Below are 82,993 nucleotides of genomic sequence, written 5' to 3' on the forward strand. Positions count from 1 at the left end.
CAACTTTTTCAAGTTGCTCTGCACGGCTTAAATTTTGCGTCTGTGCTTCAGCTTGAACCTGCGCTTTCAGCTCATCTTTTGCGGCTTGTTCAATATGGGACGTGGTTGCATTTTCAGGTTGTACCACACTCATTTCTTGAGCGAAGCCATGTTGGGCAAAAAACATTAAAAAAGCGCTCAAACACAAACTTTTATTGGTATGATTCAACTCCAAGATAGAGTTCATACTTAGGGTTAAAGTCGACTTTTTAAAATTGGTTTTTACAAGCATAGAATACTCTAAACTCATGATGGGTCTAATCAACAGCCCTTCGTATTTGTAATGAAAAGTTTAAAATTTATACTGGCTAAAGAACTCAATTTTATTGATTTTTTCACCACAGCATAGGATTAAAATATCATACATGATTTTCTTTGCTATTTTACCAGATACACACATTTCTTAATAAAACTTTATGAAGTTCACATTGTCATGGAAAAAAAAGAGCATCTTTTAAGCACTCGTCGTTTTTTACCGATGTTTGTGACTCAGTTTTTAGGGGCATTGAACGACAATGTCTATAAACAATCCTTATTGTTGGTCATTACATACGGATGGATTAACCAACAAAGTGCCAGTGTGAGCACATTAAATAACCTTGCTGCACTATTGTTCATTCTACCTTACTTCATTTTTTCAGCTACAGCAGGTCAAATTGCTGACAAATATGAACGTGCACGCTTGGTACGTGGCATTAAAATTCTTGAAATTATCATTATGCTGATTGGTAGTGCCGGATTTTTACTTGGACATTTATGGTTATTGTTACTCGCTCTTTTTCTGATGGGCACACACTCTACCTTTTTTGGCCCTATCAAATATGCAATCTTGCCTGAAATATTAAAACCAAATGAATTGATGTCGGGGAATGCCTTATTTCAATCGGGCACTTCAATGGCGATCTTGATTGGTATGATCTTGGGTGGTGCAGTTATTTCTGCTTCAGATGGTAATTTACTCTGGATTAGCTTGACGATTGTTACGATTGCGATTTTGGGTTACTTCTCTAGTCGTTTTATTCTAAGGCAGAATGTCACCACACCTGATTTAAAGATTGATTGGAATTTCTTTAGAACCAGTTTTCAGACTTTAAAATATGCCAAAAGCATTCCGCTCATTTATTTGGTGCTATTGGGGAACTCTTGGTATTGGTTTTATGGAGCAACCTATTTAACCCAAATCCCGCAGCTAACGCAGCAAAATTTGCATGCATCTGAAAATGTGGTCAGTCTATTACTCACCTTTTTCTCTGTAGGAATAGGTATTGGCTCATTGTTATGTCGCAGAATTGGTGGCACAGAAGTCAATTTAAAAATGGTTCCAATTGGTGCAATTGGTTTAACTGTATTTGCTTTATATTTAGCCGCCAGTCTCGCTTTTGTTCCAGTACAAACGGGTGAACTTTTACGTCTCTCAGACGTATTTCAACGAGGCTGGAGTTATTACCATGTCATGTTAGCGGTTACTCTGCTTGGTATCAGCGGAGGTTTCTACATTGTTCCGCTCTACGCCATGATGCAAGCACATTCGCCTCGATCTCACCGTGCACGTATTGTTGCTGCAAATAACATCTTAAATGCTGTATTTATGGTCAGTTCGGCTATTTTTTCCATTATCATTTTAAGTATTTTAAAAATTGATATTAAAATACTGTTCTGTATTACCGCTGTACTAAGTGCGATATTTAGCATTTGGCTATTGGTTCGCTTAAAACCACTACTCAACACAGCTCAAGTCTCTTTAGAGGATTAACCCTATGCGTCACTATACGGGCATTGATAAGCTCATTAACTCTTTTGACCAAGCACTTCGTAGTCTCGTTCCAGGGACGACAGTAGCTCAGCGAGAAAATCCCGCTGTTCCTGAAGAAACGCAATTGGCTGTAAGTGAAGCACGTCATGTTGCAGGGCTGATGCGTGTCAACCATAGTGGTGAAGTCTGTGCTCAAGCCTTATATCATGGGCAAGCTCTCACTGCGAAACTGCCGAATGTCCGCCGTGAAATGGAAAAAGCCGCTCTTGAAGAGCAAGATCATTTAGCATGGTGTGAAGACCGCTTAAAAGAACTCGATAGCCACACCAGTTTGCTTAATCCAATCTGGTATAGCTTGTCTTTTGGGATGGGTGCGCTGGCTGGTATTGCGGGTGACAAATACAGTCTAGGTTTTGTGGCTGAAACTGAACGCCAAGTCAGTCTGCATTTACAGCACCACATTAGCCAACTTCCGGCACAAGACAATCGTTCACGTAAAATTCTAGAACAAATGAATGAAGATGAGCTGCATCATCGTGATACAGCGCTCAATGCAGGTGGTGTCGATTTACCAATACCTGTTCGCATGACCATGACCGCCATTTCCAAACTCATGACTAAAACCAGTTATTTTATTTAACTTACTCCATAGATTTTGCAGTAAAAAGCAGTGCCAAATGACACTGCTTTTTATACTTCAACTTTCATTATTGGATTAGAATCCTGTTTCCACTTTGTTGCAAATTACCCGTATATTTGGGTTCAAGTGAAGGGTTACCTGGATAACTTCGACCATTAAATTTTAGAATGACTTGTCCCGAACCACGTGAATAAACCGACAAATCTGACCAACCTTGTGTTTTGCTATTTAAAGCAACAATCGGTACATCAGTTACGGTCATTTTACTGTGCGGTTGAAATTTCTCACGACTCATGCCCTGAAAAACCAACACCGTACATCCACCTGTACCACACCAGTTCGACCCTCTTAACATTACAACTGCATCTTGAATACCATCTTGATTTAAATCATAAAATGCATATTGATATAAGGGTTGTTCCTGGATAGACAAATAAACGGCTTGTTTGAGCGCAAGTAACAAGGTTTCATCACCAGCCAGATCCATCGAACTAGGTGGTTGTGTCGTTTCTGTGGTTTCAATGGGAGCATTTGAACTACATCCCACAACCAGACCACTCAGCAGTGCATATAGAAAAAAACGAATTTTCATAACAGCGAATCTCTTATAGCTGTTTCAATGTTCATTTTAAAATAGTCAATCGAACAACCACGTTTTTATATGTTAACAACCTCAAGGCATTTCACTGTAGGGAACTGATGCTTTGAGTCTTCAAAACTTGGATCTGACCACACATCTGCCATCGGAATTTTCACATCGAGTGCTAAGGGCATTTTTTTAGGATTAAATTGCATCTGCCCTAACGAGATTCCCCATGCAATGAGATCAACATCCAAAGATATTTGATGAGATGGACGAACACGACCTGTATCTGCTTCCCATTGCTTTAATTGTGCAATGATTTGCTCTGGGTTTAATTTTGAATGCAATAAGCAAGCTGCATTCCAATAATCAGCCCCCACAGCATCACGACATGGAATCACATAAATCTTGGAAAACTCAACCTTACCAAGCTCACATATCTGATGATAGGCATAACGAAAATTTTGCTGGGGATTAAGATTACTCGCCAGTGCTAAGGCGTAAATCGTTTCGGTGGCGTTCAATACGAATTCCTACAGAATTGGCTTCTGCAATAATGGCAGGCTTACGAATCGTAATTTTAATCGATTCTATCGCAGGATAGGTAGAAAAAAGCGCATTAAGTACCAATTTTGCAGCATGTTCAATTAATTTAGGCTGAGCTTTTTGAATGACCTCGGCGGAAATGCTACAAATTTCAGCATAGTTTAATGTATCTTCGAGCTCATCTGAACTGGCTGCTGCTTCCAAATTGGTATGAATCATCAAATCCAACATTAAAGGTTGAACGATTTGTCGCTCCCAATTGAAGCAACCTACCACGGTATTCACCTTTAAGCCTTCAATGACTATCGCATCCATAACATGATCCTTAAATTTCAAACTATTCATGGCTAAGGCGCATTACATTTTAACCATGAATAGCAGAGTAGAAATTTGAATATTAATTTTTCAACATCAAACTTGGATCAATAGTTTGCACCATTTGCAAACGCTGGTCTGCATAAATATCGGTATAAGGTGCTAGGACGCGCATAAATCGATCGAAATACAGCATTTGTTTGAACAATAAGGCAAAATCACGCGGGAAGCGAATACCATGACGCTCACCAACAGCAACCATGTCCATCATAATGTCATTTAAGTCCGCAGGATTAGAACTCAAAATTTCTTGTGGGTCTGCCAATAACACACCACTAAACAAGCGCTCTAAATCTGCAGCTAAAACCTGAGTATCAATAGCGACATCTGTCATACCCATTCCGAGCATACTTTCAGCCATCAGCGTATAGTTTGTTCTTTGTAGTGCATCCATAAATGCCATACAGGCAGTCCAAACCTCTGGTTTCAATTGACCTACAATACCAAAATCAATAAAACCAATACGCCCATCTTCAAGCAGCATTAAATTACCAGCATGCAAATCTGCATGGAAGCTATTACACATCATGAGACTACCAAACCAAGTATTCATTGCTGTAATAAGCACTTGTGATGGATCTTTAGAGTATTTTTTTACCACTTCAAAATCAGTCAAAGGGACGCCAAATAACCGTTGCATCGTCAATACACGGCGCGTTGAAAACTGATGGTAAACCTTTGGTGCCGTTGCCGCTTTGTTGTTTGTCGCATTTAGATAATTAACGAAGTCATCAATATTTTGCGCTTCTTCAATAAAGTCGACTTCACGCACCATCCGCGTTTTAATTTCATCGACGATGTCTGCTAACGAAGCGAATTTAACTTTGGGTACTGCTTTTTCTAAAATTTTGGTCGCCCAATGCAATACATTCAAGTCGGTATATAGAATCGTTTCTACACCCGGTTTTTGAATCTTAAGTACAACATCTTCACCTGTGACCAACTTTGCAGCATGTACTTGTGCAATCGAAGCAGATGCCAGTGGCTTTTCCTCAATTGAAGCAAAAATTTCATCTAAATTACGACCAGCAAACTCAGAAGCCAAAACCTGTTGGACATAACTAAACGGTAAGGACGGCGTCTGATCCAGACAGCCTTGAAATTCCTCGACAAATTCACGCGGAAATAACGAAGGGGTACTTGCAATAAATTGACCTAATTTAATATAAGTCGAACCTAAATCTTCAAAGGTTTCACGCATTAGCTTGGCATTACTGGGCTTCTCAGTGGCGTATTTAAAGCCCGCCTTTGCCGCAACAACTGCGGTTTCACCCATACGGGCAACGGAACGCAGTCCATCTAGCCAGATATTATTTTTCATCATATTTAAATTTGGTTAAAAATGCATAGCACAGAGTTTAGCAAAAAATTACCGCATTAAGGATGATCTTGCCTGACAGTCTGGACAATTTTGATCTTTCTCAAATGCCAAAATTCGTTGTTTCATACTTAAACCATCCCAGAGCAACAGTTTTTGCAGTAATGGCACATGGTTTAAGCCTAAATACAATAAAGCATGATGCGCTTGTAAACTGGCCATCACATTCGGTGTAGTCGAAAGTACGCCCGAATCTGCACAGCGTAGACTTTCATTGTCATGCTGCTCTTTAGGGAACAGGCAGTTGTAACAAGCCGAATCCCCCTCCACCATGAATAACTGTCCTTGGAAACCAATTGCAGATGCACTAATCAAGGCCACATTCTGCTGTTTACAAATTTGGTTAACCAAATAACGTGTGGTGAAATTATCACAACCATCAAGCACTAAATCTTGTTCGCTAACCAATGATATGGCATTGGTTTCATCTAGTTTAGCAACATGATGTTCCACCCGAATATGTGGATTAATTTGAGCTAAACGTTTCGCCAAAATCTCAGCTTTATAAAAACCAATATCCAATTGAGTAAATGCAATTTGCCGCTGCAAATTACTCATTTCAATATGATCCGCATCAATCAAGGTAATTTTACCAACCCCTGCGCGTGCCAATAATTCTGCAACTGTACAGCCAATTCCACCACAACCCACAATCAGAACATTGGCTAATTTTAGTTTTTCTTGAGCCTCCAAATCCCAACCGTCCAACAAGATCTGTCGGCTATATAAATGCATTTCTTCGTCTGTTAATTCCAGATCATTTTCAGATACCAAGTTCACTGTTCTTCCGTTGAGAGTTTTCTATAACTACTGGGCGATTATAAGGGATAACTTGGCTTTGGCGACTAAGTATTATCACACTGAATATGTGACGTTTTCCTTCCACCAAGCACTGTTGAATTAGAATATGTACAGTTACATGGCTTCACTTCAGACGAATTTATATGTTTCAGATATGTTGAAATAGAACGTATAAATATATAAATCTCGCACTTTATAAAATTATATTCTTCTGATTTTCCCGCATGTACTTTGGCCGTAGCATCTGTCTATATTATTTATGCAGCACAACAATACCCAACTTCATTTAATGTCAGCTTTAGCATTAAAGAAATGTGTAACGTCAAAATAGTCAATGGAACAAACTCGATTTTGGTACAGTTAAGCGCGCATCGAAGCCCAATATGCAAAGTACAATGACCTCAACAGAGATAAATGATATCAGCATCCCTTACATCCTTTATCAAGATGCCAATCGTATAACCTTGAGAGGAGTTGAAACTCAAACTGCTTTCAAAACACTGGTACTGGTCCTACCTGTGCGGGGAACAGTAAATCAATCCAATGCAAATGTTCCTATAGGTGTTACAGTGACAAAGTTGCTGCTGTCATTACCTATTAGTAGGGTGATGTACTGTAATGGTGTCCTGATATTCACCTAGTGAAACACGCCATGTACTTTAGGGACCTTTCGATAAATCTGAATAGTTTATGCTCCATTCATTCCCACACCCTGTGAAGTATTCGTACTACTCCACGGCTGCTTCTAAGTCGCGTTTTGATAGAGTTTATAGTCAATGTAATCTGTACCATTTCGCATACGGCGACTTGTACCATCATAATTTAAACTTTGGTCCGAGCCTACGTTCCATGTTGTATTGAGTGAGCAAGACGGATTTACTGTTGTACTACGCGTAACACCTTTCGCTAAATTATCAATATGACCAAAATTTAAATCTGAGGCTGTCACAAGGTTACAACTATTTTCATAGTTAGCAGTTATACTTAGGCTATTTTAAGTTTTATTCGAGGATTCTTTTCAACATATCCTCTGTACTCGGCTGTATATCGCTCATTTATTCTTGATAAAGGCTTTTTACAAATTTAAATCACATGAAAATATATATATTAAAATTCTAAAAGCAACCCTATTCATTGGTATAAAAAAACGCCCCGAAGGGCGCAAGAGCAAAATTAATTTAGTTTAAAAAGTATTAACACGCTCGCTGTATTTGCTGTAACGCAATCTCTTGTTGTTTTAAAAGATTACGTTGGATTTTACCGCTGGATGTTTTAGGCAGGCTTTCTACAAATTCAATTTCTTTTGGATAAGCGTGTTTCGATAAGCGAGATCGGACATACTGCTGTAGTTTTTGATTCAGATGTTCATTTGCCTGATATTGTGGCTTCAAAACGACAAATGCTTTCACAATTTCAGTACGCTCTGGATCTGGCTTGCCAATCACAGCAGACTCTAGAACTTCCTCACACTCTAATAATGTGCTTTCAACATCAAAAGGACCCACACGATAGCCTGATGTTGTAATTACATCATCATCACGTCCAATAAAATCTATACCGCCAAACTCATTCAGTTGAACCATATCACCCGTCAAATAATAGTTGCCCACAAAGGATTTACGATTCTGCCCATCATAGCCTTTAAACCAAAATAAAGCGGATTTTGAACAATCTATTGCCAAAGTACCCACTTCACCCTGTTTTACTTCCTGATGCTGTGCATTCAGGACTGCGAAGCGATGCCCAGGGATGGCAAAGCCCGCAGAACCCACTTTTTTCGGATGTGCTAATGCATGATGATTTGCAATGACCATTCCAAGTTCTGTTTGCCCATATTGATCATAAATATTGACGTCTAAATCATGATTAAACCAATGAATTACTTCTGGCGTCAGTGGTTCACCTGCACTGCTCACCACACGTAAATGCTGTTTAATTGACGCATTAAATTTCTCTTTGAATCCGAAGAACATTCGAAAAGCGGTCGGTGAACCAGTCAAATTAGAAACTTTATGTTTTTGAATCACTTCAATGGCTTGATCTACATTAAATGCGCGCTCATCCATAATAATGCTATGACCTAAACTGAGCGGACCTGTAATGCCATAATACAAACCATAAGCCCACCCCGGATCTGCCAGATTCCAAAAAGAATCTTCTTCACGCAAATCTACAGCATGGGTCATATAGCCTTTAAAGGCCAAAATCGCACGTAATGGTACTGGAACCGATTTCGCCAAACCTGTCGTCCCTGATGTAAACATCATCAAAAAGTCATCATCAAAATGCCGCATTACCGCAGGACATTCTGTATCTTTCGCATTAAGTTCTTGCCAGAAATCTGCATCGGTTTTAAGGCTGTGTTTGTCATGATATACAGTCAGAATTTGAGTAATATGGATATGATTCAACTTAGCGCGCTGTTCGGAATTAGTCACAATTAGTTTTGTTTGAGCAACCTCAACACGATGCTCAATCGCCTTAGACTCAAATGCAGTAAATAAAGGCTGATAAATTGCACCAATACGCCAAGTCGCTAATACAGTAATCAGTAACTCGGGGGTTCGTGGCAAAAGCCCTGCAATACAATCCCCCGCCTGAATTCCAGATTGCAGGAAATAATTTGCCAGTTTACCTGAAGCTTCATCCAACTGCTCAAAGCTCCAACGCTGTGATTCACCTTGTTTACCTTCCCAAATCAACGCTGTTTTATGTTGACCTAGATAGCGTGCACAGCATTCAACATAAGCATTTATGGCTTGGGGTGTTCCGACCAAATTGTCGTGAATTGCTTTTTCAAGACTGAATTCCTGATGGGCTTCTAATAACGTCTTCATGACTACAACCTCTTCCTTGCACAAAGCTCCTCGCCTTGTATTTTTAGCTTTTATTGTTTTCCACAATCTATTTTAGAATTGGGTGATCTGTAGCTAGCTAATCATGCCTTGATGGATGCATCAATTTCCAAATCCATCAATCTAATTGCTGTTTTATGCACATTGAGAACACAATGTCTCAATGTGCGAATCTGTTTTAAACTTGGGTAATCTCTCGGGCAATCAACAGTCTTTGTATATCGGATGCACCTTCATAAATTTGGCTAACACGCACATCACGATAAATACGTTCCACTGGAAAATCATTTACATAGCCATAGCCCCCGTAAATTTGAATCGCGTCGGAACAGACTCTTTCTGCCATAGTAGATGCAAACAATTTGGCCATTGAGGCTTCTTTTAAACAAGGTTGTCCCGCATCTTTTAGACTTGCAGCATGTAAAATCAGTTGTCGTGCTGCTTCAATTTGGGTTGCCATATCAGCTAAACGGAAAGCCACAGCTTGATGCTGTACCAACTCCACCCCGAACGTCTTACGTTCATTGGCATATTCAATGGCCGAATCTAACGCCGCGCGAGCCATACCGACAGACTGCGCCGCAATGCCAATACGCCCCGACTCTAAATTGGATAATGCAATCTTGTAACCTTGCCCTTCTTCACCCAATATATTTTCCGCAGGAATTCGACAATTTTCAAATACAATGGTGGCTGTGTCTGAACAATGCTGCCCCATTTTCTCCTCAATTCGCGACACGATATAACCCGGGGTATCCGTTGGTACAAGGAAGCAAGAAATGCCTTTTTTCCCTGCGGATTTCTCCGTCACAGCAAAAACAATTGCTAACTGTGCATGCTTGCCTGTCGTAATAAACTGCTTTGTTCCATTCAGAACCCATGTATCGCCATCACGCTCTGCACGACATTGCAATGCTCCCGCATCAGATCCTGCCTGCGGCTCAGTTAAGCAAAAGCAGCCTAACCACTCTCCTGTTGCCAGTTTTGCTAGATATTTCTGTTTTTGTTGTTCCGTACCATATTTATAAGTAATGCCACATGGCAACGAATTTTGCACACTCACAATTGTGGAAATTGCACCATCACCCGCTGCAATTTCTTCAATCGCTAAGACCAGTGAGACATAATCCAGACCTGCACCGCCCCATTCTGGCGGTATGGTCATACCCAACGCACCGAGCTCACCCAACTGCTTTAACTCTTCGGCAGGAAATTGCCCAGTTCTATCACGCTCAGCCGCTGTCGGTTTCAGTTGTGTTTGCGAAAAATCACGCAACATCTCCTGAACCATTTTTTGTTCATCATTTAAAATCATGTAAATACTCTTACTTATTTTCTATTCTGTCTTTTGCACATCCAAATTGTGCAAACTTATTCATTACAGTATTTAGCTTTATTTTGGAGCCATACGAATCGCACCATCTAAACGAATCACTTCACCATTCAAATAGGTATTTTCAACAATGTGCCCAACCAGACTTGCAAATTCTTCAGGTTTCGCTAAACGTGGTGGAAACGGCACCATTTGTCCTAAAGCATCTTGCACATTTTGTGGCATACCTTTAAGCATCGGGGTTTCCATAATCCCTGGTGCAATTGTCATTACACGGATCGCATTTCGTGCCAGTTCACGGGCAAGCGGTAAAGTCATAGCCACAATTGCACCTTTTGATGCCGAATAAGCTGCTTGACCAATCTGTCCATCGTATGCGGCAACGGAGGCTGTATTAATAATCACACCTCTATCTTCTTCATCGTTTTTCAATTCATATTTCGCCATCAATTCCGCAGCAAAACGAATCATGTTAAAGCTACCACTAACGTTGACATCTAAAACTTTCTGAAACATTGCCAAGTCATGTAAGCCTTCACGTCCCAAAACTTTTGCAGAAGGTGCTATTCCAGCACAATTGACTAAACCATTCAGTTGACCAAAATCTTGCTCGACATTTAAAAAGAAAGATTTCACGGTTTTCTCATTGGTGACATCTAAAGGATAGAACTTTGCATTTTCCCCCAAATGTTGTTTTAAGGCATATCCTAGTTCTTGATTCATATCAACAAACGCAACACGAGCACCTGCATGTATCAGATATTTAACTGTCGCTGCACCTAAACCTGAAGCACCACCTGTGACCACAAAAACTTTATTTTGAATTTTCATTTCCCTGTCCTATCTTTTTGAAAGTTCATACTCGACTTTAGCTTCAGAGTAAACACTGTCAAGCTTGAGTACAATTTCCAAATATTGCATTATTAATGATGGATTTGGACAGTGGAATGCCGAACGATTTGGATTTTTACATGCACGAACAACAATTAATTTTTGACAAAGGCAGCATTTCAATGACCTTGGTACAGGAGGCTGTACTTTCTGCACATCACCAAGGACTCAATATTCAGGAAATTTTACACAGTGCAGGCATCCCCACAGAATTAATGCAATCCAATAAAGCTCGGGTTTCTATTTCCCAATATGCCCAACTTTGGATTGAACTGGCGAATCGTATGAACGATGAGTTTTTTGGTATGGATCATCATGCTTTGCGGCGTGGTAGCTATCAATTTATTTCTAAAGCCGTCATACAGAACGAAACGCTTGAAAAAGCACTGAAAGATATATTAAAGTTTTTTAATTTAGTATTGGATGATTTCCAAAGTGAATTAATTCTTGAGCAGCATGTTGCACGTATTATTATTCATGATAAAAAGCAGCCAAAGCGCATGTTCAGTTATGCGACCTACCTGATGTTAATTCATACTTTAATGTGTTGGTTAGCCAGTCAACGTATTCCCCTCAACTTAATTCAGTTAAAGTGCGAAAAACCGATAACAGATGAAGATTATCGTATTCGGTTCTGTTCCAACATTGCCTATTTTGCCGAACAAAACGTCGTCGAGTTTGATCGAGACTATTTAAATATTAGAATTAAACAGGATAAAAAATCGTGGTATGAGTTCATTTCACAAACGCCACACAATCTCTTGGTCCGCTTTAAAAACCCGCATGCACTCAGCACTCAAGTTCGTAAATACTTACTGCAAGCCCCGCCTTCGGAGTGGATTGAACTGAATGTACTGGCACAACAGCTCAATATGTCAGAAGCAACGGTGCGCCGCCGACTCAACAATGAAGGCTGTAATTACCAACAATTGAAAAATGATATTCGTCGTGATACAGCAATAGAACTTTTAACCAAAACCCATAAACCTCTACATGAAATTAGCGATGAACTAAACTTTCATGACCCGAGTGCTTTTCATCGTGCTTTTAAAAAATGGACTGGACTAAGCCCAGGTGCATATCGTCAATCCAAAGAATAAGCATCCTCACAAAGAAATGATAAAGCCATAGTTTTTTTATTACTGCTCAGTCATCTAGATTGAATTGCAAATTTCGCCATATTAGTATATTTTTCACTCAATTCTAAAGCATAATTTTATGCTTATTTTCGGCTGTACTCCTCCTGTTTTATCACCTTAACTTAAAGGTAAACGTTATGTTTAAGATGATTGATGTACTAGATCAAAATCTCGTGCAAAATTTTACCCATTCTCTAAACTCCCCAACAGAATTGGATGAATTATTTAATCAAAGCCTACTCAATGTTTCGGAAGTTGAGCTACAAAATGTGATAGCCCAATTTTTTTCGCAACATGATGCAATGGCAAAAGCGAAGGCACTCGAACTGAGCGATGAAGCTATTCTGCGCTTAAAAACAGGTGAAAATCTGACTCAAGGCACAACGCTTACTCATACCTCTAAAATTGTCGCGCTTTGCTTAGCCGAAGAAATTGATGCTTTTTCCCAAGTTGAGATTTCTGAAATTTCGGCCGATTATTTAGTTTAGAGTCGTATTTCAGACATTTCGGTCAATTAGAAAAGACGACTTTCATGTCGTCTTTTCTTTTAAATAACCAAGCTGTCTCTTGCACAACACAGTTTATCTATGGAACACTGTCGTTGTGATAGAGATGGTGTAGATCAATGATTGTTCGAGATAAAAATAATAGTTTTAGATTACTTTTTGCATGGTCTGGTACCATACTTCCTAAAGTACTACCTGCACTATTAATCGTCATATTGATTTCAGCAATTCTGGTTTATCTCTCTTCACATCAATACTTTACTGTTCCTGCGGTTCCAGCGATTGGCTTTACCATTTTCGGTATCATTCTCTCCATTTTTTTAAGCTTCCGTAACAATGCCTGTTATGACCGTTGGTGGGAAGGACGAAAACTTTGGGGAGCATTAATTGCAAATTCACGTCATATCTCTCGTGATTCGCATGTTCTCAATACTGAACGTCGCGACATCTTAATGTATCGCGTCATGCTGTTTACCCATTTATTACGGGATCGACTCAGAGCTCAACCCCAATCTTTTGAGTTTTATCACGATAAAGTTGATTTCAATTCAATGCAGTTGCAACAACTCAGCAAAAAAATTAATGCTGCACAATATGTACTTGAAACCATTCAAAAAGATTTAGTCCTTGCTTTACGCCATGCAGAAATATCCGACATTATTTACAATAGTTTAAATCAACATATTGTCGAATTAGGCAATATTCAAGCAGGTTGTGATCGTATTTTAAGTACCCCTTTGCCTTTTTCATATTCAGTACTTTTACATCGTACCGTTTATTGTTTCTGTTTTATTTTGCCTTTTAGTCTTGAAGCCAGTTTAGGTATTTGGACTCCAATTTTAGTGGGTTTGATTGCTTATTTATTTTTGGGTTTAGATGCACTAAGTTCACAAATTGAAGAACCCTTTGGCTTACAAGACAATGACTTACCACTTAATTCAATTGTGCGTTTAATTGAGCGGGAAATGTCGGAGTCACTTGATATTGAACTACCACCTGCAATTCAACCAACTCATCATAATTTAACTTAATCTTTGCATATTCTAGACTGTACAACATTCCTAGAAAGCGGTTCATTTCCAATAACATGAAAAAGCACAACATGAAGGTTGTGCTTTTTTAAATTTTGCAATTACAAAACGGGAGAATTACTACAGTTGCCCCAAAGTGACGCGGTCATTTCCACCATAATCTTTGACTGTTCTGACTTCTTTAAAACCTGCTGCTTTAAAGATATTACGCACAGCTTCACCTTGGTCATAACCATGTTCAAGTACAATCCAACCTTGTGCTGCTAGCCATTTTTTACCTTGCTGAATAATATGTTCAATATCTGCCAAGCCTTGTTTGTCCGCAACCAAAGCTCGTTCAGGTTCAGAAACTAGATTCAACATATGCTCATCTTTTGCATCAATATAAGGTGGATTAGACACAATCACATCAAAATATTGACGATTCAACGCAGTAAACCAGCTCCCTAAAAAGAACTTCACCTGTGTTAAATCATGCTTTTCAGCATTATGCAGCGCAACGTCTAAAGTTGGTTCATAAATATCTGTTGCAACCACAGACCAGTTTGGACGCTCACTTGCCAATGATAATGCAATAGCACCCGTACCTGTTCCTAAATCCACAATACGAGTATCTTCGGGCAAATCAAGACGTAAAACTGTTTCAACCAACACTTCAGTATCAGGACGAGGGACTAAAGTATCTTTAGTCACGGTCAGGTCTAATGTCCAAAATGGTTGTGAGCCCGTGACATAAGCCAAAGGTTCCCCTGCTTCAATCCGCGCCAAGGCAGCAACATATGCCTGCTCTTCTTCTTCAGTCAGGACTTGATCTTTTTTCATGACCAGATCAAAAGAATCAATTTTGGTAATGTGTTCTAACAACCATGCATTCTCTTGACGTTCATAACTCTCGGCTTCACCACGTAAAGCCAAAGCTTGGGCAATATTCATTATCCACCATTCTGCTGTGCAAGCATCGCAAGCTGGTCTGCTTGATATTCACGATGCAAACTATCAAGCAATTCGTTTAAATCACCTTCCATTACAGCATCCAACTTATATAAAGTTAAGTTGATACGATGGTCAGTCATACGCCCTTGCGGATAGTTATAAGTACGGATTCGTTCAGAACGATCACCCGAACCCACCAAATCGCGACGCATTTCAGAAGTTGCAGCATCAACCGCAGCACGTTTGGCATTTTCTAAACGTGAAGCCAATAAAGCCATCGCTTTGGCTTTGTTTTTATGCTGTGAACGCTCTTCCTGACATTCCACTACAGTTCCTGTAGGAATGTGGGTAATACGAACTGCTGAATCGGTTTTGTTGATGTGCTGACCACCAGCGCCTGAAGCACGATAGGTATCAATACGTAAGTCTGACGCATTAATTTCAACCGTTGTATCGACATCAATTTCAGGCAAAATCGCAACAGTACACGCTGAAGTATGTACCCGACCTTGCGACTCCGTCGCAGGGACACGTTGTACACGGTGGGCACCACTTTCAAACTTCAAGCGGCCATAAACCCCTTCACCATTCACTAAGCAGATGACTTCTTTATAACCACCGTGCTCACCTTCATTTTCCGAGAGTACTTCAATACGCCAACCTTTCGATTCAGCATACTTGCTATACATACGAAATAAGTCACCAGAGAAAATAGCCGCTTCATCACCGCCCGTTCCTGCACGGATTTCTAAATAGGCAGAATTCGCATCATTTGGATCCTTAGGAATCATCAAAATATTGAGATCAGCTTCAAGCTGTTCAATGATTGCTTTATTTTCCTTAATTTCTTCTTGAGCCATTTCCTTAAAGTCTGGATCAGACAACATGGCATTTGCAGTTTCAATGTCTTCTTCTGCTTGTCTATACTTCGCCCAAACTTCTGTAATTTCACTTAAATCACTATGTTCGCGTGATAATTGACGAAAACGCTTGTTATCCGAAATAACCTCAGCATCAGCCAATAATGCTGTTAACTCTTCATGACGGTCAGAAAGCTGATCTAATCGTAAACGTAACGATTCTTTCATTGTTTAATCTATCTCAATAACTCAGGCAGTCTAAATCAGGCTGCATAATTTCAAATTTGTGCATAGTTTACCGATTCTGCCCTTTAATTGACATATCTATTATGCTGATAAATAAGCTCTCGAAGCTTTCACTTTCCTCATCATTTATCCATCTATCCCCCTAAGAATATTGCTGCTTATTTACCTACACAATGATTAATCAGTCATAAAATGAACAATTTTAATCAAACTCATACAAAGCACTCACTTAACAGCACAACTTAGTGCCTTGCTCTCCACATTTACAACGATGCGTTTTGTTACATTTGCCGCATCAAAAAATTTCGTCCGCATTTTTGGACATGGAGAATCCGATGAAACTAAATGCTGTTTTATTAAGTACTGCATTGGCAGCATCTTCAATGTTAGCAATGAACACTCACGCTGATAGTACAACACGTGTTGCAGCAGCAAGTGCACTAGGTAGTGTTGCTGGTACAGCTGTAGGTAAAAGCATGGGCGGCAATACAGGCGCAACTATTGGTGCAGCACTTGGTGGTGCTGGTGGTGCAGCTGTAGCAAGCGACAGACGTAACCGTACAGAGTCTGCTATTGGTGGGGCTTTAGGTGGTGGCACAGGTTATACAGTCGGTAAAAGCATGGGTGGCACGAGTGGTGGATACATTGGTTCTGCATTAGGTGCTGCTGGTGGTGCTGCATTAGGCAACAAAATTTCTAAAGATAAAGCTGAAGAAAAAGCTAAATCATCACGCAAATGGAAAAAACGTCACCACCACTACCGTTAATTCCTACAGTCCCAGCATTCAAGCACCATTAGGTGCTTGTTTTATGTTGAATTAAAAAGTGAGATCTGAAATTGAAGTGATGGTTTCTATAAAACTGTAATTGTGAATTTGTTATGAAGAGACAACACAAAGTAATGACAAAACCCTCATGTACACATACAAAGCCCTTCATTTTAATCCGCTCAACTCTTTTAAATTGGACTCAAGTACATAGCACTATGAAAAAATGGAGTTTGTAATGAAACTAAATCATGTAATTTATGCCTCATTAATCGCGACCACAATGATGGGGACTGCTTATGCCGATAATGGTACTCGCGTTGCAGCAACATCTGCCTTAGGTAGTGTCGCAGGCACAGCAATCGGTAAACAACTAGGTGGTACAACAGGTGCCATGATTGGTGCTGCTGTTGGTGGTGCTGGTGGTGCCGCTGCTGCGAGTGATCGACGAAATCGAACTTCTGCCGCTATTGGTGGTGGTCTTGGTGGTGCTGGTGGTTACACTGTAGGCAAAAATGTTGCAGGAACCAATGGTGGCTATGTTGGTGCAGCTTTAGGTGCCGCTGGTGGTTCAGCTCTAGGACGTAAAGTGTCAGAAGACCGTCGTGATGATGAACGCTATGATAATCGTGGCTATCGCTCAGACCGTAATTATCGCTATAACGACGATGCACGTTACAATGATCGCTCTTACCGCCATGACAATGGACGCCATTTGGGTCACTACAAGAAAAAACGTTGGGATGATTAATCCGACAAAATAAAAGCATCTTTGGATGCTTTTATTTTGTCCTTAAACAGCATATCGAAATTAAACGATATACAAAAACACTCTCATATCGTATTATTTCGATATATAGTTTTCGAGTTTGGATATGCATACTCTACAAAATACCAAATTTTCAATTCTGGAACTCGCACCAGTCCGTGATGATAAAAGTATTGCCTTTTCTCTACACCATGCCCTTGAACTAGCTCAACATGCCGAAAAATTGGGCTTTGAACGTTTTTGGTTAGCTGAACATCACAATATGGATGGTATTGCTAGCTCTGCGACAGCCGTCTTACTCGGTTATATTCTTGCCAACACACAAACACTTAAAGTCGGTTCGGGCGGAATCATGCTCCCTAATCACGCACCACTTGTGGTTGCCGAACAATTTGGGACTTTAGCCACGCTTTATCCTAACCGTATCGAGCTTGGTTTAGGTCGTGCTCCAGGTACAGATCAAGTTACTATGCGTGCTTTACGCCGTGGACGCCAAGAAACTGAAGATCAATTTCCACAAGATGTCGCGGAAATATTACAATACTTTAAGGCTCCTGAAGAAAATCAAAAAATTGTCGCGACGCCAGGTCAATCGACACATGTCCCTGTTTGGCTTTTAGGTTCTAGCCTTTTTAGCGCTCAATTGGCGGCACGTTTGGGGCTTCCCTACTCGTTTGCTTCACATTTTGCGCCAAGAATGCTCGGGCAAGCCATTCAACTTTACCGCGATAATTTCCAACCATCAGAATATCTGGATCAACCTTATGTTTCGATGGGCGTGCCTACAGTCATTGCAGACACCGACGAAGAAGCTCAGTATCTTGCGACCAGCGCCTTTCAACGTGTACTCGCCTTAATGCGTGGACATAGCCTAAAACTTAAGCCCCCTGTAGAAAGCATGCAGAACCTCTGGTCACCCGTTGAAAAAATGTCAGTGAATAACTTCTTTGCCTTAGCACAAATTGGTTCGGTTCAAACCGTGAAAGAGGGTCTTGAAGATTTACTCAAGGCCTATCAAGTCGATGAGTTTATTTTTACCTGTGATATTTACGATACTGAAAAACGCTTAGCAAACTTTAGCCATCTAATGGACATTAAAAATAACTTTTGATTCAAATATTTAACTTACAATCAAGCCTAAGGACATGTTTCTTAGGCTTTTGGAATTTACTATAGTAACAATTTATCAAAAATGACTACCGAGTAGCTGAATCAACTTTACGCAGCGGATGAATTAATATTCAATTAAAAAACAAAAAATCTGACAATAAAAAATGATTAAGGAATAATCATGCAGCAATTTAGTAAGCTGAATACTTCCAGCCATATTTTTCAACATCAAGCACAAGACTATGAAATATTTAAAGGACAGATACAGACATCAGCTGAATTAAACCTAGATACCTGCATCGGGCTAAGAGTTGCAATTATCGGGATCGATCAAAAAATTGCTGCCTTACTTGAAAGAATCCGCAATAAATCAGGCTCAGTACATGTTTTTCAGATACAACCCGCTTTAATTCTTCCACAGTCAGAATATAAATATAGCCGTTATGTGCAACATCCATTGCTCATAAAAAATAAGCGCCTCATCAATACTCGTATCAAAAGTATCTTAGCTCTTCGTTTTTTGGATTCTCAAATTAAAGACAGTTGGCTAAAACGACAACTAACCCCTAACATCACCCGTGAAAAGAAAGAATTTCTAAAATCTGATGATTATTATCACGCGCTGCAACAAGAAAAATGCCAACTTATTACTTGGCCACTCAAGAAAATTACAGAGAGCTGCATTGAATGCGTAGATGGCTCTATTTATCCTGTCGACTTAATTATCACTACAAATTTGCCTAAATAATTGCAGACAATTTCAAATGAAGTTTCATATTTATAATTAAAAAATAATTGTGTATAAAAAACCCCAATCCAGTTATTCAGATTGGGGATTAAGCCATTCCTTTTTTATATAAATACTGGATTGATCCAATATTATCCAATGCGACGTTTTAAACCCGTCATTTGCAATACACGAGTAGAAATTTCTTCAATCGACATTTCAGACACATTCAAATACTTTATTCCTTCCGAAATATAAATACCTTCAATTGCACGTAATTCCATCTGACATTGACTAAAGCTTGCATAGCGGCTATTCGCTTTACGCTCAGAACGAATCGCAACCAAACGTTCAGCATCAATCATAAGCCCAAACAGCTTATGCTTATGCGCTTTCAATACTGAAGGTAAACGATTGTCATCCAAATCTTCTTCCGTCAGTGGATAGTTTGCTACACGAATTCCAAATTGTAATGACAAATAAATAGATGTTGGTGTCTTCCCTGAACGAGAAACCCCAATCAAAATTAAGTCGGCTTTGTCGTAATGACGAGTACGAGCACCATCATCGTTATCCAGCGCAAAATGTACAGCATCAATACGCGCTTTATAAGACTCAGAATCCGTCACTGCATGGGTTTGTCCGACTAAAGTTGTAGGTGGTGTACCCAACTCTTCAGACAACTTACTAATCAGTCCTTCAAACACATCTAAATTCACGGCATTGGCCGTATTAATAATATCTCGCGCATAAGGATCAACCAAAGTATCGAACACTAATGGCTGTTGTCCATCGCGTTCAGCTCGTTGATTAATCTCAGAAACTACATTCATTGCAGCTTCTTCAGACGTAATATAAGGGATAATATGAATGTCAAAATCTACATTTGGAAACTGGGCCAGTAAAGAGTGTCCAAGAGTTTCTGCTGTGATTGCAGTTCCATCTGAAATAAAAAACACACTTCGCTTTATTTGTTTACCTTCTGACATTAAAATTCTCCTCGAATATTTGTCTAAGTGCTATATAATCATTATAGTAAACTGATCTTACATGACTGTCGCTTAGTAAAATTAAAAAGCTAAGCAGATTTATTTTAAATTCATGCCAAGATAGTGATTAATACTGCAAAAGTGGAGTAACAACTTTGGAAGCGCGCGTAATTGGTCTAGAAAAATTAGGGAAACACGACGTAGAGCTCGTGGGTGGGAAAAACTCATCTCTAGGTGAGATGATTAGCCACCTTGCAAATGCAGGTGTATCAGTACCTGGGGGCTTTGCTACTACTGCTGCTGCGTATCGTGAATTTCTCGAGCAAAGTGGCCTTAACGCTAAAATTAACGCGGAACTTGCAGCATTAAATGTTGATGATGTAATTGCACTTGCAGAAACTGGTGCAAAAATCCGTCAGTGGATTGTCGATACCCCGCTTACAGCAGGACTAGAAAAGGAAGTTCGCGACGCTTTCGCTACCCTTTCAAACGGCAACCCTGATATCGCGGTTGCCGTTCGTTCATCTGCAACAGCAGAAGATTTACCTGATGCGTCTTTTGCAGGTCAGCAGGAAACTTTCTTAAACATTCGCGGCATTGATAATGTTCTTATCGCGATCAAAGAAGTTTTCGCTTCACTTTATAATGACCGTGCTATTGCTTACCGTGTTCACCAAAACTTCGCGCATGACATTGTTGCATTATCTGCAGGCATCCAACGTATGGTTCGCTCAGAAACTGGTGCAGCTGGTGTAATGTTTACTCTAGATACAGAATCAGGCTTCCGTGATGCTGTATTTATTACTGCTTCTTATGGTTTAGGCGAAATGGTTGTTCAGGGTGCTGTAAACCCTGATGAATTCTACATTTCTAAGCCACTTCTCAAAAATGGCAAACATGCTATTTTACGTCGTAATCTTGGATCTAAGCACCAAAAAATGGTCTATGGCGAAGAAGGGGCTGCCGGCAAATCAGTTGTTGTTGTTGATGTTGAAAAAGCAGAACGTCAACAGTTCGCGTTAAATGATCACGAACTTCAAGAACTTGCTAAACAAGCATTGATCATTGAAGAACACTATCAAGCCCCTATGGATATTGAATGGGCAAAAGATGGTGACGACGGTCTAATCTATATCGTTCAAGCACGCCCTGAAACAGTAAAAAGCCGTGAAAATGTCGGCACCATGGAACGCTACCTACTTAAGCAAAAAGGTACTGTAATCTGTGAAGGTCGCTCAATCGGTCAACGTATCGGTTCGGGTAAAGTACGCATTGTGACGTCTATTAAAGAAATGGACAAAGTTCAAGAAGGCGACGTACTTGTTTCTGACATGACTGACCCAGATTGGGAACCAGTAATGAAACGTGCTGCTGCAATTGTTACAAACCGTGGTGGTCGTACTTGTCACGCAGCAATTATTGCGCGTGAACTTGGTGTGCCTGCAATTGTTGGCTGTGGCAATGCAACCGAAGTTTTAACAGATGGACAAGAAGTTACTGTTTCATGTGCTGAAGGTGATACAGGCTTTATTTATGAAGGTTCGTTAGATTTCGAAATTCAACGTAACTCAATTAACTCTATGCCAAAACTTCCGTTCAAAATTATGATGAACGTTGGTAACCCTGACCGTGCATTTGACTTTGCTCAAATTCCTAACGAAGGTATTGGTCTTGCGCGTTTAGAGTTCATTATTAACCGTATGATTGGTGTACACCCTAAAGCCTTGTTAAATATTGACAGCTTACCACGTGAAACTCGTGCAGCGGTCTTGGCTCGTACTGCGGGTTATGCTTCTCCAATTGAATTCTACGTTGAGAAACTTGTAGAAGGTATTTCGACACTTGCTGCTGCATTTGCTGACAAGCCTGTGATTGTTCGCATGTCTGACTTTAAGTCAAACGAATATGCGAACTTGATTGGCGGTAAGCTTTATGAGCCAGAAGAAGAAAACCCAATGCTTGGTTTCCGCGGTGCAAGCCGTTATGTTTCTGAAAATTTCCGTGATTGTTTCGAATTAGAATGCCGTGCATTGAAGAAAGCGCGCGATGAAATGGGCTTAACCAATATCCAAATCATGATTCCATTCGTTCGCACTGTAAATGAAGCAAAACGTGTAATTGAATTGCTTGCTCAGAATGGCCTTAAGCGTGGTGAAAATGGTCTGAAAGTAATCATGATGTGTGAATTACCAACTAACGCACTGTTAGCTGAACAATTCCTTGAACATTTTGACGGCTTCTCTATTGGTTCTAATGACTTAACTCAGCTTACATTGGGTCTAGACCGTGACTCAGGTATTGTTTCTCACCTGTTTGACGAACGTGATGCAGCTGTTAAAGCATTACTTTCAATGGCGATTCATGCATGTCGCAAAGCTGGCAAATATGTAGGTATTTGTGGTCAAGGTCCGTCTGACCATCCTGACCTTGCAAAATGGTTGATGGAACAAGGAATTGAGTCTGTTTCACTTAACCCAGATTCAGTTTTAGACACTTGGTTCTTCCTTGCTGAAGAAAAAGCTCAACAAGCTTAAGAAAACATGTTAAAAAAAGACCCATTAGTTGGGTCTTTTTTTCTCTTTTCATTTTTTGAGATTTTATTTTTATGCAAATTTACTTGGCACGTAATAATCAACAAGCTGGTCCATACACTTTAGAACAGTTGAATCAAATGCTTGCCAGCCAACAAGTACTCTTAACAGATTTGGCTTGGCATGAAGGTATGACCGAATGGAAAGCTTTAGGTGAATTAACCCAAGGGAAACTTGTATATACACCAACAGGTTATGTTTCAGCAACACATACACCTTTACAGAATTCCACAATTATCCAATCCAAAGTTGAAGGTAAAGTATCTAAACCAGAACTTGCTTCAGTCAATATTCGCGCATTGGCAAAAATCATTGATTTATTACTTTGGTTACCCGCAGCTGCAATTCCTTCTTTCTTTCTGAATGCTAATCAGGTAAATGAGCTAGCTGGTATTCAGCAAAAAATGCAAGCTGCTGACACATCCGCACAAGCTATGCAATTGCAACAGCAACTTTTTGCGCTTATTCCAATCGAAGCATGGCAAACCATGTTTGCCTATATCATTATTATGCTAGCGATTCAGGCATTCTTTCTAGCAAAGTCGGGACAAAGCATTGGTAAAAAGTTAACGCGAATTAAAATTGTAGATGCCAATAATGGCGAGAAAGTGAATTTAACGCGAATCTTTCTGTTACGCAGTATTGTATTTATCATTTTAAACATGTTGTTTATGCCGTTTATTACGATTGCCGACTATTTATTCGCATTCGGGAAAAATCGACAGACATTGCACGATAAACTAGCAAAAACCATCGTGATAAAACAATAAACGTGATTAAAATTAAGGGATGATCAGTTCATCCCTTTTTTACACATAAGTTTGATATTTCAATAAAAAAAAACCTAAAACAACTAATTCCGACCACTAAAATCAGGTTTTATAACAGACATTTAAAGCGACTTTATATATAGCTTAGTTTAACGATATCAGGCATAATGCCCTACAACGTAGCGGTGTCACATGCTTGAGAATTTTTTTCATTCAAAAACAAAATTCTCAATCATGCGACACTTTAATCGCTATCCCATATTATTTAGGGAATGGGACTCTTCACCGAGGTTGTAAAATGAGACAAACAATTTTAGCTGTATTGTCTTTATTAACGATTGCTGCACTCTTAACTGGGTGTGGTGGTGATATGGTACTTCTAAACTCTAAAGGTCCAGTTGCACAAGGTCAAAGTGACCTGATGATGACTGCGATCTATTTAATGCTATTGGTCGTTATTCCATCGATCTTAATGGCATTATGGTTTGGTTGGAAATATCGTTCGTCGAATAAAGATGCAGACTATAAACCTACTTGGGCACACTCAACTGCTATTGAAATTGTAGTTTGGGGTGTTCCAGTTATTATTATCGGTATTCTAGCTTGGTTAACTTGGTGGGGTTCACACAAGTATGACCCGTACCGTCCAATCGATTCTGATAAAGCACCATTAACCGTTCAAGTTATTGCTGAACAGTTTAAGTGGATCTTTATCTATCCAGAACAAGAAATTGCGACTGTTAACGAAATTCGCTTCCCAGAGAAAACTCCTGTGAACTTGCGTTTAACGTCTAACTTCACAATGAACTCGTTCTTCATTCCTGCACTTTCTGGCCAAATTTATACTATGGCTGGTATGCAAACTCACCTGCATTTGTTGGCAGATGAAACTAGCCCAGCTGAAGGCTACCGCGGTTTCTCTTCTAACTACTCAGGTTATGGCTTCTCTCAAATGCGTTTCCGTGCGCATTCAGTGACTGAAGCTCAGTTTGCTGATTGGGTCGCAGCTGTGAAAGCAGGCAACGGTACTTCAATTAACCCTGAAGCAATTCAAAAAGGTATTTTAGACCAAGCTGAATTTGCAACCTTGCGTGATGGCAACCGTTCGCATCATCAGATCGAAGTTCTTATCGCTAAAGCGACTACTCCAGAAGAAAAGGCTGCTGCTGAAGCAATGAAGCCTTATCCAACTAAGCCACATCCAGTGACTTACTACTCTTCTGTTGAAAAAGGCTTGTTTGAATCAGTAATCAACAAATACATGAGTAACTATCACGGTGCTGATCATTCAGCTACTGCGGGTGCTCACGGGGCTGCTGCTGAAGCACATGCCGCAGTTGAACCTGCTTCATCGGCTGTAGGGGAATAAGACATGAGCTTCTTAGGTAAGTTAGGTCCAGATTCGATTCCACACGATCCAATCGTGTTGGTAACGGTTGCTTTGATGGTTTTAGGTGGTATTGCTGCTTTTGCAGGCATTACCTACTTTAAAAAATGGAGCTACTTGTGGAACGAATGGTTCACATCTGTAGACCATAAGAAAATTGGTATCATGTATATCTTGGTATCTGTAGTCATGTTACTTCGTGGCTTCGCAGATGCGATCATGATGCGCTTACAACTTTTCCTCGCTCGTGGTGGCGGTGAAGGTTATTTACACCCAGAACACTATGACCAGATCTTCACCGCTCACGGTGTAATTATGATCTTCTTCGTAGCAATGGGTCTTGTTGTTGGCTTAATGAACATCTCTGTACCTTTACAGATTGGTGCTCGTGACGTTGCCTTCCCATTATTGAACTCTGTAAGCTTCTGGTTATTCGCTGGTGCTGCAGGCTTAATGATGGTTTCACTTGCTTTAGGTGAATTCGCTGCTACAGGTTGGATGGCTTACCCTCCTCTTTCTGGCATTGAATACTCTCCTGGTGTTGGTGTTGACTACTACATCTGGGCACTTCAGATTTCTGGTTTAGGTACGCTTTTAACTGGTGTTAACTTCTTTGTTACCATCATCAAAATGCGTGCACCTGGCATGAAATTGATGGATATGCCAATTTTCACTTGGACTGCTCTTTGTACTGCAGTTCTGATTATTGCTGCATTCCCAGTGTTAACTGCAACAATTGCAATGTTATCTCTAGATCGTTACTTCGGTTTCCACTTCTTTACCAATGAGCTTGGCGGTAGCCCAATGCTTTACGTAAACTTGATTTGGACTTGGGGTCACCCAGAAGTATATATCTTGGTATTACCAGCCTTTGGTATTTACTCTGAAGTTGTATCGACTTTTTCTCGTAAATCGTTGTTCGGCTACAAATCTATGGTGTATGCAACAGTTGCAATTACTGTATTGTCATTTGTTGTATGGCTTCACCATTTCTTTACCATGGGTGCAGGTGCCAACGTTAACGCGTTCTTCGGCATCATGACGATGGTTATTGCGATTCCGACTGGTGTGAAAATCTTCTCTTGGTTATTCACCATGTACAAAGGTCGCATTACATATACAACACCAATGCTTTGGACACTTGGCTTCCTTGTGACTTTTGGTATCGGTGGTTTGACTGGTGTATTAATGGCTGTTCCACCTGCGGACTTCCTTGTACACAACTCTTTATTCCTTATCGCTCACTTCCATAACGTAATTATTGGTGGTGTTGTATTCGCAATGTTCGCGGGTATCATTTTCTACTGGCCAAAAATGTTTGGTTGGAAGCTTAATGAAGCTTGGGGTAAAGCAGCATTCTGGTTCTGGTTCTTAGGTTTCTACTTTGCATTCATGCCACTTTATATCCTTGGTTTCATGGGTATGACGCGTCGTTTGAATACATATGACAACCCTGAATGGGATCCGTACATCGCAATTGCATTGTTTGGTGCAGTATTAATTGCACTTGGTATTGCATGTTTCTTAATGCAAATCATTGTTGGTTTCTTACAACGCCATGACAACATGGACGTTACAGGCGATCCATGGGATGGTCGTGTACTTGAATGGTCTACGTCTTCACCTGCTCCGTTCTATAACTTTGCTCATCTTCCTAAAATTAGCGGTATCGATACTTTCTGGAATGACAAAGAGAATGGTGTTGCTTATGCGCGTCCAACGTCTTATGAAGATGTTCATATGCCAACAAACCGTGCTGCTGGCTTCGTAATCGCAATGTTCATCACTATTATGGGCTTCGGTTTAATCTGGCACATTTGGTGGTTAGTATTCGTTTGCTTCGTATCTGCAATCATCAGCTTCATCGTAAGCTCTTTCACTAAGAAAGTTGATTACTATGTTCCTGCTGCTGAAGTTGAGCGTATTGAAAACGAACGCTATGCGATTCTTGAAAAACACTTGAAGAAGGACTAAGACAATGGCTGAAGTACTTCATCACGACAATCACGGACACGATGAACATCATCATCACGATGATACTGACATCACTGTCTTTGGTTTCTGGTCATACTTGATGAGTGACTTGATCCTATTCGGTACACTCTTCATTGCTTTCGTTGTATTAAGTGGTCACGTTCCACCTGGTACACCAAGTGCAAAAGAACTTTTTGGTGAGTCTTTAAGTTTCGTATTAACTGAAACTTTTGCTCTCTTAATTTCTTCTGTAACGTTTGGTTTTGCTGTACTTGCATCATACAAAAAGAATGTTAGCCAAGTTTTAATCTGGTTAATTATTACTTGGGTATTTGGTGCATCGTTCATTGGCATGGAACTGTACGAGTTTAATCACCTTGTACATGAAGGTCATGGTCCAAGCACAAGTGCGTTCTTATCTGCGTTCTTTACTTTAGTTGGTACGCACGGTATTCACGTAACTTCTGGTTTGGTATGGATGATCGTGTTAATGATTCAAATCAAGAAAAATGGTTTGACATTACCAAATACACGTCGCCTTGCTTGCTTGAGCTTGTTCTGGCACTTCCTTGACATCGTATGGATCTGTGTATTCAGCGTAGTTTATTTGAGGGGAGTTCTCTAATGAGTCACGATCATCATACGTCTGATGCAGCTCACGGTACCGTAAAACAATATACCATTGGTTTTATTGTTTCTGTGTTATTAACCATTGTTCCATTCTACATGGCAATGAACCCAGAAAACTTCGGTCGTGGCGCAACTCTTGCAGTAATTGGTATTACTGCAATTGCTCAGGTTCTTGTACAGTTGATTTTCTTCTTGCACATGAACTCATCTGCAGAGCAGCGTTGGAACGTAATTGCATTTATTTATACAATTCTTACAATTGCCGTTCTTTTGATTGGTTCTGTATGGGTTATGAATTACCTTCACTTCAACATGATGCTCTAAACTGGTTGTCATGTTAAAAAAGTATTTATTCCTGACTAAGCCAGGAATTCTCTTTGGTAACTTCGTTACCACCTTGGGCGGCTTCTTCTTAGCCGCCCAAGGTTCTGTAGATTTCCTTTTACTTCTGATTACCTTACTGGCTACAACTTTGGTTGTTGCATCAGGATGTGTAGTTAACAATGTCATTGATCAAGACATTGACCAAAAGATGCAACGTACTCAAAACCGTGCTCTTGTTCAAAAAACGATTAGTCCTAGTGTTGCACTTATTTTTGCAGCAGCTTTAGGCCTTTTAGGATTTGGCATGTTATGGTTTTTTGTCAATGCTTATGCTTTTGGTTTCGCTGTTCTTGGTTTTGTTGTTTATGTCGGTTTTTATAGTCTTTGGAGCAAACGTACCACGATTCACCAAACTTTGATTGGGAGTATCTCAGGTGCAAGTCCACCTGTAATTGGTTATACGGCTGTTTCTAACGAATTCGATGTTGCTGCATTGCTGATTTTTTTAGCATATGCACTCTGGCAGATGCCTCATTCATGGGGAATTGCGATCTATCGTTTCGATGACTACAAAAATGCAGGTATTCCAATTTTACCTGTTGCACGTTCAATTTTACGTACCAAAGTCGAAAGCCTGATTTACGTAGTTTTGTTTGCAGCAGTATTAAATGGTCTATATTGCTTTGGTTATACAAACTTATTTTTCTTAATCAGCTTTAATGCTTTATGTGCCTATTGGGTTTATTTATCCATTATTGGTTTTAAAGCAGAAAATGATCAAGTTTGGGCTAAGCGCTATTTCTTATATTCTGTGATTTTAATCACTGCTTTAAGTTTTAGTTTTAGTTTTAGCTATGTAAGCCCTGCCCCACATTTACCACTTTTTTAAAAGATAGAGACCCCTCTCTATCTTTTAAAAATTTGCCCTATTCAAATACATTGTACAAACTTACTTTTCTTTAGCTATTTTCATTTAAATATATTTATATTTAAATTCCCTCCTTAATTCACGACATAACTTATTTTATGACTTGAATTTGGTCGCTAAAACATCTAAAATTCATCCTTCGCAAATTATGCGACACAACTTAGGTTGTGACTCCTTGCTTCCAACTTCTCATTTTAGTTGGGGGCTGTTTAAACCGTAAGGAGCTGACAATGCGTCATTACGAAATCGTACTTTTAGTACACCCTGATCAAAGCGATCAAGTCGTTGGTATGGTAGAACGCTACCTAACTCACATCAAAGAAGCTGAAGGTCAAATTCACCGTCTTGAAGACTGGGGCCGTCGCCAATTGGCTTACCCTATCAACAAGATCCACAAAGCTCACTACATTCTTATGAATGTTGAGTGTGGTCAAACTACTCTTGATGAGTTAGAAGAATTGTTCCGTTATAACGACGCGATCCTTCGTAACTTAATCATCCGTCGTGAAAACGCAATCACTGAAGAGTCTTTATTGGCTAAGAGTGCTGAAGAAAAGCGTGCGCGTAAAGCTCAACGTGAAGAAGCACAACTAGCTGCTCAAGACTCTGCTGAAGCATAAGGAGAACATCAATGGCACGTTTTTACCGTCGTCGCAAGTTCTGCCGCTTTACAGCTGAGAACGTTACGTACATCGACTACAAAGATATCGACACTTTAAAACAGTACATCACTGAAAACGGCAAGATTGTTCCTAGCCGTATTACAGGTACTAAAGCTCGTTACCAACGTCAATTAGCGCTTGCTATTAAACAAGCTCGCTACTTGTCTTTGATCCCTTACACTGACAATCATAAGTGAGGTTGAGCTGTGGATATTATTTTATTACAACGCATTAAAAACCTTGGTAAATTAGGCGATAAAGTTTCAGTTAAAGCTGGTTACGGCCGCAACTACCTTATCCCTCAAGGTCAAGCAGTAGCAGCTACTGAAGCTAACACTGCTGCTTTTGAAGCTCGTCGCGCTGAACTTGAGAAAGCTGAAGCTGATGTTTTAGCTGCTGCTCAAGCACGTGCTAGCCAATTAGACGAAGTTAACATCGTGATCACTGCTAAAGCTGGTGACGAAGGTAAACTATTCGGTTCTATCGGTACGCGTGATATCGCTGACGCTTTAACTAATGCTGGTCTTGTTGTTGACCGTGCAGAAGTTCGTTTACCAAATGGTGCGCTTCGCCACACTGGTGAATTCAACATCGCAATCCAATTGCATCATGATGTTGTTGCTGAAGTTCTCGTTACTATCGTATCTGAGTAATTTCTTGCAAAAAAAAGAGCATGCTCACGCATGCTCTTTTTTTATCTTCAAATTTTCTCATCAATAAATTCCAAGCCCACATTAGGTTGAAATTTTGATACTATCTTTACCCCAGAGTGCGTATTATTGGTGACATCATCATGATGCTCTGCACTTCTATCTGCATTATTATTTCCTGCATTTATCTTTAGGTTTTTGATATGTCTCAGGCGAATGCCACTGCTACCCCAAACTCATCCAAAGCAGACAATAAAATAAATGAGTCGAGTCAACTCAAAGAATTTCGCACACCCCCACATAATTTAGCCATCGAGCAAGCTGTGCTTGCTGCACTTATGACTGTTGCCGAGTCATTCGAGCAAGTCAGTGATGTACTGAATGAACAAGATTTTTATGCAACGCGCCATAAGTATATTTACCGTGCAATTGAAAAACTCGCGCAAGAAAATTCGCCTTACGATGCAGTTTTGGTGAATGACTGGTTAATTAAGCAGAATTTACTGGAAGCGATTGGTGGTGAAGAGTATTTAATGCAGCTGATGGCTGACTCTCCATCAAGTTTCTATAACCTCGAAACCTATGCCAATAAAATTAAAGAATTTTCGACTTTACGCAACATGATTAAAGTCAGTTCTGAAATCTTGCAAAATGCTTATGACACCAAAGGTCGTAGTGTCGGTGAAATTTTAGATTTAGCAGAAACCAATATTTTCTCGATTGCTGAACAACACAATAACAATAAGAAAAATGCAGGTCCAAAAGCCATTAATACCGTAGTTGCCGATGTTTTTGACAAATTAAATGAATTGTCTCAAATGGAAGGTAATATTACGGGTCTAACCACGGGTTTTGTTGAATTAGACAATAAAACTTCGGGCATGCAAGCAGGCGATATGATTATTGTTGCTGCACGTCCATCGATGGGTAAAACCACTTTTGCCATGAATTTAGTAGAAAGTGTGCTATTTAACTGTGATTTACCTGCGCTAGTGTTCTCGATGGAAATGCCCGCAGACTCGATTGCAATGCGTTTGATTTCCGCTTACGGCAAAGTACATCAAGGTCATTTACGTGCCGGTAAACTCGATGGTGATGAATGGTCTAAAGTCACAGGTACGATTTTACAGCTACAAGAAAAGCATCTGTATATTGATGACTCTTCTGCCCTGCCTCCAACAGAATTACGTGCGCGTGCACGTCGTATTGCCAAACAACATGGGGGAAAACTGGGCTGTATTATGGTCGACTATTTACAGTTGATGAAAGTCCCAGGTATGGGAGATAACCGTGTGGGTGAAATTGGTGAAATTTCTCGAAGCTTAAAAGCATTAGCAAAAGAAATGATGTGTCCTGTCATCGCACTGTCTCAGTTAAACCGTTCTCTGGAAAACCGTCCTAATAAGCGCCCAGTCATGTCCGACTTACGTGAATCAGGTGCAATTGAGCAGGATGCCGACTTAATTATGTTTATTTACCGTGATGAAGTCTATAACAAAGAGTCGAAAGAAGCAGGTACCGCCGAAATTATTATTGGTAAGCAGCGTAATGGTCCAATTGGTACAGTCAGATTAGCTTTTGAAGGTCAGTATACGCGTTTTAGTAACTTATCACCTGAATATTATAGTCAGTACAATGACGAAGAATAAAAAGTGGGCGTTCAGCCCATTCTTTATTTAACCCTAAATACTTAAAACAATGCCACTATAAGATTGTCTTTATCGAACAAAACCGATAACCCATACATTTAAATAGAATAAAGCCATGAAATAAGATGGGTATTTGATTTTTATAGGTCTACAATAACTGTCATATTTTGTGGATATTTACCTGAACGGTAATACCATTCCATATTTCTGATTCGATGACTTGAAATAAAACCATTGTTTTAATCTTGCCATTCTCTGTTTTCCCAAAGGAGTCATTCGGGTGCGCCAAGCAACAGTTTGTATTGATCAATCAGCACTTCAATATAATTTAAACCGTGTCAAACAACTTGCCCCTAACGCAAAAATCGTAAGTATGGTGAAAGCAAATGCTTATGGACATGGAATCAAAGACTGTCTTGCAGCCTTAAATAGTAGCGATGCTTTTGGTGTCGCCTGCTTGCAAGAAGCATTGGAAATTCGTGCTTTAGGCTATAAACAGCCCATTACATTAATTGAAGGGATCTTTTCCGCTGATGAAATGCAGGCCGTCATTGCAGAAAAGCTGGAATGTGTTGTACATCAGCCACAACAAGTGAATTGGTTACTGGCCCATCAAGAACAATACACTGCCCTTGGACTCAAAGTCTGGATTAAGCTTAATAGTGGCATGAATCGATTAGGTTTTAAAGCCAGTGAAATTATTGCTGTCATTAATACCTTAAAAGCGGCAGGCTTTATCTGCGTATTAACCATGCATTTTGCCAATGCAGATGCCGACCACCCGTTAAATGAACAACAAATTGCCCAGTTTATTGATATAAAACAAAGTTGTGCTCCAATTCTTGCTTCATGTTGTAATTCAGCTGCAATTTATCGTTGGCCTGAACTCCATTTTGATTATGTACGCCCGGGTATTATGTTATATGGCGCAACACCTTTTGCTGATCGGACTGTAAAAGATTTAGATTTACAGCCTGTGATGACTTTAAGTGCAGAAATTATTGCATTGAGTCATATTCAAAAAGGCGAAAAGGTGGGCTATGGTTCAACGTATACTGCATTACAAAACACGGATTTAGCCATCGTTTCAATTGGCTATGGTGATGGTTACCCTCGAGCCTATGTCAAACAAAATTATGTTGTGATTCAAGGGAAAATGCTACCTGTTGTTGGACGTGTCGCAATGGATATGGTTGCCATCGATGTTACTGGTTTAAATGTTGCACTGGGTACACCTGTTGAACTTTGGGGCAAACAACGTCTAGTAGATGATGTTGCTGAAGCAAATGGTACGATTGGTTATGAACTTTTATGCCGTTTAAGCCAACGCCCTCATCGAACTATTGAATAAGAAAAAAATCACTTTAGGTACTGCTCCGTTTTGTGAGTAGTATCTATGGTTTCATTGCTTGGTCAACTGACCTACATCTATAACTGCTGATCTGGTATGTGATATAACAACTGTAAAAAATTCTGTAATGATGCTTGCTGCAATAATACGGGATTAAATTTGCTAGATCCCAATTGTGCAAAAAAATGATGTATGTCTGAATGTTTACCAATATATTTCATACTCCAATCTGGAAAATGAAAATCAGTCTGTATTTGTTGTTGCGACAATATGCTTAAATCATAGTGCCGCTGATCTTTTTTTATTTTATTTAATAAGCTTAAAACCGAATCTTGTTCTCCTTCTAAACATTGGAAGAAGCAACCATCTGCATAACACAATACTCCTTTGATCTTTAGTTTTACATTAAAATCTCTGGCTTCAGATAGAATGTCTCTTAAATCTTGTAGTCGTGTTTCAGAAGGAAGTTTTGCCTGACTGGCATAGCAGAGTTGGTACATTGTGATTTCCTATCTTTTTGTTTTATTGATTGTACAGATAAAAGAATAGCGCGATTTCTCGCGCTATTCCTAGGAAAATAAGTATAAAAAACTAATTAAAATAGTCGTCTGAAGGATTGGGTAGATTCTGCAATCCACTGCGTAAAGTATCCGACCATTGTTTGCTAATATGTTGAAAATAAGGGTCTTCTTCAGTGATTCTTTTGCCTTCAGGAATATGTAAACTATTCTTTTTATAGATCAGTGCATCAAGCGGCATTCCCACCGATACATTTGAACGCAATGTCGAATCGAATGAAATTAAACTACAACGTAAAGCTTCACTCAGTGGCATATCATAACTTAAGGCACGATCAAGAATTGGTTTACCATATTTACTTTCACCAATTTGAAAATACGGCGTATCACTGGTCGCGCAAATAAAATTACCTTGCGGGTAAATGTTATAAAGCTGCATTTCGGTTTGACCAATTTGACCACCTACCAACAAACTACAGTAATAATTACTCTGTTCCTGCGTATTTTCAGTCACATCTGCAATGACTTTTTGCAGAGTGTGTCCAACCAATTCAGCCACTTCAAACATAGTATTTACACTATATAAATTAGGTATTTGTTGTAATTCCAAATGGTTCTTTAGATGTCCAATGACTGCCTGCGTTGTGGCCAGATTACCTGAGGTTTGAATCGTAATAAAACGTTCATTTTCAATTCCAAAAGTATAAAGCTTTCGAAATACTGAAATATGATCTACGCCAGCATTCGTACGCGTATCACTGATAAAGACGAGACCATCTTTTAATCTAAGCGCACAACAATAAGTCATCTCTTCCCCTTAACTTACATTAACATGCAAGTACTTGAACAATTGAGTGCATCGTTTCAACTCCCCCTTTTTCGCGCACTCCACGAATTGGGGCAACATCCCAATAATCTCGACCAATTGCCACATAAATATGCTTGTCTGGGCTAAAAATCTGGTTACTGATATCGAAACAATACCATGTGTTTCCTAGAAATACTTCCGCCCATGCGTGACTGGCAAGGTGTGATGTATTTGGCACAAATAAATAACCTGAAACATAGCGTGCTGGCAAGCCCAAAGCTTTGCATAAAGCAATAAAAACATGACTATGATCTTGGCATACCCCATGACGATTATGAAATGCTTCAATTGCAGAGGTATTGACTGACGTGTAATTCGGAATATAGGGAATATGCTGCAAGATGGCTTCAGACAGTTTCACTAAATTTTCATGGGTTAATTCTGGCACGAAGCGATGAGCAAATTCTTTCATTTCTGCATTGCACATGGTTGTTGGCGTTGGTTGCAAGAATTGATAAGGATTCAAATGATCCGTCAGACTCATCACAGAAGGCTGCTTATTCAGCTCAACAATCCCTTGTGCCATAATCGTCATTTGCTCATAAGCATGGCGTTGTGAACTGGTAATCCAGATGTTGTTAAAAGTATCTTTTTTAATACAACGCTCGCCTGGCACACTGACATCCCAGTAATGCACTTTCTGATGCGTATTATTAAATGGCGTCATTTTAATATATTGAATGCTATTACACGCCTGTTCAGTATATTGATAATGCGTTTGGTGATTGATCATAAGTTTCATGCATTCACCTCAAATAAATATTGAATTTGGTCACTAAAGTTATAAAAGTTTATTTGGTCAGGTTGAGCTTTAAGTTGTTGCCAAGCCGTATCTAAACTGTCCCATCCCATTTGCGCTAAAACTTCGATTAATGCTGCAATTTGCTGTAAAGTTTGTGTCTGATCTTGCTTTAAGCGAAGTTGTCGATCTAATTGCTCTAAAGTTTGCCCCAAAGAGTAGAATAAGAAAGTTTCTTCAGGCTCAGCCTCTAACACTTCACGACAATCCGCAATCACGTCGCAAATACAGGTTGAGCTGGCACAAGCATTCCGAATGTATTGATTTAATTCTGCATAAGTTTTTGCAGAAAAAATGCCCCTCAATTCCTGAACATTGTCTCTGGCAAACTGAAACAGTTGAATAAATGAATAAGGTTGTTCTGGGTCTAATACCAGTTCATTGAGTGAGCTTGCATCAAATGCAGGTAAACAAAAAGCATGGGCATAGGACACGGCTTTCTGATCATCTATAAATGGAAATTGTTGGCATAAATATTCAATACGGGTTAAATAACGACCTAACCAAAAAATTTGTTGTGCATTCGTGCTGAGTAAGATCATGAAATTGCTCCTTCATCGTTTTGGTTAATTATGAATGTAGATGATCGACAACCCATGTATCTTTAATGCCACCACCCTGCGAAGAATTGACAACAAGAGAGCCTTCTTGCATAGCCATACGTGTTAAGCCACCCGGTACAATTTCGGTACGATAGGGTGAACTCAGTACAAATGGTCGCAAATCAATGTGACGTTCCGACAGACCTGTATCGCTTAACATTGGGCAAACCGACAAATCTAATGTGGGTTGAGCAATATACAAATGCGGCGTTGCCAAAATTTTATCTTTAAAAGTCGCAATTTGCTGTACAGAAGCATGTGGCCCGATGAGCATGCCATACCCCCCCGAACCCTGTGCTTCTTTCACAACAAGCTGAGCTAAATTGTCTAATACATATTCAAGGTCTTTGCTTTCACGACACTGATAAGTAGGCACATTTTTAAGGATGGGTTGTTCAGCTAAGTAAAACTGAATCATTTTATCAACATAAGGATAAATGGATTTGTCATCTGCAACCCCAGTGCCAGGTGCATTTGCAATCACCACATTCTTTTGCAAATAGGCAGACATCAAACCTGCAACGCCAAGTGTACTGTCAGGCATGAAACACAATGGATCGAGATAATCATCATCAATACGTCGATAAATTACATCAACCTGTTGTTTGCCTCGTACCGTTTTGACATAAACCTTATCGTTTTCGACGTAAAGATCACGCGATGTTACTAAAGGCACACCCATTTCCCTTGCCAAAAAGGAGTGTTCATAATATGCGCTGTTAAAACGACCTGGAGTTAAAATGACAATGAAAGGACTATCGTTAAAGGCATTCTCTGCCAATATTTCTTTCAGTAATAACGGATAATGTTCAATGCCTTGCAAGTTATTTTGCAAACATAATTCAGGCATTAATTTCTGACTGATTTTTCGGCTTTCCAACATATAAGACACACCCGATGGCGTTCTTAAATTATCTTCCAGCACATAAAACTCGCCATGACGGTCCCGAACAATATCAATGCCGCTAATTTGGCTATAGATTTTACCTTTCAAACTATGATTGCACATATGTGGCTGAAAAGCCTCATGCTTGAGAACTTGCAGTTCAGGCACAATACCTGCTTTAAGAATATCTTGCTGATGATAGATATCATGTAAAAAAAGATTCAAGGCTTTGACGCGTTGTGCACAACCGAGTGAGATTTTATTCCATTGCTTTTTCGCAATCACTCGCGGGATCACATCGTAAGGAATGGTTCGCTCCGTTCCTTCTGCTTCTCCATAGACAGTAAAGGTAATGCCTTCATATAAAAAATGTTCTTTGGCATGCTGATTTAAAGCGTGTAAGTCATCTATATTATATTGCGACAACCAATGTTCAATTTTTGCACATGCCGTTTCAGAAACAGCATGATCATCCAACATTTCATTAAAAAAAACCGAATTTGTTCTCTCAAAAAGTAACTGTGTTTTCTCCTGCTGTTTTGCTACACCCTCCACTTTTACTGTCACTTGCTTACTATTCACTTCTGGTGATAAACCGTTTAACTCTACAATCTCTTTTTCTTTAAGCATATGACCCTCTTTATAGTTATAGCCAAACTCATTTTTATTAAGCAATAAGAATGCCACTCCTTACATCACTTATGCCGAGTCCTTATTAATTCATGCTTTTAGTCCGTACTCAATATCATTTCTGCTTGATCTTACGCCTAAAATTATTGAACTTTCTTTGCCTGATTGGTTGAGAAATGCTTGCCAATTCGGTTAGGTTTTTTTATTGTGTTTAACACTGTTTTATTAATTACCAACTTATTTGTTGTTATTTGAATTATGTCTGCACAAGAAAAAGAAACATCGAATAGCCTTTATCGACAATGGCAAATCCTTTCCCGCCTTTCCGCAGGAAAATGGATGGGTACACGGGAAATACAGGAAATTTTGCAAAGAGAAGGCATTGATATCAGCTTGCGTACCATCCAGCGTGATTTGAATCAGATTTCGCAGCGATTTCCAATTGAAAGCAACAAAACCGTCCCACAAGGATGGCGTTGGCGTTCAGATGCACCGCTTCAAAGCCTGCCGCATATGACCAGTTCTCAAGCTGTGACTTTTATGATGGTAGAGGAGCACTTAAAGCACCTTCTGCCTCCAAGCTTACTCGAAGAGATGAATCCGTGGTTTGATTTGGCACGTCGCAGTTTATCCACCCAAAATAATGTTCGCCAATGGATTAATCGGGTACGTATTGTGCCTGCCAACCAACCTTTGATTCCCCCCATGGTTGATCGAGCTGCACAGCAAGCCATTTATGAGGGTTTACTACAAGACAAGCAATTGGAATGTGTTTATCAAAAACGTCCACAAGCCGAAGAAAGTATCTATACGCTGAACCCTTTGGCATTGGTACAAAAAGGTGCAACTATTTATTTAATTTGCACTCGTTATGATAAAACCGATATTCAGACTTTTGCCTTGCACCGTTTTAAGTCAGCCAAAGTGCTGGATTCTCGTGCACTACATCCAGTCAATTTCGATATTGATGCCTATATTGATTCAGGTGCACTTGGATTTAGAGTTGATTACAATAAACCGACGGATCACGTTGCTTTAAAACTGACCATTCCAGAATGTGAGTCCCATTATTTTGAAGAAAGCCAGCTAAGTCGAGATCAAGTGATTACACCTCTTGAGCATAATCTGGTCCAAATTTCCGCAACTGTGCCCTTTACCTCTCAACTGACTTGGTGGTTACGCAGCTTCGGTAATAAAATTCAAAAAATTGAACCTGAAGAAGTTGAACGTGCAGTCCTTCAACTAGACTAAAATGCTCATTTAATAAAGTGATACGCAAAAAAAAAAGTCCCAACGATTGGGACTTTATAATTTTATTGTATTTATCTGTTCTAATTTATAATCTTGCAGGGTTAAAGTCTTAGACATTATGTTTTTAAACCCCTTTTCATAGTGTCTACATGAGTTGTATTTTTTGCTGCACATGGAATGCTTCAGCAAGCAAGTTCTCCTCGGTTGTATCGAATAGATTTAATGGTCATCACTGGTTTCTCCGCGTGGTTTAAGTGTTCATTGAATATACTGAATCTTTAACCTCACCTGAAATAAGCAATTATTCCGATCAAATCATATTTTCTGCTTAAATGAATTTATGCAAATGACTAACGATCTTGATGATAAATACACCGTCATCCGCGCATTTATTTCATTCTATTTTAGAAATCAGTATTTTGTTGTTTTTCAATCCAATGTTCTAAACCTTGAAAAGTCTTAAAATCATCCACGGCTCGTACATTTAAGTGTGGATAACGTTCCAATAACATTTTACTCAAAGCATTACCTGTTCCTAGTTCTAGAACAATATCGGGTTGATTTTCTTGTATAGCCGTTAAACACGAATCCCAGTCTATGGCATGGTTCATTTGATGAATCAGCGCCTCAACGGCATCACAGGTTTTATAATATTTATGACCACCCGAACCACCAATAATTGGCGTTACCAAACGGTTAAATTGATGCTGTAGCATGACCTGCCGATAAGGAGCTACAGCGCAATCCATTAAGGATGTATGGGAAGGAATAGTGACATTTAGCCGCTTTGTCGAACGTGTTCCCACCTGTTCAAGTTGTTGTGTCAATTGCTGTAAATTTGCTTCTAGACCACCGACAATAAAATGACTATCGCTAATTTTTATTGATAATTCAGTCGCAGTCTTTGCCAGAAGTAGCTCTAATCCGTTCCAATTTAGTCCTTGAACAGCCAGTAAACCACTCGGTTCTTGCACAGCTTGCGACATTAACATGCCTCGCTGTTGTGCCAAATACAGTCCCTGCTCAAAACTAATTTCGGTTGAACAAATCAGTGCGCTCAGCTCACCCAATGAATAACCTGAAAAACTGATGATTTCATCTAGCTTATACTTTAACTTTTGCCATCGACACCACTGTAAGGCAAAAATGAAAGGTTGAGCAAAATCATTGGAATATAAGTCTGCTTCGGATAAATTTGGATTAAATAATGTAGGTAAATAGTGTGTGAGCTGCGAAGTGACATTCAACTCAGTCGCAAGATCTTTTAATTGCTGAACATGAGATAAATTCTGTAAACCTTGTCCACTAAATAATATTGCGAAATTCATGTTCCACCTTCAGCATGAATAAAGTGACCCCCAATAAGTCTGCACTTCCACCGGGGCTAAGATGATGTAGAAGAAAGTAATCTTCTATTTTTTTCACTTCTTGCATCCAGTCGGCTTGTAGTACTCCACCGCGTGCCAAAAACTGCTTCGCCATATCTTGTACAATATATAACGCAGATAAACCACCACGCCAAACAATATTGGTATCTTGCAAATGAGACATTAATGCAAATAAAGCTTGAAGGGAGGCGCGCTTTTTATCTTCTGTTTTTACATAAATTTCTAAATAATGTGGAACAGCAACATCTAAAACAGTTTTAAAACCTGAAGCCACTTCTTCAATAGCACCCGTAATGCCATATTGATTCCGCATGCGTTGCCCATGACTGTTGGGATTACGCTCTAGATGATGTAGTAATTCCTCTTGCCATGTTTGCTGAATTATACGACTGATAGAGATCGCATTCAGTGCAATATCTTGAGCAAAGCATTTTCCTACCGCTGCGCTGGCAAAGCCTAAATTAAAAATTGCCCCTTTGTGGGTATTAATCTGTACGGTTGCTGTCATCATCTTCTGCTCGGCTTGAATCCCACACTGCCGAATATTTTCAAAAGCAACATCTTGGTAACCGTTCAAACATTGTGATTGAAAATAACCATGTAAAGCATGAATACTGCGCTGAAATAAAGGAAAATCCATATCTGCATGACTGCCCTGCGTACTTGGACAAACCAAACCGGGCTTTTGTTCTAAACTGACTTCTTCATAAAGTGCTGTTCGAGCTAAAAGGTCTAATTGCATTGCATACTGTGAAATGTCTAATGCACTTTCATGCTTCTGTATAATCTGCATCTTCAAGCGTCCCTTCTAATAATTGTTCTAATCTCAGCATATCTACCCACTGCAAACCTTTTACAATAATGCTTTGCGTATGATCTGGATAAATCATCAGGAGTTCATTAAACGATACATGCCAAGCTGGATGTATTTTAATTTCTCCATCCAAACGGACCTGACTCAATGCTTGAGCGTGTTGAATCAAATTTAGAATCTCAGAAATTTGTGTTATTTTTTTTGGATATAACACCAAATCCAAGTCTGATGTCGGGCGTACATAAGCTTCTTTGCTAAGGTATTCATACGCATAAGACCCATAGACATACACTTCGCAACCAAGCTGTTGCAAAGCCTCCGCAAAATCATGGATTACCGTATCTGAAAAGGTGTTTTCATGCTCTTTTAAGAGCGTATGTAAAGATAGCGGCCGGGTAATCAGTTCAATTTCAGCAATATCGACTAAACATGCAACCCGATATTTGCAACCCTCAACCAAGCAGTTGATCGCCAGCTTAACTTGTCCATCTGCCGAACTTTCCTGTCGGCATACCGTCATTGGAATATTCTGACTCAGTAACTGAGACACTTTTTGTTTAGCAGGTTCAGGTAAAGTACTATCCAAAAAATGTAATGTTGCTGAATCATATAGATAAGCTAAGTCATGACGATCCATTTTCTGCTCCTTAGCTCAGTGCCACTTTCTCGACAATTTGATTACAAAGCATTCGACCTTCACGTTGCTGTCCAACGACACGGCGCTGATCTGTAATATAACTTTCCAGATGTTGCTGTTGGTTTAATAATGCTTGACTCACCCAATCGGTGTCCAAGTTTTCCCATACGGCGTTGATTGCGCCCATCTTGTAGAAATTTTCTACCCCTGGCGCAAAGATGGCTGAGCTTTGCGACAGTTCTTTCAGTTTTTCTACAGGAATTTTGGTCACCCGTGCCATCGCGTTCAGGTCCATGACTTTGACTTGAGAATCACTGAGTGCATAGACTTCATTGGCCATTAAGCCATAAGAAAGGAATCCACCACTGACCGCTTGACCGAAGATAATGGCAAGATTGGCATGTCCGCTACGGCGTAATAGATCTACACAAGATGCCAAATGTGCAAAAGTACGGTTGAGGCACAACAACTCATCAGCACGTGATAAATCTTGGCCTTGCGTATCTACAATAAACACTACAGGCGTCTGTTGCTTCTGCTGTACCAGCTTTAAAATTTCACCTGCCAGTTCCATGGCAATCTGTTGATTAATCGGTGCGGCATTGACTGTGCCTAGAATGCGTACTGGACCTGCTTCGGTTTGTGCATTGCCCTTAATCACATAACCCTCAATCTGATAATCCAACTGATGAGGAAACAACTGTTGTAAAAGTAATTCTGTATTCATGTGCTCATCCTTGCTTTAACAACACAACTTCATGGGCAGACAGCATCGGAATTTTTTCTGGCTGTGCAATTCCCATGTCATGCCAAATCTGTAAACCATCATTTTTACCAAACCAGCGGTGGTACTGCTGCTCAAGCTGTTGCTGTTGCTGCAATAATTGTTCTAAGTCTAAAGGGGCTGCTTTAGCATCTAGCTGCGCTAAAATCGCATCGCGAATATCCGCAATATCATCCTCAACCAAAGCTTGTACATGATCGAGTAAATAACGATGCTTCCCGCCTGTAACGCGCCAAACCAAAGCACGATCTTTCGAATCAAATTCTTCCACGCCTTTGACTGTTTCAATCACTTCTGGGCCAGACAGTGCCAAACGTCCTTCTTCCGTCATGATAATGGCACTGCTTAAACACGCACTGATGCCCATGCCACCAAAAGCACCACAGGTGCCGCCAATTACCGTAATAATCGGAATGCCTGCATTTCGTACCTGTAACATGGCACGCATAATTTCGGAAATGGCGATGAGACCTGCATTCGCTTCGTGTAGACGCACACCACCTGAGTCGACAAAAAATACGACTGCTTGTGCTTGATCTTGAATGGCTTTTTGTAAAAGACCGACAATTTTTGCCCCGTGGATTTCACCCACAGAACCACCCATGAATTGACCTTCTTGCGCCATAATATGTACAGGTGTTCCATTCAAACGGGCTGTACCAATAATCACACCATCATCAAAACTTCCTGGAATATCCAGAGCCGATAAATGCGGACTAACTTCAATTTCAGTCGGTTTGAGTATTTCATTAAAACTCTGAGCATCGACGACCGCTTGAATACGCGCACGTGCGGTTTTTTCATAAAAACTATTTTTGAGCATCACTTGATCCATGTTCTATACTCCCTTAAACATAGATATTGCTTGGCTTAAGCGCAGGTTCACCACCGCAGGGGTCGCACCCATATCATTTAACTGAAATTTAAGCCCTGCCACTGCATGACGTTGTGCAAATTCATTCAGTACAGACTGCCAAACATGTTGAAAACCGACGGCTGATGTAGTGACTTCAATCTGACAAATATCTGCTTGATCATGCTGTGAAACCAAGACTTCTAAATTTCCAGAACCGACCACACCGCAAATGACCGCCGCTTGTTCAGCGCTCAGTGGCGCTGATTGCAATTCAAATTTTAACTTTTCCATGTCAATCACCAGTTTCTAAAGCGACTTGGGGGACTATATAAACCACCCGACCATTTAACTAAATCTTTCACCGATTTTGCTGCAAGTAAATCACGGCTCACTTGTGTTGGATCGATGCCCAAATCTTCTGGACGCTGAATAATGCCGCGCTGACGTAATTCTTCAACTTTCGCTGTGTCACGCTGCATACCGACTGGGGTATAACCTGCAACACCACGAATGGCTTGTTCCCGTTCTTCTGGAGTCCGACATAACAGTAAGTTGGCAATCCCTTCTTCCGTCACAATATGGGTCACGTCTTCACCATAAATCATGATTGGCGGGAGTTCGCTCTCCATTTTATCTTGCAACTGCCACGCATCTAACTCTTCCACAAAGACAGGATGCATATGTTCACGATACGTTTCGACCAACTGCACTACCAGTTTGCGACCTTTAATCAGTTTTCCATCGACTGCTTCACGCCCTGCTTTGGTATAGGCATAACTGGCATGACGGCGTCCATGCGGGTCAGAACCCATATTCGGTGCACCACCAAAACCAGAAATACGGTCTACCGTGGCGGTTGAGCTGTTGCCTTGCAAGTCAATTTGTAAGGTTGAACCAATGAAGAGATCACAGGCATATAAACCAGCAGTTTGACTAAAGGCACGATTGGAACGCATGCTGCCATCACTGCCTGTAAAAAAGACATCCGGACGTTCTTTAATATAGTCTTCCATCCCGACTTCAGAACCGAAGCTATGGATTGATTCGACAAATCCACTTTCAATTGCTGGAATTAAAGTCGGGTGCGGATTCAAAGCCCAATTGGTACAGATCTGCCCCTTTAGTCCTAAGGATGCTCCATAGGTAGGCAGTAACAATTCAATCGCCGCGGTATCAAAGCCAATACCATGATTTAAACGTTGAATTTGATACGGTGCATAGATGCCTTTAATGACCATCATCGCCATTAAAATTTGCACTTCGGTAATTTGTGCAGGATCACGGGTAAACAATGGTTCTATATAGTTGTGCTTGGGACTTTCAATATAAAAATCGACCCAATCCGCAGGCACATCCACACGAGGTAACTTATCGACAATTTCATTGACCTGTGCAATCACAATGCCACTTTTAAATGCGGTGGCTTCAATAATTGCAGGCGTATCTTCGGTATTCGCACCCGTATATAAATTTCCTTGACGGTCTGCCGCATGTGCCGTGATTAAACAAACATTTGGAGTGAGATCGATAAAGTAACGTCCGTACAGCTCTAGGTAAGTATGAATTGATCCGATACTAATCTTTTGCTGCTGAACCAATTGAGCCAGACGTAAACTTTGTGGGCCAGCAAAGGAGAAATCTACCTTAGAAGCAATGCCCTTTTCAAAGACGTCAATATGACTGGGTAAAGCCAATACTGACTGCACTATATGTAAGTCATGAATCACATCTGGATTACATTGACTTAAACTCTTCGAGAGGAAATCTGCTTGTTTCTGGTTATTGCCTTCTAAGCACACCCGATCTCCACAAGCAATGACCGTTTCCAATAGTTCAATGACACGTGCATGGTCAACTTTTTTTTCAAAGCCTTTTTCTTTGGCTTGATTCAGTTTCTCTTGTCTACGGGTTCTCTGCTTATCCCATAAATGCTTCTTAACCATCTGGTTCATAACAACACCTTTATGTCTGAGTTAGCCGAAGATGGCATTAATCGTGAGGAAAAATATTGAGGGGCCGAGTAAGCAACCTAAGCCTGTATAGAATGTTGCAACCAAAGCACCATACGGTACTAAACGTACATCTGTACCTGCTAAGCCCGCAGCTGTACCACTGGTTGTACCAGCCAGACCACCAAAAACCATCGCTGAGCGTGGACTTTTTAAATACATGAATTTTGCGAGTAATGGCGTGCCGACCATAAAGAACACTGCTTTAATCAAACCAATCGCAATAGATAGTGCAATTACTTCTGAGCTTGCACCAATGGCTGAACCTGTCACTGGGCCAACGATATAAGTCATTGCACCCGCACCAATGGTTGTCATGGACACAGGATCTTTATAGCCCATAACCCAAGCCACCATTGCACCAATAATGAAAGGAATCACACAACCTAGTGTTAAGGCAATTAAACCGACTTTACCTGCTTTTTTGACTTCTTTTACATCCACTTCAAATGCTGTCGATGCAATTGCCAAATCGCGTAGCATGGCTCCACCGAGTAAGGCAAAACCACCAAAAATCTCGATATCTGAAATACCCTTTTCACCTTGAGTATAGACACCTGCAAAATAGGCCAGAACCAAGCCCATAGTGATGGCAAATGCTGAACTTTGTAATTTACCCTTGGTGAGATATTTTGAGAGAAGATGTGAGACATACATCATTAAACCTGTAACCGCCAATGCTGTAACCAATGCATTTTTAGTTAACACCGTAATTATTTCTTCCATTACATTTCTTCCTTGTCGCTGTACAAACCATTTTTATTCTGTGTGAATGACACGCTTTCCTTAAGCTGTTTTTTCCGATTCAACAGACCATTCATAAGACTCATAATCACCACTGGATTTGTTCAACCAACGAATGACTAATACTGTTCCGATGAGTGATGCAACTGAAACAATCAGACCTAACATTCCACCTGAAAGCGCTGCGACTACGTTTTGTCCTGCTGACATAGCAACAACGATTGGAATGTACATACCTGACCAGTACAACACGCCAAATTGTGTGGTTTGGGGTAAGTGACCGCGTTTAGCTAAAACCTCCTTCGATATAATTAAAAGAATCATGGCAATCGCCACACCACCTACATTGGCTTTCACGCCAAGTGCCATACCAAGAATATTTCCTAAATAAACACCAAGTAAATGGCAGATTGCCAATATGGCTGTTCCGTAAATAATCATCGCTGAATCCTCCCTGGATCATGCAGTGCTTCTAATAATCTGACTTATAATTTGCTATAGTTATAGCTTAACTGTATCCAGTGTACAATGTTTTGTACTCAAATAAACATAAATTGTATACAATTTTTGGTGATGTATGACTTCTATTGCGGAACTCCCTCTTTCTATTCAAATTAGTAAAAAGTTAGAGGACGATATTATTTATGGTTTCTTCTTACCGGGAACCAAACTTGATGAACAAGAACTGTGTGATCGCTATGGTGCTTCGCGCACCCCGATTCGTGAGGCATTAAAGCTTCTTGCAGCCGAAGGTCTGGTCGAAATTCGCCCGCGTCGTGGCGCCATTATTCCGACCATTAACCCACTGACATTGTGTGAAATGTTTGAAGTGATGGCTGAGTTAGAAGCTATGTGCGGACGTTTGGCAGCACGTCGTATTCAACCCGAAGAGAAGCAAGAATTACAACGCTTACATCAGTTGTGTCAGGATTATTTGAAGCAAAATGATTCAGAAAATTATTATGAAGCCAACCGTTTATTTCACTTTGCCATTTATCAGGCCAGTCATAATGCTTTTTTAATTGAACAGGCATCTACTTTACACAAGCGTTTACACCCCTATCGACGCTTACAGCTCCGTGTAAATAATCGTATGAATAACTCATTCTCGGAACATAATGAAATTTTAGATGCTATTTTTGCAGGGAATGAACAACAAGCAGAAGGTCTCTTGAAAGCACATGTTGTCATTCAAGGTCAGAAATTTACGGATTTTATTTCGACAATCGAGAGCATTCAGCCCAAAAGTTAATCTTTTCTAGAGATTCGAGCACCCATCTGGGTGCTCGTCAGTTCAGCACTTAGAACGGCTCCCGTTTATGAAACCGTCGTGATTTTTGAATGATTTAACTCGGCAAAACTCTGGATTTTATCAATGTCCTTTTGAATCGAATTAGACACGACATTCGGCAATACCTGATTCACTTTGACAAAGATTTTCTCAGGATATCCCACTTGATAATACAATTTGTCATTTTGTAAAAATTGATACAGCTCTTCAGCCACGAAAGTAGGACTGTCCATTTTCACGCCCAATTTGGCATTCATTTCCACTACCACTGGACTGTTCATGGCAGTATCTGTTGCACGTGGTGAGAAATATTTAAACTGTATTGGCGAATTAGAATATTCACGTGCCAAGGCTTCGCTTGCACCGCGCAAGGCAAATTTGCTGGCACAGTAGCTCACATAACCTGGGTAGCCAATACTGCCAAAAGTCGATCCCATGTTAATAATTTGGCTCGGCGCGGTTTGTGACATTAAAGGAATGATTTTCTGAATTAATTGTAGTGGGTATACCACGTTAATCAGCATCATCTGTTCAATCGCGTCGCTAGATTGATGACTAAACAAAGAAAAATCATTCACCCCTGCATTGTTAATATAGTAATTAATGTGAATCTTTTGCTGCGTCAATGCTTGAATAAATTGTTCACGACTCTCGGCATCGCTCAAATCGCAGCATAAACTTTGTAGTTTTAATTGCGGATATTGCGCTTTAAGTTCTGACTGCATGGTTTGCAATGCTTCAGCATTACGTGCCACAAGTATCACATCCACATTGTTTTTACATAAGTTTTCAACGATGGCTTTACCTATTCCACCTGTTGCCCCAACAATCACTGCTGTTAAATTTGACATAACTATACTCACTCTAATTTTATAAAAGCTTGCTGCTTAAAATGTTTCATTCAAGCCTAAACCCATACTGATATAGAGTTTACGCTGCTCAAGTGGAACCAAAATTTCACGTCGTCCATGCATAAAGCGTTTGTTATCGATAATCGCCACATCGCCATTTTTCCAATCAATTTCCTGCGTATGCTGTTCGCAAAGTACTGCCAGTTCTGCAATCAATTCTTCACTAATCATGCTGCCATCAGCAAAACTAAATTTTGGTTTTTGATAATTATAAGATGGTCCTAAAATGGTATTGGCAAATGCAGGGACACCTTTCAAATTATCATAGCGAATCATGTGCATTTGCAGATGGTATTCCACCCCTTCATCGTGAGATGGAGTGATCGCTTGTCCTGGAATCATCTGAATAAATTGGTTTAAATCTGCCCATGTCACCGTATCCGCTTGGGCAATATTCAAGGCAGTCGCCACATATTTCTGCCAAATCTGTTTTGGTAAATAACGGCTAATGGTCATCGGTGCTGCAAACTTTTGTTTTAACTGCTCAGACAAGTTCTTCCATACTGCATGTCCATCACACACAGTGGTTTGCGAACCTTCGGTTGCGCTAACTTCACTAAAAAAAGCAATAATATCGGGAGGTAATGGCGTTGTACCATTTTCAATATGCAGCCCAACTGCCTGAGTGCCTGCATCTACTTTTTGTGATTGTTGCGTAATGTTTTCACGTGCAGGGTCATAGGTCAGCTTTTGACATAAAGCGGTCATCAGATCACTAAAACGATGTACGTCATAATGTTCATGTCTGAGTAAAATCCAACCTTGCTCACGTAAGGTATTCTTGATTTCTGCATGACTTGAAGCTGAGTAACTACGACTCTGCTCAAGGTCAAATATGGATTGTTCAATATTCATATCTTTACTCACTATTTAGTGAAATTTCTATGCGTGGAAATTAAGTTTTCAGGTCTTAAAACTACTGTCACTTCTGTACCTTGACTACAGCTCATTGAAGCGACAAATACTGCCCAAATTGCTTTTTAATTTCGTTGCGTCTCAATTTCCCGTTGTCGGTTAACATCTGATTATTCAGAGAAAAGGGTTCAGCCGATCGATACCATTGTTTAATTTGGGCATAGTCAGGCATGCGATGATTGGCTTTCTGTACCGCCTGCTCCAGCATGCCATCCGATACATTTTCTTTGGCATAAATCACAGCAGAAAGATAAGGCTGTGCTTCCCCAAAGATAGCAATCTGGTTAATTTCGGGTTCACTCGAACCATTCGACTCCACCCATTCAGGTGAAATATTGCGCCCAAAACTACTGACAATAATTTGCTTAATACGACCCGTAATAAACAGATATCCCTCTTCATCAAAGAAGCCAGCATCACCCGTGTGAATCAAAGGATCAACTGCCAGCTCATTCAGATAACCCTGCATCGCATTACCACGAACCACCACTTCACCATTGTCCGCAATTTGTACATCGACATGGGGTAATGGTTGGCCGACACTGCCAATTTTTCTGGCATTGGGTAGGTTTAGACTAACCACAGAAGCGCATTCTGATAGTCCATAACCTTCATAAACAGGCAAGTTCAACTGTTGCGACTGTAACAACAAATCGGTTGAAACCTTGCCACCGCCCACTGCAATAAATTTCAAACTCGCAAAAGCCTGAGCACCAAATTGTTGAATATATTCCACCATTGCCTTGAGCATCTGTGGCAGTAAAATTACGCTCTGAATCTGGTATTGCTGTACCGTAGCTGCGAAGTTTTCCACCTTAAACTCATGATTGGACACCAGTCCAAAATGACTGACATTACCGACTACAATTGAACGCCCCATATTCAAGGCAACATAAATGCCTGCAATATTTTCCAGCAAGGTCGCAAATGGAATTAGACATAAATGGCGTCCCAATTGGCTCGACTGCAATGCTGTACTAAGCGATTCGGTAATCGATTGAATCATTGCTTCAGCCAGACACACCCCTTTAGGTGTACCTGTACTGCCTGAGGTATAAGTAATCTTTGCAGGCACAACTGAATCCATCGTTGTTGGTGCAGTCACATTTAAACCAATAAAAGTCCCTAAAACATGTTCGGAAGCAATAAACTGTTTAATACCATCTTGCTCTCTCAACTCCTGCAACCATGTATGATTTTGTGCAACACAATCAAAGTGATAAGTGGACGTTGTTAGATTTATATCTGCCAAAAAAATTGTATCGACAGCACTGTCTTGTAATAAATGTAAAATCTGCTGAGCGCTAAAAAATAAAGGAATCGGAATCACCGTAATTCCCGCCTTTTTAGCGGCTAAATCAATCAATACCCACTCAATACTGTTCATGCCCCAAATCGCGAGTTTCTGTATCTGTAACCGACTAATTTCCTTAGTCAGAACCTCAACAGTATGATCCAGTTCTGCATAGCTCACGGTACGCATTTCAGTCACAATCGCTTCACGTTTAGGGCTTTGCTTAGCGTATGCTGCAATGGCATTGAAAAATTGATTCATAAACTTCACCCACTGATTGCAGAATGATTTACTTTGAAATCATAATGTTGCTGGGTCACAGTCAAAGCATCAGCGACATTAATCGCCAACACCAAAGGTTTTTGCTGGTAGTAATTGCCCCACTGTTTTTGAGCTTCACCCAGTACTTCAGGATTTGCCTTCTCTAAAACATGAAAATGTAGCCCCATTTGTTGCAATACATAACGTACGGCTATGGTACCTGTACACACGGCCCATTCCACTTCTGCCAAGGTGAGATAAAACACCAAAAATGCCACCATCATTTTGGCATATTCCATGTTCTGAGAAGCAAGATTGCCGATTTCAATAATCTTTTCTCGCGCTACATCACGTTGAATCATTTTCGTTAAGGTCTGTTCAATCGGCTGTACAAGGTACTGCTCTAAAAATGCCTGATGGGATTTGAGCGGTTCAATGCCAATCGCCACTTGAGTTTGATGCTGAAATTCCCCTACAAATAAGGTGGAGGAAAAATGTGATAATGTTGCTTTATGCATTTCCTGATACTTGGTGCTGATATAAGTTTCAACTTGTTTACGCTCAGACTGATCGACTTGTGCAGCATGTATACGAAGCAGCATATTTTTTTTATGTGACACAATTTGATAGGTTTTCTGGTTATCTAATAGATTTAAATGTTCTAGCTTTGCTGTAGAATTTTTATAAACTAGATGATTCTTATAATAATTCAAACCATTAAATTTGGTTGAAAAATCTGTCCCAAAGATGAATGTAGTCATAGTCATCTCGCCATAAATTAATTAATTAAAAAATAAGTTTTGAAACTTAAAATTTACTTAAATATTTATGACAATTTTATGACAACCACAATCCCCAACATATAATTAATTTTTATATTCAAATACTTACATTATTTTAGTTTTATTACATGAAACTTAAGATACAAAACAATATATTGTAAACCATGACCCATAATCTAACTGAAAATTATTACCTTTTACACTATTCATTATACAAACAGATTGCTGATGAAATATTTTATAAAGCCTAATCCGAGAACCAAAATAAATACACGCCAAACAATTAAAATAATTATATTTTATTAAAATATATAAAGTATAAAATTACCCTCTCCAATTTTTTTAATTAACTCAAATGAAATTGATTATAACTTTTACTTAGTTTTAGTCTTGAACAAAACACTGAAAAATTCTTTGATAAAACAATATATTGGATAATTTGACCTATCACTCCCCATTAAGTCATAGGTCAAATATTGAATCTATTAGGCTTGAGTTAATGCAATTGCCAAGTCACCTGTACCGTCTAACTCGGATACTTGTCCTGCTAAAGGCTGACTAAACTGAATACGCTTGATTTGAGATGCTTTTTCTTCAGAAAAAACTGGAATTTGGCTCATAGCAAATTCAGACAATGCTGTGATGGTTAAAGATGGATTTACCCCTAAATTCCCTGGCACAATTGAGCCATCAAGCACGCGTAGGTTTTGATAACCGAATACTTGCCCTGTAAAATCTACCACACCATTCGACTTGTCACTGCCCATTGCCACACCACTCATAATATGTGCTGTGGTTGGCGTCCCCAATATAATTTCAGTTAAAGCTGAACCCGGTTCTCCACCCAATTTTTCGGCAATCAGTTTGGTCGCTTTTTCAGCCGCAGGGAATGAAACAGTTAAAGGTGTATCTTCAGGCTTTTGCACCGCAGTAATACTATTTTTAAACAATCGATACCACTTTCGGCGCCATTCCAAATGAATAAAGGCTTCTGACTTTTGCATGACCAATAAAATGATTGAATTTTTAGCTTTCCCCTTATAGCGCAGCACTTTATAGGTTTTCCATGGGTGCAATAGTGTATTGAACACGAATTTCATAAACCGAATAAAACCTTGCCCAGTTACCATGGGTACATAAGGAATATAAATCCAAGAAGCATCTGCCCCTTCAGGGAATCGGGTCACCTCAATATTGGTATCTGCATCGACTGAAATAAAGGAACTGATCGCTACGCCATCATCCAATCTTTCACGGGTATTGTTCGCTGTAGTCAATGTTTCCGAATTGGTTCGAATTTCTTGCCCTAAAAATGATGAAATATTCGGTAAGGTCTTATATTGATCCCGCATTTTTAACAGCATTGGTACAGTGCCCATCACCCCTGCGGATAACACCACGCCTCGACTGCGTAGACTATACTGACGAACATTCTTTCCAAGTGTTTCTTTGACAAGAATTTCATAACCTGCACTGCCATCTTCATTCAGTGGCGTGATTTTAATGACTTCAGAACTTGGACGAATCTCCACCCCATTACGCTCAGCAAAATACAGATAATTTTTCATTAGGGTATTTTTTGAATTGTTGCGGCAGCCCAACATACATGCACCGCAATAATTACACGTTTTACGCTCTGGCCCATCACCATTGAAATACGGGTCTTGAACCGTCTGACTTTGCAGACCATCGGCTTGCGGGAAAAATACGCCTGTAGTCACCGTTTTAAATGAATTTGCATAACCCATCTCTGCGGCAACTGCTTTTAAGGTATGGTCTGCTACATTGGTATAGGTATTATTTGTGGTTCCTAACATGCGCTGCGCCAAACCATAAAACGGCTTTAATTTTTCTTTCCAGTCTTTCCGAATTTTAGTCCATGCCTCTGACTCAAAAACCGCATCGGGTGGAATCAAATGCACATTGGCATAAATTTGTGAACCACCGCCCACGCCTACGCCATGCAAAATGGTCGTTTTACTGGTAAAGGTGAATTGCATGGTGCCCTTAAGTCCTAACTCAGGTAGCCACAAATAGTTTTTAGTGTCTAAATTAGTGGTTGGAAAATCCTGATCTTCACGGCGTAAGCCTTTTTCTAAAATTAGGACTTTATTGCCTTTTTCACTCAAGCGCAGTGCACTGACTGAACCACCAAAACCCGATCCAATGACAATCTGATCAAAGTCAAAATGTTGATCGCTCATTCTATTAACTCCTTTAATAGCTTTTTTTATTTTTTAAACATGCGTCACCCCTGAACTTCAAAAATTTCCTGAAGCTCAACGGCCCTATTTAAGTGTTTAAACGTTAAAACTAAGATTTCATGCGAATTAAAAAATTCAGCACCCATGTAGCAAATTTTCCATACGGCGGAGCCAGAAATTTCAAACTCGAAAAACCTGCCTGATAAAATACTGGACGCATTTTAGAGAACGTGAGAAAGCCTTCATAACCATGATAATGCCCCATACCACTAGCCCCCACACCGCCAAAAGGCAAGTCGTGTTGTCCAACATGGAACAATGCATCATTCACAGACACCCCACCCGACATAACACGACTGATATAGAACTCGACTAAGCGTTTATTGTGACTAAATGGATAAAATGCCAGAGGTCGATCGCGCTGCACAATATAGTCCACCACTTGTTCGGGACTTTGATAAGTTTTCACCATCAAAATGGGACCAAACGTTTCGCGCATATCAATTTCCATCTCATCAGTGCTGTTGAGCACCAAAGTCAGCGGGATTTTTCGTGTTGCAGCATCGGCTTCTTGTTGGTTTAAATTAATTAAAGTTGCCCCTTTGGCTTCTGCATCAGCAAGACTGTGAGTTAAGCGTTGATAGGCACGATGATCAATCACCGAAGTATAATCTTTACTATGAATATCAGGCACATGCTCTTGTACCCAAGCCTTTGCAGTTTGAATAAAGTCTTGAAGCTTCGATTCATGCACAAATAAATAATCGACATTGGTACAGATTTGTCCCGCATTAAACTGCTTCACGAACATAATCCGCTCAACCGCTTTGTCGATTGGGTATTCTGGATCAATGACCGCAGGTGATTTACCACCGAGTTCCAAAGTCACAGGAGTTAAGTTTTCAGCCGCAGCCGCCATCACTTTACGTCCTGTGGCACCTGAACCCGTAAACATCAGATGGTCAAATGGTAGTTTGGAAAACGCAACGCCAACCTCACCCGTTTCATCAAAAATTTGTAACTTTTCTTTGGCAAAATATTTAGGACTAATCTCGATTAACAACTCCGCCAAATGACGCGAATTTTCCGACATTTTCACCATAGCGGTATTCCCTGCAGCAAACACGGCGGACAATTGAGAGAACATTAAATTAATAGGGAAATTCCACGGCACAATAACGCCAATCACACCCAGTGGTTGAGGAATTAAGCGGTTCTTGGCACCAAAATACATGCTGTGGTCGACTCTGCGCTTTTGCACCTTCGTCCATTGATTCAAATGTTTAATACTGCTATTGATATCGTCAGTTGCTGTAATAATTTCTGCCAGTAAAGTCTCATGACGTGAACGATTGCCATAATCACGATTTAAAGCTTCTACAATCGCTTCCCGATGATTATTGATCATTGCCTTTAAATTCAATAAATGCTGCTTGCGTTGTGCGTTGCTTTCAATCCCTTGCTGATGAAAACTCGTACGCTGCAATTGGAAACAGTCTTGTAATGTCTGTTCGATGACTGTTTGCTCTAAATGAGACTGAACTGTAAGTTGCATAATCTTTCCTTTTAACGGCTAACGATTATTGACTCGTTCTTGATGCCTAGATGGAGAAAATCTCTCACTCTACTTTAACAAAACACTTGAATTGAGCTTGACTTTTTAGGACACTAACTTGATCTTTTAGGACATGCAGGAACATTGTTATGGCAAGTTATATCCGTGCAGCCAGCCTTGGTGGGTTCGAAGAACTTGTTCGTAGTTACGGTGTGAATCCTATAGAAATATTAAAACAAGTCGGTATTTTGCCATCGTTACTACGCGATCCCGATTCTTTCATTCATTATGATCATTATTTAAGTTTATTAGAAAATGCGGCTTTACGCTGCCAAGAAGAATGTTTTGGTTTAAAACTTGGCGCACTACAAAATATTAGCACGATTGGTTTAATTGGCGTATATATGTCCCGACAGGCGACTATTTTAGATGCGTTGAATGTTGCCCAAAAATATGTTTATTTACATGCCGAAGGCATCGTGTTTCAAGTTTCACAAGTGAATACACAACTGTCTAAACTGACCTTTGTTCGTTTAAGCGAATACAATACTGATGTGCCACAAAAGTCCCAACTGGCAATCTGCCTCGTGACTAATATTTTAAAAGATTTAATTGGACCAACTTGGCATGCAGAAAAAATCCATTTGAAACAACCGACGCCTAAACAAGCTAAAGTATTTACAGACCATTTCGCTTGCCGAGTTGAGTTCGAAACAGAAGAAGATGCGCTTTATTTTCCTGCCAGTTTTTTAACCCATAAACCCTATGCATTTATTAATGACGATTTGGTTGATCGACTAATTTTGCAACAACTGGAAACACAAAGCAGCACCAAAGCTACTCTTGATACGGCATTGATTGAAAGCTCAGTCCGCATGTTAATGGCAACAGGTGATTGTAGTATTGAAAATATTGCGTTATGTATGGGCATGCATCCTAAAAAGTTACAGCGACTCTTAAAAACACAAGGCACGACTTATCGCGATTTACTCGAAAACGTCCGCAAGAAAGAAGCGCTTCGTATGATTAATGCAGGTAATGTCAGCCTCACAGATCTAGCCTTACAACTCGGTTATGCAGAACTTTCAATTTTCAGTCGTAATTTTAAACATTGGTTTGGCATCAGCCCTTCCGAATGGCGTGATGCCAATAAACAAGCGTTTGCACATTAAAACTGTATTGAATCTTTGAGCATCATTCGATTGGCTTCAACGCATTCACAAATAGAATATGCTCTTCATCATGATGAGCAATTGGTAGATGTCGTAATATTGCTATAAAAGTAAAGCTAAGGATAACGACTCATCCTTAACTTTACTTTTTATCTTCAGTTGTAGATTTATCGTCTTATATCAATCTTGGAATGCCTTAAATCAGCGCTTTAACCAACATTGAAATAGCGACCACAATCACGGTTATGGCAAAAATCTTTTGAATAATGCTTGATGGCACAAGGTTTGTTGCTTTACGTCCCAATAACATACCGACGATACAGGCAATCACAAAGGTTACTGAAATACTGATGGGATACTGAAAACCATCTAATACATGGATTGAAATACTCACACCGCCAATTAAAAAGATAATCATCAATGACGTTGCCACAATACTATTCATGTCTAAATCTGTGGCTTTACGCAACGCAGGTACAATCACAAAGCCTCCGCCTACACCGAGCAACCCTGTTAATAAGCCTGCAACCACACCAATAAAACCCAGTACCGAAGCAGTTCTGACATTCCAGATTAATCGTCCCGTCGATTTATTCACTTTACAAGGTGGATTTTCCATATCATTGACTTTATTAAAAAAGACTCGATAAGCCACCACCAACATCACTAGGCTAAAAGCAATGCTCAACCAGACTGGTGAAATGATATTGGAAAGTTGTACCCCATAACGTGCTGAAGGAATACTGATCACCGCAATCCAAATCGCAGCACGATAACGCACGATTTTTTTGAAAAAACCCTGAATTGTTCCCACAAAAGCGGACAAGGTAACAGCCAATAAGCCGACTGGGGCTGCCTGAGCTACACTCCATCCCTGACTCGCCATTAATGCGGGAACTGCGAGTATTCCTCCGCCAGCACCTGTCATGCCAAGCAAACATCCTATTGCCAAGCCTTCTAAAACTAACAACCACATGTTGTTTAACCTCTTTGAAGCATTGCTAGACCCATTTTTAAGAAAAAAGAGTCCCTGACCTATCTGTAGCGCGACAGATAGGTGCCCGTGTTTGAAGAAATCGGTTAGAAATTAGCGTTTAGGTTTAACCATCCATTCATGCCCTTTGAGCATGCCATCCCAATACATCGGTGGAAGAATCTGCTCTTTTAACAGCCATGCCAGTCGTGTCGGTTGTTCACCATTAAGCAGCCATTTTGGAAAGCTTGGCAGCAATTTGCCACCATAACCAAACTCGGCCAGTACAATTTTTCCACGCTCTACAGTAAGTGGACATGAACCATAACCATCGTATTGGGCAAAGTTGGCACCGCCTTGTAAATACTCCAGTACATTCACAGCCACAATTGGTGCTTGCTTACGTGCTGCCGCTGCCGTTTTGGCATTCGGTGCATTCATGACATCACCCAAAGCAAAAATATGCGGATATTGGGTATGCTGTAAGGTATGTTGATCGACACTGATCCAACCTGCCTGATCGACTAAATTACTTGCCCGAATAAAGTCGGGAGCTTGCTGTGGTGGCACCACATGCATCATGTCAAAATCGGTTTCTATAATAGGACTGTTTTCAACATTCAGTTGCTTAAACCAAACGCGTTTTTGTCGACCATCTACCTTGATGAGTTGATGGTTAAAATGCAAATTTGCGTCATAACGTTTGACGTATTCCATCAAGGCAGGCACATAAGCAGGTACGCCGAATAACGCTGCACCTGTATTGTAAAAATCAATCTGGATATCTTTAAGTACGCCCTGCTTTTGCCAATAATCCGCTGATAAATACATGGCTTTCTGCGGTGCACCAGCACACTTAATTGGCATAGGTGGTTGCGTGAAAATCGCCTTACCGCGTTGCATTTCTCGGACTAACTGCCAAGTGTAAGGGGCTAAATCATAACGATAGTTAGAAGTCACACCATTCTTACCCAAAGTTTCGACCAATCCCTCAATGCCATGCCAATTTAGTTTTAAACCGGGGCAAATCACCAAAACGTCATAATTTAGCGGTTTACACCCTTCCAACAACACTTGCTTATTGTCTGGATCAAAAGCCGCCACTGCCGCTTTAATCCATTGCACTTGTTTTGGAATTAAGCTGGCCATGGTTCGCACAGTTTTTTCAGGCTTAAAAATGCCGCCGCCCACCATTGTCCAACCCGGTTGGTAGTAATGAACTTCTGCGGGGTCAATAATCGCAATATCCAAATTCGGCTGACGTGAAAGTAAGCTTGACGCCACAGAAATGCCCGCAGCACCGCCCCCGACAATGACCACACTCAACTTTGGAATATGCTCTTGTGCATGTGTCGATTGCTTTAAAATACGGGGAATGACACCTTGCAAGTCGTATCCTAAAGTTCTTGCTGTCAATAACATTTGCTCTAAGGTCTGATCTGTTACTTGAGACAATGCCCAAAGCGTAATAGAACGTGTGCCAGATCGGCAATATGCCAATAATGGCTTTTGAGCCTGTATATACAGGTGTTTAAATTCCTCGGCTTGCTCATCAGTCACTTTACCGCTCACCACAGGCAAATACTGAATTTGAATCCCATAAGGTTGTAAAGCCTGTTCAATTTCAGCCACATTCGGTTGATCGGGACCTTCGCCATCTGGACGATTACAAAATATGGTTTTAATGCCACGTGCTGCGATCAATTCAATATCTTGCGTAGTAATTTGATCGGCAACCCAAAATTCAGTATTGACTTGTTTTAATTGCATCTTCTTTCTCCTTTACTGACCACAAGCTTTATTGGCAGGTAATGCGATATCAATTTTTTTCGGATAAGGAAGATTCAAATTGTTCATAATTTCCACAAATTCAGCTTTATTTCGCGCTGCACCTAAACGCGAATTATGTAAACGCTCATGCCCGACTGTCGAAGCTAAACGGCCTTTATAGTCATGTCCCGGGTAAACAATAGTCTCGTCTGGCAAAGTAAAAATTTGAGTATGAATGCTGTCATACAAGATTTCGGCATTGCCTTCTTGAAAGTCGGTACGCCCACAACCATCAATCAGCAAAGCATCTCCTGTAAACACCATACCCTCTGCAACATAACTGGTACATGCATTGGTGTGCCCGGGGGTATAACGTGCTTCAATATTTATTTCACCTATCCGAATCACACTTTGATCAGTAATAAATATATCGCCACAGTTCACACCTGAATTGCGATGCAATACAGTTTTGCAGCCAAATTTTTCACGTAATAAATTGGCAGCGGTAACATGATCCGCATGGACATGCGTATCCAAACTATAGACCAGTGTTAAGTTATGTGCTTCCAAATACTGAGTATAGACATCTATTTCAGAAGCGACTGGGTCAATCAATACAGCTTCACGTGTCTGCTCTGAAGCCAAGAGATAAGTATAAGTTGAACTTTCTACTTCAAAAAATTGATGAAAGATCATGTTGTAACACCTGAATAAATACGTTTCTTTATTCTTAAATTGCAAACATAGTGCCAACTTTTAGCTTTTTTAATTATATTCATTAAAAACAATATATTAAAATTTAAATTATAAATTTACTCTTTTATACTATTTCATCTTTGTTTCACTTTATGTTTCAATAAGAAACAAATGAAACAGATAGTGAAACACCATGCTCACTCTTAATTTTGCTTTACAAACACAGTTAGAATTATTTTTAGAACAATTACAAAGCTTTATTGATGAAAATTTGATCTTGATTCAAAAACAGCAGAGCCAAAATTTTATTTATGAGTATGGGACATCCGAGTTCAACAAAAAAACCATCACTGCCTTCAAACAGTTAATTCAAAACACAGAACTGCAAACTGGGTTGATTCATCTGCCTGAAACCTCTACACAATATTTATTGACCCGAAAAAAACTGAATGTGCTTGATCAACAGTTTGTCGGTGAGATTTTTTTATTTCAGCCTGTTTCTTTAAATACGGTAAAACCAAAGCCTATATCATCCTTATCTCTGCAAGAGACCTTTCATAGCCAGTCAAGTTCGATGCAGCATATGTTCTCTATTATTGAGCGGGTTGCGATTACCGAATTTCCTGTACTGGTTCGGGGCGAATCAGGCAGTGGAAAAGAACTGGTGGCACAGGCTATTCATCAATACAGTGAAAGAAAAAAGCATCCGTTTATTGCCATCAACTGTGCTGCGCTCAATGCCAGTCTCTTAGAAAGTGAATTATTTGGGCATGTTAAAGGAGCTTTTACTGGCGCAATCCGTGAACACAAAGGTGTCTTTGAACGTGCGGCTGGTGGTACTTTATTTCTGGATGAAATTGCCGAAATTCCACTGGAACTACAAGCCAAATTATTACGGGTACTCGAAACAGGAGAGTTCACGCCTTTAGGTGGTGAAAAATCGTTAAAGTCGAATGTCAGAATCATTGCAGCGACTCATCGTGCGCTGCGTGAAGAAGTCAAGTCAGGGCGTTTCCGACAAGACTTGCTCTACCGTTTAAGGGTCATCCCAATTTTCGTGCCGCCATTGCGTGAACGCAAAGAAGATATCCCCCTAATTGCCGAGTTTCTACTGAATGAACATCGGACTTCAGCGCAAGCCCCTATTCTTTCAGAGGATGCCCTGCAAACTTTAATGGCATATGACTGGCCCGGGAATGTCCGCGAACTCAAGAATACGTTGTTATATGCACTGGCAATGGCGAATGGTCGTTCCGAAATAGGTATTTCCGATTTACCTGATGAGATCATTCACGGATTGCAGGATTCTGTATCTGAACCTGAAACATATGAGCAACCTATACGAATCAACTCCGCAAAACTGGATGCCTATACCTTGCAGCAAACCCTAAAGAAATATCAATATGACTTGGGATTAACAGCACAAGCCTTAGGAATTAGCCGAACCAGTTTGTGGCGCTACCGCAAGAAATTTGGAATATAAACCTCATTTCATGCGGGCTTTAGTCGTTTGTCGAAAATAGCATCGGATCTGCATTTTGCATGGATAAGATGCTTTTCTCCCCCTCTTTTAATGCCATCAATTGCTAAAATAAAGCCGAAGCCGTTGCACCATTCCTTGATCTGATTTTTTTATCAAGTTGGCATAATCACGTTGAGCCAGTTCCTTCATTAATCCCAGCCAGATTTGACGTTGCGCTAAACTAGAACCCCGTATAGAACCTACATAATGTGTCTTTACTGATCCTACACCACAAAATTTTAATGTCGTATCTTTAAGCTGCCGCGTGCTCGGTTCACCAAAATACCATTTATAAGTCCAACCCGCCTGATCTAAGGTGGTAATAATTCTGGCCGTTTTACGTTTTAAATGCCCACGAATACGGTCGCTGTTTTCAAAATAACTAAAGGCTTTGCCCGGAAGAAATAAACGATCAATAAACCCTTTAGCTACAGCAGGTAAACCGCCCCACCACACTGGGAAAATCCAGACCAAATGATCCGCACTCATTATTTTATTCCAAGCTGCTTGTAAATCGGGTTCAAGCTCCATTCTTTGCTCATAGCCATATTTTAGATTGGAATCAAAATTTAATTTGCCAATTTCAATCACTTCAACCTGTAAGTCAGATGGTACAGCTTCAATATAGGCTTGCATCAAAGCTTGATTAAAACTGGTCGACGATGGATGGGCATTGATGACCACTATTTTTCTTTTGCGTTGCGTACTCATATATTTCTCTAGGTTTAAACAAATTCACACTCAGATATCACTTGATATTTGAAATATGCCTAGCCAAAATAGCGCTTACCGTTTAAGATATCAAGTGATATCTAAAATTTAAACTGACCCATGACAGCAACCAAAATTTCCCGTGATGAAAAACAAATTCAAACTAGAAATCAGTTAATTGAGGCAGGCTTTCACCTTATTTCTGAACAAGGCTATACCGCTGTATCTATTCGAAATATTTCAAAAAAGGCAGGCTATACTCAAGGTGCTTTTTACTCAAATTTTGAGCACAAAGAAGATTTTTTACTGACCTTAATGAAAATTCAATTTGAACAAGAAAATCTGCAATTACAGAAAATTATTACTCAGACACATTTGACGCAGTCTGATTTAATGGCAGCACTCGAACAGTGGTTAATCGATTTTTTCCAGAATGATGAATGGTTGAAAATTTCAATTGAATTGCAATTATATGCGGCACGTGACGAATTATTTTCCAATGAATATCAGCAAGTTTGGCAGAATCATCAGGCGCAAGTTTCAGAAGTTTTACAACAACTCATTCCAAATTTTTCTGCGGCAGAGTCAACTCAGCATGAACACAAGCTTCTAGAAATTATCTCTTTGAGTTATGGTTTAGCGCTTCAATATATGATTTTTAAAGATGATGTGCATAAATATGTAAATATTATGATGCAGCAACTTACACAAATAATGCCAGCACGTTAAAGCTGGCTCTTTCAATACCTATCTCCTCATCAAATCTCGCATCTAAGCGCCTTAAAATAAAAGCAGCACAGACTGGATAAACATCTGGAAAAAGTGGATAGAGACAAGTGCTTAATCGCGTTTCAATCAAGCTAAAGCTGATTGACTAAAGGATTGAGCACATGACCTCATCAAATTTACAACAATGGAATGACTTGGTGGATGGATGCATCGATTTCCGCCCTCAAGATGGTGTGTTTCGCGTCGCAAGGGATATGTTTACCCAACCAGAACTGTTCGATCTGGAAATGGAATTCATTTTTGAAAAAGTCTGGATTTATGCCTGCCATGAAAGTGAAATTCCCAACAAACACGACTTTTTGACCGTTCAAATTGGACGTCAGCCCATTATTGTCAGCCGTGATGGCAACGGCGAGTTACATGCCATGGTCAATGCCTGCGAACACCGTGGTGCAACACTGACTCGTGTTGCAAAAGGCAATCAATCGACGTTTACCTGCCCGTTCCATGCATGGTGCTATAAATCGGATGGTCGTTTGGTCAAAGTCAAAGCACCAAGTGAATACTGTGAAGATTTTGATAAATCAAGCCGTGGGCTTAAACAAGGACGTATTGCGAGCTATCGAGGTTTTGTGTTTGTTAGCCTAGACACGCAAGCCACAGATACCTTAGAAGACTTTTTGGGCGATGCCAAAATTTTCCTTGATTTAATGGTGAATCAATCCCCAACTGGAGAACTTGAAGTCCTGCAAGGCAAATCAGCCTATACTTTTGCGGGGAACTGGAAATTACAAAATGAAAATGGCTTAGATGGCTATCATGTCAGTACTGTGCATTATAACTACGTTTCTACGGTACAACATCGCCAGCAAGTAAATGCTGCCAAAGGGGCTGAACTAGATACGCTCGATTACAGCAAATTAGGCGCAGGTGACGCTGAAACCGATGATGGTTGGTTTAGCTTTAAAAATGGACATAGTGTTTTATTCAGTGATATGCCAAATCCAACGGTACGTCCTGGGTATGAAACCGTTATGCCTTATATGGTCGAGAAATATGGTCAAAAATATGCTGAATGGGCAATGCATCGTTTAAGAAATTTGAACCTGTACCCTAGCTTATTCTTTATGGATCAAATTAGCTCGCAATTACGGATTGTCCGCCCTGTGGCTTGGAACAAAACTGAGGTCATCAGCCAATGTATTGGTGTGAAAGGTGAATCAGTTGAAGCGCGTCGTAATCGTATCCGTCAATTTGAAGATTTCTTTAATGTTTCAGGCTTAGGCACCCCTGATGACTTGGTCGAATTCCGTGAACAACAAAAAGGTTTTCAAGCCCGACTAGAACGTTGGAGTGACATTTCACGTGGTTATCAAGCTTGGGAATATGGCCCAAGCAAAAACTCAATTGATTTGGGCATTGAACCTGTTATCACAGGGCGTGAATTTACCCATGAAGGTCTCTATGTCAATCAACACGGTCACTGGCAACGCCTAATGCTAGATGGCTTCAAGAAAAAGTCATTAAAAATGTTCGACATCACTTTTCAAAATCAAAACGTAGCGGATGAGGTGTAACCATGTCACAACAACTACAATTTGCAGTTTCTCAATTTTTGTATAAAAAATCAGAACTTTGCGATAAATATGACTGGGACGCCTATCTTGATCTTTATGATGAGGACAGTGAATACCATATTCCGCAGTGGATTGATGACCACAATTATGTGCAAGATCCGAATCAAGGCTTGTCCTATATTTACTATGCCGATCGTTCAGGTTTAGAAGACCGTGTATTTCGCATTCGTACAGGTAAAGCTGCATCGGCAAGCCCTTTACCTCGCACCTTTCACAGCATTAACAATGTGCAGGTACAAACCCGTGAAGATGGTTTGGTTGAAGCCAAAGTGGCTTGGCATACCCTATATAACCGCCAAGGTTTGGAAGGTTCCTTCTATGGTCATGCGACTTATCTACTCCGCCAAACAGAGCAAAGCTTCAAGATTCGTCGTCAGCACAGCATTTTGCTGAATGACAAAATTGATTCTGTTTTAGACTTCTACCACGTTTAAGGAGCATAGAAATGGGACATTCAGTTGCTTTAAATTTTGCCGATGGTAAAACCTTTTTCATCTCTGTGAATCAAAATGAATTGCTGCTTGATGCAGCAGTTCGACAAGGGATTAATTTACCACTCGATTGCCGTGAAGGCGTGTGTGGAACCTGCCAAGGCAAATGTGAAACGGGTATCTATGCACAAGATTATGTCGATGAAGATGCCTTAAGTGAACGTGACTTGGCAGAACGAAAAATGTTGGCTTGCCAAACTCGGGTAAAGTCTGATGCCGCGTTTTATTTTGATCATGCTTCAAGCATCTGTAATGCGGGTGAAACTTTAAAAATCGCAACAACAGTCACTGCCGTTGAATTGGTTTCAGAGACTACCGCCATTTTGCATTTGGACGCCAGTAGCTTTAGCTCTCAACTACAATTCTTAGCTGGGCAATATGCACGTTTGCAAATTCCAGACACGGATGACTGGCGCTCTTATTCCTTTGCCAATCGCCCAAATGCCACAAACCAATTACAATTTTTAATTCGACTATTACCCGATGGCGTAATGAGCAATTACTTACGTGAGCGTTGTCAAATAGGTCAGACCCTGTTGATTGAAGCACCTTTAGGCAGCTTCTATTTGCGTGAAGTAGAACGCCCATTAGTCTTTATTGCAGGAGGTACAGGATTATCCGCATTTTTAGGGATGCTCGACAATTTGGTTGAACAACCCAATCCCCCACCAATTCAACTTTATTATGGGGTGAATTCAGAGTCAGATTTATGTGAGCAACAGCGTTTACACAGATATACTGAACGATTTTCGAACTTTAGTTATCACCCGATTGTGACCAAGGCATCAGATGAGTGGCAAGGCAAAGCGGGTTATATTCATGAACATTTGAATAAAGCACAACTGGCTGAACAAGCATTCGATATGTATTTATGTGGTCCGCCACCAATGATTGAAGCCGTTAAAAGTTGGCTTGATGAACAATCCTTACAAGATTATCGTTTGTATAGTGAAAAGTTCTTACAAAGTAATACTGCACGAACCTAATTTTAAAACCGAAATTGCGTATTCTTCATGGTAATTTCTAGTGAATAACGCACAGAAAGAGCCAAGATTATCCTTGGCTCTTTTTTGTCACATCAACAAATACATCTCTGATAAACATATATTCGGGCTTAAGCATCAATACTCAGATCAAATAAAACTGATAAACCCGAAGATTTATCAGTACATTTTTGCTTAAGCTACTCCAGCAAAGTCACGTAACATGCTAATGAACGCTTCTTTTTCCTGTTGAGGATATTTTTCAAACACTCCATTTTGATGGCTATCGGCGATTTCAAACAAATATTGTGCTGTTTGTTTGCCCTTTTCTGTCAATTGATACAAGTTCTCGTGGTCTGAAAGTAGCCCTTCACGTTTTAAAATTTCCGCTGCGCGTTCTACTTCTTGCATTGGCATAGCAATATCCCGTGGTAAATCTTCTTTGCTCGAAGCAGTTCCGCTAGCAAGCACTAACAGCAATCGAGATTCACTGGTACGAAAACCCGAAGCCAATTGCTTTGGAATATAATCCGTTTGATAGGCTTTAAAGGCGCGGCTCATTAAATAACAGACGTTGTTATATAAATGCCCTTGTTGTGGAATTTCAGAAAGCGTTGGTTCACTGTGTTTTAGCTTTAAACTTGGATGTGGCATCACACATGAATATGCACCTTGGTGATAGACCAAAGGACTGCGCCCTTGATCATGAAATTTCACCACTTTACCAATCATAATCCAATGATCACCCCCTTCAATCACTTGATGGCGTTCACATTCAAATATGGCAGAACAGTTTTCTAATAATAAACTCGCACCTTCACCTTCCTGATAATTGGTTCCTTCAAACTTATCAATATTGCGGCGTGAAAACTTGTTGGACAGTTCAATTTGCGAACCTGACAAAATATTGACAGCAAAATGTGTTGCTTGCTCAAACACAGAAAAACTAGATGATTTTTTATCAATGCTCCATAAAATCAACGGTGGATCGAGTGATACTGAATTAAAGCTATTGGCAGTGACTCCGACCTTTTCACCCTGCTCATTTTGCGCTGTGACAATGGTTACACCCGTTGCGAAATTGCCTAATGCGCGTCGGAATTGCAAAGGATCTATGCTTAACGGTTGTACTTTTTGTATTACATTCATCTTTTTCTCCTTAATTTCCATATCACAAGGAAAAGGCTTAAATATCTAAAACTAAACGGGATGATTTGGAACGAGAGCAGCAGACCAAAATTTGTTCATTACTGGCTTTTTCTTCATCGGTAAAATACACATCACGATGATCGGGTTCGCCTTCAATCACATCGCACATACAGGTGCCACAGACCCCTTGCTCACAAGACATTTCAATGTTGATGCCTTGTTTGGCTAGTGCCTGTAAAATGGTTTCGCCTGCATCGACCATGATGATTTTTCCGCTTCGTTCAGCGACCACTTCAAAAGAGCCACCCGAAGTATCCGTTTCAACTTGGAAATATTCTTTATGAATCTGTGCTTGTGGGAAATTGTGAGTCGTGGCGAGATTAATCACCCAGTCCATAAAACCCACAGGACCACAGGTATAAATATGGCTTGTTAAATCAATATGCTGAATCGCAGCTTCAAAAAACTGGCGATGGCTCGCTCCTTCAGATTTAAAGTGAAAGGTGGTGAATGGTGCTAGTTCGCCATTTTTAATTTCATTGACAAAGGCACAACGGTCTTCGCTCGCACCACAATAATGCAGCTCAAAAGATGCACCCTCATGTGCTAATTGATATGCCATGGTGATGAGCGGTGTAATGCCAATGCCTCCACCGATCAACACCGTATGTTTGGCTGGGTACAATGGAAATAAATTTTTGGGTGCACTCACCTGAATATGCATTCCATCTTTTAAATCATCAAAAGCTGAAATCGAACCACCACGTGATTCTACATCTCTTAAAATGCCTAATCTGAACTTGCCAGCCTGATTTGGATTTTGGCAAAGCGAGTATTGACGAACCATACCATTCGGTAAGTGCACATCAATATGGGCACCTGCTTCAATTTTAGGTAATACTTCGGCATTGGCAGACTCAAATTCCATGACTGCAATATTGCCACCTTCTACATGGCGGTTTTTTACGACAACATCATAAAGTGTAGTCATTTTTGTGTTCTCCTTTTCACTTGCTTGGCATAAGGCTTAGCGCATGAATAAACCACCATTAATATCCCAAGTTGCACCTGTGACGAACCCAGCATTTGGACTTGCCAACAAAGCGCAAGTTTCAGCAATAAACGACATACTGCCTAATGCTTTAACAGGAATATTCTGGATAAACTGTTCCATTTTTTCGTCCGACACCACGCTATGCACAATTGGGGATTCCATTGGACCCGGAGCAACTGCATTGACAGTGACACCTTTTGCAGCAAATTCTTTGGCAAAGATTTTGGTTAAGGTCACAATGGCACCTTTGCTCGCTGCATAATGTGCACCTGTTGCCGTACCACCATTTTGCCCTGCCAAAGACGCCATATTAATAATGCGCCCATAGCCTTTTTTCGCCATATACTGACCAATAATTTGGCAAGACTGGAATGTACCGCGCTGATTAACTTGGGTAATCCAGTCAAAATCAGCAGCCGTAATCTCCAAAACTGGGGTTGCCTTAGTGACCGTCGCGTTATTAATCAACACATCAAGTTTTGCAAATTTTTGTTCGATCCACTGCACCACGGCATGAAAGTCTGCTTCAACTGAAATATCCAGTTTCACTGGAAACATTTGCTCGGGAAACTGACTTTCTGCTTTGGCTTTTTCCGCCTTTTCCAAAGTACTGGCAGATAAAATCACCTGATGACCTTGGCTAGCAAAATATTCCGCAATGACATTGCCCAAACCTGAAGCAGCACCTGTCACTAATACAACCTGTTGCATGCCGATGCTCCTATAGAATGTAGCTAATACCTGACAAGGTATCGGTAGAATTAATTAAATTAATGATTTTACGATTAATTTTTAAACCCGCTTCGGCATCACGGTTTAAATGGTAAGTCACATCTGCTGTGTAGTGTTTAAGGTTTTCTTTACGGAATTCACGTAAGTTTTGCGCGCAACGTAAAACAATTTCACCTTCTTCATCTTTTAAAATCCGGACACGTGAAATGCTTCGAACCGTATTTGCCTTGGGTGAAGTTGAAATCGCTTCACCATTTTCCAAACGCGCTACACGCATTTTACGCATGTGATGATCGTCATAGGCATAGTTCAGGTTGTTTTCATAATCGGTAAGCGTCGGATCAATTGGAATGATATACACCCCTTTTTCATTCCAAAGATTTAACCAAGCTGCATGTTCAGCATGGTCCAACATATCGGCTTCTGCCCAAATAAACGCTGTGACTTCATTGAGTAAATTTAAATCAATTTTCATGTTATTCCCCTTAAGCCGTCATCAACTTTTTCCACTGTTGATAGGCCGAGCGCATCCCTGTTTCAGCACTCACATCACTTTTCAAACCATCTTCAGTTTTTACTTCACCCGCTAAACCACGGTTCAACATAATCCAGAGGTTTTCGCCCGCGGCTGCCCCTTTTTGCACACGTTCCCATGCTTCAGCATCATCGGGCGTACCAAACCCAAATGGGCCTTGGAAATGCTCATGCAAACGTAGACGGTATTGATTCGCAATTTGTGGGCCGCCATTCATGGTAATCACAGAGTGATGAATTTCTGTTTTATCAACTGAAATCGGCTGCATGACGCGGAAAAACGCCATTGAACAAGCGATATTCGGGAACAGGTTTAAGTTAAAACCAGAACCGCCTACCGCACGTACAATACGACGCACTTCCAGTTCCGCATGACCTTCATCACGCAAGGCTTGCGCTAAATCTTCAAAGCGTTCCTGAATTGGACGTTCCATTAATTCTTCGTCTAAATCGACCAGTTCTGGAATCATTACCATCACGCTGTGACCATTGCCTAAGTCTTCAACAAAACCGGGTTGATTTTCAAAGTTAAATAATTCTTCTGTTTTTTCATCGACTGAACTTAAGAAAGACTTGTGTACCAATGGAAAATGATAAGCATCAGTGGTGTTTTCAAGCTGGATTTTCCAGTTCCCTGGGAAGGTAAAACGATGTTCGCCTAAAACTTTAATTGGATAACCCGCACCTTGTTTCATGAACAAATCAATCCACTTTTTCGCAGGTCCAAGAAATTGTTCTAAAGGTTCAACCTCATGATTAAATGACGCGAAAATCATGCCGTTATATTCTTCAACACGCAGGCTGACCAATGGCAATTCAGATTTATCTAAACATTCACCATAACTTTCTGGGGAAGGAACGCCGCGCAGTGTGCCATCTAAGGCATAACTCCAGCCGTGGTATGGACAAACAAAACTATTGGTTTTGCCTTTTTTATGTTCACAGACTGTCGCAGCGCGATGGCGACAGCGGTTAAGCAATACATGCACTTTTTTCTTGCGGTCACGAACGACTACGACAGGTTGTTTGCCAATATTGATGGTTTTATAGCTGCCAGATTCTGGAATTTCACTGGCATGTGCTACCCAAACCCATGTGCTATAGAAAATCTTCTGCATTTCCTCATCAAAGATACGCTCATCTTTGTATAAAGACGTATGTGCACGATCACTTTGCACCAATGCTTCATAATCCACACCAATATTCAGTGTTGAGATAATTCCATTCATTTCAATAATCCTTTGATAAATTGGTAATTTAATTCTGGGTCGGGACAGGTAATTCAGCGTCACTGTGCCAATTTGTCACTGGTCGACTAAAAATATTCTGGGTTTGAAAATGCTTGATCTTCCAACTACCATCCGTCTGTTGTGCAAATTTCACGTTCAGCTTGGCGCTATTTAAATGACTGCGTCCATCGCGGAAAGTGGAGGTTTGCAACATCAGCCAAGTTGCCGTGGCATACTGTTGCTGTACTTCAATTTGCTCCGAACTGACAAAGTGAGCATTCATGACAAAGTGAGATTCTGTTTCGGTATAGCTTTTGAACATGTTGTAGATGGCTTGCCAAGAATCATATCGCCCAAAAGCTTTGGCATACTTTTCCCCTATCCCTTCCCAAATACACTCCGCATCAAAAAGCCCCATCAGCTCATCTAAATTGGTCTTTGGATTTAACTCATCACAAATTTCCATATAGCGATTGAGACAGTTGCGGATGGCGTTATGCGCTTCCAACTGTTCTAAACGTGAGAGGATTTTTGCCAAATTCACTTTGTCATCCATGTCCTTGCACCTTAACGTTGAATAATCAATTCACGTCCAACACGTGCTTCGACTTTGCAGTATTTCCAAAGTTTGTAAGGCCCTTCACCTACAACCGTGGTTCTGAACAAATTACACGCCGCATGTACAGTTTCAATATCAGGTACATCTGCCAATAGATAGGTCGTCCATGGCCAACCTGTACTAGGGCCAACCATACTTTGGTCATCATCGAGATTGCCAAAAACATGTACGCCCGGCAGGTCATGAATTGCGTTCCACATCTCACCAAATGCAGCCCAAACCGCTTTTGCTTCGGCAGGTTCTGCATCAAAAAAATTCTGATTGATACCCATGCAGAACAACACACGTAAAGTTTTTTTAGCGTCCATTTTGATTTCCTTCTCTCAAGTTTAAATTTATAAATATCCTGGGCTTGGCTTTAAGCCAAAACGAATTGAACCCGCATTTTGTAATGTGGCATCCCCCATAAAAGCGTGCTGTGTGACAACATTGGTGTCATTTACAAAACGGCTAAATGGGTTGTTGGTATAAATGGCGGTCATGCCTGCTAACATTTGCATTTTGCGCGTGACTTTGGCGCAAACCCGAGCAGCATGGGTACAAGCTAAACGCATATCACTAATCTGTTGTGTGGTTGCTACACGCCCTGCAACAACTTCGTGCCAAACGCTATCCATGGTCTGATAAAACCATGCTTTGGCTGCCTGAAATTCTGCATCTGCTTGGGCAAATTCATATTGCGTCACAGGACGATTCGCAATTTCTGCACCACCTGTAATTGATGCTTTGCCCGGCGCTAAAATTTGAAATTCTTCTAAAGCTGCTGCTGCCACACCAATCCCAACAACAGTTAAAACTTGGGTCGCTAGGGAAAGTGACGGATATTTAAAGAAGGGTTCTGGCAGTTTGGATGGTTCACCCCGTACAAATGTCCAGTGCTTTTCGACCAGTACATCTTCCACAACCAAGTCATGACTGCCTGTGCCTTTTAAACCCACTGTGTCCCATGTCATTTCAATTTTGGCTTTATGGGCAGGCATCACAGCCATGCGCGGTAAACCCTGCATTTCATTATTTTTTAAAGGTGCAATACCAACACCTATAATGTCTGCACCCATGCAGCCACTAGAAAACTTCCAACGTCCACTGACTCGAACGCCTTCATCGGTAATTTCCGCAGGTTGTGGTGGGAAAATACCCCCTGCGAAAACCACATCAGGGCCATTTTTGTACAGCTCTTCAAGCGTTGTTTCTGGCAGACTGCCTAAATAGGCTGGGCTCATCCCAAAACTTGCCACCCAACCTACCGAACCATCCGCCTTAGACAAGGTTTCAATCAGTTCGCAAAACTCACGTGGTGAAACAGCATCACCACCAAAGCGTTTTGGTACAAGCGCGCGGTAAACCCCCAATTGCTTGAGTTTTTCAATTATGTCCTGACTTACAAAGGCTTGATTATCGAACTCACCTGTACAGGCTCTTGCTCGAATTTCTTGACATAAAGCGTCAAGATCAACGGCTTTTTCTGGTGCTACAAACTCCATTTTAGATAATTCATTCATTACCTAACTCCTTGTAATATATTTTTTTAGTGCGAAAGATATTTTGCAATCGCGCATAATTTTTCGTCTTGCTGATGCCCAGCAATCAACTGTAGCCCTACAGGGAAGCCATCTTCTGTCTGTAATGGAATTGAAATGGCAGGGTGTCCAGACAAATTAAAAGGACGAACCAAACGGGTTAAATTTAGGAAGGCGACTGTATTTTCGGCATCTTTTACTTTGGGTGGAATTTGCGGCAATGTCGGCAAAACTAAAGCATCATATTGATTCAATAAAATATTTAAGGTTTGGGTGAATTGTAATTTGACCTGTTCTGCCTGTTTCACCTGCTCTAGGCTAGTATCCGCTGCTTTTAATAGGCGTTGCTTTACATCAGCACCAATTAAATCGGTCTGAGTTAATTCACCATAAGCCTGCCAATTTTCATAATTGATCATCTGCATGCCTGCATCATAAGCGGCATCAAACGAATCGATGGTTTCACGCGGTAAATCGAGCTGATGCTGTGTGAAGAATTGCTTAATACAACACCATACCTCATCACTCGCAGCTACATTTAAATAAGCCAACTTGGGTGGCTGTTGCAGCTTTGCAGCAGGCTGAAAACTTGGCTCAATAATCTGCATAGCAACTTCAAGCATTTCGACTGAGTTTGCAAAAGGACCGACACAATCCAAACTGCTTGCTGCTGGATGTACCCCTTGACGACTGACACGCCCAAAAGTCGGTTTTAAGCCATAAACTCCACAGCATGCAGCGGGCATACGAATAGAACCTCCCGTATCGGTTCCTAAAGAAAAATCTGCCAGTTTTGCCGCCACTGCCGCAGCCGAACCACTCGAAGATCCGCCCGGAATCAATTCAGGATATTTAGGATTAATAGGTGTTCCAAAAGCATGATTAATTCCCGTAATGCCAAATGCCAATTCATGTAAATTGGTTTTGGCTGTGATTTGACAATTCCCTTTCAAAATATTGTCCACCACTTCCGCATTGTGTTCCGCAGGTTGGGTATTTAAGTAAGCTTTACTGCCTGCAACTGTTTTAAAGCCTTGAATATCAATCGTATCCTTGATCATGACTTTAAGTTCGCCATGTCCTCGCGAAAGTGATTGTGCAATAATATTCATTCACTTTTCCATGTATTTTTATAACTTAATATAAATATGAGAAATTTAAATATAATTGTCAAGTAATTTTTACAAGAGTCATTTAAGGCAAGCTGCAAAATTTTGTTTATAATAGATTTATCAATTTTTACTAAGTCCCTGCTTAGCCATGCTGAACCATTTAGAACAATTTTTACCTAACAATGAACCAGAAAGTCTTAAAAATTTCCCTTTTTTCTGGATTTCCCAAGTCAATGGAAAATATTCTCAACTTATTGAAAAATCTATTAAAAAATTAGGAATAGACAATACGCGTCGTAAAATTATTCTGAGTACCAATGCTTTAGGTGAAGCCAGTATTACTGATATTGCCAATCTTTCTACACTCAAACTCACTACTGCAACCAAAGCGGTGTATCGTTTAGTAGAAGATGGCATTGTTGAAGTTTTTTCTTCCGCGACAGATGAACGTATTTCCATGGTAAAGCTGACGGACAAAGGCTTAACCCTTGTCGAACAGATTAACCAAATCAGTGCCGTTACTTTGGCAGGCATTCTGAATGCTTTTTCTGAAGATGAACTTCATCATCTGAACCAACAACTAAAAAAACTATTTGAATTGATGCCCTCTAGCTAAGTCTTCCTTTTCCATTGTACTCAACAGCGGATGAGTAATGATTCATCTGCTGTTTACTGTTCTCTCCTCTGTAAACCCCTGCCTAAAAATCTAAAATAAGCCTTTGATCTAAAATTTGTTTTTAGCATGAAAATGTAAATAAAATACCCATAGAGTATTTTTAAATACCCAAAAAGTAATGGAATTTTACATATAAAAAGAAAATAATCTTGCAATGATCAACATCTCAATCGCCGAACGGCTGACTGAATTTTAATTATTTTTCTATAAATATTATTGATCAAATACAAAAGTTAAGCCTCTGAATCTAATCCGCACTAAATCCATTCGTTTAGCGCAAGCAAACATTATTCAGAACTTTCAAACCGAGCAAGCTAAATACAAAAGGACAAATCAATGGACAATGTAGATGTCTACGTAGAAAAAGCGGAGCATAAAAAAACTCATCTGTATTCATGGTATGTGGTCATACTCTGTATGTTGGCCTATATCTTCTCTTTTATTGACAGACAAATCTTGGCGCTCATGATTGAGCCAATTAAAGCCGATTTGCATTTAACTGATACTCAATTTAGTTTATTACATGGTCTCGCTTTTTCCTTGTTTTACGCCTTTATGGGCTTACCCTTAGCCTATATTGCTGACCGTTTTTCACGCCCCAAACTCATCTCTATTGGCATTATTATCTGGAGTCTTGCAACAGCAGCCTGTGGCATGAGTAAAAACTTTCTTCAATTATTTTTATGCCGTATGGGCGTGGGGATTGGTGAAGCAGCCTTGTCTCCAGCAGCTTACTCCATGTTTAGTGACATGTTTAGCAAAGACAAATTAGGGCGGGCTGTGGGAATTTACTCAGTCGGCGCATTCTTAGGTGGTGGTATTGCCTTTTTGGTCGGTGGCTATGTCATTAAACTGCTTAAAGGTGCAACTTTAATTCAAGTTCCCTTATTAGGCGCCATGAAGGCTTGGCAAGTTGCCTTTCTGGTGGTGGGTTTACCCGGTATTTTCATTGGTTTGCTGTTTATTTTGACCGTACGAGACCCTGAACGTAAAGGTCAGCGCTTGAATGCTTATGGGCATGTCGAAAAAGGTGAATTTAAGCAATGTTTACAATTTATGCGTAAACATGGCAAAACCATTACTTGTCATTATTTAGGTTTCACCTTTTATGCCATGGCTTTATATAGCCTGACCAGTTGGACGCCTGCTTTTTACATTCGTAGCTTTTCGCTTTCTCCGACTGAAACTGGTTATATGCTCGGTTCCATTATGTTAGTTGCCAATACCTTAGGTGTTTTTTGTGCAGGATGGCTGAATGACTGGTTCATTAAAAAAGGCAGACAAAATGCACCGATGCTCACAGGTGTGATTGGTATTATTGGTTTAATTCTCCCGATCTCTCTTTTCACCCAAGTGCAGAATTTACAGATTTCGGTAGCGTTACTTATTCCAGCCATGTTCTTTGCCTCCTTCCCTCTGGTGATTTCTGCAACCGCTTTACAAATGTTGGCTCCTAATCAATTTCGTGCTCGTCTGTCTGCCATTTTCTTATTGGTCAGTAACCTGATTGGTTTAGGTATTGGCACCACTTTAGTTGCAATTTTGACTGACAAATACTTTGGCAACCCAATCATGGTGGGGTCTTCATTGTCAATTATTGGTGGCGCATCGTGTGTGTTTGCTTTCATTCTCTTGCTTAAAGGCTGCAAATTTTTCAACGACAGCATGCAACGCGAAAAATTACATTAATTGCCATTTTAATCTCTGCATTCTGATGTCTTTCCCCAAATAGTGGTTTGGGTAGACATCGTCAAAATATCAATAAGTTAATGCCCGATATAAGCCTTCAACCTTTGGAAATAATATGCAACGCTCACCGCATTTCAAACAACAAAAACTCGCCCTAGCCACATTACTCATATTCAATGGATTTGCAATAACAGCTATTCACGCAGCTGAATCTACAACAGCACCAGCAGATGAGTGGAAATTTACCCTGAGAAATGCATATATTGACCGTGATTTTGATAACGCTGGTGTCAAAGATACGGGCAGTTGGTCGCAAGCAGCCTCTTTATTCTATAAATCTAAAATGCTGGATACGCCCTTAAATATTGCCGATCAACCCATCACAATTGGTGCTGATGCTTCTGTGCAATATGCCGTGCGTTTAAGTTCAGACAAGCATGTTTCCGATTCCATTCTTCCTTTTGATAAAGTTGAGCAATCACAAGCATCAGATTTTTTAAAATATGGCACAACTTTAAAACTCGGTTATGGTAATTCCTTATTAAGAACGGGTGAACTCTGGTTGGATCTGCCTGTGACTTCGGTGGATACCAGTCGCCAGTTATTAACCTCTTATTGGGGAACCAATCTTCGCTCGCAAATTACCGATCAATTCCAAACTGAAATTGGTCGCATCGAAAAAGTCTCGCCACGTAATGAAGAAGAGTTTCGTAAATTTTCCTATACCTCTAAAGGTGTCACACACTATTCAGATGGATTGAACTATATTGACCTGCGTTATCAAATTACCCCAACGTTAAAGGGTGAATATTATTTTGGCAATCTGGAAGATTTATATAACACGCACTATGCAAGTTTAGATCACACATGGAAACAAGCGAATTTCTCGCTTAATTCAAAACTGAAATATTTTAATTCCAAAGACCATGAGGATACGTTCACTATTGATGCGAAAAACATTGGTCTGCTAGAAACCTTAAAAGTGAGTAATCATTCTTTTGGCTTAGGCTATCAGCAAATTATTGGCGATTCTGCCTATCCATTATTAGATGGTTATTTACCTGAAACCTATTTTATTAACTGGAACGTCACAGGCTTTGCCAAACAAGATGAAAAATCATATCACTTAATTTATAGCTATGATTTTAAGGACTTTGTACCGGGGCTAAGCACTGCGGTGAAATGGGTTTATGGTCATGATTTCAAATCATCCACAGGAGAAGATAATCAAGAAACCGAAGCCAATTATGTCCTCAATTACGCTTTTCAACAGCCTTATCTCAAAGGGCTCGGCTTTCAATATATTCACATTGATTATAATGTGAAATATGGTAATGACTTTGCTGAAGACCGTATTTTCATGAATTATATGAAGAAGTTTTAAAACTATACTTTTTAATCTAGATGCCTCCGCCAGAATGAGGCATCTTTTTGCTTGTAGAAAATGTCAACGGCATCTGATCAATTTAAGTTTTTAGAAATGTTCTCAGTCCGATAAATTTCTTCAATACATTCTAAAATTTTGGGAATATACGCACTTTGGTCCATGTTACGCATCGACAATGAGATTGGACTATAAGCCTCTAAATCTAAAATATCCAAATATTCCACATTCTTCATGCCAATATCGCATGCACTTTCTGGAATTAAGCAAATACCCTCGCCTGAGGCAACCAAACCCAAAGCCATGTGAATTTCACGCACTTCCGTCCACTTGGTCGGAATTAAACCCAATTGGGTAAACATCGCTTGTATGGTGGTTGAAAAATTCGGTTTCGGCGTGTTGGGATAGGAAAAAATGGTTTCATTCACAATTTGTGATAAATAAACTCCTTTTTCCTGATAAGCATTTAAAGGATGCTTTTTAAAAATCGCCAGTTTTAATCTTTCTTTGCGTAGCAACAGTCTTTTAATGGCAGGATCACTAATTGGCAAGCGACCAAAACCAATGTCGATTTTACCTAGTTTTAATGCTTCGACCTGATCTTTGGTACTACATTCAATCAACTCGACTTGAATCTCTGGATTTTTTTGGCGAAATAAATAAATAATCTGTGGCAATAACCCATATAACAACGAACTCACATAACCAATTTTTACACTAGTATTCACTGCGTTAATTTTCTTGATCATTGTGGTGGCTTGCGCCGCATGCGTTAAAATCTGCACCGCATGCTGATAAAAATATAAACCTGCTTCCGTCGCCTTTAAGGGCCGAGAACCTTTTTCAAAAAGATCGATCCCTAACTCTTCTTCTAATTTTTTAATTTGGCGAGTCAATGGTGGTTGAGCAATAAACAGCTTTTCCGCAGCTTTGGTAATACTTTGTTCCTCAACTACGGTCACAAAATATCGTAAATGTCTTAATTCCATCAACATACCTTTTTAGTATTTTAAAATACCACTTCATATCTATTTTAGGCGATTACATTCTTCTATGGTATACAAACAAGTTCGAAACAGTTGAAACTTCATGTATAAAAGCATAGAAACCATACTCGTGGATATTCCGACAATCCGCCCGCATCAACTGTCTGTGACAACGATGCGTATTCAAACATTGGTACTGGTAAAAATAACAACTACGGATGGTTTTGTCGGTTGGGGCGAAGCTACCACCATTGGTGGGCTAAACTATGGTGAAGAAAGCCCTGAAAGTGTTAAAGCCAATATTGATACTTACTTTGCACCATTACTGGCTTCAGTGAAAGCGTTAAATGTTGCACAAACCTTAAAACTGATCCGTAAAAATATTAATGGCAATAGATTTGCCAAGTGTGCCATTCAAACTGCGCTGCTGGATATTCAAGCTAAACGTTTAGGCTTACCTATTAGCGAACTACTCGGTGGACGTTTACGCGAAAGTTTACCTGTACTGTGGACACTGGCTTCGGGTGATACTGAAAAAGATATTGCTGAAGCGAAAACAATGATTGAGCTGAAACGTCATAACACGTTCAAACTCAAAATCGGTGCACGTCCTTTACAGCAAGATGTTGATCATGTAATTGCAATTAAAAAAGCCTTGGGTGCGGATATCAGTGTGCGTGTAGACGTCAATCGTGCTTGGTCAGAACTGGAATGTATTCGTGGGATTCAGCAACTTCAAGATGGTGGTATCGACCTCATTGAACAACCGTGTGCTATTCAAAATACGGATGCTTTAGCGCGTTTAACTCAGCGTTTTGACGTTGCGATTATGGCAGACGAAGCCCTTACAGGCCCTGACAGTGCTTATCGTATTGCCAAAAGTCATGGTGCAGATGTATTTGCTGTCAAGATTGAACAATCAGGTGGTCTACTCGAAGCCTGTGAAGTTGCCAAAATTGCTAATCTGGCAGGCATTGATTTGTACGGTGGCACCATGTTGGAAGGCCCTATTGGCAGTATTGCTTCTGCACATGCCTTCTCGACCTTCGAATCTTTAGCTTTTGGTACAGAATTATTTGGCCCACTACTTTTAACCGAAGAAATTTTAAAAACACCACTTCGTTATGAAAATTTTGAACTTCATCTTCCTACAGGTGCAGGTTTAGGCATCGAAATTGACGAAGACAAAATTGAACAATTACGCCGTAAGAATAAGGAAGCTGTAAATGTTATTTCACGTACGCATGGATGTGCATATTCCGCTTGATATGCCCATTGAAAAAGTCAATGAAATAAAAGCCATTGAAAAAGCATATTCTCAGGAATTACAACGTTCTGGAAAATGGCGACACATCTGGCGTGTTACGGGACAGTACTCCAACATTAGTATTTTTGATGTTGCGAGTAATGAAGAGTTGCATAACATTTTACAAGGTTTGCCTCTTTATCCATTTATGAAAATTGAAGTGATGCCTTTAAATCGACACCCTTCTTCTATCCGAGAGGATGATTCATAGAATCTGAATCACCATTAATCTGTATTTTAAACATAACAAGGACTGTGGCATTAAAACCAACTAGCTAAATCAATAGCCAATAATAATGCCATCCATAATCTACATACTTCAGGAGTTATAGTATGAACCGTCAACAAATTGATGCACTTGTAAAAAAAATGAATGTCGATACCGCACAAGGACCTGTCGATGAACGCATTCAACAAATTATTGTTCGCTTACTTGGCGATCTGTTCCAAGCTATTGAAGATTTAGATATTCAACCTTCTGAAGTATGGAAAGGCTTGGAATATTTTACCGATGCAGGTCAAGCCAATGAATTGGGCTTATTGGCTGCTGGCTTAGGTTTGGAACATTATCTAGATTTACGTGCCGATGAAGCAGATGCCAAAGCAGGTGTTACAGGTGGTACACCACGTACCATTGAAGGTCCTTTATATGTAGCTGGTGCACCAGAAACCGTAGGCTTTGCACGCATGGATGATGGCAGCGAATCGGACAAAATTGATACATTAATTATTGAAGGGATTGTCCGTGATGCAGACGGTCAAATCATTGAAAATGCAAAAGTTGAAGTTTGGCATGCGAACAGCTTAGGCAACTACTCATTCTTTGATAAATCACAATCAGACTTTAATTTACGTCGCACCATTTTAACTGATGCACAAGGTCAATATGTGGCTTTAACCACTATGCCTGTAGGTTATGGCTGCCCTCCTGAAGGCACGACTCAAGCCGTACTGAATAAATTAGGGCGTCATGGAAACCGTCCGTCACATGTACATTATTTTGTCTCTGCACCAGGTTTCCGTAAGCTCACTACACAATTCAACATTGAAGGTGACAAATACCTTTGGGATGACTTTGCTTTTGCAACTCGTGATGGCTTAGTGGCTACAGCAGTTGATGTGACTGACCCTGCTGAAATTCAGCGTCGTGGTCTAGACAAACCTTTTAAGCACATTACCTTCAATATTGAGTTAGTTAAAGAAGCTGCTTCTGCTCCTTCGACTGAAGTTGATCGTCGTCGTGCAGTAGCATAACGCTTTAATCGTTAAACCATGAATGAGCTAAGGAAATACTTGGCTCATTCCATTCAATTTCCAAATAACGCTACGATTTTTTAATTCTTACTCCCCTTTTCGACATTTGATATTTGCACGAAAGAAACAGATCCAAAATCAATGTATGGGTGCTTTACATGATCAATAAATCCTCGACTTCAATTCATGAAGTTTTATCCCAGATACAAGACGGCTCAACCATCATGATTGGTGGTTTTGGTACAGCAGGCCAACCCGCTGAACTCATTGACGGGCTGATCAAGCTTGGACGTAAAGACCTGACCATTGTCAGCAACAACGCAGGCAATGGCGACTATGGTCTGGCGAAACTGTTGAAAGCCGGTGCCGTGAAAAAAGTCATCTGCTCATTCCCACGTCAGTCCGACTCTTGGGTCTTCGATGAACTCTATCGTGCAGGCAAAATCGAACTGGAACTGGTGCCTCAAGGCAATTTGGCCTGTCGTATTCAAGCCGCAGGTATGGGACTCGGCGCAGTCTTTACCCCAACAGGCTTTGGGACCTTATTGGCCGAAGGCAAAGAAACCCGTCACATCGACGGTAAAGATTATGTACTGGAATACCCAATCAAAGCTGACTTCGCTTTGATTAAAGCCCAACAAGGTGATCGTTGGGGCAATCTGGTCTACCGTAAATCTGCCCGCAACTTTGGCCCGATTATGGCCATGGCAGCCAATGTAACCATTGCTCAAGTTTCTGAAGTGGTGGAACTGGGTGCTTTAGACCCAGAACACATCATCACCCGCCGGTATTTTTGTTCAACACGTGGTACAGGTTCAACCTGAACCTGTGGCTGTGTAATCGGGAGAACATCATGAGCTATCAAAAACTCAACCGCAACCAGATTGCCGAACGTGTGGCACAAGATATTCCCGATGGAGCTTATGTCAATTTAGGCATTGGCTTACCGACCAAGATTGCCAGCTACTTACCGAATGACAAAGAGATCTTCCTGCATTCTGAAAATGGTTTATTGGCTTTTGGTCCACCGCCAGCCGCAGGCGAAGAAGATCCTGAGCTGATCAATGCAGGTAAAGAATATGTGACCATGTTGCCAGGTGGCGCCTTTTTTCATCATGGTGACTCTTTTGCCATGATGCGTGGTGGGCATTTAGATATTGCAGTCCTTGGTGCGTTTCAAGTCGCAGCCAATGGTGACTTGGCCAACTGGCATACTGGTGCACCCGATGCAATTCCATCGGTAGGTGGAGCGATGGATTTGGCGGTAGGCGCTAAAAAAGTGTTTATCACCACCGATCATGTCACCAAAACCGGTGAACCGAAGATTGTGGCAGAGCTGACTTACCCCGCCACAGGACAAAAGTGTGTTGACCGCATTTATACCGACCTGTGTGTGATTGATGTCACTGCGGAAGGCTTAAAAGTGATTGAGAAAGTCGACGGTCTAAGCTTTGCAGAATTGCAGGCCATGACGGGTGCTCCGTTGGTGGATGCGACACAACAGAATTAATGATTTGAATCCCCCTAAATCCCCCTTTGCTAAAGGGGGACTTCTCTAGCTTCAAGTGCAGTGAGTCTCCCTCCTTTTTAAAGGAGGGATTAAGGGAGGATTAAGAGAAGAACAGATATGAAAAACGCTTATATCATCGATGCCATCCGTACCCCATTTGGTCGTTATGCAGGTGGACTCGCCCCAGTCCGTGCCGATGACTTGGGTGCTGTACCTATTCAAGCCTTAATGCAACGTAATCCAAGCGTGGACTGGAAACAGGTAGATGACGTGATTTACGGCTGTGCCAACCAAGCCGGTGAAGACAACCGTAATGTCGGGCGTATGTCGGCACTTCTTGCGGGTTTGCCTGTTGAAGTGCCAGCCACG

83 protein-coding genes and 2 pseudogenes (1 of these 85 running past the window's edge) are annotated in these 82,993 nt (G+C 40.4%); 38 read left to right on the top strand and 47 right to left on the bottom strand.

What is annotated here, in order from left to right; translation table 11 throughout:
- Positions 1-271: the 5' end (the start) of an autotransporter assembly complex protein TamA gene (locus E0H82_RS09575; protein ID WP_131264423.1), read on the bottom strand. It extends 2,501 nt beyond the left edge of the window; only the first 271 of its 2,772 coding nucleotides appear in the window; the start codon lies at positions 269-271; the stop codon falls past the left edge of the window.
- 201 nt (positions 272-472) lie between these two features.
- On the opposite strand from E0H82_RS09575, the gene E0H82_RS09580 reads away from it, so the two are divergent.
- Both E0H82_RS09580 and coq7 read left to right on the top strand, forming a co-directional pair.
- Positions 473-1,792 (top strand): MFS transporter, encoded by a 1,320-nt coding sequence (locus E0H82_RS09580; protein WP_131264424.1) that lies wholly within the window; start codon positions 473-475, stop codon positions 1,790-1,792.
- A gap of 4 nt (positions 1,793-1,796) precedes the next feature.
- A complete protein-coding gene (gene coq7, locus E0H82_RS09585) occupies positions 1,797-2,432 on the top strand; it encodes a 2-polyprenyl-3-methyl-6-methoxy-1,4-benzoquinone monooxygenase (RefSeq protein ID WP_131264425.1) in 636 nt (211 codons plus the stop codon).
- A 67-nt stretch (positions 2,433-2,499) separates the two neighbouring features.
- On the opposite strand, the gene E0H82_RS09590 is transcribed toward coq7, so the two are convergent.
- From E0H82_RS09590 to E0H82_RS09630, 9 genes are all read right to left on the bottom strand, one after another.
- Complete coding sequence (locus E0H82_RS09590) at positions 2,500-3,024, bottom strand: hypothetical protein (RefSeq protein ID WP_131264426.1); 525 nt, start codon at positions 3,022-3,024, stop codon at positions 2,500-2,502.
- Positions 3,025-3,089: 65 nt separating this feature from the next.
- Positions 3,090-3,539: a 2-amino-4-hydroxy-6-hydroxymethyldihydropteridine diphosphokinase gene (locus tag E0H82_RS09595; RefSeq protein ID WP_131264427.1), complete on the bottom strand. Its 450-nt coding sequence runs from the start codon at positions 3,537-3,539 to the stop codon at positions 3,090-3,092.
- Positions 3,496-3,876, bottom strand: a complete 381-nt coding sequence (gene folB, locus E0H82_RS09600; RefSeq protein ID WP_131264428.1) for a dihydroneopterin aldolase — start codon at positions 3,874-3,876, stop codon at positions 3,496-3,498. Before folB ends, E0H82_RS09595 begins: the two co-directional genes overlap by 44 nt.
- Positions 3,877-3,958: 82 nt before the next feature.
- Positions 3,959-5,257 (bottom strand): ABC1 kinase family protein, encoded by a 1,299-nt coding sequence (locus tag E0H82_RS09605; RefSeq protein WP_116759703.1) that lies wholly within the window; start codon positions 5,255-5,257, stop codon positions 3,959-3,961.
- A gap of 48 nt (positions 5,258-5,305) precedes the next feature.
- Positions 5,306-6,049: a HesA/MoeB/ThiF family protein gene (locus E0H82_RS09610; protein WP_131264498.1), complete on the bottom strand. Its 744-nt coding sequence runs from the start codon at positions 6,047-6,049 to the stop codon at positions 5,306-5,308.
- An 811-nt stretch (positions 6,050-6,860) separates the two neighbouring features.
- On the bottom strand, positions 6,861-7,097 hold the full coding sequence (locus tag E0H82_RS09615; RefSeq protein WP_131264429.1) for a spore coat protein U domain-containing protein: 237 nt from the start codon (positions 7,095-7,097) through the stop codon (positions 6,861-6,863).
- A 211-nt stretch (positions 7,098-7,308) separates the two neighbouring features.
- A complete protein-coding gene (locus E0H82_RS09620) occupies positions 7,309-8,952 on the bottom strand; it encodes an AMP-binding protein (protein WP_131264430.1) in 1,644 nt (547 codons plus the stop codon).
- Between the two features lie 196 nt (positions 8,953-9,148).
- A complete protein-coding gene (locus E0H82_RS09625) occupies positions 9,149-10,285 on the bottom strand; it encodes an acyl-CoA dehydrogenase (RefSeq protein WP_131264431.1) in 1,137 nt (378 codons plus the stop codon).
- A 78-nt stretch (positions 10,286-10,363) separates the two neighbouring features.
- A complete protein-coding gene (locus E0H82_RS09630) occupies positions 10,364-11,134 on the bottom strand; it encodes a 3-hydroxyacyl-CoA dehydrogenase (RefSeq protein ID WP_131264432.1) in 771 nt (256 codons plus the stop codon).
- 140 nt (positions 11,135-11,274) lie between these two features.
- On the opposite strand from E0H82_RS09630, the gene E0H82_RS09635 reads away from it, so the two are divergent.
- The 3 genes from E0H82_RS09635 to E0H82_RS09645 all read left to right on the top strand — a co-directional run bounded on the left by E0H82_RS09635 (position 11,275) and on the right by E0H82_RS09645 (position 13,870).
- Positions 11,275-12,294, top strand: coding sequence for an AraC family transcriptional regulator (locus tag E0H82_RS09635; protein ID WP_131264433.1), 1,020 nt, complete (start codon positions 11,275-11,277; stop codon positions 12,292-12,294).
- Between the two features lie 176 nt (positions 12,295-12,470).
- Positions 12,471-12,821 (top strand): hypothetical protein, encoded by a 351-nt coding sequence (locus E0H82_RS09640; protein ID WP_131264434.1) that lies wholly within the window; start codon positions 12,471-12,473, stop codon positions 12,819-12,821.
- A gap of 137 nt (positions 12,822-12,958) precedes the next feature.
- Complete coding sequence (locus E0H82_RS09645; RefSeq protein ID WP_131264435.1) at positions 12,959-13,870, top strand: bestrophin family protein; 912 nt, start codon at positions 12,959-12,961, stop codon at positions 13,868-13,870.
- A gap of 120 nt (positions 13,871-13,990) precedes the next feature.
- Here the strand turns inward: E0H82_RS09645 and prmC are convergent, their stop codons facing one another.
- Positions 13,991-14,803 carry a peptide chain release factor N(5)-glutamine methyltransferase gene (gene prmC / locus E0H82_RS09650; RefSeq protein ID WP_131264436.1) on the bottom strand — a complete coding sequence of 271 codons (813 nt, stop codon included), beginning with the start codon at positions 14,801-14,803 and terminating at the stop codon, positions 13,991-13,993.
- Positions 14,803-15,891: a peptide chain release factor 1 gene (gene prfA / locus E0H82_RS09655; RefSeq protein ID WP_131264437.1), complete on the bottom strand. Its 1,089-nt coding sequence runs from the start codon at positions 15,889-15,891 to the stop codon at positions 14,803-14,805. Before prfA ends, prmC begins: the two co-directional genes overlap by 1 nt.
- Positions 15,892-16,244: 353 nt before the next feature.
- Here prfA and E0H82_RS09660 point away from each other — a divergent pair, with 353 nt between their 5' ends.
- The 4 genes from E0H82_RS09660 to E0H82_RS09675 all read left to right on the top strand — a co-directional run bounded on the left by E0H82_RS09660 (position 16,245) and on the right by E0H82_RS09675 (position 19,303).
- Positions 16,245-16,676 carry a glycine zipper domain-containing protein gene (locus E0H82_RS09660; RefSeq protein WP_131264438.1) on the top strand — a complete coding sequence of 144 codons (432 nt, stop codon included), beginning with the start codon at positions 16,245-16,247 and terminating at the stop codon, positions 16,674-16,676.
- 238 nt (positions 16,677-16,914) lie between these two features.
- The gene (locus E0H82_RS09665) at positions 16,915-17,427 is read left to right on the top strand and encodes a hypothetical protein (protein ID WP_131264439.1); all 513 of its coding nucleotides are present in this window, start codon (positions 16,915-16,917) and stop codon (positions 17,425-17,427) included.
- Positions 17,428-17,551: 124 nt separating this feature from the next.
- Positions 17,552-18,556 carry an LLM class flavin-dependent oxidoreductase gene (locus E0H82_RS09670; RefSeq protein ID WP_131264440.1) on the top strand — a complete coding sequence of 335 codons (1,005 nt, stop codon included), beginning with the start codon at positions 17,552-17,554 and terminating at the stop codon, positions 18,554-18,556.
- A gap of 180 nt (positions 18,557-18,736) precedes the next feature.
- Positions 18,737-19,303: a flavoprotein gene (locus E0H82_RS09675; RefSeq protein WP_131264441.1), complete on the top strand. Its 567-nt coding sequence runs from the start codon at positions 18,737-18,739 to the stop codon at positions 19,301-19,303.
- Between the two features lie 131 nt (positions 19,304-19,434).
- Here the strand turns inward: E0H82_RS09675 and E0H82_RS09680 are convergent, their stop codons facing one another.
- Entirely contained in the window at positions 19,435-20,271 is an 837-nt protein-coding gene (locus E0H82_RS09680) for a pyruvate, water dikinase regulatory protein (RefSeq protein WP_131264442.1), read from the bottom strand.
- A 155-nt stretch (positions 20,272-20,426) separates the two neighbouring features.
- On the opposite strand from E0H82_RS09680, the gene ppsA reads away from it, so the two are divergent.
- From ppsA to alr, 12 genes are all read left to right on the top strand, one after another.
- Positions 20,427-22,805: a phosphoenolpyruvate synthase gene (ppsA, locus tag E0H82_RS09685; protein ID WP_116759528.1), complete on the top strand. Its 2,379-nt coding sequence runs from the start codon at positions 20,427-20,429 to the stop codon at positions 22,803-22,805.
- A gap of 71 nt (positions 22,806-22,876) precedes the next feature.
- Positions 22,877-23,632, top strand: coding sequence for an RDD family protein (locus tag E0H82_RS09690; protein WP_131264443.1), 756 nt, complete (start codon positions 22,877-22,879; stop codon positions 23,630-23,632).
- Between the two features lie 298 nt (positions 23,633-23,930).
- Positions 23,931-25,001 carry a ubiquinol oxidase subunit II gene (gene cyoA, locus E0H82_RS09695; protein WP_131264444.1) on the top strand — a complete coding sequence of 357 codons (1,071 nt, stop codon included), beginning with the start codon at positions 23,931-23,933 and terminating at the stop codon, positions 24,999-25,001.
- A 3-nt stretch (positions 25,002-25,004) separates the two neighbouring features.
- Positions 25,005-26,993 (top strand): cytochrome o ubiquinol oxidase subunit I, encoded by a 1,989-nt coding sequence (cyoB, locus tag E0H82_RS09700; RefSeq protein ID WP_131264445.1) that lies wholly within the window; start codon positions 25,005-25,007, stop codon positions 26,991-26,993.
- A gap of 4 nt (positions 26,994-26,997) precedes the next feature.
- Positions 26,998-27,618 (top strand): cytochrome o ubiquinol oxidase subunit III, encoded by a 621-nt coding sequence (cyoC, locus tag E0H82_RS09705; protein ID WP_131264446.1) that lies wholly within the window; start codon positions 26,998-27,000, stop codon positions 27,616-27,618.
- The gene (gene cyoD / locus E0H82_RS09710; RefSeq protein WP_131264447.1) at positions 27,618-27,947 is read left to right on the top strand and encodes a cytochrome o ubiquinol oxidase subunit IV; all 330 of its coding nucleotides are present in this window, start codon (positions 27,618-27,620) and stop codon (positions 27,945-27,947) included. Before cyoC ends, cyoD begins: the two co-directional genes overlap by 1 nt.
- A 10-nt stretch (positions 27,948-27,957) precedes the next feature.
- Positions 27,958-28,836 carry a heme o synthase gene (gene cyoE / locus E0H82_RS09715; RefSeq protein ID WP_131264448.1) on the top strand — a complete coding sequence of 293 codons (879 nt, stop codon included), beginning with the start codon at positions 27,958-27,960 and terminating at the stop codon, positions 28,834-28,836.
- A 269-nt stretch (positions 28,837-29,105) separates the two neighbouring features.
- Positions 29,106-29,495 (top strand): 30S ribosomal protein S6, encoded by a 390-nt coding sequence (gene rpsF, locus E0H82_RS09720; RefSeq protein WP_116759542.1) that lies wholly within the window; start codon positions 29,106-29,108, stop codon positions 29,493-29,495.
- Between the two features lie 11 nt (positions 29,496-29,506).
- A complete protein-coding gene (gene rpsR / locus E0H82_RS09725; protein ID WP_004278792.1) occupies positions 29,507-29,734 on the top strand; it encodes a 30S ribosomal protein S18 in 228 nt (75 codons plus the stop codon).
- 9 nt (positions 29,735-29,743) lie between these two features.
- Positions 29,744-30,190, top strand: coding sequence for a 50S ribosomal protein L9 (gene rplI, locus E0H82_RS09730; protein WP_116759545.1), 447 nt, complete (start codon positions 29,744-29,746; stop codon positions 30,188-30,190).
- Between the two features lie 200 nt (positions 30,191-30,390).
- The gene (dnaB, locus tag E0H82_RS09735) at positions 30,391-31,836 is read left to right on the top strand and encodes a replicative DNA helicase (protein WP_131264449.1); all 1,446 of its coding nucleotides are present in this window, start codon (positions 30,391-30,393) and stop codon (positions 31,834-31,836) included.
- 280 nt (positions 31,837-32,116) lie between these two features.
- Positions 32,117-33,187 (top strand): alanine racemase, encoded by a 1,071-nt coding sequence (alr, locus tag E0H82_RS09740; RefSeq protein WP_131264450.1) that lies wholly within the window; start codon positions 32,117-32,119, stop codon positions 33,185-33,187.
- A gap of 77 nt (positions 33,188-33,264) precedes the next feature.
- Here the strand turns inward: alr and E0H82_RS09745 are convergent, their stop codons facing one another.
- From E0H82_RS09745 to E0H82_RS09765, 5 genes are all read right to left on the bottom strand, one after another.
- Positions 33,265-33,687, bottom strand: coding sequence for a BLUF domain-containing protein (locus tag E0H82_RS09745; protein ID WP_131264451.1), 423 nt, complete (start codon positions 33,685-33,687; stop codon positions 33,265-33,267).
- Positions 33,688-33,778: 91 nt separating this feature from the next.
- Complete coding sequence (locus tag E0H82_RS09750; protein WP_131264452.1) at positions 33,779-34,513, bottom strand: proteasome-type protease; 735 nt, start codon at positions 34,511-34,513, stop codon at positions 33,779-33,781.
- A gap of 19 nt (positions 34,514-34,532) precedes the next feature.
- On the bottom strand, positions 34,533-35,315 hold the full coding sequence (locus tag E0H82_RS09755; protein ID WP_131264453.1) for a transglutaminase family protein: 783 nt from the start codon (positions 35,313-35,315) through the stop codon (positions 34,533-34,535).
- A complete protein-coding gene (locus E0H82_RS09760) occupies positions 35,312-35,914 on the bottom strand; it encodes an alpha-E domain-containing protein (RefSeq protein WP_131264454.1) in 603 nt (200 codons plus the stop codon). Before E0H82_RS09760 ends, E0H82_RS09755 begins: the two co-directional genes overlap by 4 nt.
- A gap of 28 nt (positions 35,915-35,942) precedes the next feature.
- Positions 35,943-37,490 carry a circularly permuted type 2 ATP-grasp protein gene (locus E0H82_RS09765; protein ID WP_131264455.1) on the bottom strand — a complete coding sequence of 516 codons (1,548 nt, stop codon included), beginning with the start codon at positions 37,488-37,490 and terminating at the stop codon, positions 35,943-35,945.
- A gap of 258 nt (positions 37,491-37,748) precedes the next feature.
- On the opposite strand from E0H82_RS09765, the gene E0H82_RS09770 reads away from it, so the two are divergent.
- On the top strand, positions 37,749-38,741 hold the full coding sequence (locus E0H82_RS09770) for a helix-turn-helix transcriptional regulator (RefSeq protein ID WP_131264456.1): 993 nt from the start codon (positions 37,749-37,751) through the stop codon (positions 38,739-38,741).
- A gap of 404 nt (positions 38,742-39,145) precedes the next feature.
- Here the strand turns inward: E0H82_RS09770 and E0H82_RS09775 are convergent, their stop codons facing one another.
- From E0H82_RS09775 to madL, 9 genes are read right to left on the bottom strand one after another with little or no spacing between them, the layout of a single operon-like run.
- On the bottom strand, positions 39,146-40,069 hold the full coding sequence (locus tag E0H82_RS09775; protein WP_131264457.1) for an ACP S-malonyltransferase: 924 nt from the start codon (positions 40,067-40,069) through the stop codon (positions 39,146-39,148).
- Positions 40,047-40,922, bottom strand: a complete 876-nt coding sequence (gene mdcB / locus E0H82_RS09780) for a triphosphoribosyl-dephospho-CoA synthase MdcB (protein WP_131264458.1) — start codon at positions 40,920-40,922, stop codon at positions 40,047-40,049. The genes E0H82_RS09775 and mdcB overlap by 23 nt, the downstream gene beginning before the upstream one ends.
- Entirely contained in the window at positions 40,900-41,580 is a 681-nt protein-coding gene (gene mdcG / locus E0H82_RS09785) for a malonate decarboxylase holo-[acyl-carrier-protein] synthase (protein WP_131264459.1), read from the bottom strand. The genes mdcB and mdcG overlap by 23 nt, the downstream gene beginning before the upstream one ends.
- A 10-nt stretch (positions 41,581-41,590) precedes the next feature.
- Positions 41,591-42,307 carry a biotin-independent malonate decarboxylase subunit gamma gene (gene mdcE / locus E0H82_RS09790; RefSeq protein WP_131264460.1) on the bottom strand — a complete coding sequence of 239 codons (717 nt, stop codon included), beginning with the start codon at positions 42,305-42,307 and terminating at the stop codon, positions 41,591-41,593.
- A 4-nt stretch (positions 42,308-42,311) separates the two neighbouring features.
- The gene (locus E0H82_RS09795) at positions 42,312-43,199 is read right to left on the bottom strand and encodes a biotin-independent malonate decarboxylase subunit beta (protein ID WP_131264461.1); all 888 of its coding nucleotides are present in this window, start codon (positions 43,197-43,199) and stop codon (positions 42,312-42,314) included.
- Between the two features lie 3 nt (positions 43,200-43,202).
- Positions 43,203-43,511: a malonate decarboxylase acyl carrier protein gene (mdcC, locus tag E0H82_RS09800; protein WP_016166424.1), complete on the bottom strand. Its 309-nt coding sequence runs from the start codon at positions 43,509-43,511 to the stop codon at positions 43,203-43,205.
- A 5-nt stretch (positions 43,512-43,516) separates the two neighbouring features.
- A complete protein-coding gene (gene mdcA, locus E0H82_RS09805) occupies positions 43,517-45,172 on the bottom strand; it encodes a malonate decarboxylase subunit alpha (protein WP_131264462.1) in 1,656 nt (551 codons plus the stop codon).
- 21 nt (positions 45,173-45,193) lie between these two features.
- Complete coding sequence (gene madM, locus E0H82_RS09810) at positions 45,194-45,955, bottom strand: malonate transporter subunit MadM (protein ID WP_131264463.1); 762 nt, start codon at positions 45,953-45,955, stop codon at positions 45,194-45,196.
- 60 nt (positions 45,956-46,015) lie between these two features.
- Positions 46,016-46,414, bottom strand: a complete 399-nt coding sequence (gene madL, locus E0H82_RS09815; protein ID WP_131264464.1) for a malonate transporter subunit MadL — start codon at positions 46,412-46,414, stop codon at positions 46,016-46,018.
- Between the two features lie 136 nt (positions 46,415-46,550).
- Between madL and E0H82_RS09820 the strand changes: the two genes are divergently transcribed.
- Entirely contained in the window at positions 46,551-47,225 is a 675-nt protein-coding gene (locus tag E0H82_RS09820) for a GntR family transcriptional regulator (protein WP_131264465.1), read from the top strand.
- Positions 47,226-47,290: 65 nt separating this feature from the next.
- Here the strand turns inward: E0H82_RS09820 and E0H82_RS09825 are convergent, their stop codons facing one another.
- From E0H82_RS09825 to E0H82_RS09850, 6 genes are all read right to left on the bottom strand, one after another.
- The gene (locus E0H82_RS09825) at positions 47,291-48,115 is read right to left on the bottom strand and encodes an SDR family oxidoreductase (protein ID WP_131264466.1); all 825 of its coding nucleotides are present in this window, start codon (positions 48,113-48,115) and stop codon (positions 47,291-47,293) included.
- Positions 48,116-48,151: 36 nt separating this feature from the next.
- A complete protein-coding gene (locus E0H82_RS09830; protein WP_131264467.1) occupies positions 48,152-49,030 on the bottom strand; it encodes a TauD/TfdA family dioxygenase in 879 nt (292 codons plus the stop codon).
- Between the two features lie 91 nt (positions 49,031-49,121).
- The gene (locus tag E0H82_RS09835) at positions 49,122-50,645 is read right to left on the bottom strand and encodes an AMP-binding protein (RefSeq protein WP_131264468.1); all 1,524 of its coding nucleotides are present in this window, start codon (positions 50,643-50,645) and stop codon (positions 49,122-49,124) included.
- 5 nt (positions 50,646-50,650) lie between these two features.
- The gene (locus tag E0H82_RS09840) at positions 50,651-51,406 is read right to left on the bottom strand and encodes a thermostable hemolysin (RefSeq protein WP_171458278.1); all 756 of its coding nucleotides are present in this window, start codon (positions 51,404-51,406) and stop codon (positions 50,651-50,653) included.
- Between the two features lie 506 nt (positions 51,407-51,912).
- Positions 51,913-53,631: a GMC oxidoreductase gene (locus tag E0H82_RS09845; RefSeq protein WP_131264469.1), complete on the bottom strand. Its 1,719-nt coding sequence runs from the start codon at positions 53,629-53,631 to the stop codon at positions 51,913-51,915.
- Between the two features lie 109 nt (positions 53,632-53,740).
- On the bottom strand, positions 53,741-55,186 hold the full coding sequence (locus E0H82_RS09850) for a coniferyl aldehyde dehydrogenase (protein WP_131264470.1): 1,446 nt from the start codon (positions 55,184-55,186) through the stop codon (positions 53,741-53,743).
- Positions 55,187-55,335: 149 nt separating this feature from the next.
- On the opposite strand from E0H82_RS09850, the gene E0H82_RS09855 reads away from it, so the two are divergent.
- Entirely contained in the window at positions 55,336-56,358 is a 1,023-nt protein-coding gene (locus E0H82_RS09855) for an AraC family transcriptional regulator (protein ID WP_131264471.1), read from the top strand.
- Positions 56,359-56,554: 196 nt separating this feature from the next.
- Here E0H82_RS09855 and E0H82_RS09860 read toward each other — a convergent pair whose 3' ends face one another.
- The 3 genes from E0H82_RS09860 to E0H82_RS09870 form a co-directional block, all read right to left on the bottom strand.
- Positions 56,555-57,334, bottom strand: a complete 780-nt coding sequence (locus E0H82_RS09860; RefSeq protein WP_131264472.1) for a sulfite exporter TauE/SafE family protein — start codon at positions 57,332-57,334, stop codon at positions 56,555-56,557.
- 111 nt (positions 57,335-57,445) lie between these two features.
- Positions 57,446-59,101: a bifunctional protein tyrosine phosphatase family protein/NAD(P)/FAD-dependent oxidoreductase gene (locus E0H82_RS09865; protein WP_131264473.1), complete on the bottom strand. Its 1,656-nt coding sequence runs from the start codon at positions 59,099-59,101 to the stop codon at positions 57,446-57,448.
- A 12-nt stretch (positions 59,102-59,113) separates the two neighbouring features.
- Positions 59,114-59,797, bottom strand: a complete 684-nt coding sequence (locus tag E0H82_RS09870) for an MBL fold metallo-hydrolase (protein WP_131264474.1) — start codon at positions 59,795-59,797, stop codon at positions 59,114-59,116.
- A 193-nt stretch (positions 59,798-59,990) separates the two neighbouring features.
- Here E0H82_RS09870 and E0H82_RS09875 point away from each other — a divergent pair, with 193 nt between their 5' ends.
- On the top strand, positions 59,991-61,280 hold the full coding sequence (locus E0H82_RS09875; RefSeq protein WP_131264475.1) for a sigma-54 interaction domain-containing protein: 1,290 nt from the start codon (positions 59,991-59,993) through the stop codon (positions 61,278-61,280).
- A 96-nt stretch (positions 61,281-61,376) separates the two neighbouring features.
- On the opposite strand, the gene E0H82_RS09880 is transcribed toward E0H82_RS09875, so the two are convergent.
- The gene (locus E0H82_RS09880; protein WP_131264476.1) at positions 61,377-62,030 is read right to left on the bottom strand and encodes an NAD(P)H-dependent oxidoreductase; all 654 of its coding nucleotides are present in this window, start codon (positions 62,028-62,030) and stop codon (positions 61,377-61,379) included.
- 120 nt (positions 62,031-62,150) lie between these two features.
- Here E0H82_RS09880 and E0H82_RS09885 point away from each other — a divergent pair, with 120 nt between their 5' ends.
- The 4 genes from E0H82_RS09885 to antC all read left to right on the top strand — a co-directional run bounded on the left by E0H82_RS09885 (position 62,151) and on the right by antC (position 65,873).
- Positions 62,151-62,759, top strand: a complete 609-nt coding sequence (locus E0H82_RS09885; protein WP_131264477.1) for a TetR/AcrR family transcriptional regulator — start codon at positions 62,151-62,153, stop codon at positions 62,757-62,759.
- A gap of 161 nt (positions 62,760-62,920) precedes the next feature.
- Positions 62,921-64,336, top strand: a complete 1,416-nt coding sequence (antA, locus tag E0H82_RS09890) for an anthranilate 1,2-dioxygenase large subunit (protein WP_131264478.1) — start codon at positions 62,921-62,923, stop codon at positions 64,334-64,336.
- Between the two features lie 2 nt (positions 64,337-64,338).
- Complete coding sequence (gene antB / locus E0H82_RS09895; RefSeq protein ID WP_116759607.1) at positions 64,339-64,830, top strand: anthranilate 1,2-dioxygenase small subunit; 492 nt, start codon at positions 64,339-64,341, stop codon at positions 64,828-64,830.
- Positions 64,831-64,835: 5 nt separating this feature from the next.
- The gene (antC, locus tag E0H82_RS09900; protein ID WP_171458282.1) at positions 64,836-65,873 is read left to right on the top strand and encodes an anthranilate 1,2-dioxygenase electron transfer component AntC; all 1,038 of its coding nucleotides are present in this window, start codon (positions 64,836-64,838) and stop codon (positions 65,871-65,873) included.
- 192 nt (positions 65,874-66,065) lie between these two features.
- Here the strand turns inward: antC and E0H82_RS09905 are convergent, their stop codons facing one another.
- From E0H82_RS09905 to E0H82_RS09945, 9 genes are read right to left on the bottom strand one after another with little or no spacing between them, the layout of a single operon-like run.
- Entirely contained in the window at positions 66,066-67,019 is a 954-nt protein-coding gene (locus tag E0H82_RS09905) for a p-hydroxyphenylacetate 3-hydroxylase reductase component (protein WP_016166446.1), read from the bottom strand.
- A gap of 37 nt (positions 67,020-67,056) precedes the next feature.
- Positions 67,057-68,010, bottom strand: coding sequence for a PDR/VanB family oxidoreductase (locus tag E0H82_RS09910; protein WP_131264480.1), 954 nt, complete (start codon positions 68,008-68,010; stop codon positions 67,057-67,059).
- Between the two features lie 36 nt (positions 68,011-68,046).
- Positions 68,047-68,784 carry an SDR family NAD(P)-dependent oxidoreductase gene (locus E0H82_RS09915; RefSeq protein WP_131264481.1) on the bottom strand — a complete coding sequence of 246 codons (738 nt, stop codon included), beginning with the start codon at positions 68,782-68,784 and terminating at the stop codon, positions 68,047-68,049.
- A gap of 10 nt (positions 68,785-68,794) precedes the next feature.
- Positions 68,795-69,280: an aromatic-ring-hydroxylating dioxygenase subunit beta gene (locus tag E0H82_RS09920; protein ID WP_131264482.1), complete on the bottom strand. Its 486-nt coding sequence runs from the start codon at positions 69,278-69,280 to the stop codon at positions 68,795-68,797.
- A gap of 10 nt (positions 69,281-69,290) precedes the next feature.
- A complete protein-coding gene (locus E0H82_RS09925) occupies positions 69,291-70,568 on the bottom strand; it encodes an aromatic ring-hydroxylating oxygenase subunit alpha (RefSeq protein WP_131264483.1) in 1,278 nt (425 codons plus the stop codon).
- A gap of 28 nt (positions 70,569-70,596) precedes the next feature.
- Positions 70,597-71,124: a nuclear transport factor 2 family protein gene (locus tag E0H82_RS09930; protein ID WP_131264484.1), complete on the bottom strand. Its 528-nt coding sequence runs from the start codon at positions 71,122-71,124 to the stop codon at positions 70,597-70,599.
- A gap of 11 nt (positions 71,125-71,135) precedes the next feature.
- Complete coding sequence (locus tag E0H82_RS09935; protein ID WP_016166452.1) at positions 71,136-71,495, bottom strand: hypothetical protein; 360 nt, start codon at positions 71,493-71,495, stop codon at positions 71,136-71,138.
- Between the two features lie 27 nt (positions 71,496-71,522).
- A complete protein-coding gene (locus tag E0H82_RS09940) occupies positions 71,523-72,671 on the bottom strand; it encodes an acyl-CoA dehydrogenase family protein (RefSeq protein WP_131264500.1) in 1,149 nt (382 codons plus the stop codon).
- A gap of 44 nt (positions 72,672-72,715) precedes the next feature.
- Positions 72,716-73,819 (bottom strand): amidase, encoded by a 1,104-nt coding sequence (locus tag E0H82_RS09945; RefSeq protein WP_131264485.1) that lies wholly within the window; start codon positions 73,817-73,819, stop codon positions 72,716-72,718.
- 148 nt (positions 73,820-73,967) lie between these two features.
- Between E0H82_RS09945 and E0H82_RS09950 the strand changes: the two genes are divergently transcribed.
- The 3 genes from E0H82_RS09950 to E0H82_RS09960 all read left to right on the top strand — a co-directional run bounded on the left by E0H82_RS09950 (position 73,968) and on the right by E0H82_RS09960 (position 77,568).
- A complete protein-coding gene (locus tag E0H82_RS09950) occupies positions 73,968-74,435 on the top strand; it encodes a MarR family winged helix-turn-helix transcriptional regulator (RefSeq protein ID WP_131264486.1) in 468 nt (155 codons plus the stop codon).
- Between the two features lie 396 nt (positions 74,436-74,831).
- Positions 74,832-76,184: a spinster family MFS transporter gene (locus tag E0H82_RS09955; RefSeq protein ID WP_131264487.1), complete on the top strand. Its 1,353-nt coding sequence runs from the start codon at positions 74,832-74,834 to the stop codon at positions 76,182-76,184.
- Positions 76,185-76,299: 115 nt separating this feature from the next.
- On the top strand, positions 76,300-77,568 hold the full coding sequence (locus E0H82_RS09960) for an OprD family outer membrane porin (RefSeq protein ID WP_131264488.1): 1,269 nt from the start codon (positions 76,300-76,302) through the stop codon (positions 77,566-77,568).
- A 77-nt stretch (positions 77,569-77,645) separates the two neighbouring features.
- Here E0H82_RS09960 and E0H82_RS09965 read toward each other — a convergent pair whose 3' ends face one another.
- The gene (locus E0H82_RS09965) at positions 77,646-78,557 is read right to left on the bottom strand and encodes a LysR family transcriptional regulator (protein ID WP_131264489.1); all 912 of its coding nucleotides are present in this window, start codon (positions 78,555-78,557) and stop codon (positions 77,646-77,648) included.
- Positions 78,558-78,657: 100 nt separating this feature from the next.
- Between E0H82_RS09965 and E0H82_RS09970 the strand changes: the two genes are divergently transcribed.
- From E0H82_RS09970 to E0H82_RS09995, 6 genes and pseudogenes are all read left to right on the top strand, one after another.
- On the top strand, positions 78,658-79,821 hold the full coding sequence (locus tag E0H82_RS09970; RefSeq protein ID WP_131264490.1) for a muconate/chloromuconate family cycloisomerase: 1,164 nt from the start codon (positions 78,658-78,660) through the stop codon (positions 79,819-79,821).
- Positions 79,781-80,071: a muconolactone Delta-isomerase gene (catC, locus tag E0H82_RS09975; RefSeq protein WP_131264491.1), complete on the top strand. Its 291-nt coding sequence runs from the start codon at positions 79,781-79,783 to the stop codon at positions 80,069-80,071. Before E0H82_RS09970 ends, catC begins: the two co-directional genes overlap by 41 nt.
- A gap of 122 nt (positions 80,072-80,193) precedes the next feature.
- A complete protein-coding gene (gene catA, locus E0H82_RS09980; RefSeq protein ID WP_131264492.1) occupies positions 80,194-81,114 on the top strand; it encodes a catechol 1,2-dioxygenase in 921 nt (306 codons plus the stop codon).
- Positions 81,115-81,272: 158 nt separating this feature from the next.
- Positions 81,273-81,954, top strand: a pseudogene (locus tag E0H82_RS09985) (3-oxoacid CoA-transferase subunit A).
- A gap of 13 nt (positions 81,955-81,967) precedes the next feature.
- The gene (locus E0H82_RS09990; protein WP_131264493.1) at positions 81,968-82,624 is read left to right on the top strand and encodes a 3-oxoacid CoA-transferase subunit B; all 657 of its coding nucleotides are present in this window, start codon (positions 81,968-81,970) and stop codon (positions 82,622-82,624) included.
- A 117-nt stretch (positions 82,625-82,741) separates the two neighbouring features.
- Positions 82,742-82,993, top strand: a pseudogene (locus E0H82_RS09995) (acetyl-CoA C-acyltransferase); the annotation flags it as partial.

Origin of the sequence: Acinetobacter sp. ANC 4910 (genome assembly GCF_004331035.1) — a bacterium.
Lineage (GTDB): Bacteria > Pseudomonadota > Gammaproteobacteria > Pseudomonadales > Moraxellaceae > Acinetobacter.

Excerpts from the sequence above, each read along its gene's own strand:
- E0H82_RS09580 (WP_131264424.1), top strand. The coding sequence starts at position 473 with ATGGAAAAAAAAGAGCATCTTTTAAGCACTCGTCGTTTTTTACCGATG.
- coq7 (WP_131264425.1), top strand. The coding sequence starts at position 1,797 with ATGCGTCACTATACGGGCATTGATAAGCTCATTAACTCTTTTGACCAA.
- E0H82_RS09590 (WP_131264426.1), bottom strand. The coding sequence starts at position 3,024 with ATGAAAATTCGTTTTTTTCTATATGCACTGCTGAGTGGTCTGGTTGTG.
- folB (WP_131264428.1), bottom strand. The coding sequence starts at position 3,876 with ATGGATGCGATAGTCATTGAAGGCTTAAAGGTGAATACCGTGGTAGGT.
- E0H82_RS09605 (WP_116759703.1), bottom strand. The coding sequence starts at position 5,257 with ATGAAAAATAATATCTGGCTAGATGGACTGCGTTCCGTTGCCCGTATG.
- E0H82_RS09610 (WP_131264498.1), bottom strand. The coding sequence starts at position 6,049 with ATGCATTTATATAGCCGACAGATCTTGTTGGACGGTTGGGATTTGGAG.
- E0H82_RS09620 (WP_131264430.1), bottom strand. The coding sequence starts at position 8,952 with ATGAAGACGTTATTAGAAGCCCATCAGGAATTCAGTCTTGAAAAAGCA.
- E0H82_RS09625 (WP_131264431.1), bottom strand. The coding sequence starts at position 10,285 with ATGATTTTAAATGATGAACAAAAAATGGTTCAGGAGATGTTGCGTGAT.
- E0H82_RS09630 (WP_131264432.1), bottom strand. The coding sequence starts at position 11,134 with ATGAAAATTCAAAATAAAGTTTTTGTGGTCACAGGTGGTGCTTCAGGT.
- E0H82_RS09635 (WP_131264433.1), top strand. The coding sequence starts at position 11,275 with ATGCACGAACAACAATTAATTTTTGACAAAGGCAGCATTTCAATGACC.
- E0H82_RS09640 (WP_131264434.1), top strand. The coding sequence starts at position 12,471 with ATGTTTAAGATGATTGATGTACTAGATCAAAATCTCGTGCAAAATTTT.
- E0H82_RS09645 (WP_131264435.1), top strand. The coding sequence starts at position 12,959 with ATGATTGTTCGAGATAAAAATAATAGTTTTAGATTACTTTTTGCATGG.
- prmC (WP_131264436.1), bottom strand. The coding sequence starts at position 14,803 with ATGAATATTGCCCAAGCTTTGGCTTTACGTGGTGAAGCCGAGAGTTAT.
- prfA (WP_131264437.1), bottom strand. The coding sequence starts at position 15,891 with ATGAAAGAATCGTTACGTTTACGATTAGATCAGCTTTCTGACCGTCAT.
- E0H82_RS09660 (WP_131264438.1), top strand. The coding sequence starts at position 16,245 with ATGAAACTAAATGCTGTTTTATTAAGTACTGCATTGGCAGCATCTTCA.
- E0H82_RS09665 (WP_131264439.1), top strand. The coding sequence starts at position 16,915 with ATGAAACTAAATCATGTAATTTATGCCTCATTAATCGCGACCACAATG.
- E0H82_RS09670 (WP_131264440.1), top strand. The coding sequence starts at position 17,552 with ATGCATACTCTACAAAATACCAAATTTTCAATTCTGGAACTCGCACCA.
- E0H82_RS09675 (WP_131264441.1), top strand. The coding sequence starts at position 18,737 with ATGCAGCAATTTAGTAAGCTGAATACTTCCAGCCATATTTTTCAACAT.
- E0H82_RS09680 (WP_131264442.1), bottom strand. The coding sequence starts at position 20,271 with ATGTCAGAAGGTAAACAAATAAAGCGAAGTGTGTTTTTTATTTCAGAT.
- E0H82_RS09690 (WP_131264443.1), top strand. The coding sequence starts at position 22,877 with ATGCAAATTTACTTGGCACGTAATAATCAACAAGCTGGTCCATACACT.
- cyoA (WP_131264444.1), top strand. The coding sequence starts at position 23,931 with ATGAGACAAACAATTTTAGCTGTATTGTCTTTATTAACGATTGCTGCA.
- cyoB (WP_131264445.1), top strand. The coding sequence starts at position 25,005 with ATGAGCTTCTTAGGTAAGTTAGGTCCAGATTCGATTCCACACGATCCA.
- cyoC (WP_131264446.1), top strand. The coding sequence starts at position 26,998 with ATGGCTGAAGTACTTCATCACGACAATCACGGACACGATGAACATCAT.
- cyoD (WP_131264447.1), top strand. The coding sequence starts at position 27,618 with ATGAGTCACGATCATCATACGTCTGATGCAGCTCACGGTACCGTAAAA.
- cyoE (WP_131264448.1), top strand. The coding sequence starts at position 27,958 with ATGTTAAAAAAGTATTTATTCCTGACTAAGCCAGGAATTCTCTTTGGT.
- rpsF (WP_116759542.1), top strand. The coding sequence starts at position 29,106 with ATGCGTCATTACGAAATCGTACTTTTAGTACACCCTGATCAAAGCGAT.
- rpsR (WP_004278792.1), top strand. The coding sequence starts at position 29,507 with ATGGCACGTTTTTACCGTCGTCGCAAGTTCTGCCGCTTTACAGCTGAG.
- dnaB (WP_131264449.1), top strand. The coding sequence starts at position 30,391 with ATGTCTCAGGCGAATGCCACTGCTACCCCAAACTCATCCAAAGCAGAC.
- E0H82_RS09745 (WP_131264451.1), bottom strand. The coding sequence starts at position 33,687 with ATGTACCAACTCTGCTATGCCAGTCAGGCAAAACTTCCTTCTGAAACA.
- E0H82_RS09750 (WP_131264452.1), bottom strand. The coding sequence starts at position 34,513 with ATGACTTATTGTTGTGCGCTTAGATTAAAAGATGGTCTCGTCTTTATC.
- E0H82_RS09755 (WP_131264453.1), bottom strand. The coding sequence starts at position 35,315 with ATGAAACTTATGATCAATCACCAAACGCATTATCAATATACTGAACAG.
- E0H82_RS09760 (WP_131264454.1), bottom strand. The coding sequence starts at position 35,914 with ATGATCTTACTCAGCACGAATGCACAACAAATTTTTTGGTTAGGTCGT.
- E0H82_RS09765 (WP_131264455.1), bottom strand. The coding sequence starts at position 37,490 with ATGCTTAAAGAAAAAGAGATTGTAGAGTTAAACGGTTTATCACCAGAA.
- E0H82_RS09770 (WP_131264456.1), top strand. The coding sequence starts at position 37,749 with ATGTCTGCACAAGAAAAAGAAACATCGAATAGCCTTTATCGACAATGG.
- E0H82_RS09775 (WP_131264457.1), bottom strand. The coding sequence starts at position 40,069 with ATGAATTTCGCAATATTATTTAGTGGACAAGGTTTACAGAATTTATCT.
- mdcB (WP_131264458.1), bottom strand. The coding sequence starts at position 40,922 with ATGCAGATTATACAGAAGCATGAAAGTGCATTAGACATTTCACAGTAT.
- mdcG (WP_131264459.1), bottom strand. The coding sequence starts at position 41,580 with ATGGATCGTCATGACTTAGCTTATCTATATGATTCAGCAACATTACAT.
- mdcE (WP_131264460.1), bottom strand. The coding sequence starts at position 42,307 with ATGAATACAGAATTACTTTTACAACAGTTGTTTCCTCATCAGTTGGAT.
- E0H82_RS09795 (WP_131264461.1), bottom strand. The coding sequence starts at position 43,199 with ATGGATCAAGTGATGCTCAAAAATAGTTTTTATGAAAAAACCGCACGT.
- mdcC (WP_016166424.1), bottom strand. The coding sequence starts at position 43,511 with ATGGAAAAGTTAAAATTTGAATTGCAATCAGCGCCACTGAGCGCTGAA.
- mdcA (WP_131264462.1), bottom strand. The coding sequence starts at position 45,172 with ATGAACCAGATGGTTAAGAAGCATTTATGGGATAAGCAGAGAACCCGT.
- madM (WP_131264463.1), bottom strand. The coding sequence starts at position 45,955 with ATGGAAGAAATAATTACGGTGTTAACTAAAAATGCATTGGTTACAGCA.
- madL (WP_131264464.1), bottom strand. The coding sequence starts at position 46,414 with ATGATTATTTACGGAACAGCCATATTGGCAATCTGCCATTTACTTGGT.
- E0H82_RS09820 (WP_131264465.1), top strand. The coding sequence starts at position 46,551 with ATGACTTCTATTGCGGAACTCCCTCTTTCTATTCAAATTAGTAAAAAG.
- E0H82_RS09825 (WP_131264466.1), bottom strand. The coding sequence starts at position 48,115 with ATGTCAAATTTAACAGCAGTGATTGTTGGGGCAACAGGTGGAATAGGT.
- E0H82_RS09830 (WP_131264467.1), bottom strand. The coding sequence starts at position 49,030 with ATGAATATTGAACAATCCATATTTGACCTTGAGCAGAGTCGTAGTTAC.
- E0H82_RS09835 (WP_131264468.1), bottom strand. The coding sequence starts at position 50,645 with ATGAATCAATTTTTCAATGCCATTGCAGCATACGCTAAGCAAAGCCCT.
- E0H82_RS09840 (WP_171458278.1), bottom strand. The coding sequence starts at position 51,406 with ATGACTACATTCATCTTTGGGACAGATTTTTCAACCAAATTTAATGGT.
- E0H82_RS09845 (WP_131264469.1), bottom strand. The coding sequence starts at position 53,631 with ATGAGCGATCAACATTTTGACTTTGATCAGATTGTCATTGGATCGGGT.
- E0H82_RS09850 (WP_131264470.1), bottom strand. The coding sequence starts at position 55,186 with ATGCAACTTACAGTTCAGTCTCATTTAGAGCAAACAGTCATCGAACAG.
- E0H82_RS09855 (WP_131264471.1), top strand. The coding sequence starts at position 55,336 with ATGGCAAGTTATATCCGTGCAGCCAGCCTTGGTGGGTTCGAAGAACTT.
- E0H82_RS09860 (WP_131264472.1), bottom strand. The coding sequence starts at position 57,334 with ATGTGGTTGTTAGTTTTAGAAGGCTTGGCAATAGGATGTTTGCTTGGC.
- E0H82_RS09865 (WP_131264473.1), bottom strand. The coding sequence starts at position 59,101 with ATGCAATTAAAACAAGTCAATACTGAATTTTGGGTTGCCGATCAAATT.
- E0H82_RS09870 (WP_131264474.1), bottom strand. The coding sequence starts at position 59,797 with ATGATCTTTCATCAATTTTTTGAAGTAGAAAGTTCAACTTATACTTAT.
- E0H82_RS09875 (WP_131264475.1), top strand. The coding sequence starts at position 59,991 with ATGCTCACTCTTAATTTTGCTTTACAAACACAGTTAGAATTATTTTTA.
- E0H82_RS09880 (WP_131264476.1), bottom strand. The coding sequence starts at position 62,030 with ATGAGTACGCAACGCAAAAGAAAAATAGTGGTCATCAATGCCCATCCA.
- E0H82_RS09885 (WP_131264477.1), top strand. The coding sequence starts at position 62,151 with ATGACAGCAACCAAAATTTCCCGTGATGAAAAACAAATTCAAACTAGA.
- antA (WP_131264478.1), top strand. The coding sequence starts at position 62,921 with ATGACCTCATCAAATTTACAACAATGGAATGACTTGGTGGATGGATGC.
- antB (WP_116759607.1), top strand. The coding sequence starts at position 64,339 with ATGTCACAACAACTACAATTTGCAGTTTCTCAATTTTTGTATAAAAAA.
- E0H82_RS09905 (WP_016166446.1), bottom strand. The coding sequence starts at position 67,019 with ATGAATGTAATACAAAAAGTACAACCGTTAAGCATAGATCCTTTGCAA.
- E0H82_RS09910 (WP_131264480.1), bottom strand. The coding sequence starts at position 68,010 with ATGACTACACTTTATGATGTTGTCGTAAAAAACCGCCATGTAGAAGGT.
- E0H82_RS09915 (WP_131264481.1), bottom strand. The coding sequence starts at position 68,784 with ATGCAACAGGTTGTATTAGTGACAGGTGCTGCTTCAGGTTTGGGCAAT.
- E0H82_RS09920 (WP_131264482.1), bottom strand. The coding sequence starts at position 69,280 with ATGAAAATTGATTTAAATTTACTCAATGAAGTCACAGCGTTTATTTGG.
- E0H82_RS09925 (WP_131264483.1), bottom strand. The coding sequence starts at position 70,568 with ATGAATGGAATTATCTCAACACTGAATATTGGTGTGGATTATGAAGCA.
- E0H82_RS09930 (WP_131264484.1), bottom strand. The coding sequence starts at position 71,124 with ATGGATGACAAAGTGAATTTGGCAAAAATCCTCTCACGTTTAGAACAG.
- E0H82_RS09935 (WP_016166452.1), bottom strand. The coding sequence starts at position 71,495 with ATGGACGCTAAAAAAACTTTACGTGTGTTGTTCTGCATGGGTATCAAT.
- E0H82_RS09940 (WP_131264500.1), bottom strand. The coding sequence starts at position 72,671 with ATGGAGTTTGTAGCACCAGAAAAAGCCGTTGATCTTGACGCTTTATGT.
- E0H82_RS09945 (WP_131264485.1), bottom strand. The coding sequence starts at position 73,819 with ATGAATATTATTGCACAATCACTTTCGCGAGGACATGGCGAACTTAAA.
- E0H82_RS09950 (WP_131264486.1), top strand. The coding sequence starts at position 73,968 with ATGCTGAACCATTTAGAACAATTTTTACCTAACAATGAACCAGAAAGT.
- E0H82_RS09955 (WP_131264487.1), top strand. The coding sequence starts at position 74,832 with ATGGACAATGTAGATGTCTACGTAGAAAAAGCGGAGCATAAAAAAACT.
- E0H82_RS09960 (WP_131264488.1), top strand. The coding sequence starts at position 76,300 with ATGCAACGCTCACCGCATTTCAAACAACAAAAACTCGCCCTAGCCACA.
- E0H82_RS09965 (WP_131264489.1), bottom strand. The coding sequence starts at position 78,557 with ATGGAATTAAGACATTTACGATATTTTGTGACCGTAGTTGAGGAACAA.
- E0H82_RS09970 (WP_131264490.1), top strand. The coding sequence starts at position 78,658 with ATGTATAAAAGCATAGAAACCATACTCGTGGATATTCCGACAATCCGC.
- catC (WP_131264491.1), top strand. The coding sequence starts at position 79,781 with ATGTTATTTCACGTACGCATGGATGTGCATATTCCGCTTGATATGCCC.
- catA (WP_131264492.1), top strand. The coding sequence starts at position 80,194 with ATGAACCGTCAACAAATTGATGCACTTGTAAAAAAAATGAATGTCGAT.
- E0H82_RS09990 (WP_131264493.1), top strand. The coding sequence starts at position 81,968 with ATGAGCTATCAAAAACTCAACCGCAACCAGATTGCCGAACGTGTGGCA.